This is a genomic window from Acinetobacter pittii ATCC 19004 = CIP 70.29 (assembly GCF_000369045.1).
Taxonomy (GTDB): Bacteria; Pseudomonadota; Gammaproteobacteria; order Pseudomonadales; family Moraxellaceae; genus Acinetobacter; species Acinetobacter pittii.
Genome location: NZ_KB849786.1, coordinates 413,577 through 528,919, shown reverse-complemented (window position 1 = coordinate 528,919; position 115,343 = coordinate 413,577). Strand labels below are relative to the sequence as shown.

Genomic DNA, 115,343 nt, shown 5'->3' with positions numbered 1-115,343 from the left:
GGTAAATATGCTAACAATGCTTCAGTGAATGCATCTTTTAAAGGTGTGGTTAAGTCTAAAGTATGCAATGGCAAACCACTTGCCAATGTATCTTGAATACTTTGAATCACCGCAGGATGATTATGACCTAAAGCCAATGTACCTGCCCCAGCTAAACAATCAAGGTACTGTGTACCTTCAACATCAGTAACCCAGCATCCTTGTGCTTTCGCTATCGCTAACGGTAATTTACGTGGATAGCTACGAACATTTGATTCCATTTGACTTTGGCGAGTCAAATAATATTCGTTAGTAGCATTAGTGGCAGGGTTAACGGAAGTAACGCTCATATCGGATTACCATCTCTGATAGGGGTAGAAAGAAATAAGTCTGGTGACGATTGGTCCTTTGACTCGGTGCTTTATAGAACTAGTAAAGACACTTATTTTATATCTTGTAACTAGGAGCGCGATGATACCTAATTTTACAAGAAAAAAAACGTCTTTTATGTACTTTACTCATCTAATCTTATTGAAAAAATGTATCATCCCAATAGTTATGATGAATTATCATCATACTATGTGACAACCTAAAGAAAATATTCTTTTTTTATATTACTTTGATTTTTTAAGTTACATTGAAACACTTTAATTTTAAGCTTTTAATTTTTAAAGACTTTATATTTACCAAAATTTAAAAAAACCTGATTTTAATATTACAAATACGCCACAAAATCTGCAAAAGTTATGCATAAGTTATGTTTAACATTTCCTAATGAAAAAAATTAAATTTATATTAATTTTTAAAGGAAAAATTTATGCGTACTTTAGCCGTCTCTATCCTTCTTTTAGGTTCTCTCCTTAGCCCTTTAGTTTTTGCTCAGGATGACAATGCTTTGAACTACAATATTGTAAATGTACAAGCGGAAGCTTCTCGCCAAGTTTCAAACGACGAAATGCATGCAACTTTATATATTGAAAAAAGTAACAAACAACCAGCCGAGCTTTCAAACCAAATTAATCAATTGATGAATCAAGCGCTTAGCGTTTCTCGTAAATATCCTCAAGTAAAAGTGGAAACTGGTGCTCAAAGTACTTACCCAATTTACGATAACGATAGCAATAAGTTAAAAGAATGGCGTGGCCGTGCTGAAATCCGTCTTGAAAGTAAAGACTTTAAAGCTGCTAGCCAGTTAGTAAACGAATTACAGCAAAACTTCCAAACTCAATCGATTAATTTTACGGTTTCTGATGAACAACGTAAAAAAGTTGAAAATGAGTTAATGGTAGAAGCATCTAAAAACTTCCAACAACGTGCTCAAATGTTGACCCAAGCTTGGAATAAAAACCAATATAGTTTGGTCACTCTAAACCTGAACACAAATAACTATTTCCCACAACCTGTAATGCGTGCCAGCATGGCTAAATTTGCTATGGCCGAAGCTGCACCAGCTCAAGACATGGCAGCTGGTGAGTCTAAAATTACTGTAAATGCAAACGGTTCAATTCAGTTTAAATAATTTGTTTCTCTAAAAAAAGCCCTGAACTCATCAGGGCTTTTTTTTGACTTATTTTTTAAAAGGTAAAGCATATTTAAAGATACGGCCTACCACCTGTCCAAACTGTTTAGCCAAACTTGCGTTGTTATAATTTAGACCATATTTTTTACATACAGCTTCAACTTTTGGAGCCATTTGGCGATAACGACGCGCTGGAATATCTGGAAATAAATGGTGCTCAATCTGATGGCTCAAATGTCCGCTTAAAATATGTAATGCTTCTGAACCTTTCAAGTTAGAAGAACCACGAATCTGGCGCATATACCAGTGACCACGGCTTTCTTCTTGTAAAACAGACTTTGGAAATACTTCTGCATCTTTTGTGAAGTGACCACAAAAAATAATCGTAAATGTCCAGATATTACGAAGACCATTTGCAACCAAATTACCAGTGAATACAGGTAAAGCTGCTGGACCTGCAATTAAAGGGAAGAAAACATAGTCTTTAAAAAGTTGTTTTCCAATCTTTTTATTAACAGGTTTTAACTCTTCCAAGAATTTTGCCATGCTCTTACGTTTATAAAGGACACGTCCAATTTCAAGATTCTGAATAGCTACGCCCCATTGGAACAATAAACAGAATGGGATGCTATAAACAGGTTGAAGTAAGAAACCTGGCTTCCAGCGTTGCTCTGGGAATAAACGAAGTAAACCGTAACCGATGTCATCATCAATACCTTTAATGTTGGTATAGGTGTGATGTTTATAGTTATGCGTTTGACGCCAGTTATCAGAAGTACCGACTGTATCCCACTCGTAAGTTTGACCATTAAATTTAGGATCATTCATCCAGTCATATTGACCATGCATTACGTTATGACCGAGTTCCATGTTTTCCATAATTTTAGAGAAGCCTAATAGGCCTGTTCCTAAAATCCACGCTGGTGGGAACCAACCTGCAAACAAACATGCACGACCTAAAAAGCTACTATAACGAATCGCAGCATAAACACGGCGGATATACTTAGCGTCTTTTTCGCCCAAATCATCCAATACTTCTTGCTTGATCTGATCGAGCTCTTTTGCAAATGCATCAAGTTCTGCTGGAGTCAAATCTCGATTTTTAGGATTTTTAAAATATTCGACTTTCACTGGCATATTCATAAGAGTTCTCTCTTAAAGATCAATAACTAGATCGGATTGTGCTGAGTTCACACAAATTTTGAGTAATTGGCTTGGTTCAGTGTTTTCACTACCGTTAAGTAAATTACGTGTTGAACCTTGTGATTTATTACAAACACATTTATTACAAATTCCCATACGGCAACCATGAGTTGGTTTAAGACCTTCATGTTCAAGGCTAACCAGAATTGACTGGCCTTTAGGAATTGCAATGACCTTATTAGACTGGGTTAATGTGACATTCACATAACCAATATCATCAGCAGAGCTTTCATTTGTTAAGCTAAAGGCCTCTGTTAAAACGGCTGGAGCTTTTTCAAAAAGTTGCTCAACTGTCGCCACAAAGCCAGAAGGTCCACACGCATAAATTGTGCTGTTTTCCACATCATCAACTAATGCTAAATGCTCTGTATTTAAACGCTCATCATTTGGGGTTTCTTGTGTATAGAAAACCTGATAATTAAAGTTCGGATATTGCTGTGCAACTTTTTCAAAGTATTCAACAAAAGCTGCATCTGAACGCTGCTTTACCCAATATAAAAGTTGTACCTGAACTTTATCTAACTGCTGGCTTTGTTTAATCGCAGTAATTAGGCTTAACATTGGGGTAATACCACTACCCGCAGCCAATATAGTTAAATTCGATGTTTTGATGTTTTGTTGCATGTCACCATAAGGTTGACCAAGCTCAAAAACATCACCAATTTTGCTTTCAGAAATAAACCAGTTACTCACGATCCCATCAGCAACTTTTTTAACTGTTAAACGTAAGTGCTGCGCATCTATTTGCGTCAAACTATAAGTACGTTCATAGCGACGACCGGCAATTTCTACAATTACAGGATGATGCTGGCCTGCAACGCCCATTTTTACTAGGCGGTTGCATTTCAGCGTCAGGCTCACCATGTCATGAGCGACAAATTCTTTTTTTACAATTTGAACAAGTCCGTGCTTTACAGACCATAAAGGATTAACTTTTTGTAGCCAGAAATTAGCCATTTCTTTATCAAAGATGGCTTGTGTCAATGAATTGAATAGAGAATTTCTCTTTTCGATTGCTTGCATAACTGAAGGCTCTGTCGCTCTTTTTTAATTATTATACACATGTATATATATTTGTATATACACCCGTACTTTTAATTACAATTTCACAAGTTCAGCTTCTAAGGCTATAATCCTGAGAGTTTACAAATATATTGAACAGCATGACCCAATCTTCACTTTCTCAGAACCTGAATGACACACCTCAACAACAAGATGTCATTGAAATTAAAACAGCTACGCGTTCTGTTGGAAGAAAAGCGACAATTACTAAAGAAGAACTTTTTCAGGCCGCTTTAAACCTCATTGGTCCGCAAAAAAGTATTGCTTCATTAAGCTTACGAGAAGTAGCTCGAGAAGCAGGAATTGCGCCAAATAGTTTCTATCGACATTTTAAAGATATTGATGAATTAGCTATTTCTCTAATTGACCGCGCAGGTATCGTTTTACGTAAAATTATCCGTCAGGCTCGCCTACGCGCTTCCTTGCAAGAAAGTATTATTCGTAGTTCGGTCGATATTTTTCTTCAACAGCTTGATGCCGACGAAGGCAATTTAAGTTTACTGCTCCGTGAAAGTTTTACAGGTTCAGCTTCTTATAAAGCTGCCGTAGACCGTCAACTCAACTTTTTTCAGCAAGAGTTGCAAGAAGATTTAATCCGTCTTGAGCGTTTAAATAACAATCACCTCTACCATCCAGATCTTGTTGCAAAAGCAATTACTCAACTTGTGTTTCACATGGGTGCAAAAGTCATTGATTTACCGATCAATCAACGTGCAGAAGTTGCTGAACAAACCATGATTATGATTCGGATGATTTTAGAAGGTGCACGTCATTTAGATGAAGCAAAAATTCGCTAAAATTATCTAATGAATGGCTTGTTGATGAACAGGCCATTTTTAAATCTAACTCCTCTATTTTCTAATAAAAATATAATTCACCAATTGAAGCTAATAGCTTGCCAGAGTATAAATAATCTTTCTGTTTGCTCTTTCTCCTATATTCCCAACGATCTCAGGGATCCACATGCAAAATTTGAATAATCGTCAAAGTCTGATTGCAAGCTACATTCTTATGGGCATCTTTTTGCTTTCGGTTATCCCCTTACATTTATTAGCAAGTTTTTTTGCAGGCTTTCTCATTTATGAAATTATTATTAGTTTAAGTTCGGTTGTAGAACGTTATATTGATGGCCAAAGAGCCCGTATTTTTATTAGTATTTTACTCAGTATCATCACCATCTCACTTATTGGTTTTTTCATCACAAGTCTAATTAGTTTCGTTTTATACGATCTAAAAGGTGTCGGCTTACATAGTATTAATAGCAAGGTTGATCAAACCCTTCTTCATTTGCAAGCAGAGATCACAAAGTATCTTCCAGGTTATATTCCTGATAGCGTGACAGATCTAAAAGACGAAATCTTTGCATTTATGAAAGATAACGTGACTACTCTAAAAAACACCAGTTCCGATATTTTGCATAACTTCGTGACTATGGTCATGGGATTAATTATTGGTATTTTGGTGGCAATACATGGTTTTCATCGCCGTACGCCTCAGCCTGTTTTTAAGTCACTGCTTATCCAGCGTATTCAAAAATTATCAATTTCATTTAAAAATGTTGTTTTTGCCCAAATAAAAATTTCAGCGATTAACACGCTGCTCTTTATTTTATTCGCCTTTATTTTGTTGCCGCTTTGGGGAGTTCACCTTCCTTTTGCCAAAACTTTAACTATTTTGACCTTTATGTTTGGTCTCATTCCAATTTTAGGGAATCTGCTTTCAAACACTTTAACGTTTATTGCAGCTCTTACCATTTCCCTAGGACTAGCAGGAGCAGCATTACTTTATCTCGTTTTGGTTCATAAGCTTGAATATTTTATTAATGCTAAAATTATTGGGCATAAAATCAATGCAAATGCATGGGAGATTTTATTAGCAATGCTAGTATTTGAGTCAATTTTTGGCTTAGGCGGTTTAATCGCAGCTCCAATTTTTTATGCGTATTTAAAGCTAGAATTAAAAGACGCTGGTCTCATCTAACTCAAAATCGATGTATGAAAAAAGCGCCCTCTCGGCGCTTTTTTCATTTTGAGTGAGTTACGGCTTAACCACAACTAACACTTGAATTGCTTCTGGTGTAACAGTTAAACCATCAAGTAAACTCAAGCCTTCTTTTTGCAGTTTCTGTAAACGCTCAATTTCGTCTTGACGAATACTTGGGTTGAACTGTTTGAGATAAGTTAAACGGTCAATTTCATATTGCCATTTATTGCCATAATGTTCTTTTGCTTGTTGCTGAAGCTGCGGTAAATCAACTTTCGCAATTTCTAACGCTTGTTTATAGCGCTGCTCAATGATATCACGGCGAGCTTTAACTACTTGGCGGCAGCTATTGCCATCTAAATGATGTAAATATGGTTTTAAAATTGTTGGATCAATCTTTTCAGATAAATCCTGTCCATTTTCACTTAACAACACGCGAATGAGTTGTTTCGGTAAACTTGATGGCAAGTTCAAAGATTTAGGTGCAACAACATCCACTTTAAACCAGACTTCAATTAATACTGAGCCCTGCTTTAACGCATTAGATTTAAGTACAGCAACATTGGTACTACCAAACGATTGTGTACGGATCATTTCCATAACACTTTCAATGAATGGATGCTCTAAAGTTAAATATTGAGCATCTTCACGAAGCTGAGCCTGATCGCGATAGAAGGTTGCTGTCATACCTTCTTCGTCTAAAGCCAAACCTTGCACTTGCATTTGGTCGGTTGGTTTAATAATCACCGTACCATTACTTTGCTCATCAAAGTCGATATTGGTTGATGACATGAAACGCTTCACAAACATTGGTAGCGTAGTATTGTCATCATAGTCTTCAAGGGCTTGAACAATTTCTTGTGCCACAATAGGACGACATGAATTATATTCAAGTAAACGATCTCGGCCAGCTTGAAGTTCAGCTTCCAAGGCTTGACGTTGAACGTTCACCTCTTCAAGCAAATCTTCAAATGTTTGACCTTGGTCTGCAAGTAAACAGTCTTTTAATTCAACAATAAAATTCTCTTGCAGCGTTTGCGCTGTCGGAGAAATATTGCTGAAAATATTCAGTGCTTCGTTATACCAACGGAACATACGCTCTTGAGCTGTTCCCACAAGGTATGGCACATGAATTTGGATACGGTTTTCTTGACCAATACGGTCTAGACGTCCAATACGTTGCTCTAAAACATCTGGGTTAGCTGGTAGATCAAATAAAATTAGATCACTGGCGAATTGGAAATTACGGCCTTCCGAACCAATTTCCGAACACAATAGAATCTGAGCGCCATAGCTTTCTTCAGCAAAATAAGCAGCCGCTTGGTCACGTTCTAATAAGCTCATGCCTTCATGGAACATTGCCGTACGAATACCTGCATGCAAACGCAACACATTTTCTAAAGATTCAACTACTGGTCCGCTACGCGCAATTAAAAGCACTTTTTTATGCTTAAGATCTTTACGTAAAATTTCCATTAACCATGGCACACGCGGATCATTTTGCATCCATGAACCATCAATTTGCGCTTCTTCAGGCCACATCTGCTCACGCAGTTTGCCATCTTTTGACCAATCTTCTGGTGCTGGTAATGGTGCTGGTTGACAATCACGACCTGGGAAGCCCTGAATGGCTTCACGTGTATTACGGAATAAAATACGTCCAGTACCGTGACGATCTAATAATTCGTGAATTGCTCTAAAGCGTTGGTCAGGCTGGTCTTCAATACTGTGACCTAATAAACCTTCTAAAGCAGATAAATGCTCTGGGGTTAAAGCTTGATCCGACATCAGCACTTCAGCAATTTTTGCAGTCTGCTGGTACTGAGTCTCCTCATCTAAGAAGCGCTCTAAACTACTAAAACGCTGTGGATCAAGTAAACGTAAGCGAGCGAAATGACTTTCTACACCTAATTGTTCAGGTGTTGCAGTGAGTAATAGTACCCCTGCTGTATTTTCAGCGAGCTCTTCAATTAAATCGTAGCGATCATTACCGCCTTCTTCTTCGCTCCACATCAAATGATGTGCTTCATCAACCACAAGCAAATCAAAACCAGCTTCTATGGCTTGCTCACGCAAATCATCATGGTCAACCATTAAGTCAACGCTGGCAATAATGCATTGCTCAGTCAAGAACGGGTTAAGCTCTGGATCATGTTCTTTAATAGATGCAGTACGCGTTAAATCAAACAGAGAGAATTGCAAGTTAAAACGGCGACGCATTTCAATCATCCACTGATACTGAAGAGAATCAGGGACTAAAATCAGAATTCGTTCTGAACGACCAGTTTTAAGCTGTTGGTGGATAATTAAACCAGCTTCAATTGTTTTACCTAAACCAACTTCATCGGCAAGTAAAACACGAGGTGCAAAGCGTTTACCAACTTCATGTGCGATATAAAGCTGATGAGGAATCAGGCCAACACGTGCACCGACCATCCCACGTAGAGGACTGGTCTGCATTTGTGCTTGCATCAACATCGCTTCAATACGCAGGTCATACCACTCTTTATAGTCAACTTGACTTGCAAGCAAACGATCTAAAGGTTTAGATAATTGAATTTGCGCACCAATACGTGTTTCATTAAGCGCTTTACGCTCTTGCTCGCCATTTTCTAAAGTACGAACAACGTTGTAACGCAAAACGCCATGACGGTCTTCAACAGACTCAACGATCCACTTTTGGCCTTCTTGATCTTGAACTTCATCATTCGTATTGAAGATGATACGAGATAGTGGAGCATTATTACGTGCATATACACGTGTCTCATCACTTTTGGGGAATAAAATGCTGACAGATCTTTCATCTACATCAATAAGAACACCTAAACCGAGCTCAGTTTCTGTGTCTGATAGCCAACGTTGACCAATAGCATACTGCTGCAATTTTTCCACCTTTCTCTCAAGTTCGCACTACATATTGTACGATGCAAATTAGCTTATTTTTGCATCTTTTTATGTAGTCTTTAAAGCAAAATTTTGAAGCAAAAACCAATTAAATTGCTTTGCTACAAAAAATCACGCATTAAAATTTTTACATTAAAACGGTACAGGACAGTCAAAAGTTAATGTTTCTGCTGTGACAGGATGATTAAAACTTAACTGTTTGGCATGCAAACATAAACGCGGAACAAATTGCTGCTCCGGTGTTGCATACAGCGTGTCACCTACAATTGGATGCCCAAGATATTGCATGTGTACACGGAGTTGATGAGATCGGCCCGTAATTGGTGTTAATTTGACACGAGTTACAGGCTGTCCCTGAATCTGAAAATGTTCTATTGCCTGCCAATGTGTTAAAGCAGGCTTATTGTGAGAAGCGTCGACAATATGTAAAGGTGGTCGGCTTGGGTCATAGATGACAGGAATATCTACAGTCCCCTCACCCTCTAAATGACCTGCGACAAGCGCTTCATATATTTTTGAAGTCTGACGATCTTGAAATTGACGTGCAATTGCACTTTGACCGAGCTTCGATAAACCAAATACTAAAATACCTGAAGTATCTCGGTCTAGACGATGAATGAGCAAAGTTTTAGGTTCAATTGCAACCAACCTTGTCAAAACGCTATCATGTAAATCACCCTTACCAGGAACACTCAAGATGTCCGAAGGTTTATGAATCACCATAAAATCATCATCACGATAGATCAGATGTTCACTTAGAAAATCACTCAAAGTTGTATTCCCAAGGTAAGATGAAAAACAAGCGGGCAATAATAAAAAGCTTACGTCCGAATTACAATGCCGTTCGGGTAAATTAACAGCAGAATTTGCAAATATTATGGATCACTTGAGGTCTATAGTCAGTCAAGGCTTCAATAACTGCATAATATGTTGCAATGTCGGTGCTTGCATTATCTCTTCAGCACTTAAGCTCGCACCATTTGCACGCCATAGATCGACCAAATAATTCACAGCAGACTGATCTAGTCCGTAGTTTCTTAAATCAATTTCAGGATGGATCTCCATAGGATGTCGCCCCACATGTTCAGCAATTGCCAATAAGATTCCTTTATCTGACAAGATATAAGAGGACGGCGTACTTAAAGACCATAACCGCATTAAGCTCTGCGTATTTAAATGTTTTATATGGTCAAAACTGATCTTTTCAACCCATTGGATATGCTGCTCTAGATTAGCCGCCAAGATCGCATCATTTACAACACTGACCTGATCTGTAATCGATAAAACAAGCTGCATGACTTGTTTAAACAGAGGCGACAAATCACCTGCCATCATAACTTGGGCTTTAGTATTTGATGACAAACGCTGACCAAGCTCCAACATGGTTTGTTGAAGCTGAGATGTCTCAATAAAAATAATTGGAATTTCAAGTGATTGAGCGCGCTTAATCAACAATTCCAAATGATTCGCCAATGGTTGCTCAGACCAATCTGCTCGTAGTTTAAGCTCATTGAGCCCAACCATGAGCAAAATACTTTGCGCTGACTCAATTGACCAATTTGAAGTACTTGCAGCTAATTGGATTTTTCGAGGTAAGGGATAAAACATTATTCTCTACAAATATAAAAATAGCTCAAATTAAAAAGCCCGTTTAACACGGGCTTTTTTGCTTACTTCATTTCAGCGAATGTTTCTTTTGCAGCCTGAATCGTAAATTCAATATCTTCATCAGAATGTGCAGATGAAATAAAGCCTGCTTCAAATGCTGAAGGTGCCAAGTTTACCCCACGCTTTAACATGCCATGGAAGAACTTTTTGAAAGCCTCAATATCACATGCCAACATTGAGTCAAAGCTTGTAATATCTTCTTGGTCAGTAAAGTAAAGACCGAACATTGCGCCAGCTTGCTGAGTCTTAAATGGAATACCCGCTTCATCAGCTGCAGCTTGTAAGCCTACAAGTAGCTTTTCAAGTTGAGCAGATAATTTGCTGTAAAAGTCAGGTTGGCGTAAATGTTTAAACATTTCAATACCAGCACGCATAGCAAGTGGGTTACCAGATAATGTACCGGCTTGGTATACACCGCCTAAAGGTGCGATACATTCCATGATTTCACGCTTACCACCAAATGCACCAACTGGTAGACCTGCACCAATAATTTTACCTAAAGTCGTTAAATCAGGTTTAACGTTATAAACCGATTGCGCACCACCTAAAGCAACACGGAAACCTGTCATCACTTCATCAATAATGAATACAGATTTATATTCATCACAAATATCACGAATGGCTTGTAAGAAACCGTCGATTGGTTTCACCATATTCATGTTACCTGCGACAGGCTCAATAATAACGCCCGCAATTTCATGACCAAATTTAGCAAAGCATTCTTTTAATGCAGCAATATCGTTGTAAGGTAACGTTAAAGTGTGTTTAGCGAAATCAACAGGAACACCTTTCGAAGTCGGTTCACCTTCACCTAAAGTCAGTAAACCTGAACCCGCTTTTACTAAAAGTGAGTCAGAGTGGCCATGATAACAACCTTCAAACTTCACGATTTTGTCACGGCCAGTATAACCACGTGCTAAACGAATAGCAGTCATGGTTGCTTCTGTACCCGAGTTAGTCATACGCACCAATTCAATTGATGGCATGATTTCACAGATAATATCTGCCAGTGTTGTTTCGTGTACGGTTGGTGCACCAAAACTTAAGCCATCTTCTGCTGCTGTTTGTACAGCCTTAATAATCTCTGGATGAGCATGACCTAAAATCATTGGTCCCCAAGAACCAACATAGTCAACATAACGCTTACCATCGACATCCCATAAATAAGCACCTTTTGCTTTCTCGATGAAAACAGGTGTTCCTCCAACGCCATTAAAGGCACGTACCGGAGAGTTCACACCACCTGGAATGTGTTTGCTGGCTTGTTTAAATAACTGTTCTTGCTTTGGAGATAAACTCATGGAAATGCTCGTCTTAAATATCTAAAAAATAATTTTGAAAGCTTAAGAAAATAATTGTGCCCACGCCTGTACACGGGCAGGAATTTCAGCAGTTGATCGGCCTAATATATCACTAATGACTGCACAGAGGTCAGCCCCTGCCTCAATCACAGGTTTTGAGTTTTCAACAGTTAAACCACCAATCGCACAAATTGGTACATCATATTGAGCTGCTGCCTGCTTAATTACTTCGATCCCCACATTACCTGCTTCAGGTTTTGTAGAAGTCGCGTAAACCGCACCAAAGGCAACATAAGTTGCACCATCGGCAATAGCTTTTTGGGCAAGTTCTAATGAATTTAAGCAAGTACGGCCAATGATGACACCTTCTGGTAACTGCGATTTTGCATCGGTAATTTCACCGTCACTTTGCCCTAAATGCACACCTAATCCAAACTGAGCAGCCAGTTTTAGGTCATCATTAATCACAAAAGGAACTTGATATTTTTCACATAAAAGTTTGATCTGTTCAACTTCTGCGGGTTGGTCTGTTTTTTCTACTTTCTTACGGCGGTACTGCAAAATTGCGATCTGACGAGTTGCGAGTGCGGCATCTAGTTTTTCTAATAATAGTTGGATTGGGTCATCGTTGGTAATGAGGTATAAACCGCGCATACTCTACTCTCGCTTTAAAAAACTTGGCTAGTATAACGGATTTATAGGACATCATAAGTACCGATTGATCTAGGTCTAACAGTACCAATCGGTATATTTAGAATAGAAAGTAAAATTAGCTCGGAATTTTATCAAACTTACGGTCAACCAAACTCAAACGGCCACGTGCAACATCAGACAACATTCGCCAATCAGAAATAAAGCTATAGAAAGGTTGTTTAAAACTGGCAGGCTTATTTTTTTCAAACACAAAATGTCCAACCCAAGCATTTGCATAACCCGCTACCAAACCATAGAGCACATATTTGGCTTGCTTCTTACGGACTGCTTTTGAAAAAAAGTATAGACCAATGCTACTGCCCACCACATGCAAACGTCTGCTCATGATGTTACGGTGTTCAGTTAAATAAAAACGATAAAATTCCTGATAGTTTTTAATCGGCAATTCAAACTCTGGCTGAGCTTCATGGCTAAAGTTTATTGGTGCATTCACGATCATCTTCCTGATTTTTATTTGATCAAAACGTCACCTGATTGTACACCTAAATAAAAGTGTAGCGTCATATGTTTGATTGTAACTTTCTCTATCAAAACCATTATTTTTAGAGCTGAGCTATTATACTTATTCAAGATAGTCTAAATACCTGATTCAGGGAGATATATTATGGTCGAAGTCGAACTAAAGTTTCAGTTGCCTGAATCGAAGAAAAAAACTGTCCAGCAATACTTAAAAAAACACAAAGCAAAGAACATCCACTTACAGGCAAAGTATTACGATACACCTGATCGACTGCTTGCAAAAAACGGTATGGCCTTACGTTTACGTAAAGAAGATGATCAATGGGTACAAACATTTAAAGCCGCAGGTCAAAGCCATCTCCACCGTGTTGAAGAAGAAACTCATTTAGGCGTTTGTGACCAAGAACCTGACTTAAACCTTGAGTTATACCAAGATAATAAAGTGGTAACTGATTTAATTAATGCGGCCTTAGGAACGCAAGCTGAAAAACTAAGTTTGCAGTTTGAGACTGATGTACAGCGCACCTATCATGTGTTTGAAGCAGATAATACAGCGATTGAAGTTTGCTTAGATGATGGTGTCGTAAAAACAGCGGATGCACAAAGTGTAATTTGCGAAGTCGAATTTGAACTCAAGCAGGGTGCAGTGAAAACGCTTATTCAATTTGCGCAGCAATGGATTAATCGTTATTCACTTTGGCTTGATGTAAGAAGTAAAGCCGAACGTGGCAACTTATTAGCACTAGGGCAAGCTGCCTCACCTGCTGTTCATGCTAAAACTTTGACATTAAATAAAGATATTACTGCTGAACAGGCTCTAAAAAAGATTGTCGAAAACTGTTTAGGGCAATTCTTACCAAATATGGCTGTCATTGCCGATGGAGTTGCCGAAGCTGAGCATATCCATCAGGCACGGGTAAGCTTACGTCGTTTACGTAGTGCCCTTAAGCATTTTGCAGGTTGGTCAAGCGAGCTAAATCCTGTTTGGGAAGAACAAATTGCTGAGCTTTTCCGTAAACTTGGAGACACTCGTGATGAAGATGCGATTCGCACCGAAGTGTTACCTATTATTCAACAACACGGTTCACCTGAACTTTTACTACCAGTTTCAGCCCAGCCCTCAAAAGAACTCTCAACAATCTTTACCTATGCGGACACGATTAAGCTATTACTCGATTTATTAGCATTTGCTTATTCAGAAGAAGATTCAGACAGCAAAACAGGTGGATTAAAAAAACACATTAAAAAGAGTTTAGATAAGTTACATCATAAAGTGATTAATAATGCTGAACACTTCTCTGAGCTTGAAGTGAATGAACAGCACAAAATAAGAAAGCAAGCTAAACAGTTACGTTATTGTGTTGAGTTTATTTCGAGTCTTTATCCAAATAAAAAAGTACAGCAATATTTAAAACAGCTACAACCTGTGCAAAATACCCTAGGTCAATATAACGATTTGTTTATTGCAGAAGGTATTTTTAACAATGTGGTTGAACAAGATCCATCTTTCTGGTTTGCCTTAGGTTGGGTCAAAGCCAAACAGCCACAATTACAAAAGCGCTCAGCAAAAGCTTTACAGGCTTTTAGTGAGGTTGAAACTTTCTGGTAATTTATAAAAAGTCGCTGTAAACGTGCAGCGACTTTTATCGGTATTTACCAAATACTTTCCATACGCCGTTATCTGCTAACGGATCACTATAGCTATCGCTGCGTTGCTTTCTTGGCTTATCACGAGCATCAACCAATTTAAAATGTGGCTCAACCCCTAGCACGATACCATTGGTATAAAACCGTGAACGTGTATATTCGCTTTGCCCATGTTGAAACACATAGGTTCTTAAATCGATGAATTCACGGTGAGCAACCAAAGCCGCGGTATCATCACTTTGCAACCATTCTTGCATCCTAAATATCTGGTCTGTTTCAAACTGCCCGCATTTTTCAATAAGACTCGCAACACCGCGGAAAGTTTTAGATTCTTTTGCACGTGTTTTATTAATCCGAATTCGGTCTACGTGAAAAAAGAATAGCGGTAAATTTAAATGGCTTGGCAAATGAATCGCGTCTGGTAATTCATCTTCCATAAATGGCTGAAAAAGCTCTTGTGCCCTTTCAATTAGCCCCTGCCACTGTTGGTAATAATTTTCGACTTCTTCTTGCAAGCCATAATAAATCGGCAGCCCTTCAACATGCTCTAAATATTGAGGTGGGAAAACATGCTGGCGTAATAAAGCAATATCTGTTTTTAAACTTTGAATCGCAATTGCATCTTGCATATTAGTCTCTCCTACTAATACTTAGGCTATTTACAGACTAAGTCAAAGGTTTTGTTTCCGCAAGCGTTTGCCTATAATAAGCAGCTCTATTTTTGCGGGAATAAGTCATGTCTCAAAAGATTAATGCAACAGATATTACTGAAGAAGAAGCGTTAAATGCGGTTTTCTTTGAGCGTGCGGATGAATTCATTAAACAAGCCAATGATTTTTGTCGCCCGCCAAAAGATAAAAAAGTTGATCCAGCTGAGCTACGTGGTCAAGTGAGTGCTGCAATGTTATTTGCTACTGCCCGCTTCAATACATGGGTAGCAGCAAATAACTTTAAAGATGGTAATGAAATGCGTGATGCGAAAGATCAGGTTATGTCTTACCTTCTTCAGCAATTTCAGATGATGCTTGAAGATAACTTCGATGAATATTGTGAACAATTCGAAAATTATTTACGTTTCCGTAAAAATGAAGATTTTCACGCGCATAAACATGATCATTAATATGATTTAAATACCTAAATAAAAAGCCACATTTGAGTGGCTTTTTATTTGCGAGAAGACTTTATTTCTTTGCTGCCTGACCATATTGATCAGCCATCACTTCGACCAAATGTTCAGGTTTAATATACTTCTTAATTACTCTGTTAACGTCAGCAACAGTCAATTTAGTTAACTCTTGATCATGACGAATTCGGTCTTGCAATGTTTTGTTTGTTTCAAGCTGTAGATTTAACATGCCATGAATATTACGCTCATCTTCTAAAGCCGTAACTCGTTTCTTCATGATATCTGCTTTAGCAGCTTCAAGCTCTTGCCCAGTTACCCCATTTTTAACCAAGTTATTTAACACTTTGTGTATTGAAGCAGACACTTGTGCTGAGCGACCTGAAGTATAATTTGCACTAATGCTTAAGGCCCCTACATTCGAGTCACGGTCAAGTTGTAGCCCGCTTCCAAAACCATACACCAGCGCATTTTTCTCACGAAGCTCTTGAGCCAAACGTGAGGAAATTTGAGATTCCCCTAAAATATAGTTCATTAAAATGAGAGCAGATGCATCTGGATGGTTTTTCCCAACTGGAATTGAAAGCACACTTTGGTAGCTACCAAATTCACGCTGCTCAGAAAGAACATGAACTTGTTGTGCTGGAAAATCTACGTGATCAATCAAGATTTTTTGATATGGCTGCTTACCGTTCCAACGACCAAATTCCTGATTCAGTAATTTTTGCATTTTTTTCGCATCAAATTCGCCTGTAATGGCAATTTGAGCATGGTTCATTGCAAAGAAACGCTCATATAACTCTTTCACTTGCTCTTGAGTTGCATTTTTCAACTGCTGTTTTGCCAGTTCAGGTTCGAAGTGATAACGCAAATCACCTGGTTGATATTCTTCAAGTAAACGTGAAAGTGTTAAACCCGCCACCACATCTGGCTCGGTATAAGGACGATCTAGGCTTGATAAGCTTTGCGATTTAATTAAATCAAATTGAGATTGTTCAAATTTCGGATTTTTCATCACATCAAGAACAAACTTGAAAAACTCATCAAATTTTTCTGATTTAGACTGAATATTAATGGTCATGCCATTGCCGTCAGCACTTGCATAAGCCGCGCCGCCTGCATCAATTGATTTATCGGCAATATCTTGCAAACTGTATTTATCAGAACCACGGAGCAATAAGTATGAGGTTAGATCAACTACTGTACCTTTATTAAATAAAGATTTTTCTGTTCCGAAGTCCATCGTAATCGTTGCATAAGTACGATCATCGCGTGTTTCAACTGGGAATAAAGCATACTTCATTCCATTTTTCAGTTTTCCACGGATGATCTTTTTCTCATTGCTTTCAACATATTGCTTAGAAGTTTTTAAAAACTCAGCAACTTCTTGTTGATATACCTTCGGATCTTTTAAAGGCTCGGCCTTTGCTTCGACCTGATCTAGAGTTTTAGGTGTCTCTTTTGAATTTTGCTGTTGCGCTTTTTTCTGGTCTTCAGGTGTTGGCAAAATATCGCCATCAATACGATGATCAGCCACAAGGAACTGTTTTAAAGTTTGATTCACATCATCTAGCTTAACTTTTTCTACAGAATCTAAATCTTTAAAATATTGATCCCATTGCCCGCCAGCGACGGTGTAATCACTTAACCGTGACCCAAGTGCTACCGCATCTTTTGTGATTAGATCACCTTGAGTTTTCATTAAACTTTTAACACGATTTAATTCAACTTCAGTAAACGGCTTCCCTTTTTCAATGCCTGCTAACAAAGAACTTTCAACTTTTTTAGGGTCATTACTTGGTGAATAAATGGCACCTAGAAACACCACATTAAAATCTTGGTCTAACCAAGTACTAGCTTCAACATTTGTGGTAATACCTGTTTCCACCATGTTCTGGTATAGGTGACCACTTGGCTGCATGGTATATAACAAAGGAGCTAAAGCGAGTGTCGGCTGAATTTTGGTATTTTTACCATTCATATAGATATGGAATTTAGCCAGATCACTGCCCTTTTTCACCATGAATTGACGATTTTTTATTCTTGTAGAGTCAAGCACAGGAATCTGTACAGTTTTAGGAACCGCTCTTGCCGCAATTGGACTAAAATATTGATCTATTGTTTTTAAGACATCAGTCTTATCAAATTTACCTGAGATCACCATAACCGCATTATTGGGTGCATACCAGCTACGATAAAACTGGTTCAATTCAGGCATCTTAATAGATTTAAGCTCAGGCAAATCGCCAATAGGTAAACGTCCTAAATATTGGTTACCGTAAGCTGACTTCCACATTTGATCCATCAGCACAGCAAAAGGCTGATCCATACGGACTTCACGTTCACGCTTTACAATTTCAATCTCGGAAGGAACAAACTTTTCTTGAAGAACTAATTTATCCATACGCTCAGATTCAAGATACAGTACCTGATCAAGCGCAGTTTTTTCTGGACGAACGATATTAGTATATTTTGTTGAATAATAATCAGTGCTGGCGTTTGTCATCAATGTATATTGATCTAAACGACGCTGGAATTCTTCCCCTTTAACATTTTGTGTCCCCTTAAAAGCCAAATGCTCAAGCAAATGAGCTAAGCCACTTTTACCTTGCGGGTCATTTAATGAGCCTGTTAAATAAATGGTATTAATAAAGATTTTATTTTCTTTGTCATTCGGTGCAAGCACAATCCGAAAACCATTATCTAATTTATATTCCTCAATATTTTGCTTACTTTTTACTAGTGTAGTTTGTGCCCAAGACGCAGCACTTAAACCAAGAATACATAGGGAGAGTGTCAGTTGTTTAAACTGCATAAACATATAAATACCAATTAATTTGAATAATAAAAAATCAATAGTTGTGGGACTATAGTAGGAAATTTGAACTAACTTTCATAGTAAAGTTTTGAAAAAAAAGCCGTTTATTTAAACGGCCTTATATTTTAAGGAAAAATTTCAGCTTGCATATAAAGCTTCCCATACCCCGAAACTTCAATACGTTCCTGATTCAGGACATTGCAATATAAAACGCCTCCACGGCTAGAAGCCTGATAAGCCGTAATATTATTTTTAGCAAGTTTTTCTGCCCATAATGGCGCTATTGCCGTATGAATTGAACCTGTAACAGGGTCTTCTTCAATGCCCGCGACAGGGGCAAAATAACGCGATACACAATCATATTGTTGATCGGCTTTTGAGGTGATGGCAACATCCATCCCTGCAGTAGTAATCGCAGTTCTCTTGCCTAGAGCTTTGAGCAAATTCATGTCAGGCTGCTCATCTAATACATCTTGTACTGATTCATACTCAACAATGTAGGCTTGAACATTTTGATAAACTGCTTTAAAAGGTTTTGTTAAAGCTTGACGTAAAATAGCTGGATAATCTTCAACTTGATGAGCTTTGCGAATTGGAAAATCCATTCTGATTTTACCGTCTTCATCTTGGTGAACCACAAAAAGACCTAAGTTTCGTACATGGAAATTAATTGTCTTTTTGTCAGTAAAATCTTTAAATAATACGAAAGCGCTGGCAAGCGTGGCATGCCCACAGAAATCAACTTCAACTGTTGGAGTGAACCAACGGATTTCATAGTTTTCAGAGTCTATAATTTTTACAAAAGCAGTTTCAGACAAATTATTCTCAAGTGCTATCTTCTGCATTAAATCTGTATCTAGCCACTCTTTTTCAACAACGACAGCGGCCGGATTTCCACGAAATAACTCTTTTGTAAAAGCATCGACTTGATACATTTTCATGATAGTACTCTCTTTTGTAATAGACTCATTTTCGAAAATTATTTAAAAGAAAAACAGATACAGTTTTTTTAGAATTAACATCACAGTAGCAATTTATGCCTATAAAAAACGGCTCATCCAGAATAGAGAGCCGTTTTTTTATTGATTTTTAATGATGTTGAGTTAACTCAATTTCATCTTCACTGTTTAATATTTCTTTATCAGTTTGACCCATCAATTGGCTCGTAACTACGCCAGCAGTCATCGAACCATTTACGTTTAACGCAGTACGTCCCATATCAATGAGTGGCTCGATTGAAATAAGAAGCGCAACCAACGTTACAGGTAAACCCATGGCAGGAAGCACAATCAACGCAGCGAAAGTCGCACCACCACCTACTCCTGCAACCCCAATTGAACTTAAGGTCACAATACCGACTAACGATGCAATCCACATTGGGTCTAAGGTGTTAATACCCATTGTAGGTGCAACCATCACTGCCAGCATTGCAGGATACAAACCCGCACAGCCATTTTGACCAATGGTAGCACCAAAAGAAGCAGAGAAACTTGCAATAGATTCAGGCACACCCAAACGACGAGTTTGTGTTTCAATGCTCAGTGGAATACTTGCTGCACTTGAACGGCTAGTGAATGCGAACGTTAAAACTGGAGCAACTTTCTTAAAGAATTTAAGCGGAGAAACACCGGTCATAGTCAAAATAATGGCATGTACGACAAACATAATCGCCAAGCCTAAATAAGATGCAACCAAGAAACCGCCTAGATTTAAGATATCTGCAACGTTTGAACTTGCCACGACTTTTGTCATAAGCGCAAATACGCCATATGGTGTAAGAGTCATCACTAAGCGCACAAGCTTCATTACCCATGACTGCAACGTCTGAATCGCAGTCAGAATACGTTGACCTTTTTCTGCGTCATCCTTCATTAGGTTAAGCGCTGCTATACCTAAAAAGACGGCGAAAATAACCACACTAATAATTGATGTTGGATTTGCACCAGTCAATTCAGCAAATGGGTTACTTGGAATAAAGGAAAGAATAAACTGCGGCACACTTAAATCGGTAACTTTGCCTACATAGTCTGTATTAATCGCAGTTAAGCGTGCAGTTTCAGCAGCACCTTGCACCAAACCTTTTGCAGTTAAGCCAAACAGGTTTGTAACAAATACCCCTACCAGTGCAGCAATCAGCGTTGTAAAGAGTAAAGTACCGATCGTATAAAAACTGATTTTGCCTAAAGAAGATGCTTGGTGTAATTTTGCCACCGCTCCCAAAATAGACACAAATACCAAAGGCATCACGACCATTTGTAAAAGTTTTACATAGCCGTTTCCAACGATATTAAACCAGCTAATAGATTCAGCAAGAATCGGATGGCCACCGCCATAAATCAAATGTAGTCCTAAACCAAACACCACACCTAGAACTAAGCCAGCCAGAACTTTTTTCGATAAGCTCCAGTCCGTTTTACGTGTTTGGGCGAGTAAAAATATTAACCCGACAAAAACCACAATATTGATGATTAAGGGTATATTCATTCCCAAACTCCAAATTATTGCTTGTGTCATCTTTCAAGGGGGCATATTTGACCATAGCCGGCCTATATAAACTACCCTTTTCAACAATTTTATAGCATCAAGATGATTACAAACCTCTGTGAGAATATAAAATGACTTTTTCATACATATATATCATTTTTAATTTATAAATTAAGTTGGATATTTACGTATGAAAATCAATCACAACCTAAGCAACCTTTAATTCAAATTGTTGCTCAATAAAATGAATAAACTGCTTTAAATTGGGTCCCCATGTTTCAGGAGACTGGGCAATCAAGTAGGTAGTAAAATGAGCGGATTCAGTATTAAGTTCAAAACAACTTAATGACACTTTCTCGACTACTTTGTTTAGATATGACTTTGGCAATAAAGCAAAACCAACGCCTAATTCCACACAGCTTACAATCCCGTCCAGACTGCCCATTTCCATAATTTGTGAAGGCGGAACACTGTGATCATTTAAAAACAACTCAATTGCATGCCGATAGGAACATCCCTGCCGAAACGCAATAAATCGGGTCTTTGCAAGCTTGGCAACATCTGGAAAGTGAGTTTGCTGTTTCGGACAAACCAAAACCAATTGTTCTTGCCACACAGGAAAACTATATAACTCTGGAATCAGATATTTAGAAGCAACGAAAGCACAATCAACCTCTCCTTGCTGCACAGCGCTTAACAAATATCGTGTCGGATGAGTTTGCAGCTCGATCGGCAAATTCGGATATTGCTGCATACATTGATTGAGTAATTGAGGTAGACGTATTGCTGCTGTCGTTTCCATACTGCCCAAACGAATGGTTTCGTTCGGGTCAATATCACCCTCTTGAAAGATTTTTTTCGCTTTATTATGTAGCGCAATCATTTGAACAGCGTAACTATGTAGCTGTTGTCCAGCATTCGTTAAGGTCACTGGGTTATTACGATTGAATAAAATAACCCCTAACTCTTCTTCAAGCTTTTTCACATGGCTCGTGATATTCGATTGAACCGTATACATTTTTTGTGCAGCCAAGGAAAAACTTCCACTCTCTGCAACTGCTAAAAAAAACTCTAGAGACTTAAGCAACATAGCACTATCTCAAAACAAGATAATTACCATCATATTAAATCATTTTTAAAGATTTAAAAACTCGCTTTTAATAATAAAAAAATTGAGCGTCCTCTCATGTCTAGGTTTTATCGAATGAGCTTAATTGTCTTTTTGGCAACTTGTTTGGGAATTGGTGTTTTTAGATTTTCCTATACTGCGCTTATGCCCATCATGATCGAGCAATACCACTGGACTCACGATTTTGCCAGCTTCTTAGGCAGTGCAAATTTATTGGGATATCTCATTGGTGCCTTATTAGCGCTCTTAAGTATTAAAGAAAAGTACATCCCACCCATGATTGTATTGTCGGCTATAGCGGGGAGCCTTAGCCTACTCTGTTGTTCATTCATGGATATGCCCCTGGTGTGGTTCATTTTTTGGCGTACGATTTCAGGTATTGCTGGTGGCTTACTTATGATTTTGGCGCCTAGCTTTGCGATGAAATACATACCAAATACACAAAGATTAAAAGTTAATTTTTTAGGATTTAGCGGAATTGGTGTAGGTGTTTTATCCGCTACAATTATTATTCCCCTACTTCAAAATATGCCTGTTCATTATGTTTGGGATATTTTTTCAGGTCTTTCGCTATTAGGAAGCTTAACTCTTTATCGATTATTAAATCGTAATACTGCCCAAATTATTAAGCCGCAATCGACCAATATACAAGTCTCACAAAAATCAGGTTTGGGTCTGGTTATTATTATTGCCTATATGTGTAGTGCCTTTGCCTATATTCCACATTCTTTGTTTTGGATGGACTATTTATCTGGAACTCTGCATTTCCCATTACAACAAAGAAATTTATTCTGGGTTCTCTATGGAGCGGGAAGCTGCATTGGTGCACTTGTCGCTTATTGCTTAAGCCGAATAATGGGATATATACAAGCCATTAAATGGTTATATGGCATTTACTGCCTAGCCGTTGTTTTACCTTTCCTTTCACAGACCACTTCTTTACTAGCTTTGTCTTCGCTTCTAACAGGCTTACTCACTCCCGCAACCGTATTTATTAGTTCTTATAGTCTGCTACAGATTTATGAGCAACATTATCAAAAACTTTGGAGCCTTGCCACTATTGGGTTTGCTAGCACTCAGCTTTTAGGTGGGGTGGTCATTAGTACTTTGCATCATTTGCATTGGTCTTATGCCCACCTCTTTCTTTTGGGCGGAATCGTTCTTCTTTTTGCGGTTTGCCTTTTATTTCCTGTACGCCCTTCTTTCACCTCAACTCTCGGAGAAACCAAATCGTGAAAACTCTGCTCTTTCCTTTATTTCTAGTTGCTTTCGTTCTTGTTATTCAAGCCCTAGACCAGAGTTATCAAAAGAAAACTGGTTTTATTAAAACTCCGAAGCATCCCGAATTTATGCAATAAAAAAAGCCCTCAATCGAGGGCTTTTTAATAGAAGACTACTCTCCCATATGTTTGATAATCGCATCACCAAATTCAGAACAACGCAACAAGGTTGCACCCGGCATTAAACGCTCAAAATCATAAGTTACGGTTTTAGCTGCAATCGCTCCAGCAATTCCTTTAATGATTAGGTCTGCAGCTTCTGTCCAGCCCATATCACGTAGCATCATTTCCGCAGAAAGAATAATAGAACCCGGGTTTACTTTATCCTGACCTGCATATTTAGGTGCCGTACCATGCGTTGCTTCATAAACTGCAATTGCACCGCCAATATTTGCACCTGGTGCAATACCAATACCGCCTACTTCTGCTGCCAAAGCATCAGAAATATAATCACCATTTAAATTTAGCGTGGCAATCACAGAGTAATCGGCTGGACGCATGAGAATCTGCTGTAAAAACGCGTCTGCAATGACATCTTTAATAATGATGTCTTTACCAGTTCTAGGATTTTTAATTTTAACCCATGGGCCACCATCAATCAGTTCTCCACCGAAACGATCTTGAGCTAATTCATAGCCCCACTCTTTAAATGCGCCTTCGGTGTATTTCATGATATTACCCTTGTGAACCAGCGTCACAGAAGGCTTATCATTTTCGATTGCAAACTGAATGGCTTTACGGACTAAACGCTGTGTTCCTTCTTTTGACACTGGTTTAATTCCAATGCCACATCCTTCAGGGAAACGAATTTTTGTGACACCCATTTCTTCTTGAAGGAACTTAATGACTTTTTTTGCTTCTTCAGAATCAGCTTTCCATTCAATCCCTGCATAGATATCTTCCGAGTTCTCACGGAAAATCACCATATCAGTTAATTCAGGATGTTGAACGGGTGAAGGAACGCCTTCAAACCAACGTACTGGTCGTACGCAAACATATAGATCTAATTCTTGGCGCAAAGCAACGTTGAGTGAACGGATGCCTCCACCTACTGGTGTGGTTAAAGGACCTTTGATTGATACAACGAACTCGCGAAGTGCTTCGAAAGTTTCTTCGGGCATATAGTTGCCATAAATTTTATTGGCTTTTTCGCCGCAATACACTTCCATCCATTCGATCGAGCGTTTGCCACCGTAAGCTTTTAAAATAGCAGCATCTACGACTGCTTTCATGGTTGGCGTAATATCTACACCAATACCATCACCCTCAATGAAAGGAATAATTGGATGATTTGGTACGTTCAGTGATAGGTCTGCATTTACTTTGATTTTGTCGCCGTCGGCAGGAACCACGATCTTCTGATAACCCATTGTGTAGATTCTCCCTTTTATAATACTTAATTAACTAAAAATAATTATCGATAAACAATACTTTCAACTTTTATTAACGCATAATAGCTTAATCGAATTTAATTCTTTTTGAGATTTATGTGGGAAATAAGCAAATTTCGCACTTAAATATAGCTCAATGTTTTCTCTAGTTATTTGAAAGAAGAAGCCATTTTTTATGAAAATTGTGATTCTCAACAAGCCATATGACGTTCTCTCCCAGTTTCGTAAAGACGAAGCACACATGACCGTCTCTGACTTTGTTGATGACCCGACTTTGCGCTTGGCAGGCCGTCTTGATATGGACTCTGAGGGTTTAGTTTTTTTAACCGATCATGGTGGTCTGAATCAGTTCATTACCAACCCTGCAAATAAAAAATACAAAACGTATTTAGTTCAAGTTGATGGCGATGTAACCGAAGAAGCGCTTGAGCAACTTCGTAAAGGTGTAGAACTGAATGATGGTATGACGCTTCCTGCTAAAGCCATTAAAGTCAGTGAACCTGAATGGTTATGGGAACGCAATCCACCCGTACGTTACCGTGCAAATATTCCGACATCTTGGATTGAGATTTCAATTTGTGAAGGCCGTAACCGCCAAGTTCGTCGTATGACTTCTGCGGTAGGTTTTCCAACTTTACGTTTAATTCGTACTAAAATTGGCTCAATTGACTTAGTTCAACTTGGTTTAAGACCGGGTGATGTAAAAGAAATTGAACCATTACTCTACCCTGACTTTAAAGATGTACCAGCTGAACAGCCTTATCGCTCGCGTTCATACGTGAAAAAGCCAGGTGGTACGGGTGGCAAACCAATGGTTCGCAAGAACAAAGATGGTTCTGCGAAAAAGTCTGGTACAAAACGTATCTGGCAAATGGATGAAAGCGAGAAACCACGTCGTAAGACCAATGGTACAACTCGTCCAAATACCAAAGCACCACGTGGTCGTGGCCGCAATGGTCGATAAGATTTAATCTTTTAAAAGCTCACATCAGTGGGCTTTTTTAATGTCTTTTATTTTAGGCAATAAAAAACCGGTGCATATGCACCGGCTCTTAAGCTAATTACTAACGAGTTAGTAATTAAGCCTCAACTGTTGCAAGAGCTGCATTAAATGTAGCACTTGGACGCATTACAGCATTTACTTTAGTTGGGTCGATAGCGTAGTAACCGCCGATGTCCGCTGGTTTACCTTGTACTTGAGCAAGTTCAGCAACAATCTTCTCTTCATTTTCAGCTAAAGCTTTAGCAAGAGGAGCAAATTTAGCTTTCAACTCAGCATCTTCGTTCTGAGCAGCAAGCGCTTCAGCCCAGTAAAGTGACAAGTAGAAGTGGCTGCCACGGTTATCGATTTCACCAGTACGACGTGATGGAGACTTGTCATTGTCAAGCAATTTACCAGTCGCTTCATCAAGTGTCTTCGCAAGTAACTTAGCACGAGCATTATTTTCTTTAATGCCCATTTCTTCTAAAGATACTGCAAGCGCAAGGAACTCACCAAGTGAATCCCAACGTAAGTGGTTTTCTTCAACAAGTTGTTGTACGTGTTTTGGTGCTGAACCACCTGCACCAGTTTCGTACATACCACCACCCGCCATTAGCGGAACGATAGACAACATTTTTGCAGAAGTACCAAGTTCCATAATTGGGAACAAGTCAGTTAAGTAGTCACGTAAGATGTTACCAGTCACAGAAATCGTGTCTAGGCCACGTACGACGCGCTCAAGTGTGTAACGCATTGCACGTACTTGAGACATGATTTGGATATCAAGACCAGTCGTATCATGATCTTTTAAGTACTTTTGTACTTTCTTGATCAATTCGTTTTCGTGTGGACGGTACGGGTCAAGCCAGAAGATTGCAGGCATACCTGAGTTACGTGCACGAGTTACTGCAAGTTTAACCCAGTCACGAATCGGAGCATCTTTAACCTGACACATACGCCAGATATCGCCTTCTTCAACATTTTGAGTCAATAACACTTCACCAGTGTCAAGATCGGTAATATTTGCAATACCAGCTTCTGAAATCTCAAAAGTCTTGTCGTGAGAACCGTATTCTTCAGCTTTTTGAGCCATCAAACCAACGTTTGGTACTGTACCCATAGTCTTCGGATCGAAGTTACCATGCCACTTACAGAAGTTGATCATTTCTTGGTAAATACGGGCAAATGTTGATTCTGGCATTACTGCTTTAGCATCGTATTGCTTACCATCAGCACCCCACATTTTACCACCAGCACGGATCATTGCTGGCATAGAAGCATCTACGATGATGTCGTTTGGAGAGTGGAAGTTTGTGATGCCTTTTGCCGAGTCAACCATTGCAAGTGCAGGACGGTGTTCTTGACAAGCATGTAAGTCTTCAATGATTTCTTCACGTAATGAAGTTGGAAGAGTTTCGATTTTCTCGTACAACCCAGCCATACCGTTATTAACGTTAATGCCTAATTCGTCAAATAACTTACCGTGCTTTTCGAAAGCTTCTTTGTAATAGATTTTCACACAGTGACCGAAAACGATCGGGTGTGAAACTTTCATCATTGTCGCTTTTACGTGTAAAGAGAATAAAATTCCCGCTTCTTTACAATCATCAAGTTCTTTTTCATAGAAATCACAAAGTGCTTTCTTGCTCATGAACATTGAATCAATGATTTCACCTTCTTGAAGCGCAACTTTTGGCTTAAGAACAATGCTCTTACCACTATTCGTGATAAGTTCCATTTTCACATTACGTGCGCGATCAAGTGTCATTGATTTTTCACCATGGTAGAAGTCACCTTCTTCCATATGTGAAACGTGAGTTTGTGACCACTGTTTCCACTCGCTCATTGAATGAGGGTGTTTTTTCGCATAGTTTTTAACTGCTGCTGGAGCACGGCGGTCAGAGTTACCTTCACGAAGGACAGGGTTTACTGCTGAACCAAGGCACTTACCATAACGAGCTTTGATTGATTTTTCTTCTTCAGTCGTTGGATTTTCCGGATAATCAGGAATTGCGTAACCTTTTGATTGAAGCTCTTTGATACATGCAGTTAATTGCGCAACAGACGCACTAATGTTCGGGAGTTTGATAATGTTTGTATCTGGATCTTGTGTAAGACGACCTAGCTCTGCAAGGTTGTCGGATACCTTTTGCTCTTCACTTAGGTAATCAGCGAATTCTGCGAGCACACGTGCAGCTACAGAGATGTCACTTTTAATAATCTCGATGCCAGCTGGCTTGGTAAAGGTCTCAATGATCGGCAGTAGCGAATAGGTCGCCAATAATGGCGCCTCATCAGTCAGTGTGTAAATAATAGTTGACTTTTCACCAGCCATATATAGCCCCTTCCGTTTGATTGAGTGTTGAGGACCGAGCTTGTGGCCCAGTGCCTACGAACCGATATGCTTAAATAAAACCCTGAGAGTATCGGCTCTCATTGTCTTCCAGTCAACGAAATATCCAGTGATAACGACATTTCGCAGCGAAATAATACATAATTTAAATCTATTGATAATATTCCTATACCCAACTTTAAGTAATACATAATTCATCATTACTTTTTTAGGGACTGAATACGATTAAATTACATGAGATATCTTTCAGAGTTCTGACAATTATTATACTTTTCATTCAAAACAAACTCAAAGATAAAACGAATCTCATCGTTTAGCAGCACTTAAAAAATAAAAAACCGACGTACAAAACATCGGTTTTTTATAAACTATTTATCTGTTATTTAAGCTTTTAACCATTTTTCAGTTTTAGCCTGATCTTCAATAATAAGTTCAACTTCAGTTAAATCAGATGTAGCACATTCAACTTCAAAAGATAGTAACTCATCGCGACGGAAAGCAAACACAGTATAAGTACCGCCCTGCTTTGCATACTTCTCAACAAGTTTAGTGGTCGCTTTTAGCCCATCAATTGCAATAATTACATCATTGGCAGAAATACCTGCTTTAGCTGCTGCGCTATCACGGCGAGTACTTTGCACGAGTACACCTTCAGGCTTATCAACAAGTTTCAAACCAAGTGGCAAAGATTTGTCAGTTTTAACTCTATAACTTAAGCCAAACTCAGGGAACAGTTGATCAAGTGGCAATTCATCAGTGGTATTAATCAAATGATTAATTTGTTCAATCCAGCTATCACCCGTCAGTTCTTTACATAAATCAAAAATGGTTCTTTCGTTTACTTGCATACCATTTTGAGTGTTTTCATATAACCGACGCATTAAAGCATCAAGACTAGAACCCCGTAGACGTAAACCTAAATCTAGACATAATGCTACAAGCGAACCTTTATTGTAGTAACTGGTGCCCGCATTATTCGAGTTTTCATCTTGGCGATAAAATTTAATCCACGCGTCAAAACTTGACTCTGCAACTGTTTGAACAAAACGACCTGGGTTTTGCAAATAACGGTCAATTTGTGCTTTGAGTAAATCAAGATAAGACTTCTGAGAAATTACGCCACTACGTAATAAAATCAGGTCATCGTAATATGAAGTAAAGCCTTCAAATATCCACAATAAAGACGTGTAGCCTTCTTGATGCAAATTATAGTTTGCAAAGTTTTCTGGGCGGATAAACTTGACTAACCATGAATGAAAATATTCATGACTACATAAGCCTAAAAAGCGTTGATAATCTTTAGAAGGTTCAGTTGGTTCATTCGATTTTGGCAAATCCTCACGCGGTGTAATCAAGCTTGTGCTATTACAATGCTCTAATCCGCCATAACTATTCCCTGTTGCCATGGTCATAAAGGTATAGTTTTTAAATGGTGCTGACCCGAACATATTTATTTCAGCTGCACAAATCTTTTCAATATCGGCTTTTAGGCGATCAATATTGGTATTGTGCGAACCAGAAATTACGAACTCATGTTCAATGCCGTTCGTCTCAAAACTAAAGCGTGTTTGATCAGCCAATTCAAATGGACTATCAATCAGTTGATCGTAATGATCTGCTTTTAAAGTAAATCGACCTTTGACTAAGCTTTTTGAAGCTAAGCCTGTTGCTAACTGAAAATGCTTTAATTCATCCGGCAAGAAAACTTCGACTTCACAAGCAGACTGCTCCTGCCCTTCTAAAGCCAAACATACACACGCAGGATTAATATATAGACGAGTCTGGTCTACATAAGCACCACGGACAGACAAGTCATATGCATACACATCATATTCAATCGTCATTAATTCATGATCTGTATTAAATAAACGCCAGCGATTCTTGCTCGTTTTTTTAATGTCCAGCAGACGTCCAGCTTCATCATAAGCTTTAACGGATTCAATATGTTTTGAGAACTCTCGAATTAGATAACTACCTGGAATCCACGTTGGTAGCCAAAGTTCCTGATTTGGGTTGGCTAAAAAACGAATTGTCACGTGAACAAGGTGCTGTTTGTAATCATCGAACTCAATTTGATAATGCAACATAAATTCTTCAATTTAAAATAAGAACGGCTTCACATTAGATTATCACTTTTTTGTATCGTCTTGCGTAGATGTATTTTTTGGCAACAATTCCCACTAGCCTTCCATGAAAAAAAGGCATAGCATGCTGTGCATCTGTGTCCCGTATTTGCCAGTGAAGTTAAGGTCATCCGTGAAATTTTTTCTATCTCTTTTTACCCTCTTTAGTATTTTTTGTACTACTCTAACCAATGCTGCACTACTCAATATTGCACCTGAAAGTGTTGAAGCTGCTGCATGGACTATTGTAGATACTCAATCGGGTCAAATCATTGCTGAGCATAATAGCCATGTGCAACGTGCACCAGCATCTTTAACCAAAATGATGGTTGCCTACATTGCCCTAAAAGAGATTAAAGCTGGAAAACTGAAAAAAGAAGAAATCATTACTGCAACTCCAGTGGTTAGTGTTGTGCAGTGGGATGAATCACAAATGTATCTTAAAGCTGGTGAACAGATTTCAGTTGATCAGTTATTGGCAGGTTTAATCGTAATGTCTGCTAATGATGCAGCCGTGACTTTAGCTGAAAAAATCTCTGGTGATGTTCCGCGCTTCGTGCAACGTATGAATCAGGAAGCTCAAGCTTTGGGTATGAAAGATACTCATTTTAGTAATCCTGCCGGAATTACGATGCCAGACCATTTCACTACAGCACACGACCTTAGCTTATTAAGTCAGGCTGTAATTAAGCAGACCCCTGAATATTTGCATTATTCAAAAATGCCAAACTTTAGTTATAACCAACGCTTCCATCATGCGACAAACCTTGCGCTCAAATATGACCCATATGTAGATGGCCTAAAAACGGGATATACCAAAGCAGCGGGTTATAATTTGGCACTCACAGCTTCACGTCCTTCATTCTCATCTGACTTAACTCAAAGACGTTTATTAGTCATTGTTTTAGGTACACCGAGTGCTGTAAAACGCGCTGAGATTGCAGATAAATTAATGAATCTTGCTTACGCCTATACACGTGATGAAGTGATTATTCCTGAGCAGAAATTAATTGCTGAACTACCTGTTGTAAAGTCGACTTTAAAAATGTTTAAGGTTGAAACAAAGCAACCAACAATTGTAACGACATCTTTATATGCAGACCCAGCACCAATTGACCTAAATACTTTTGATAATGCAACTCAACGCGTTCAAGTACTTGATAGTAACCAACAGCTCAAGGTGATTGCTCCACTTGAAACGACTCAAACACATGTAAACATTGAGCTCAATGAAAAACAATTAACTGCGCCATTAATGAAAGTCGTAAGTTTGGCAACAGTATCGATTTATCAAAATAATCAACTGATCCGTAGTCTTCAAATCGAAGATAACGTACATATTGAAGAAGCCAACATTTTCCAAAAAATCGCAATGTGGTTTTCTAGCCTCTTCTCTATTTTTTCATCAAGTGAACATAGTGCTGCTAAACTCTACCCAGTAGATTCGCACTAAAAACATCAAATTGTGCACAGACGCACAATAATTTTTATAAATAAAAGATGGCATAATTTAGCCATCTTTTTTTATAGAAAAATAATTAGGTGAAAAAAATGACCCAAAATTTACATCATATTGTAATTGTTGGTGGTGGTGCTGGCGGCTTAGAACTGGCAACACAACTCGGTGAAACTTTTGGGAAAAATCGTAAAGCAAAGATTACATTGGTTGACCAAAACCTTACCCATATTTGGAAACCATTGCTTCATGAAATTGCTGCTGGTTCTTTAAATCCCCACGAAGAACAAACTAACTATTTTGCGCACTCAGAAAAACATCATTACGAATTTGTGCTCGGAACATTAGTTGGGGTTAATAAAGATAAAAAATTAATTGAACTAATGCTCCCTCAAGTGTCTAAGGATCAACAGAATCATTCGCAAGAGCTAAGTTATGACACACTTATTTTAGCGCTTGGTTCGGTATCAAATGATTTTAATACCACTGGAGTGCGTGAAAACTGCCATTTCCTTGATAGCAGAAAGCAAGCCGATATTTTCCAGCAAGATTTATTACATCTTTATATTGAAGCTCAAAATCAACCCAATCAACGAACTTTAAATATTGGAATTGTTGGTGCGGGAGCAACAGGTGTAGAACTGGCAGCTGAGTTAATTGAGACAACTAAAAACTTTTATCGATATGGTTTAAAGAAGATTCATCCAAACCAAGTCAAAATTACACTGATTGAAGCTTCTGAGCGTATTTTACCTGCTCTAAGCGATAAAACTGCTGAACACAGTGCTGAGCAACTCAAAAAAATGGGGGTTGAAATTTTAACTCAACACCGCGTTGAAAAAATTGATGAGCATTGCATCTACTTTAGCAATGGCAACCAACTTAAAAGTGATATTACCGTTTGGGCCGCAGGTGTAAAAGCACCGAAGGTATTAGAAAGTTTTACCGATTTTAAACGCGATAACATTAACCGCCTGATGGTCTATGCGACCTTGCAAACCTATTCTGATCCAAATGTATTTGCGTTTGGTGACTGTGCTCATTGCCAACTTGATGCAAGACATCCTCCACTTGGCCCCCGTGCTCAAGTTGCAAGCCAACAGGCCAGTTTCTTAGTCGATGCTATGGCTGCTCGACTAAATGGCCGATCACAGCCGATGTTTACATTTAACGACAAAGGTTCTCTCGTGTCTTTAAGTCGTCATAAAGCCGTTGGAGAATTACTTGGAGATGTAAGCGTGCAAGGCTATATTGCGAAAACAATGTATGTCTCTTTATATCGTTTACATCAAGCAACGATTCACGGATATACTCAGGCTGGACTACTCACAATGAAAGATTTACTTACAAGACGTGTACGTCCAAAAATTAAGCTGTATTAAGTTGAATTTTTTAAGTTCGTCCCTATTTATATAAAAACGCATCAGAAAAAGTGCCAAAGATTAAGATTTTGTAGTCTACAAAATTTATTTTTCACTTTATGATGTACGCTTCAATTGATTGAATGGATCAAAAACATGACTGCTATTGCAAATAACCACGTGGTTTCATTCCACTACAAATTAACAAACGCTGAGGGTGAAACACTTGATCAATCTCAAGGTGAACCACTTGCCTATTTGCACGGTGCAGGCAATATCATTCCTGGTTTAGAAAATGCATTAACAGGTAAAACTGTTGGTGAAAAATTCACTGTTAACGTTCCAGCTGCTGAAGGTTATGGCGAATACAACCCAGACCTAGTACAAGAAGTTCCAGCTCAAATGTTCCAAGGTGTTGAGAACATTCAACCTGGTATGCAATTCCAAGCTCAAACAGATGACGGCGTACAGATCGTTACTGTTAAAGCGGTTGAAGGCGACAACGTTGTTGTTGATGCTAACTTCCCACTTGCTGGTCAAGATTTAACTTTTGAAGTTGAAATCGTAGAAATCCGTGATGCTTCTCAAGAAGAATTAGATCACGGTCACGTACACGGTGCTGGTGGTCATCACCACTAATTCATCTTTAAAGATGATAAGAGCAAAGCTTCGGCTTTGCTTTTTTTATGTATTTATTTTTATATAATATTTTGATAATAATTCTTTAACTCACCTCACTCTATAAGGGCCAATTTTCATGTCAAACGTAAATCAGCTAATTTGGTTTCGTCAAGATTTGAGAGTTCGAGACCATGCTGCTTTATGGCATGCCTCTCAACAAGGGCCTTGTATTGGGTTAATTATTTTACCGCCTGAACAATGGAAAATGCATCACGATGCGCCTATAAAAATTAATTTCTATTTACGTCAACTTCAACAACTAAAAAAAGAACTAGAACAACTTAATATTCCCCTTATTATCCAAGTCATTCCTTACTGGAAAGATATCGCTGATTATATTGGTGAACTTAGCACTCAACTTAATATTGAAAATGTCTATTCAAATATAGAGATCGGCGTTAATGAATTAAAAAGAGATAAAACTGTACAAGATTTTTTAAATCAACAAGGTAAAGAGCTCTTTTTATTCCATGACCGTACGATTTTTCCTTTATGCTCTATTCGCAATCAATCACAGCAGCCCTACAAGATTTTCGGTGCATTCAAAAAAGCATGTTATTCAAAATTGGATATCAGTGGTTTACCTCAATGCTATCCAATTCCTGAAAAGCAAAGTAGCTATCCAGCGTCTTTTTCAAAAATAAACAGCTTAACTCTAGAAGATATTGAAGCTTTTTTTGATCCTTCTGTTTCTAAAGAGCAAAAAGGCTTATGGCCAGCTGGAGAAAATTTTGCTCTAGAGCAGCTCGACATATTTATTAAAGATCATTTATCTGATTATAAGTCTGAACGTGACTTTCCCAATGTAAGAGGAACTAGCCAACTTTCCCCCTACTTAAACATTGGGATTTTGTCTATCCGCCAGTGCCTGCAAGCTCTTTTTAGGGCTGAACATGGCAACTTTCATTTGACAAATGAAGGCCAGCAGACTTGGTTAGATGAACTCATTTGGCGAGAATTTTATCAACATATTTTATTTGATTTCCCCCATGTTTCTAAACATATTCCGTTTAAAAAAGACACTCAGAAAATTAAGTGGAATCACAACCCAGAGCACCTAATTGCATGGCAAACGGGCCAGACAGGTATACCGATTATTGATGCTGGAATGCGTCAACTTTTAAAAACGGGATGGATGCATAATCGTGTTCGCATGATTACCGCTATGTTTTTATGTAAAAACTTACTCATCGATTGGCGAGTAGGTGAACAATGGTTTATGGAGCATTTAATCGATGGGGATTTAGCAGCAAATAATGGTGGCTGGCAATGGTGTGCTTCTACCGGAACTGATGCCGTACCTTACTTTAGAATTTTTAACCCTATTGCTCAATCAAAGAAATTTGATCCAAATGGAGATTATATTCGTCAATGGGTTGAAGAATTAGCTCATCTAGACAATAAAGCCATTCATGAGCCCTACTCGACTAAAACGAATATTCAGTTAAATTATCCAAAACCAATTGTAGATTTAAAGGAAACTCGTCTTAAAGCAATTGAAACTTTCAAGAGTATTTAAATAAGAATTACGTCTTAAGTGTTTATTTTTAATTAAAAAATAATAACAGTATTTGACTATAGTGAGACTTTGTTCTACAAATAAACATAATAGATACTTAAAAAAGGCCATAAACAACAACAACTTCGCAATGTCTCACATTTAGTAATAAAAGTATAAAAAAATTAACATTACAATAAGGTAGCTATAGCTCACATGCAACAAAAGAACCCTGGAAGAACACTCGTCTTATGGATTATCGCAGCTCATCTATTTATGGGCATGGTGGCGTATGAGTGGTTGCCTGTAAGTTTTAGAGGAAGCTGGATTTTTATTCTCATTCTTTTAATTTCTGGAGCTTTTTTACAAGTTGGTGCATCCTTAATTGTGGGCTTACTCGCTTTTATCGGTGTTGCAGTATATTTTCTACTCGACTTAGGGGCTCAGACGCATATTGAACGTCAGCTTCTTTTACTTTTTATTATTCCCCTCACTCCTCTTTTTCTGAGTGCTGTTCGCCATAATATTGAAATTAACGTTCAAAAATACCGCGATATTCAAAGTTATGACCGTAATTATCGCCGTGATATTTTCCCGCTTAGCGCACTCAAGTATTTTCAACGCAGTTTCTTTAAGCTTCTTGATCATCATCACATTCAAGACTATGAAGTCTTTGAAATTAGAATTCTCAACCGAAGCTTAATTAAAGAAATGTTAGGCGACGATGTGTGGAAAACCACTCAAAATGAAATGATTAAAATTTTGAGCCAACATCATCCACAAGAAATCGTTTTCCAGTTTGCTGATGATGATCTTGAAACTATATACAGCATTGTAATTCGCAAGCAAAAAACGGATGAAGAACCTGAATTTATTAAAAAGCTAAAAGAAATTATGACTTTGCGGCTTGAAGTCGAATATAAAGTTATTCAGATTCCACCTGAAGAGGAGATTACTTAATGTCTAATCTTCTTAATATTTGTGGAATTATTATTGCATCTAGTCAGTATCCTGATGCCACTTTACAGCAGTTCTATCGGCAATATTATCATTGTGAGATTAAAACGGAACAAACAAAAACAGAAGTTCAGAGTACCGATGATCTTTCAATGTTTTTTCCATATCAGGATACATGGTGGCCTATCTTTACAATTGACCAGATCAGCTCGGATAGCTTTCAACGACTTATTCATAAAGGGTTCAAGCCTGGCATTATATTGCCGGATGAAGTTTTTAGCTTTTCTCATTATTTCTTGCTCAAAGAAGCAGTCAGCCAAGGTGCGATTCCGATTGCACTTTATAAATCAGAGCAACCTCAATATTTTGCGGCTAAAGCCACATTTTCGACTGCAATTGGGTTGCGCCCAATGGCTGCTTTTGTCTCAACGGGATGGGATGAAAATTTAATTTCACAGACCGCTGGTAGTTATATTATTCAATTTAACCCTTCGCAGCTCCCGTTACCCTCTAGAGAAATTAAGCAAAAACAGCATTTATTTTATTCGGCTAAACGTTTTAACGGTCATATTTCTGGGTATGAAATTATTATTAATCCTCCTGCTGATCTACCCACAACAAATATTCGATATCCTCAACTCGGAATATCTTGGAAATTTAATAAGATTAATTACATAAGTACGCCAGAGCATGTAAAAACTAATTTCCTTGGATACATTTTTATCGGTTTAAGTAGTGTTGTAGTTCCACTCGATCTAATTCTGACGAGTACCTACCCTGACCTCCTTGGTACGTTTGGTAGCTATATTTCATGGTTCTCTCTTGTAATCGGGTTGATTTTATTAGTCTTGCTCATCTCGTCTATTATCAGGAGGGTTAAATCAAATGGCTCCCATTGATATTCTCTTCTTATTTGGATTTTTAGGGATTTGGATTCCACAAGCATTTTGGGCGTGGTTAAGTTATCAAGCTTGGAAATATTCAAAAACAGCAGAAAAAGAGTTACAAAACCTTCCAATACCAGAGAGATGGCCCGTTTTGAGTGTCTTGATCCCTGCCTATAATGAAGGTGTTGTGATTGAAGATACTTTGCATGCAATTGCTCAACAAGATTACCCAGCCGAAGCATATGAAGTTTTACTCATTAATGATGGGTCAAAGGATAACACCCTAGAAATCGCCGAAAATTTGGCAAAAATTTATCCTTGCATAAAGATTGTTAATGTTCCTAAAGGAATGGGGGGTAAAGGTAAATCTAGAACGCTTAATAATGGCCTCCCCCATGCTAGAGGCGAATTGATTGTTGTCTATGATGCAGACAGTACACCAGAACCCGATTGTGTTCGCTTGCTAGCTCAAACCCTACTTGCCGATAAAAAATTAGTAGCCGTTAATGGAAAAGTAAGAACACGTAATTGGCAAGATAGTATTTTGACCCGATTTATTGCCATTGAGTTCATCTTTTTCCAATGGATTTTCCAAGGCGGTCGTTGGCAACGTTTTGAGCTATCGACATTAATGGGTACTAACTATGTGATTTGGCGTGATGCTTTAGAAACCTTAGGCAGTTTTGATGAAAAGTCATTGGTCGATGATACAGAAATGAGTTTTAGGATTTTCATTGGTCAAAAACGGATTAAATGGGTGCCCTATGCAATTGGTTGGCAGCAAGATCCTCCATCTCTGAGTGTGTTTGTTAAACAGCGTTCACGTTGGACCCAAGGTAATTTTTATGTGACTCGTAAATATTTACCCGTCGCATTAAGAACGCCTTTTCCTATCGGAATTGAAATTCTTAACAACATCATGTGCTACATACTTTTTGTACCCGCTTTATTCTGGAGTCATATCACCTTAACCCTTGGCATACTTGATATTGCGGGTATTTCAGTTCCAGGCCCATTCACAACTCTATGGGGACTGTCATTTTGCCTATATGTGGCACAAATGTGGTTTACGCTTTCACTCGAAAAAGTTAAACCAGAACTCTACTTTTATTCAGTTCTATCTTACGTAAGTTACTCACAAATATTTCTATTTATTGTTTTTAAAGCCGCATATGACATGCTTAAAAATAAAATACAGGGCAACTCCCTTCAATGGTACAAAACGGAACGTAGCAAGGAGAAAAAATAAATGAAAAAGACTTTTGATCTTTACAAAACAGCTCAAGTGCTCCTTGCCAGCACCAGTCTTATGCTCGCCATGTCTGCTCATGCGTATACATGGGAACTGGACGATATTAGTACTTCTACTAAATACACAGTCGAGCCTCATTTTTTCTATATTGGCAAAGGTGCCCAGTGGCAAAACATTCAATTTTCAAGTGATTATTCCACTGAAAGCGATACAACTTTACTTGTAAAATATGATGATAAACTCATTTATAACACTACCCTAAGTGGGGATGGTCAAGTCAAATTTGATATTCCAGCAAGTCAGAGTGGTTTTCACCGTTTAGATTTTATTATTCAACAATATGCGAAACCGACTACGCTGAATCAAACCAAAGAAACATTCTGTACAGAAGATATTGATCACCTAACTTATTTAAGTAATTCCCAGCTCGACTTTACACCTATTCGTAATGAATATCGCTTAAAAGATTTGCCAGATGCTTTATATAACCCACAAGCGAGACGGCCTACTCCATTTGTTGGTATTTTAAAATACAACCGTAAAGAGATTATAGAAGCCTCCATGCTCGCCAGATTAGCAAGTTCATGGACCTCCATAACACCTGTTGAATGGGTTGATTCAGGACAAACCAATTTAAATCCTGAAACAAACTTTATTATTGAAGTTATTCGCTCAGCAGCACCACTAAAAGGCGGAGCACTAGTACAAATCGCAAAACCAGCAGGTGGAGTGGCTACTCTTTCAATTACTTATCACACACCACAAGAACTCACTGCTGCCATAAATGGACTAATCAATCCCTCATACGTAGAGCAACTTGATACAGGAAGTGCAATTTTCCCCACAACAATCTCCACCCCAACTTGGGCACAATTTAAAAAAATCAACACACTTGCCGATTTAGGCATTGAGGACTTCAGATTAAATCACGCTGAAAAAAACTTATTTCTTGATTTCCCAGCAGTATGGCAACCAACCGATATCTTGCAAGGACAAATCGCACTTCGTATTCAAAGTGGTTTATTACAAGGTTCCAATATTACAGCTTGGATTGATGGAGGACTTGCTGGAAGCATGAAAACAGCCGACCTTGCTTCCGATCCTGTAAACCGACAATTCAACATTTTTGCAAAAGCTATTTCCAATACGACCAATTTTAGTTTAAAGCTTGAAAACTCGGTGATTGCTAACTCTCAGTGTTTACCCACTGCACATGGTTCGCTCTGGATTGATACAGCCAAGTCTACTGTAAAGCTACCTCATAAGCTCAAAAATGGTGTAGCCGCAATTTCAATGACTTTAGCAACGACGCCTACAATTGCGATTGATGATCAATCAGGTGCGTTAAATATCGCTATTGTATTAGGTCAAACCGCGAAAAAAATGCTTTTAACACAAGCACCAATGCCTCTCAACCTAGTCCGTTATTCACCGAGCGCGCCACAATCCGTAAATGTCCGCGTTAACAAAGATATTTATCAACAACAAGTACTAATGCATCAGGATATTATTTATGCACCTGCTGCCCAAAATGGTTTTATTGTCAGTTATAACAATAACCGCTTTGATGTGATTACCGACTCACAAGGTGGCGCACAAACGTTTATGCACCTTTGGGAAAAAATACAACATAAAATTCCAAACAACGTGACGAAAATGTTGGTTTCAGAAAATGGAAATATCTATGTTTTACAAAAACTCATTGTCGGAAATCAAAAGGCGCCTCTAGTTCAACAGTCTTCTTTCTTCTTACTAGTTGTGATTATCTCTGCAATTATGATAATAATTATCTTCTTGTGGTACTGGTTAAGACGAAATAATGAGAAAACAGATACCAATTAAAATAGCTGCTTTTATTATTTTAATTATATGTAGTGTCATTGGATATGCGGGGCTTTTCAAACATCAAGGTCAAGCCCCTCATATTGAAGGCATTTTCTGGCAACCTGACAATAACACGACTCCTCCAGAAGGAAATTGGCACTACTTAGGTGTCGATACATTTGTTCCTCAATGGTCTGTTGTTGAATCTAAATCTTGGTGGAAAGAATCAAATTTTCCTCAATGGGAAAAAGCTATTAATTTAGAAAAGATTAAACAAGAACCTTGGGCAAAAAATCTTATATTAGGCTTAGCCGGTGAATATAATGAACCTAAAGCTCGAGCTAATGTCATTGAGTTAGGCGAAAAATCTGCCCAAATTATAAAAGAACAAAAAACAGCATTTAAAGGTTATTACTTTCCGGTAGAAGCAGATCCAACTTGGCTACGAGTCAGTGCTTTAGGTCATGTGTTATCGAAGCTTCCTTCACCAGTCTGGGTGAGTATTTATAGTGGCGAAACTGAGCCTGAAAATTATGATTTATGGGTTAAAAGCTGGCTGCCTGACCATACGGGAGTTTTTTTCCAAGATGGCGTTGGCGTAGGCGTTCGGTCGCCTAAACAAGCCAAACATATTTTAGATCAGCTTGAACATAAACTTGGAAAAGACAAAGTAATTATAGTATTAGAAGCTTTTAGAGTGAAAAAGAATGGGCAATTTAGAGCCGCATACCCTTGGGAAATTATTTCTCAGCTAAAAGCATATGAAGGTAAAACTGTTTATATTTTTGATGGTCCTCATTACATGAGCCGCTGGTGCGTTAATATTGTGAGCTTATGGTACCGCCTCACTTATGGTCATGCGAATAAAACCATAAATGAGACGAGATCCTTAAATCATAATTATGCCGATTCATAAGATTTAGCAATTTGATTGAGAATACGTTGAGCAGCTTGCCCATCGCCAAATGGGTTTTCCACATGTGCCATTTTTTCATAATGCTGTTGGTCGGTGAGTAACTTTTCAGCTTCTTCAATAATTTTTTGTTGATTTGTACCCACCAAAACGCCTGCTCCCACCTCAACAACTTCTGGTCGCTCGGTAGTATCCCGCAAGATCAAAACTGGCTTATTAAATGATGGACTTTCTTCTTGTAAGCCTCCCGAATCCGTCAAAATAAAATTCGATCGGTCTATCACTGCCAATAGACTTGGGTAGTCTAATGGTTTAACAAGATGGATTTGGGAATGGTCTTTAAACTTATCATGGACTACATCATGTACTGCCGGGTTCAAATGTACAGGCCAAATAAAATGTAAATCAGGATGTGCTTGAGCTAAGTGCTCAACTGCATTACAAATATTTTGAATTCCACCACCAAAGTTTTCACGACGATGGGCAGTAATAAGTACAACTTTGTCATCCTGCTTTAATTGAATTCCATAAGGTTCAAGCTGGTTCTTCAAATCAGATTTTTCAGAAATTAATTTACGCCCTAAATACACAGCGTCAACAACAGTATTGCCTGTAACAGTAATGAGTTCTGGCGGAATTTGTTCATTAAGTAGATTTCTTTTTGATTGTTCAGTCGGGGCAAAATGCCATTTAGTAATACGTGAAACTAACTGACGATTTCCCTCTTCTGGAAAAGGATGATCTAAATCATAAGAACGTAAACCAGCTTCAACATGCGCAACAGGAACTTTCATTGAAAACGCGACTAAGCCAGCTGCTAAAACAGTTGTTGTATCACCCTGAATAACAATTGCATCTCGTTTTTGTCCATCAGTGTACACATTCTCGATTTGGCTCAAACCATGAATTAAGAGCTGATTTAAACTTTGTCCAGCATTCATAATTTTAAGACGGTGGTCAATTTCAACCCCAAAGAAATCTATCGCATCTCTTACTAGTTCGTCATGCTGTCCAGTAAAAATCACTTCAACTTGAAAGCGAGGGTCTTGTTTTGCCAATAAAATCACAGGGGCAAGTTTGATTAATTCAGGACGGGTTCCAAATACGATAGATATAAAAATTTTATTCATTTTAGAAATCCTTATAAAAAACGAGTTCTACTCGAGTATTGTTGTAATGATCTTTCGTATTTACTGGCACATCTTTAAAGTAATTGCCATATAGTCGTTCTACACGTAATTTTATAGGTTGATAATTAAAAGGCTGCCATGAAATACCTGGGCCATATTCAAATAAATTATTGTAATACTCATCTTTACTGTCAGCTAAGCCATGCAATTTCATATACGCCTGTACAGTGCCCGTTTCCCCCTTATAGACATTCAAACCCGTACGTAAGCGTAAATCGCCAATAACGTTATAATCTTCTCTAGAATAAGTCGCAGCATTGCCATATAAATCAGTGAAGTAATCATTAAAACAAAGTGACTGATTACAACTATTTTGAGAATACCATTCTTGATAACCTGCTATCCCACCCACAACACTTTCACGAAATTTATCTCTATTTCGGTCAATCAGATCATAGCTTCCACCTACTTCTAAATACATGCGTACAGGTATAGAAGTCCAAGGTTGATAATTAGCGCCGACACCTAGAGTTACTGCATTTTCATCAATAATTTCAGGTCGTACTCCGCCTTGAGATTGAGTATCGCGGTTTAGATTTAAAAAGCCATACACCTGCGCTCGACCATTATCGAGGTTCTTACCATAGCGAGCTTTAAGTGGGAAAATTACATCGTCGTAACGTGATTCATATGAAGGTGCAAAATACACATCACGGAAATAAGTTTTGACTTCCCCTCCACTTAAATTCTTTACGGCCTGTGTCGCCTTATTGGCAATATCCGCATCTTTAGATTGCGTAAGCTCCTTAAAAACTACCAAAGCCTCTTTGTTATGTTTTTGAGAATTCAGTAGATAAGCTTCTTGGAGTTTTAAATTATCATCTGCTGGATCTAATGCCTCTGCTTTTCTTAGACTTTGCAAAGCAGCATCTTGTTTCCTTAACCTAATCTGTAAATAAGTTAAACTTTTCCATACTTTAATATCTTGTGGTGTCATCTCTCCAAGTTCTAATAATAACTTCTCGGCATTTTCAGGTTGAGTCTTTTCAATTTTATAAAATTGATCCCATTTATCATAAATTGGATTACCTGGTTTATATTCTTGATTAACAATCTCTTGCGCAAAACTAGTCTCAACACTTAAGAGGCCTAAAGCTGGACAGATCGAACCAATAACGATAAAGGAACGGGTTATAGATTTTATTGTTTTGCTATTCATTGGGACCTCTAGAGTAAAATAGGTAGAATGCTTGCGTAGCAATCAAATTAAAATTTAATCAATAAGTATTATAATTAAACCCATAAATGACACTGTTTATATAAGTAGATGAGTTCTTTAAATTGTTCATTTTATCTCCTTTAATATTATGTTTTAAAAAAGTTCTTATCTGTTTGTTTTTCCTATAATGACACATTTTTTAATCGTATTATTGTAAATAATCTTATAGGATAAGATAAAAATTTATAACTACAAATAGGGGAAAACATGTCCTTTTCTCAGCATCCAGAACATCATTTTATTCACCGCTCAGGTTGGTTAAGGGCGGCCGTTTTAGGGGCAAATGATGGAATTATTTCTGTTACTAGCCTAATTATGGGAATGGCTGCAAGTGGGGCTTCTGCTCATACACTTCTTATTGCATGTATTGCTGGTTTAATTTCTGGTGCAACCTCTATGGCTGCAGGAGAATATATTTCAGTAAAATCACAAGAAGATATTGAAAAAGCCGACTTAAAATTTGAAGAACAAGAACTCAAAAAGCATCCGCAGCGTGAATTGGACGAACTCACCCAAATTTATATATCCAGAGGCTTAGCACCTGACTTAGCTCTACAAGTTGCTACTGAACTTACAAATCATGATGCATTAGGGGCTCACGCGCGTGATGAAATTGGTATTCATGAAAATACCGCAGCAAACCCTATTCAAGCCGCATTAGCTTCAGCTGGCTCATTTTCATTTGGGGCATTGTTTCCTATGCTGGCTATTTTACTCAGTCCAGATATATGGATCGAAAAAACAGTCTTAATATTTGGCATTATTTCATTAGCCTTTTTAGGAGCGCTATCAAGTCATTTCGCAGGTACTTCCAAGCTTAAAGGGAGTCTACGCATTACCTTGTGGGGAATTTTAGCGATGGGCTTTTCAAGCTGGATCGGCTCTTTATTTCATGTTACTCCACTTTAAAAAATCAGAACTTATCAATGTTTAAGAACTAAATATTTAAAAACTAAATGCCCAATATTATTTGCTCTTGGTTCGGTTTTCACGCTATGGTGAATAGAAAGAAATGAGGTGAATAAAATGGACCTATTACAACAACTTGAAATTAAACATCCAATTTTTCTTGCCCCTATGGCAGGTGTATCTACACCTGAACTTGCAGCAGAAGTTTCTAATCAGGGTGGTCTTGGATCCTTAGGTCTAGGTGCAAATACGGCGCAAAGTGCACGTGAACAGATTTTAAAAACCCAAACACTTACAGAAAAATCATTTCAGGTTAATTTTTTCTGCCATCAACCCGAACAACTAAACCCTCAAACCTCAGCACAATGGATTGAATATTTACGCCCCCAATTTGAAAATTTCGGAGAACAGCCTCCTCAAAACTTAAACTGTATTTATCCAAGTTTTCTTGATAATGATGATTTTTTAAATGTCGTATTAGAAACCAAACCTAAAGCTGTCAGTTTTCATTTTGGCATTCCCCATCCCCATCAAATTCAGGCATTAAAAGATGCCGGAATTATTACGATGGTATCTGCTACCAATTTAGTTGAAGCACAAGCCATTGAGGCAGCTGGTATTGATATTATTATTGCTCAAGGGATTGAAGCTGGCGGACATCGTGGAATTTTTAATAAAACCTTTGATGCAGCAATTAAAACCAGTGATTTAGTACATCTGATTGTCCAACATTGCAAACAACCTGTGGTAGCCGCTGGCGGTATTATGAATGGAGCACAAGCACGACATATGTTGAGCTTAGGAGCTAGTGCTGTTCAACTCGGAACAGCATTTGTTCAATGCCATACATCAAACGCATCTGCCGAATATCGTAAAGCTTTATTTAATGAGCCTGTGACACAAATTAGTGCCAGTCTTTCTGGACGTCCTGCACGTGGATTGCTCAACCATTGGCACACACAAATTGATCTACCAAATCGCCCTTCTCAACCAGAATATCCATATACTTATGATTTGGCTAAGCAACTCAATGCAATTGCAAGCAAAAATAAAGACTATGGCTTCGGCGCTTTTTGGGCGGGTAGTAATGTCTCTCAAATACGAGAGCTAGATGCTGCTGATCTGGTTAACCAGTTAGTTGTAGAAATGCTAGAAGATGAATAAATCTTAAAAAGCCAGTAATCATATACTGGCTTTTTATTTAATGGGTTTCTAGTAAGTTAACCTGCTCAACCTGAACATCACTCATCAAATTGCCTTCAGCCAATAACTGATTAAAATAGTTTTCGACTACTATTGCCTGTTCAGCGGTACTTTCAACTTTATACATATTTTGGCGGAATTCATTACTCGAACGTAATCCTTTGGTGTACCAAGCAATATGTTTACGAGCAATACGACATCCAGAATATTCACCATAAAATTGATATAACTCAGTCAAATGTCCTAAAAGTACATCTTTAACTTCTTCAATATTAGGCGCAGCTAAGTGCTCTCCAGTTTTTAAATAATGAGCAATTTCTCGAAAAATCCATGGTCGACCTTGAGCAGCTCGACCAATCATAATTGCATCTGCCCCTGTATAGTCGAGTACATATTTTGCTTTTTCAGGACTATCAATATCACCGTTCGCAATAAGTGGAATATTGATTAATTCTTTGACATGTTTGATCAAATCATAACGTGCTGTATTTAGATACATGTCTTCGCGAGTACGGCCATGTAAAGCCAGCGCAGCAATCCCCGCTTCTTCTGCCCTTTTTGCGACTCTTAAAATATTTTCCTGACCATTTAAAAAGCCCAAACGGGTTTTCAAAGTCACGGGAACATCAACAGCAGTGACCACTGCATCAAGTATTCGCGCTACCAAGTCCTCATCTTGTAATAACGCTGAACCAGCGAGCTTATTACATACTTTCTTGGCAGGACATCCCATATTAATATCAACAATTTGTGCGCCATTTGCTACTTGATAGCGTGCAGCCTCTGCCAATTGCTCAGGATCAGAGCCTGCAATTTGAGCAGAGATCGGAGCGAGCTCACCATCAAAGTTCGCACGGTAGAGGCTCTTTTTGCTCATCCGCAAAGTTTTATCAGCAGTCATCATTTCACTGACTGCATGGCCTGCGCCAAAATACTTGCAGAGTGTTCTAAATGGACGGTCAGTAACTCCCGCCATAGGAGCAACAATTAAATTATTTGACAGTTGATAGGGACCAATATACATATATATTCATACAATTGATGATCAACATAGTATACTTCATCCGCTTAATCGGCTCATCTTTTTATGCAGGTGCTTTCCTCGCCATGAACAAACCGTTGTCTTCCCGTTTTTTATTAAAATCATTCGGCATGGCTGCCGTATGCATGAGTTTAGCTGCTTGTGGTGATAAAGCTTGGTGGTCAAACAATGATGAGCCTGAACTAGAAAGCCAACAGATTAAACGTCTAATTCCATCGCGTGTGCATGACCGTGAGTCATGGGCTAAAGATATTGATGACATTATGAAAGACTTGGATATTCCTAAAACCAAGAAAAATGTCTGTAGTATTGTGGCTGTAGTGGATCAGGAATCTAACTTTGTTGCCAACCCTCAAGTGCCTGGGTTAGGACAAAAGGCAGTTGAAGAAGTTAGTACACGTTTAAATGAAAAATTTGAAGATAAGCTTGGCAAAACCATTGGTGGAACAATTGCTGGTTACTTTGAAGAAGTTCTAAGAACTCAGCCCTCTCCTGATAACAACTATATGAGTCAAATGCGTAAAGTTAAAACCGAGAAAGAACTCGACTTACTTTACCGAGAAATTTTCGACTTCATGGCTAAACACTATCATGTGAGTGCCTTAACTGGTGCAGCCAAATTGGTTGGTCAAGATATTGGCGAGAAAATGAACCCTATTACGACTTTGGGTTCAATGCAAGTTCATATTAATTATGCGAAAGCCAATAAGCGTTCGAGTATGAGTACTGCTGCGCTCCGCGATGACCTATATACTGAATACGGTGGTTTATATTACGGCATACATCGTTTAATGGTTTATCCGGCAGACTATGATAAAGCCATTTATCGTTTTGCGGATTATAACTCTGGTATGTACTCTAGCCGTAATGCAGCTTTTCAAAAAATGCTACAAGAACTTACGGATAAAGATATAAGCCTTGATGGCGATCTACTTCTTTATACAAAAGATGGTGATCCACGCGCAGCTCAAAGCGAGTCAGAAAAAGAGCTGATTACGGTATTTGCAAAAAATAATGTATTGGTTACACCAAGACAAATTCGTGATGATCTTAAATTAGAAAAAGAGAAAAAGTTTGAAAGTACTCAAACTTATATTGCGCTGACTAAACTTTATAAATCAAAAACTGGCAAAGAACCGCTCTATGCAATTATGCCTCAAGTAGTGATTTCTGGGCCTAAATTAAGTCGTGATTATAATACCAATTGGTATGCAACCCGCGTAAACGGACGATATGAAACATGTATGCAACGAGCGAAACGAATAAGACTATAAAAAGTCTCGCCCTGTTCGATTTTGATGGAACCTTGTGTAGTAAAGATAGTTTTACAGGGTTCATCTTTTATGCTTTATCTAAGCGTCATATTGTTAAGCAAGGCTTGAAAATTCTGCCATGGATTCAAGCCTACTATCTTAACTTTTATCCTGCCCATGCTATGCGTGCCAAGTTATTCCGCAGCATGTTTAAAAATACTCCTGCAATTGAATTACAAAAATTAGGTGAAGAATACGCGCAAGAGCTAGTCTCTGCGCTTTCGCCTGAAATTTTTACTCAGTTACAACACCATCAATTGCGTGGTGATCAGGTCGTATTAGTTTCAGCTTCAATTGATGTCTATCTTGCTCCACTTTGCAAGTTACTAGATATCGAATTAATTTGTACTGAAACTCAAATTAAAAACGGCATGATGACGGGTTACTATTCCACTCCAGACTGTAGTAGTGAACAAAAGAAGTTAAGAATACATCAGCAATATACGCTACAGCATTACCACCAGATTTATGCGTATGGTAATAGCTCGGAAGACTTAGACATGCTCAGTCTCGCCACACATCCATATATGGTAGGGGAAGACCGTGTTTTACCTCGTTTAACACCAGAAAAAAAGCTCGCTTAAAGCGAGCTTTTTTATTTGAGTAAAACTTAATAAATTGCCATATGATCACGGTGAATCATTTCAAGTGAACGAGCTTCACCAAGCACTTGATAAACCTTATCTGAGGCTAAGCCTTTAATAATTTCGGCTGATCGTGAGCTAAAGTTCACTCGACCTACCGCAATACGTTTACCTTGTTTATCGACACATTCAACCACATCACCACGATCAAAATGTCCTTCAACATTTTTAACTCCAACAGGGAGCAAACTGCGATGCTTCAATTTAATCGCTTCAACAGCACCATCATCAATCACAAGACGACCTGCTGTTTGTAAATGAGCAGCGAGCCACTGTTGATGAGCAGTCATGCGGTCTTTATCTGTAGTAAACAAAGTGCCTAGCATCTCACCTGCCATCGCACGTGATAAGACATTATCACTTTCGCCACTCGCGATGAGGGTTGGGCAGCCCGATTTAGCAGCTAAACGCGCAGCACGAACTTTAGTGACCATCCCACCTCGCCCAAGCACGCCACCACCGCCGGCCATATCGAATAAATCATCATCCATAGCCCGAACAGTAGAGAGTAATTTAGCATCAGGGTTATGACGCGGATCTGAGTCAAACATACCTTGCTGATCGGTTAAAATGATCAGCAATTCTGCGTGAACCTGACCTGCCACCATAGCAGCTAAAGTATCGTTATCACCAAAGCGAATCTCGTCGGTAGACACAGTGTCATTTTCATTAATGACAGGAATCACACGCCAATCAATCAAGTTTTGCAAAGCATCACACGAGTTCAGATAACGACGGCGATCTGCCAAATCATCATGAGTCAATAAAACCTGAGCAGTACGAATACCGTGGTTTTCAAGCACACTAGACCAAGTATGAATTAAGCCCATCTGCCCAATTGCAGCACAGGCTTGTAGACTGGGTAGATCGGTGGGTCGACTCGCAAGCTTCATACGAACCATACCTTCTGCTACAGCTCCTGATGACACTAAAATAATCTCGTGCCCGGCATTGTGCAAATCTGCAATCTGTTTCGCCCAATGCGAAATAGCATCTAGATCTAAACCTTGCCCATTAGCTGTAAGTAAAGATGATCCGATTTTAACAACGATTCGTTTACACTCACTGAGCTGACGTTGCCCATCGACCACTTCTATCATGTTTCCCTCGGTTTTCTAGTCACGAACGTAGATGACTTCTACATCATTGTCGTCTTCATCATCGTCAAAATCATCATCATCGTCCATCATGCTTTCGAGACGTTGTGCTCGACGCATTGCACGATATGCTTCTTTTGCCGCAATGGTTTGTTCACGTGTTTCAACTTCTAGTTGTTCACGGAAAGCTCTTACTTCTGCTGCGTATTCAGGATCTTCAACTTCACGTTCACGTTGTTGTTCAATCTGATCCATCAAGTAATACACAACTTCTTTTGTACCTTCGCTTAATAAGCCCGATGTCTTAAAGACAGGTCCAGTCCACTCTAGTTCATGTAGAATGTGCTGACACCACTCTTCGCGGCTTTCTTCAGCAATCTGATCAAGTTTGTTGAGTACTAAAACAACTGGTAATTTAGCCAAAGTTGGTGAGAACTTAGCCAACTCATTCATAATCGCTTTTGCATTATGTGCTGGATCTGAACCATCAATTGGTTGTACATCAATAATGTGTAAAAGAATACGAGTACGTGCCAAATGTTTAAGGAAACGAATTCCTAAACCTGCACCTTCTGCTGCACCCTCGATTAACCCTGGAATATCAGCCATTACAAATGAACGATGGCGGTCAGCATCGACTACACCCAAGTTTGGAACCATGGTTGTAAATGGATAATCTGCCACTTTTGGTTTTGCAGCACTTACAGCACGAATGAAAGTAGATTTACCGGCATTTGGCATACCCAGCAAACCAACATCTGCCAATACTTTTAATTCAAGACGAATTTCGCGGAACTCACCTTTTGTACCAGTCGTACATTTACGCGGTGCTCGGTTAGTTGATGATTTAAAGTGAGTGTTACCTAAACCACCTTCACCACCACCAGCAACCAGAATTCTTTGGCCGTCTTCAACCAAATCGCCAATAATATCGCCTGAATCTGTATCAACAATTGTTGTACCAACGGGTACTTTTAAAACCACATCTTCACCACCACGTCCAGTACAGTTAGCACCTGCACCGTTTTTTCCACGCTCAGCACGGAATTTACGTGTGTAACGGTAATCGACTAGCGTACTTGTATCGTCATCAGCTTGAATATAGATACTTCCACCACGTCCGCCATCACCACCATCTGGGCCACCAAATGGTACAAATTTTTCACGGCGAAAACTGGCTACGCCATTGCCACCGTCGCCAGCCTCTACGGTAATGACTGCTTCATCAACAAAGCGCATCTGCCAATCCTCTAAAAACTCTAAAACCGCCTATTCTGCCATATTTTCATAAAATTCTCGAATAGAAAATGGAACAATTCCATTTATAACGATCTGTTTTATCTTTAATCCAGCAGATGCTTTTAGTTTTGCAAATAGGATCCTTATAAAAAATAAAATTTAGCCAATTTATTTAATTATCAAGGATGAACATTGCGCAGAGGTAAGGTCATTTGCATATCAAGATTTGCTTTTGTTTTTGGCACAGAATTATACATGATGGCATTAAATGACGAGACATTACCCATTTCCATAGGATCATTTACGTTTAGGCTTGGTTTAAACTGATGTTTCACCGATAAATTTACGGGTTCATCGAATTCAAAATAAACAGGACCATCAAAAACAATTTTAACGGGAACGGTATAACTACGTTTTAAATTAAAAGGCACATCTAATTTAATAGGAATATCTAATTTAAGGGGAAATTTTGGTAAAAACTTACTTTGATAAACCAAATCTGTGGTGGTTTCTAAAGGCATAACCTGATCAATTTTTAGAGTCGTTGAATAATCGACACTTACCGTAATAGGTGTTTCTACGGCAAAATTTAAATCTGCTAAATATTTCCCTTTTAGAGGTAAAGTTAATTGGCGATCTATATCTAATGTTGTATCAAGTTTACCAATAGACTGAACCTGCAAAGTATTACCAACTTGGATCTTTGTTTCTAAAGAGTCAGGTAAACTAATATCGGCATTATGAGCCGAAACGACTAAATTTGCTTGAATATTGAGATACACCCAAAACATAATAGCGGCAAGTATCATCATTAAAAAGAAACTGATTAACATACTCTTGAGTGAACGGAACATTAGCATTCACCCTATTGATCAGCTGTGTCTTGTGATGTTTCTGAACCTAATACTCGATTTAATCGCATAGTGGACAGAGGAATCTTTAACTCACCATTTGCAATCTTAACAGGCAGAGTATTTTTCACATCAACCGAAGCATTTAATGCAGTTTTAACAGGTACACTTAAATTACCCTCAATTGGGATATTCGTATCTAATCTTGCTTTTAAAGGAATATGTAGATTTTCTTTTAATACCGTGCGTACTGGGGCATCAAATTTTAAATGAACCTTTTGCTCAAGCGGGACATTAATATCAATTGGCACATCAAGTTTTAATGGAATCGTTCCTTTTAATGGCAACGTAATATCACGCCCCAAAACACGCACCTGAACCTTGGTATCAATTGGTAGATTTTGCTCAACTTTTAATGTTTCTTTGACTGGAATGGTTGTACTAATCGGCACCATATTATCGAAGTAAACACGCGGAGTTAATGTTTGTGTTAAAGGAATATTCAGTTTCTCATCAATTGGAATACTGGCATTTACGCGCCCCTTTACATCCACATTTAAAGCATCTTGTACTTTAACCTTAACCTGTAGAGGCTCTTGTAAATCAATAGCAACTGCCTGATTTTTCAGTGGAATATAAATATTAAAGTGCTTAAATACCCATATTGCAATGAGTACACCACATAAATTGGCAATAATGATGAATATAAAAACGACCAACAAACGTTTAAACTGCGACAATTCCTATCCCTTACTATTTTCTTTTTTTCCTTAATTTGTATTCTCATTTATTTACAAAAAATAGTCAGCATATATTTTGTACGGTTGTAAAAAAACCCAGTCTAAACTGGGTCTTTTTGTGAAAATATTTTATAGATCGTTAAATGATCTTAAGCATTCAATTCTGCTGGGATTTTTTTGTAGCTTACACCGCACATTTGTTCAGCAATACGTAATACCTGACAGCTATAACCAACTTCGTTATCGTACCAAACGTAAGCAGTTAAACGGTTACCAGAAGTAATCGTTGCTTGAGCATCGTATACACCTGCTGTACGAGAACCGATAAAGTCACTCGATACAACTTCAGTCGAGTTGGTATAACCAATTTGACCTTGAAGGTTAGAGTTAATCGAAATTTGACGAATGTATTCGTTCACTTCTTCACGATCAACTTCTTTATCAAGTGTTAAGTTCAAGATTGCAAGAGATACGTTTGGTGTAGGAACACGTACAGAGTTACCAGTTAATTTACCTTTCAATGCAGGTAATGCTTTAGCAACCGCTTTAGCTGCACCAGTCTCTGTAATTACCATGTTCAAAGTAGCAGCACGGCCACGACGATCTGCTTTATGGTAGTTATCGATTAAGTTCTGGTCATTTGTAAATGAGTGAACAGTTTCAACATGACCGTTAAGAACTTTATATTTGTCATCCAATACTTTAAGAATTGGAGTAATTGCATTTGTTGTACAACTTGCAGCAGAGATGATTTTGTCTTCATCTAAGATATCTGTGTTGTTTACACCAAATACAACGTTTTTCATTTCGCCTTTACTTGGTGCAGTCAATACAACACGTGCAACGCCTGGGCATTTCAAGTGTTGGCTTAGACCTTCAGCATCACGCCATTTACCAGTGTTGTCGATTAAAAGTGCATTTTCAATACCGTATTCAGTATAGTCAACTTCACTTGGGCTAGACGCATAAATCACTTTAATGAAGTTACCGTTAGCAATGATTGCTTCATTTTCTTCATCAACAGAAATTGTACCAGCGAAAGTACCGTGAATAGAGTCACGACGAAGTAAAGAAGCACGTTTTGCCAAGTCACCGTCAGAAGACTTACGTACAACGATTGCTTTAAGGCTTAAACCACGACCTAAACCTGATTGGCTAATGATTAAACGAGCCAAGATACGACCAATACGACCAAAACCGTAAAGAACTACATCTTTAGGTTGTTCAGAAGTTGCGCTACCTTTGATTGACTCAACTGATTGAGCAACAAAAGCATCAACATCACCGCCTTTTTCTTTATATTCAACAGCAAGTTTACCGATATCAACTTCTGCAGAACCAATATTTTCAACTTTTGCTAAAGCTTCTAAAATTGGGAATGTGTTTACAACAGAAAGTTCAACGTCTACAACACGTGTACGACGGTGAGTTTTCAAAATTTGGATAACAGAACGGTTAATTAAAGAGCGACCGTAAACAGATACGACAATATTTTTTTCACGGTATAATTGACCGATTAATGCAATCATACGTTCCGCGATTTCTTCACGGTTTTTCCAACGGCCTTGGTGTTCAGCGTGCAGGGCGATGATAGTGTCTTTGCTCACAGATACGTCCTCTAATTAATTATATCTAGGCGTGATTTTTAAAACCCCGTAATTGTAATGGAATTATTGGCAAGAATGAATCAAAAGCTGACGTTAGGGACTAGATTTTCCTAAAATTCATCATAAATTCATAAAATACCTATAATTATTTTTTATTATCTTATTGTTTAAAGCAGCTAAATTTTTGCTTTTTCTTACTTTTTAGGTTCTGACGACCTACTTGAGTTCATCATTTTTTAATCTTTTTTGATATTTCGTGATATTAAGTTGCAGATTTTGGGCTTTTTGCCGTTGTTGATAAAGATGAATTGCCCCTTCTAAAACGAGTACAAAAACAGCACACCAAATCGGAATATAAGTGAACCATTCTTCTTGACCAATGCTTTCCCCTAAAACTAAAGAAGCTAAAGCAAGTAATACTGGTTCTAAATATCCTAACAGGCCAAACACAACTAAAGGTAAAAAACGGCTTGCTAAAATATAACTTCCTAAGCCAATAGCACTTAAAATTCCAAGTCCTATAATCACCAAACTTAGCGTAGGCTGATCAAAAAACTTACTATATGGCAGTAAACCTGTATGTGTTAAATAAATTGCAACCGGCATGATAATGACTAAATCCCACCAGAAGCCGCCTAAGTTGTCTGTTTTAATTTTCTTGCGTAATAAAAAGTAGGCAGAATATCCAACTGCAACCAATGCTGTTTCCCAAGCAATACTTCCTAAACGCCAAATTTCATGGCTAACCCCAATGACTGCAAGAACAATCGCCACCCATTGAAATTTTGATATTTTTTCGCCATACAGCACACTTCCAGCTAAGACCAGAACTAGCGGTAATAGGAAATAACCTAAAGATACTTGTAGCCCACGTCCATGCATCGGCCCCCATAAAAAAAGCCAAAGTTGTACTGAGGTTAAAATAGAGGTTGTGATTAATAATAATAGTAAAGAAGGCTTAGCCAAAATACGTTGGTAGATATTCTTGATATAGGCTAAATCACCACTCCACCACATAAATAAAGTAAGGAACGGTAGTGTTGCAATAATCCGCCATCCAAAAGTTTGCTCACTATCTAGCTGGCTTAATAATTGAGTATAAAAATAAAGTACACCAAAAGTGAATGATGCCATGACAGACAAGATCACGCCCTTAAACATCATTAACCTCTTAGACTTTAGTAAAAACAACTCACTACAATACTTGATTTATCCACTATAAAAAAGAAAAAACCATGTAAAAACATGGTTTTTTCTTAAACAGACATATACCACTATTCTTTATGCTCTGTACGAATAATATCTCGAATATCAAAACCTAATGTTTTTGCATAATTTAAATATTCATCTACCACTTCTTGCTCTGGATGAGGGTCTCTTGATAGCACCCAAAGGTATTTACGTGAAGGTTCCCCAACCAAAACAGTCTGATAGTCTTCATCTAGCTTTAAAATCCAGTAATCCCCACGAATTACCGGAATCCATCTTACAGCTTCCGGTAAAAAACTTACCTTCAATTTGGTGTTATATGGCGGGTTAACCACAAAGGCCTCCCCGATAGATTGCTGTAATTGTTTTCTACTATCGTAGCAGCGATTATCTACTACTACATTTCCATTTTCGTTTAAGGTGTAGGTCGCAGATACGTTATAAGCACATTTTTTTTGGAAAAATGCAGGCTTACGCGCGACTTCATACCAAACACCTAGATATCGGTCCAGTTCAACTTTATAGACAGTTTGTAAGGGTTTCGGCTGGGCATAGACATAGGTTCCAACAGCCAAACCAGCCAAAACGACACCGCCCAACGCAATTTTAGCCAAACGCCAACTGGCTTGCGGAACATTATTTCGAAATGCCATTGTTGCCCTCAACGATTAGTTGTGAATACAAAAGAACTCAAATATCTACAGTAGCTTGTTTTTTAAACACATTATGTAGCGTTATGTATTCGTTTATTGCAACATTTGCGCTTTTAGTCGAATGATTTGATCACGTATCCGCGCTGCCTGTTCAAACTGTAAATCTTTCGAGGCTTTTAACATCTCTTTTTCCAGTTTAGTAATATGCTTACTAAACAATTTTGGATCTGAGAGAATATGTCTTTCATCCGCACTTAAAGCTTGTACCTGTTCAAGAACCTTTTCATCAATTTCGTCATCTGAAAGTACTTCACCTGAATCAATTTCTTTGATGGCCTGACGAACAGCACTACGTGGCGTAATACCATGCAACTCGTTGAACTCGATTTGTTTAGCTCTACGGCGTTCAGTCTCATCTATTGCTTTTTGCATAGAATCAGTAATTCGGTCAGCATATAAAATTGCTTTACCTTTCACGTTACGCGCGGCACGACCAATTGTCTGAATGAGTGAGCGTTCTGAACGTAAAAAACCTTCTTTATCTGCATCTAAAATAGCAACTAAAGAAACTTCTGGCATGTCGAGACCTTCACGCAACAAGTTAATACCGACTAAAACGTCGAATACACCTGTACGTAACTCATGAATAATTTTGACACGTTCAACCGTATCAATATCCGAGTGTAAATAAGCGACTTTAACCCCGTATTCTTTTAAATAAGAAGTCAGATCTTCCGCCATACGCTTTGTTAAAGTGGTCACCAATACACGTTCATTTAGGTTCTTACGAATATTAATTTCAGAAAGAACATCATCAACCTGAGTTAATACAGGACGAACTTCAATTTCAGGATCGATTAGTCCTGTTGGACGTACCACCTGTTCAACCACTTGGTCAGACTTTTCTAGCTCATATTTAGCAGGTGTTGCACTGACAAAAATGGTCGTCGGTACAATGCGCTCCCACTCTTCAAATTTCATTGGTCGATTATCAAGTGCGCTTGGTAAACGGAACCCGTAATTCACTAAATTTTCTTTACGTGATCGGTCACCTTTATACATCGCTCCAATTTGCGGAACTGTAACGTGTGACTCATCAATAATCAGTAATGCATCTTCTGGTACATAATCAAATAAAGTTGGAGGCGCTTCACCAGCTGGACGGCCCGATAAATGACGTGAATAGTTTTCGATACCATTGGTATAGCCCAACTGTTGCATCATTTCTAAATCATAACGGGTACGCTGCTCAATACGCTGGGCTTCCAGCAATTTGTCATGTTCACGGAAGAATTTAAGTTGATCTTGTAACTCATCTTTAATTGTATCAATAGCACGAGTTAGATGATCTTTCGGCGTTACATAGTGGCTTTTTGGATAAATCGTAACACGTGGAACTTTACGGACCATTTTACCCGTTAACGGGTCAAACCAACGGATCGAATCGACCTCGTCATCAAATAGTTCAATACGAATCGCATGTTGATCAGATTCGGCAGGGAAAATATCAATAATTTCGCCGCGAATTCGATATGTACCACGTAAGAACTCAAGTTCATTACGCGTATATTGCATTTCAACCAAACGGCGGATAATTTCATCACGACTTACACGGTCGCCCTCAACCACATGCAGTAACATTTGCATATAAGCATTTGGATCACCCAAACCATAAATTGCAGAAACCGAGGCCACAATAATTGCATCACGACGCTCTAATAAAGCACGTGTTGCTGATAGTCGCATCTGGTCAATGTGATCGTTAATGGCAGCATCTTTTTCAATAAAAGTATCTGAGGATGGAACGTAAGCCTCGGGTTGATAGTAATCATAGTAACTTACGAAATACTCAACCGCATTATTAGGGAAGAACGCTTTAAACTCTCCATAAAGCTGGGCAGCCAAAGTTTTGTTATGAGCCATCACAATTGTAGGTCGCTGTGTTTGAGCGATCACATTCGCCATGGTATAGGTTTTACCCGAGCCAGTTACACCCAGCAATAACTGATTACGAAAACCATGCTCGATACCATTTACCAGCTTTTCAATGGCCTGTGGCTGATCACCTGCTGGCTGATAATGAGTGACCAAATCAAAAGGTTGATTTTCGTTCAAAGTTATCTCTCTTTATGAAAAATTGAATTTAACGTCTCCCCTTTTAATGGGGATTTTTATCTTAATTTAAAGTCTAAATTGAGCTGGAAATTCAATGTAAAAGATTAAGCATCTTAACACTTGACCAATACCCTAATCGGTTGCAACATGAAGCTATCCATTAAACAAAAAGTATAACCATGACCTATCAATATCATGATGAAAGTATTGTAACCGAACTTCCCGAAGATACAGTTTTTGTATTTGGAAGTAATCTTGCTGGACAACACGGTAGTGGTGCAGCGCGCGTTGCAAGTCAGCACTTCGGAGCAGTTGAAGGTGTAGGTCGTGGCTGGGCTGGTCAAAGCTTTGCAATTCCAACTTTAAATGAACACATTCAACAAATGCCACTTTCACAAATTCAGCATTATGTTGAAGACTTTAAGATATACACAAAAAATCATCCTAAAATGAAATATTTCATTACTGCATTAGGTTGTGGCATTGCGGGTTATAAAGTTTCTGAAATCGCTCCTCTTTTTAAAGGGATTTATCACAACGTTATCTTTCCGGAATCTTTTAAACCCTATGTAGAAGATAATGCAGTATCTCAATTTCCAACTTTAACTCAAAAGATGGTACAAAGTTTCATTAATGATGAAGTTATTTTTTACTTTAATCATGGCAGTGAATCATTTGAAGAAGCTTTAGATAAAACTGATTTATCAGATGCTGAAAAAGCAATAGCTCTTATTGTCTTAAATGAAGAGTTGTATCCACGAGATCGTTATGGACGAGGCCGTGATCATGAGCTTAGTGATATTTTAGGGAAGTTAAACGGTAAAATTTTCAATCTTCATGGAAACTCTGAAGGTGCCATGATTTTTGTAAGTGCAGTTGTTGCACTGATGGAACTTTACGATTTTGATGAGCAAGATTTTATTAAGTTATGGCGTGGTGAAAAAAACATTGATCACCCGATTAATCGTTAAGTTTTCTTATGAATTTATGAGTTAAGCAGATAATCTCTGCTTTCTCATTATTTTATTTTTAATTACATTTAATCCTTTTATTTTTAATTATTCTAATATATTTAAACTCTTTATCCTCCCAAATCTTAATTTTTCTCATTATACTTTAAGGCAAACTGAATACTTAAAGAAACATATGGAAACTTTAGATTCTTCGATTTTTGACCTTAGCCCAATTCCGATGTGGATTGAGGATTTCAGTGAAGTTAAACAACAATTTGATTTATGGAGAAAGCAAGGAATTGAAAACCTTCATGAATTTTTAAATCAAAATAAACACTTAGTTATCGAATGCGCTCATAAAATTAAAATTATTCGTGTTAACCAAAAAACCTTGGAACTTTTTGAAGCAACAACACGCGAAGAACTATATTCAAATTTGAATCTTATTTTTAAAAAGGAAATGTTCGAATCACATATTTATGAGCTTGAAGCGTTATGGAATGGCAAAACCCATTTTTCAAGCACTACCGTGAATTACACCTTATCAGGCAAACGTATTGATGTTCAGTTAAGAGGGTCTATTTTACCTGGTTCTGAATCTACCTTTGAACGTGTATTAATTACTACAGAAGATATTACCCCTTATCAAAATGCACTTCGACAGGAAGAAAAAAATCGCCGCCTAGCTGAATCTATGTTTATCTACTCGCCTACTTCGCTTTGGGTTGAGGATTTCAGCCGTATAAAAAATAGAATTGATCAACTTAGGCTATTGGGAATTGAAGACTTCAGAACTTTTCTAGATGTTCATCCTGAGTTTGTCCGCCAGTGTGTAGAAGATATTTTAATTTTAGATGTTAATCAGGCCACGATAGATTTATTTAAAGCTCCTGATAAGTCGACACTTTTAAGGAATACACATAAGATTTTTGCTGAAGAAATGGTTGAAACCTTTCGAGAACAACTCATCGAGTTATGGCAAGGTAATATCCATCATAAACGTGAAGCCGTTAACTACGCTTTAGATGGCCAAATAAGAAATGTCTTGCTTCAATTTACCGTTTTTCCGGGATATGAAGAGACTTGGGGATTAGTGCAAGTTGCGCTGACAGATATTACTGCCCGGAAAAAAGCGGAAAACTATCTTGAATATTTAGGGCAACACGATGTTCTTACTAAACTATATAACCGTGCTTTTTTTACAGAGGAACTTAATCGTTTAAATCGAAGTATTATTCGACCAGTTTCTTCAATTTTTTTAGATATGAATGGATTAAAAGAAACAAATGACCAGTTTGGGCATGATATTGGAGATGGTTTATTACGCCGTGTTGGAAATATTTTAAGTCAGGCTATTTCAAATACAGCCTATACTGCATCCAGAATCGGTGGTGATGAGTTCGTGATCTTAATGCCAGGTGCAGATGAAGCGCACGTTCAAATTATGCTTCAAACGATTCAGGAGCTTTTTAATATCGACAATCAATATTATTCAAGCCATCCAGTAAGTATTGCAATTGGACATGCAACCACTCAAACAAATGAACAGATTGAGGACATGTTAAAACGAGCAGACCATCACATGTATCAAAAGAAAAAAAGTTATTATCAAGAAATTTTATTCAATCAATAAAAAACAGGCATATTGCCTGTTTTTCAAAAATTAGCGTTTTCCCATAGAACGACGCGTACCACGTGGAGGCATCCATGTTCTATCCGCATATTGCTCTGGTTTTGGACGCACTTGGTTGTGTACCGCATCATCTGCTTGATTGCTTTCATTCGGCATTGGGAATGGCAATTTCACCAAAGCCTTTTTCTGTTTTGGCTGTTGCTCAGTCATGATTCATTCTCGAAATTTCGATTGCGACCTATTATAAATGATTTTTATCATTTCTTTTCAAAAAAGCTTCAATTGAGTAAAACAGCAACAAGAATCTTCTTAAATTAAACTTTTTTACATCTAAAAATACCCGTATCCGCAAATTGCTTAATTTTTGCGATAAGATAGTATGCTTTTTATTTTTTAATCCCATAAGAGGAATATTGCCGTGGACGTACGTCTTTCTGATCGTGTCAATGCTATCAAACCGTCCCCTACACTTGCTGTAACAAACAAAGCTGCTGAACTTAAAGCTGCTGGCAAGAACGTGATTGGTTTAGGTGCTGGCGAGCCAGATTTTGATACCCCTCAACACATCAAAGATGCTGCAATTGAAGCGATTAATAATGGTTTCACCAAATATACGGCTGTAGATGGTACTCCTGGGTTAAAAAAAGCAATTATTGCTAAGTTCAAGCGTGATAATAATCTTGATTATCAAGCGAACCAGATCTTGGTTTCTTGTGGTGGTAAACAAAGCTTCTTTAACTTGGCACTTGCTCTATTAAACAAAGGCGATGAAGTTATTATTCCAGCACCTTTCTGGGTAAGCTATCCAGATATGGTCATTATTGCTGAAGGTACTCCAGTCATTGTGAAATGTGGCGAAGACCAACGCTTCAAAATCACTCCTGAACAATTAGAAGCTGCTATTACACCTAACACTCGTTTAGTTGTATTAAACAGCCCATCTAACCCAACAGGCATGATTTATAGCAAAGCTGAATTAGAAGCTTTAGCTGAAGTTTTACGTCGTCATCCACAAGTATTTGTTGCATCTGACGATATGTATGAACCGATTCGTTGGGAAGATGAGTTCTACAACATCGCAACTGTTGCACCTGATTTATATGACCGCACGATTGTTTTAAACGGTGTTTCTAAGGCATATGCAATGACAGGTTGGCGTATTGGCTATGCAGCCGGTCCAGCGAAAATCATTGGTGCAATGAAAAAGATCCAATCACAGTCAACTTCTAACCCAACTTCTATTTCGCAAGTTGCTGCTGAAGCTGCATTGAATGGTCCACAAGACGTTTTACAACCTATGATTGAAGCGTTTAAACGCCGTCATGACTTAGTTGTAAATGGCTTAAATGATATTAAAGGTATCTCTTGCTTACCTGCTGATGGCGCTTTCTATGCCTATGCAAACATTCGTCCTCTTATTCGTGCAAAAGGCTTAAAATCTTGCACAGAGTTCTCTGAATGGTTACTAGAAGAAACTGGCGTAGCAGTTGTTCCTGGTGATGCATTTGGTTTAGGCGGTTTTATGCGTATTTCATATGCAACAGCTGACGAAGTACTCGTTGATGCGTTAGCACGTATCAAAAAAGCTGCTGACTCAATTGAAGGTGTAGACGCTGCTATTGCTTCAATTGAAGCTGAAAAAGCTGCGAAATAATCTGCATTTTGCATAAAAAGGGTTCTCTTGAGAGAACCCTTTTTTAATTCACTTATGCATTTTTGGCTTTTTGAGGTCTTATATAAATGACTAATAAAATTCCAAATAAAACCATAAAACTCGATAAAATCACTCGCCCTGTCACAGTCTCATTTACAAATAGGCTTCCACCTATAATCGCCAAACATGGCACACTTAGCTGTACTGTACTCGCTGTCACTCGATCAATATGCTTCAAAATTGCATACCAGAGTACATAAGCCCCGCTTGAAGTGACACCGCCCGACAAAATCGCTAAGACCCATCCTTGCATGTCAATGTAGCGATCTTGGGCAAGTAATACATTCGCCAACAAAACCATTGGCACAGCTAGCGTAAAATTTGCCAACGTACTACCAATCGGTTGTGTCATATTACGACCAGCAATGCTGTATCCTGCCCATGCCAACCCAGATATCACCATAATTAGAGCATATCCCCAATCAGGCGCATGAGTATCGGGTAATAACAAAACAATGATTCCAGCCAAAGCAATACATAAGCCTATACCACGGTATATGCCAATCTGTTCACCCTGCCAATAGCCATAAAGCACCATAGTCAGCTGTACAACCCCAAACAATAACAGAGCACCAATACCAGCGTCGATCTGAAGATAAGCATATGAAAATGCCAAAATATAAACCGCTAGAAAAAATGCGTTTTTTAAACTCCATTGGACTTTGGTTTGAGACGATTTTGAATATAAAAACAGTCCTAATAAAACAACCGCACCACTTCCCACTCGTATTAGACTAAAAGTCATTGGGTCAATATGTCGGCCAACCAAAGCCAAACGACACAATACAGAATTTGCTGCAAAAGCCGCCATTATGAGTGCAATTTTAAAAAGCATTGTTCTTATGCTCCTGTTATTTCTTATTTCTTATAGTGTAAAAGAAGTCTTTCTTATCTATCTAATTCATTATGCAACTCATTTAATTCAATTTTTATAATAAAGAAATTTTATATTAAATGAACAAAATTTTAAAATTCAACTTATCAGTTCAATCTTTAACTATAGAATTGACTTATCGATGACTTAATAATAGGCTAATATCAAGTTCCATTTTAGAACTTAAAGAATTAAAGGACCCAAAAAATGAAAAATCCGATGGAAATGACTGGCCTTGAATTTTTACAAGCAATGATTGAAGGCCATATTCCACCTGCCAGCATTAGTAAAACAATACCTATGCAACCTACTGAAATTTCAGAAGGATCTGTTACCTTTAAAGCCCAAGCAGATCATAACCATTTAAATCCACTCGGTGGCGTACATGGTGGTTTTGCTGCCACCGTCCTAGATTCAGTGACTGGCTGTGCAGTACATACGATGTTACCTGCGGGTGTAGGTTACGGCACAATCGACCTTAACGTAAAAATGTGCCGCCCTATTCCCCAAAATCAGGCTTTAATTGCAACAGGCAAAGTTATTAATTTAAGTAAAAATTTAGGTATTTCTGAAGGAAAGATTATTGATGAGGAAGGTAAACTGTATGCCTATGCAACAGCAACCTGCATGATTATTCGTCCATAATCATTAAAGGCAGCCTTAAATCGCTGCCTTTTTTATTAAGTCATCTGAATTATCTGGACGTTCACAAGTTTGTGCAATCACATACGGCGCCCAAATATTTTTAAGTTGGAGTTCTATAATTTCTTGATGCTCTTCAGACCAAGCTAAAACTTTATTTTTACCCAACAATAACTCCCCTTCTAATTGAAAAATATATAAAGATTCAGAAGAGTTTAGTAGTTTCGAGCTTTTAAAAATCTTAAGTGAATTATGCACATTCCATTTAGCGCTAAACCAAAGCTGCAATAAATCGCCTAAATATAAATCCTGCTTTTTGAAAGGATAAGCATTAATCCATGCACCTTCTACAAGTGTGTAATAAGATTGTGATTGATTTAAGATATTGAGATAATTGTGTTGATAGAAATCAAAATTAGAAAAAATAGAAGCGATCGTAAGCGTTTTCATACTTATCTCCGATTTAGCCATTTTAGTGCTGGCAAGTTGGTTTAAATCCACACTGTTTGGATTTCTCCAAACGCTTGTTCTTTTTTGAATCTAGCAATTGATTTTTTAAAGTGCAAGTAATTTCTTAACTCCTCACTCAACTGATCAAATAAAAAGCATACGACACAAAAATGAAGTAAACATGACAATTTAGACTTGACCCTTCTCAAAATCTCCTTATAATCGCATGCAGATTCTCCCATAGCTCAGTCGGTAGAGCGACGGACTGTTAATCCGCAGGTCCCTGGTTCGAGCCCAGGTGGGAGAGCCAAATACTAAAAAGCCCGCAGCATTAAAGCGGGCTTTTTTTTGCCATAAATTTATCAATAACTATAAAAAAAATCCTCTATCAGCAGCTAGAGGATTTAATTTTTTATTAGAGTCTTTGTTAGGTTTAACGCACTAACCTAACTCGAAAGAATATATTTTCTTCTCAAATTATTATTCCACTTCAACCACTTTTAAAGGATTAAAAGATTGAGTGGTCGGCATCATTTCAATACGATTAATATTAATGTGTGGCGGTTGTGAAGCAATCCAAGCTACCGTATTTGCAATATCTTCAGGCAAAAGTGGATTCTTTTTATCATATAGACTGTTTACTTTATTCTCATCACCTTTAAAACGCACAAGAGAAAATTCAGTACCTCCACACAATCCTGGTTCAATGTTAGTTACGCGCACACCTGTACCAGCCAAATCAGCACGAAGATTTAGACTAAATTGCTCCACAAATGCTTTGGTTGCCCCATACACATTACCCCCTGGGTATGGGTATGTACCTGCAATAGAACCCATATTAATAATCAAACCTGATTTTTTCTTTACCATACTTGGCAAAATTAATCGGGTAATCGTAACAAGCCCCTTAACATTGGTATCAATCATCGTGTACCAATCATCTAATTCTGCTTTATCTGCGGGTTCCAATCCTAATGCCAATCCAGCATTATTCACCAATAAATCAATTTGACCGATTTGAAATTCGGCTGGTAAATCAACCAATACTTTATTTATATTTTCTACGGTATCCGTCATGTCAAATACTAATGGGTAGAATTTCTCACCAAGTTCTTGTTTTAGTTCTTCTAGTTTTTCTGCTCGTCTTCCGCAACCAATAACGTAATATCCTAACTCAATCAGCTTTTTTGAAATGCTATAACCAAAACCTGCCGATGCACCTGTAACTAATGCTAACATTCTTATATCCTTAGAAATGATCAACTATTTCAGTTGAACTCATGATAAACATATCAGCCTTTATATTTACACAATATTTATTATTAGCCTAAAAAAATAAAAGTTTTTTTAAAAATTTTAAGAGAAATTAAAATCTATAAAAAATATATTTATTAAATAATTATATGCATTAAAAAACTAAAAGCAGAACATGCTTACTGCCAAAGAGATAATACTCACCTAATAAAAAAAGTTTACCGTGAAAGGTAAACTTTTTTATTTGAGATATCCAAGACTAAGCAGGAATACCACTATGAAAACGGAAAGTATCATCTGGTGTTAAAATCAGATTCTTTTCAACTTCACGGATATGATTTATTCGCTGTTGAATATCCTCTTTAGGATCTTTCATTTTTGCAGTTTTCGCCACATCAAGCGCAAGTGCGAGATAGTCTTCAAAATGACGAGACTCTGACTTAAGCAAGTATCGATAATAACGACCTAACTCATCATCTACACGCGGAGCAAGTGCATAAAAACGCTCACATGAACGAGCCTCTACAAATGCACCAATCACCAGCACATCAATTAAAGCTTCAGGTTCATACGTACGAATCTCTTTACGTAATCCACCTGCATAACGTCCGGCACTTAAACCAGTCCACTCTTGACCACGCTTAGCCATAAGCTCAAGCACTTGTTCATAGTGAAGCATTTCTTCTCGTACAAGTTGAGCAAGTTTTATTTGTAAGTCAGGAAAGAAGCTATAGCGGAACATTAAGTTCATTGCTGTACTAGCAGCTTTCTTTTCACAATTAGCATGATCTTGCATCAAGACATCTAAATTATTGATTGCTTCATCCAACCATGCTTTTGGTGTTTGACAACCTAAAAAGGCCACCACAGGTTGCATTAATTCATCGTAATTGATACTCGACATAACCAACTATCCTGCTGCCTGAATCGCTGTTTTCATATCTTTAACAGCTTGAACCAGACCTACAAAAACACTTTCAGCAATAATTGAATGACCAATGTTTAATTCATGAATTTGTGGAATAGCCGCAATTGGCGCAATATTTTTAAGGTTAAGGCCATGACCTGCATTTACAACCAAACCTTTTGAAGCTGCATATTCAACACCTTTGATAATACGCTCTAACTCGGCTTGTTGATCTTGCTCTGTTTCCGCATCTGCATATGCACCTGTATGCAATTCAATCGTAGGTGCGCCACACACAACTGCTGCATCAATTTGGGCTAAATCAGCATCAATAAATAATGATACGTCGCAACCAATAGCTGCTAAAGTTTGAGTTGCAGCTTTAACTTTTTCAAAGTTACCCACTACATCCAAACCGCCTTCAGTTGTTACTTCTTGGCGTCTTTCTGGAACAAAACACACGTGCTGCGGCTGAATTTCTTTCGCAAACTCGACCATTTCATCAGTAACAGCTAACTCTAGGTTCATACGCGTTTTTAATAATGGACGCATGCGACGTACATCATCATCTTGAATATGGCGACGGTCTTCACGCAAATGCAAAGTAATCCCCTCTGCACCAGCTTGTTCACAAATAAGAGCAGCTTCTACAGGGTCTGGATAAGTAGTACCGCGCGCCTGTCTTAAAGTAGCAACATGGTCTATGTTTACACCAAGCAATGCAGCCATAAATAAATCCTAATTACGATTGAGTTTGAGTATTTTGAATCCACAATTGTCGACTTTTTAGGGGACGATCTCCTAAAAGCGATGTAATCATTTGACGGTATAGTTTACCTAATAATTGCAATTGTTCGTGAGAAAAATCCTGGCCTTGCTCATAATCCAACATAGATAAAATTGCTTTACCTGACAATGAAGAACGGCTTGCCTGAACAACGGGCGCAAAACCTTCAGTCACCTGAAATTGATAAAACTGGTGAGCCTGTATTGGCTGTTGTTGAGTATCAATTGAGAAATCAATCGCGTAACCCAGCTCAGGAAGCAAAACATGTTCGAACTGGCGCAAAATCTGTCTCAGAAAAAGATCAGGATTTTCGTGGGAAGATAATTGCTGTAATTGAAGCAAAGTTAATTGATATTGCTCAAAAGTTTGTGGCATTGCCTCTTCTAATGGGCAAAGTCTAAGAACAATTTCATTTAAATAAAATCCGGCAAAAAAAGCATCACCAAAAAAGAAAACAGGCTGATTTAATATTTCCAGCTTAGTAAAATTTTTGAGTTCACTTTTACCTGTGGCTTGCAGTAGAATAGGCTGATATTGAGGGGGCGGAGTCTGCCTTAAAATACCATCGACTCGCCCATATTCCTGAGTAAAAAGATGCACAATATGACTTTTTTCACGGTACTTACGGTGATGAATCATATATCCATGGAGGACTTCATTGCGCATCATAAAAAGAATCTATTCCTCAGATTCTTTTTCTTTTTTATCATCATCACCATCAGGAATAACAGCACCTACAACAGCTGCTGTACCTTTAACTACACCTTTAGTAGTTTTATAGGCGATACCTACTGGTACGGTTACAAGCTTATATACACAACCTTGTAACATCAATGTACATCCAACTATAGCGATTAATGATGTAATTGTTTTCATACCAGCATCCTTATCCTTTAGATATCACTGTATCCTAAGCTTTTGAGAGCACGCTCATCATCAGACCAGCCACCCTTCACTTTCACCCAAAGTGTGAGCATAATTTTTTGCTCAAACATTTTTTCCATGTCTTTACGAGCATCCATACCAATCGTTTTAAGCTTAGTACCTTTTTCACCAATCACAATGGCTTTTTGACCAGCGCGATCTACAAAAATCGTTGCATCGATATAGGTACAAGCCGGCTTTAAACGACCAGTTTTTTCATTAACAGTTGCTTCTTCTGTTTTGAAAGATTCAATTTGTACTGTTAAATCATAAGGAAGCTCTTCACCCAACTGACGCATGATTTTTTCGCGAATAATTTCACTTGCCAAGAAGCGTTCAGAGCGGTCAGTAATCTGATCAAATGAATACAATGGTGGTTGGTAAGGAAGGTATTTCTCAATCGTTTCACTCAAGTGTTCTAAGTTTGCACCACGCAAAGCAGAAACAGGAACAATCTCAGCAAAATTCATAAGTTTGGCACGTTCTTGAATCAGAGGAAGAATCTCTCTTTTATCTTCAAAAGTGTCCGCCTTATTAATGACCAAAATAACCGGCATTTCAGCGTTCTTGAGTTTTTCAAGCACTAAATCGTCGTTTTGAGTCCACTTATAAGCATCGATAACGAATAAAACTAAGTTAACGTCACGTAATGCAGAATGAGCAGCACGGTTCATCATTTTATTAATAGCACGCACTTCTTTTTTATGCATACCTGGGGTATCTACATATACCGCCTGCATCTTTTCGCGCGAATCAATACCAATAATTTTATGACGTGTTGTTTGAGGTTTACGCGAGGTAATAGAAAGTTTTTGACCCAATAAATGGTTCATGAGGGTAGATTTACCCACATTTGGACGTCCCACAATCGCCACAAATCCGCTCTTAAAATCCGAAGGGATTGTTACGCCTTTGGAACTAAAAAATTGATCAATCAGATTATTAGGATCTTGGTTTTCATTTGAATCTGGATTGATTTGATCAGAATGCATCGACATGCAGGTTATTGCTCCAATAACTTTAAAATTTCCGCCGCTGCTGCCTGCTCGGCAAAACGACGACTTGAACCCTCACCATAAATCTTCGGTAAACCATCTACCACACATTCCACTTTAAAGTGCTGATGAGGTGCATCACCCTGAATATCTACAACCTCGTAAACAGGGAGAGGTTTTTTACGTGCTTGTAGATACTCTTGTAAACGTGATTTCGGATCTTTGAGTTGATCCGTAGGTTCTATATGGTCTAAATAGGGTATGTACCATTTTAGCACAATATCTTTAAGTAAGTTGAGATCACCACTATCAAGATAGATTGCACCAATAATCGCTTCTACCGTATCTGCTAATATTGACTCACGATGATGACCACCAGACTTCAACTCGCCTGTACTTAATATTAAACACCGACTAAGTTGCAAATCTGTTGCAATCTTACCTAAAGCTTCCTGACGAACTAAAGTCGCTCGCATACGCGTGAGGCGGCCTTCATTTTCATTTGGATAGGCATGATATAGATAATTAGCGATTATCATGCCTAATAATGAATCACCGAGAAACTCTAAGCGCTCGTAATTGTATTTGTGACTCACCGAACGATGAGTCAAAGCTAACTGTAACAATTCAAGCTGCTTAAATTGATATCCGATTCGACTCAGTAAGCGAGGATCACTTAGTTTGAACTGATGTTTTATCAAAACTCTTCTCAAATGTTAAAACTAAATCAATATTAAATAAGAAAGGTTTTCTTACTTCATATTTCTTTTTGACCGTTAGACCTGACTGATTAAACACTTGAGCGATCTCTTTAAAGGGGAGATCACGAATATTGTTCATTTCGAGTCGCTGATCCATTTGTGTTACAAACTTTTGTGGTGTGATCTCAGAAGAGCTTTCTTGTAAAAGCTCTTCTATCTGATTATTAATCAGCCGATCATCCCAATATGCTGGCCAAACTGCAAGTACAGCTTTTACTGCAACTGCAAATATAACCACCCCAAATAAAATTGCTAAATACGAAGTACCCTGTTGTGCCTTACGCATTTCTTTTTTTCCTAATGGTTGTTTTTAATCTATTTTTCCATTTCGGCTAAAGTTAGGAAGGTGTAAACCCGGTTCTTTATGCATCCACACGTAGAATGCTCGTCCTGTTAAGTTTTCTTCAGGAACGAACCCCCAGAAACGACTGTCTGCACTTTGATCGCGGTTATCCCCCATTGCAAAGTAATGTCCTTTTGGTACAGTCACTTCCCAATATAAACCGTCTTGGTTCGCATATTTACCATTTTCAACATAGTTGATAAACGGTGCTTGGCGCGCCACATTTACGCCTTCAAGCTCACGCATCGTAAAGGTATGCTCACCAATCGTCTCTTTATGATAAATAGACGTTGGCGTATCCATCACATCTTTTTCACGACTGAACTGTGTTAATACTTTCGGTACTTTTTGCCCGTTAATAATTAATTGCCCATGGTCATAAACAATATGATCACCAGGTAAACCGATTACACGTTTAATATAACTAATAGTCGGTTGAGGTGGATAACGGAATACAATTACATCACCACGCTTCGGTTCACCTACATCAATAATTTTTTTATTAACAATAGGCAAACGTACACCATAATCAAATTTATTCACCAGAATAAAATCACCAGTTTCTAAAGTTGGTACCATAGAGTCCGATGGAATATTAAATGGCTCATAAAGAAATGAACGAAGCACAAGTACTACAGCTAAAACTGGCCAAAAGTCATAGGCCCATGTAATGACAAAATTTTCGTTCCCGCGTCCTTTATTTGCACGCTGTTTTAATACAAGTTTATCTAACAACCACACTGCAAATAGAATCAGCGTAACTGGAACAAGAATTAAATTAAAATCAAAATCCACATGACCTCACTCGCAGCCTCGCTGCTTGTATTACAGTGGGGAAAGGAAATTATTCACTTTCCCCACCCTCATTTCTTATCTTTCTACTTTCAATACAGCCAAGAACGCTTCTTGTGGAATTTCAACACTTCCCACTTGTTTCATACGTTTCTTACCTTCTTTTTGTTTAGAAAGTAGTTTTTTCTTACGCGAAACGTCACCACCATAACATTTTGCCAATACGTTTTTACGCATCGCTTTTACGGTAGAACGGGCAATAATTTGTGCACCGATTGCTGCCTGAATAGCAACATCGAACATTTGGCGAGGAATTAAGTCTTTCATTTTCTCAACCAATGCAATACCACGATGACGTGCATCATTACGGTGACAAATCATAGCCAAGGCATCAACCTTTTCGCTATTAATTAACACATCAACCTTAACTAAAGCTGAACTTTCAAAACGTACAAAATTATAGTCTAAAGATGCAAAGCCACGGGAGCATGACTTTAATCTGTCAAAGAAATCCATAACGACTTCAGCCATCGGGATTTCAAATGTAATAGAAACTTGGTTACCCAAGAATTTCATATCTTTTTGTACACCACGACGTTCGATACAGAGCGTCATTACGTTCCCTAAATATTCTTGAGGAACAAGGATATGACATTCAGCAATTGGTTCACGCAAATCTTCTACGGTCGATCCATCCGGCATTTTTGATGGACTATCGATGTAAATCGTTTCGCCTTTCTTGGTTAATGCTTCATAAATTACGGTAGGTGCAGAACTAATGAGGTCAAGATCGTATTCACGCTCTAAACGCTCTTGTACAATTTCCATGTGCAGCATACCTAAGAAGCCACAACGGAAACCAAAGCCTAAAGCATCTGAACTTTCTGGTTCAAAGAATAAAGCCGAGTCGTTAATCTGCAATTTTTGTAATGCTTCACGGAACGGTTCAAAGTCACTCGCATCAATAGGGAAAAGACCAGCATATACTTGCGGTTTAACCTTTTTGAAACCAGGTAAAGTTGCAACGTCTGGTGTAGAAGCAAGAGTAATTGTGTCACCTACTGGTGCACCAAAAATATCTTTAATACCAGCAATAACAAAACCTACTTCACCAGCTTCAAGAATATCTGTTTCAGTATGCTTAGGATTAAATACACCTACAGAAGTGACCGGATGAGTTTGTCCTGTCGATTTAACCAACATTTTGTCGCCCTTGCGGATACGACCTTGTTTAATACGAACAAGAGAAACTACGCCTAAGTAGTTATCAAACCATGAGTCGATAATTAATGCTTGTAATGGTGCTTCACGATCACCTTCTGGCGCCGGAATAACATCAACCAAACGCTCGAGTACACCTTCAACACCTAAACCAGTCTTTGCTGAACAAGTTGGTGCATCTGTCGCTTCAATCCCGATAATTTCTTCAATTTCATGAATTACGCGCTCAGGTTCAGCCTGTGGTAAATCAATTTTATTTAGAATAGGAAGAACTTCGAGACCTTGTTCAATTGCTGTATAGCAGTTTGCAACTGATTGCGCTTCAACACCTTGTGCGGCATCTACAACCAATAATGCACCTTCACATGCAGCTAATGAACGAGAAACTTCATAAGAAAAGTCAACGTGCCCAGGTGTATCAATAAAGTTTAGTTGATATTCCTGACCATTTGGATGGGTGTAATACAGCGTGACAGAAGCGGCTTTAATGGTAATCCCACGTTCACGCTCAAGCTCCATTGAGTCTAAGACTTGAGCTTGCATTTCACGATCTTGTAGACCACCACACATCTGAATAAAACGGTCAGCCAATGTAGACTTACCATGGTCAATGTGGGCAATAATCGAGAAATTTCGTATATTTTTGATATCGACGGATTTTTTAGCTTGCGCCATGGGTTACCTTGAGAAAATATAGAGTGCTATGTAGCTTGTTTTAATACACAGCCAAAGCGGTTAAATAAATTGCGTGAGATTATAACAGATTGCCGATATGAAAAAGATATAAATTCTTTCTTTTAAAAAAGCTTTTTAAACTTCTCAACATAACAAACTATTTCTCGTTGAAAAGCCTCTAAATCAGAACAGTTTTAACTCGAACTTAATTAGGCTTGCAGATAAATTATTGCCAGTTTCATTAGCTATATCCCCAATTAACTCAAATCCAAGTTTCTGCACGACCTGTTGAGATCTAATGTTCTGTTCAAATATTTCAGCCCAAACATATTTTATTTGTTTTTGGAATAATCTGCTTTGTTTCAAATACTGGATGAGCCCTACAAGAGCCTCTTGCATATATCCCTTACCCCATGCATTAGGATGAAGTTCATAACCAATGACAACCGCAAAATCATCATCAATCTGTTTGATAGTATTTACACCACATGTTCCCAACATAGTTCCATCTTTTTTAAGACGAATAGCATGCCTAAAACCTAGCTGTTGATTCCATTTTTTATGCATTTTTTCAATTAAAGCCCCAGCTTCTTCTAATGAAGTAAAGGCTTTTAAATCATAAAATTCGAGTACGCTTGAATTTGAAAATAAGTCAAAGACAAAATTTTTATCAGCTTCTGTAAGATCACTTAAGATTAATCGATCGGTTTCTATGGAAAATAAATTCTTCAAATTCCAGCCTCTCTTTTTTACTTACTTATCATACGAAACGGTGAAATCATAAGGATTTATACTTGAATCAAGCGGCTTATATGCATGGGTAAAAGTTGGCGACATTCGTTTTGGACGTCCAGTAGCAATTTCAATACATGCCCATTTGGTATTTCCAACAAATAATACGGCCTGATCTGATGGACGAAAAAACACATACTGGCGGAATGAATAAAGTGCATTAATGTCATCTAACCATGTACGTAACACAATTTGTTCGCCTTCAAATGCAGCTTTACGATATTGCACATGATGCTCAACCGCGACCATGGCGTGTTTTAACTCAAGATATTTAGTTACCCCTACTCCCAAAGTTTCAACATGAGCAGCAGCTACATCCTGCATCCATTGAACATACATTACGTTATTTACATGCCCTAACGCATCAATGTGATGTGGCTGCACCTGAATATGTAAATCAAAAATACTACTCACAAATGAACACTCTTATTTATTAACCTTAAAACTGAAATAAGTGTAGGTAGATATCGCTAAACGCTCAAGATAAATAACAAAAACCACCCATTTTCAGGGTGGCTTATTGATTCGGTTGAGGATTATTGAATACGTAAACCAAGCATTGCGCGCTGTCCCTGACGAATAATAGCAACACGTGCTACGGTATTTTTCGGCAAGTTAGAAACAACTTTTGCAAAATCCTGACTATTTAAAATTTGGCTATTATTGACTTGGGTAATCACATCACCTGGAATGATATTGGACAATGACGCTAAACCACCACGGCGAACATCTTGTACAAAAATCCCACCTTTCACACTCAACGCATTTTTTTCCGGTTCAGCTAAATCACGAATACTCATGCCTAAAACTGGCCCTTTAGATGCAGCACCTTGTGCACCAGTAGCAGGTGTTTCATCTGGCGCAGTCGTTAGGGTTGCTGAAATATTACGTGTTTTATCATCACGTAATACTTCAAACTGAACGGTTTGATTTGGCTGTACTTTGTTTAATGCATAGAGTAAATCACTCGTACGAAGTACAGGCGCACCATTTAATTTTAAAATCACGTCGCCCGCTCTTAGCCCTGCTTTTTGTGCAGGTGAGTTCGGAGAAATTTGAGTAATTAAAGCACCTTCAGGTTTTGGTAATTTGTACGCATCAGCAAGGTTTCGGTCAATATCTTGCATCATCACCCCTAGATAAGAGCGTGTGACTTTACCTTTTGTTTTAAGCTGGTCGGCAACATCCATTGCTACATCAATCGGAATAGAGAAAGACAAGCCCATATAACCGCCGGTACCGCTAAATATTCGAGAATTTACCCCGACCACTTCACCATTTTGATTAAATAATGGACCACCAGAGTTACCTGGGTTTAAAGCCACATCAGTTTGAATAAACGGCACCGAAGTTTCACCGCTCATGTTTCGTGATTTTGCACTGACAATACCGGCCGAAGCTGAGTAATCAAAGCCAAACGGAGAACCAATAGCTAAAACAGGTTCCCCGACACGTAAACGGTCAACATTTCCTACTCGTAAAGCTGGATAGTTAGTTCCATTTACCTTTAACAAAGCAACGTCTGTACGCTCATCACTACCCACCACGGTTGCATCAATTTCACGGCGGTCATTTAGAGTGATGCTAATACGAGAGGCATTTTCAATCACATGGTGGTTAGTAAGTAGATAACCATCTTTACTAATAAAGAATGCACTTCCATAAGCTGTCTTTTCTTGCGGACCTTGTTGCTGTGGAATGATGACCTGATTGCCAAAGAAACGTTTTAAAATTTCAGGAACTTGCTGTTGCAACAGTTCATCCTGAGTCATTTTTTTTACGACATTTACACTCACGACTGCTGGACTAACTTGTTCAACAAGATTTGAAAAATCAACAGCAGCATTTGCTTGAACAGCAGCAACTGTAAATACCGCTGCATACATTCCTTGTTGTAAATAGCGAGATTTCATTCGGTGCTCACCCACAATTGGTCTACGAGAATAAGGATAAAACTGTTGTATCACAACGCTTTGAGGTTGTGCGTAACAATATGTTTATTTGTAATACGTCATCACAAGGAATATTTTACGCATTGCAACTTTTTAAGCCAATTGCAATTTTTCTCTGAGTTAGAGCGCTTAAGCTCTTGCCTTTTTAGTTAAAAAGGGGTGTCATTAGCGGACGTTTTAAATTGATGCGAATGGACATGCCTAATTTACAGACAATTCACCACTTTGACGTGATTATTGTGGGCAGCGGCGGCGCTGGTTTAAGTCTGGCTTTATCGTTACCAAATCATTTTAATATTGCAGTTTTAGCCAAAGCTGCTCTAACCGAAGCAAGTACCTTTTATGCTCAAGGTGGCGTTGCTGCTGTTCTTGATGAGACTGACTCTATTCAACAGCATATTAATGACACTATGATTGCAGGCGCTCATTTATGTGAAATGGACGCGGTACAACATACCGTAGAAGGCGGCCGCCCTTCTGTTGATTTTCTTTTAAAACAAGGCGTGCAATTTACCTTAGATGAAGATGAACAGCTTCATTTGACTCGCGAAGGTGGTCACTCGCAGCGTCGCATTATCCATTCTGCTGATGCAACAGGCAAAGCCATTTCAACTACTTTGGTTGAACGTGCCAAAGAACGTAAAAATATTACTATTTTTGAAAATTATATTGCGATTGATTTAATCACCTCGCATAAATTAGGCCATACCGACCAAGCGAATCGTGCTATTGGTTTATATGCATTAGATGAAAATACTGAAAAGGTTCATACTTTCCTTGCACCATTCACCGCGCTAGCTTGCGGCGGTGCGATGAAAGCTTATCTGTATACATCTAATCCAGATATTGCCACAGGTGATGGTATTGCTATGGCTTATCGTGCAGGTTGCCGTGTAGCCAATATGGAATTTAATCAGTTCCATCCAACGTGTCTCTATCACCCTCAAGCCCGCTCTTTCTTAATTACTGAAGCTATGCGTGGTGAAGGTGCTTATTTGCGCCTACCTGATGGCGAACGGTTTATGTTGCGTTTTGACGATCGTGCAGAACTGGCTCCTCGTGATATTGTTGCACGTACCATTGACCATGAAATCAAGCGTCTTGGTATTCGTCACGTGTGGTTAGACATTACCCATAAATCACCTGAGTTTATTAAAGAGCACTTCCCTACACTTTATGCACGGTTGCTTGAGTTAGGCATCGATATTACCAAAGACATGATTCCTGTAGTTCCAGCAGCTCACTATACATGTGGGGGTGTTGTGGTTGACTCAAATAGCCAGACGGATATTGAAGGTCTCTATGCGATTGGTGAAACGTCTTATACAGGCTTACATGGTGCAAACCGTATGGCAAGTAACTCATTACTTGAGTGCTTCGTTTACGGTATGAGTGCGGCAAAAGATATCGAAAATAAATTTGATGAAAACTTAAAATTACCAGAAGTACCAACTTGGGATGACTCACAAGTAACCAACCCTGATGAAGATGTGGTGATTTTACAAAACTGGGATGAGTTACGTTCGACCATGTGGAATTACGTTGGTATTGTAAGAACCACAAAACGTTTAGAACGTGCTTTACACCGTATTGAAATGTTAAAGCGTGAAATCACTGAATATTATCAAGACTACCGTGTTAGCAAAAACCTGATTGAGCTGCGTAACCTTGTTTTAGTATCGGAAATGATTGTTCGCTGTGCTATGCAACGTAAAGAATCACGTGGTTTACATTACACACTCGATTATCCGGAAACTTCCAGCGAGATTCGTAAAACTGTTTTGACTCCTCCAAATTTTGCAGTAGAACAGCCATTGGTTAATACCGACATTTAAGCTGTTCTTCTACTCTACAAAAAAGTACAGCTCTGGCTGTGCTTTTTTATTTGCTTTGATATTTATGCTCTAGGTGGGATTGAATAAGTCGCAGTCACATGCGCAACAGGTTCATCCAGACCAACTGAATAAATCCAAACCTCACCCACCACCAAACTCTTTCCTACTTTCATGAGTTTACATTCACTACGTAAGTCTTGATCACCCGCAGGTTTTCTTAAAAAATTAATATTAAAGTTGGTGGTTACGGCTAAACCAACAATACCGATCTCACCTAATATCGCAATATATAAAGCAAAGTCTGCCAAAGTCATCATGGTTGGGCCAGATATGGTACCACCAGGGCGTTGATGCCTTTGATGGACATGATAATAAACAACTGCAGCTTTGGGGGTGACTGATTCAATCGTGCAATGTTCAAGACTTGGTGGAAATTCCTTTTCAAGAAATGCCACGATTTCTTCTTTTGAGCTTTTCATCCTTGTTATTCTTCAATCTATAAATCATATGTAAGATAGCATAAGAAAATAGCAGATATTTTCTATGACGATTTAAATCAGAATTAACGTCATTTTTCACCACTCCCAAAAATATGAGAGTGGCTAATCCGATGGCCTATGCTAAATATTGCAGAGCTTGCTCAAACACCTGATCTGGACTTTGTGTAGCATCTATTCGCTTAATACGTTCCGGTTCAGCCTTCCATAAGGTTTCATAACCTTCACGAACCTTAGTAAAGAAGCTTAACTTTTCTTGTTCAAAACGGTCTAAAGCTCCACGTTCACGTGCACGGTTCATACCAAGTTCAATCGGTGCGTCTAGCCAGAAAGTCACCTCCGGCATGCGTGAAACGAAGTTCTGATTTAAAAGTTGTAATTTATCTTGGCTTAAACCACGACCAGAACATTGATAAGCAAAACTCGCATCGGTAAAGCGATCACTTAATACAATTTTGTTAGCTTCTAAAGCAGGTAAAATAACTTGTTGTAAGTGTTGAGCACGTGCTGCATAAATGAGTAATAACTCGGTATCATGACTCATATTTTCATCATGATTCACCGCCAAAAGCATAGAACGAATTTGCTCAGCTAACGGTGTGCCCCCCGGCTCTCGAGTTAAAACAACTTGTTTGCCATGCTCTTCAAAATGCTGATGAATTTTTCGAATGAGTGTAGTTTTACCTACCCCTTCCGTGCCTTCAAAGCTGATAAACATCTCTTTTCCTTATTTCTTCGATCTCAACACGGATAAATATTCTTGCACAGCTTGATTATGTGCTTGCAAGTCTGCCGTAAATTTATGTCCACCATTACCAGTCGCTACGAAATAGATGTTATTTGAATCATCTGGATGTAATGCTGCTTCAATTGCTTTTTGGCTTGGCAAAGCAATTGGAGTAGGCGGTAAACCATTAATGGTATAAGTATTATATGGTGTTGGAGTACGGAGGTCTTCTCGGGTAATGTTGCCTTTATAGTTATTACCCATTCCGTAAATAACAGTTGGATCCGTTTGTAAACGCATACCGAGTTTTAAACGGCGGACAAAAACTCCAGAAACTTGTGTAAGTTCACTGTCTAAACTTGTTTCTTTCTCAACAATAGAAGCCATAATTAATGCTTCATATTTATCTTTATAAGGTAAATTCGGAGCACGATTTGCCCAAGCTGTATCTAAAGCTTTTTTTTGGCGATGATATAAATCGGTAAGAATTTTCTTGTCAGTCTCGCCTTTGGCAAAGAAATAAGTATTCGGCGCGAATAAGCCCTCTGGATGATCGTAAGGAATCCCAAGCGCTTTCATAAGCTGATCATTAGGTAAATCCAATATTGTATTTTTTACATTTTTATCATTTTTGAGTGCAGTAATAAGCTGCTTAAAAGTTGTACCTTCAATCACCAAAACACGATTCATCTGAGCATTATCAGCGTCAGACAACATCTCTAACACTTGTCTTACACTCATCCCTTGTTCAATTTCATACACACCAGCTTTCATGCTGTCATGAATCATAAACTTTTGATAAAGCTTTAATACGATAGGAAAGCTAATTTTGTCTTCTTTTGCTAAACGATCAATAAAACCAGAATAAGTTTCCCCAGATGTAATAGATAACATCTGTTTTTTGCCTTCGATAGGATAAGCCTTAAACAAACTTGACCATAAAATGGCAAAAGTAGAAATTAAAACAATAAAAAGGCCAATTAGAACCAATCGCTTAGAAAATTTTGGAGCTTGTTTTTTGTTATTTTTCTTGGCGTTTTTTGCTTTCGCATTCACAGGTGGCTTCGGCATATTAATGAATCTGATTTAAGTTAAGGATATGAAATAAATCTATGCATGCCTGTGTTTCTAGCGTTTTCTCACCTAAATGAGTGACTACTCGCATAGGGTTTAAAGCATTACAAAAGAATAGACTTTGTATTTCAGATACTTCATCTAACTCAATTACACGTACTTCACAGGCAATACCATGGTGCTGCATACGCGCCAGAATTTCTGCCCGCATTACACCGTGGACGCCATTATAGCGAAGTTCCGGAGTAATCCATCTATCATTTAAACGAATAAAACAATTACTGCTGACCCCTTCAACAATATAACCTTGTACATCAGTAACTAATGCTTCAGCCCACCCGAGTTGATCTGCTTCTTTTTTTAGCAATACTTGTTCAAGGCGGTTTAAAGATTTAAGCCCCACTAAGCTCGGCATGGTTAAACCTAGGGCCTGATTTAAAACACCACACTGGATAGAGTCAGGCACAAACGGCTCTAAAGCTTTTGGATAAAACCAGATATAAATATCAGCTTCATGTTTCGGCAAACTATAACCGCGGTCACCTTCACCACGACTAATCACAATTTTTAAAGTACCGTTGAGTATAAGGTTCTGGTTTTGTAGTTGCTGTAAACTCAGTTCGATTAATTCAAAATTTACAGTTAAAGACAGTTTTTGACATGCGAGTTTTAGACGTTGCCAGTGCCTTTCTTTAAGCTCAATTTGATTTTGAAAAACACGAATTGTGGTAAAGCATCCATCTCCATAATGAAAGGCTCGATCTAATAAAGGAATAGTCTCAACGGGTTGCCCATTTTTAAAACACCACATGTTTGCTCCATCCTTTGCTAAAAGCCGTACTGCAATACAACACCTTTCATTTAAATAATAAATGATTGATTTTAAAAAATTATACCCATTTCGTATCTGCTTTTGAAACTTGTTATATATCAAGATTTAAGAATAGTTTATCTCTTTTTATTATTTCTATTTTTTTCATATTAAATTCGTTTTTTATTATTTTTTTAGAATAAAGACTAGCGCTATTCTGCGTTCATGTTTTGAACATTTCATATTTTTTGAGGACTTATCTCATGCGTTTTTCTCAATTAAAAGTCGGGGTTATCGCTGCACTTCTTTCTGTTTCGTCATTTGCAGCCCAAGAATTTTTAAACGTTTCTTACGATCCTACTCGTGAGCTATATACAGATTTCAACAAACAGTTCGGTACTTACTGGAAACAACGTACTGGTCAAGATATCGAGTTTAAACAATCACACGGCGGCTCTGGTAAACAGGCTCGTGCGGTTATCGATGGTTTAAATGCAGATGTGGTGACATTAGCACTTGCAGCAGATATTGATGAAATTGCTGAAAAAGCAAAATTACTTCCAACTAACTGGCAGAAAAAACTGCCACAAAACTCAACGCCATATACATCAACCATTGTATTTTTGGTGCGTAAAGGCAACCCAAAGCAAATTAAAGACTGGGCTGATTTAATCAAACCAGGCGTAGAAATCATTACACCAAACCCGAAAACCTCTGGTGGTGCTCGTTGGAACTATCTTGCAGCTTGGGCTTGGGCAAAACATCAACCAGGCGGCAATGATGCGAAAGCACAAGAATACGTTCGCCAAATTTATAAACACACTAAAGTTCTAGATTCTGGTGCTCGCGGTGCGACGACTACTTTCGCTGAGCGTGGCATTGGTGATGTATTACTGGCTTGGGAAAATGAAGCTCATTTAGCTATTCGTGAACAGCCGGGCAAATTTGAAATTATTACTCCGTCTCTTTCGATCTTAGCTGAGCCTCCAGTTGCAATTGTGGAGAAGAATGCAGCTAAAAAAGGCAACTTAACCATTGCTAAAGGTTATCTCAACTATTTGTACTCGCCTGCTGGTCAAGAAATTGCAGCACGTAACTTCTACCGTCCTCGTAACGCAGCTGTTCTTAAAAAATACAGCAATGTATTTAAGCCATTGAAGCTTGTAACAATCGATAAAGAATTTGGTGGTTGGACAAAAGTACAAAAACAACACTTTGATAATGGTGGTGTTTTCGATCAAATCGTGAAAATCAATAGTGCAGAGAAGTAATTCTTTGCACTAAAGGTAAGGAGAACAGACATGATTCACACTGTAATTGTTCCGGGTGTAGGTGGCAGTGAACATCAGCATTGGCAATCTTGGTTGCAGCGTCAACTCGTGTCTAGTTCTCGTGTTGAGCAAAAAAACTGGGATAGACCTGTATTAAGCGAATGGGTTGAGCAATTCGTTAAAACAGTTCAAGCAGCTCAAGCTCCTGTTCAAATTGTTGCACATAGTTTTGGATGCTTAACAAGTGTAGCTGCTTTGGCTGAGCATCCAGAATTAAGAAGCCAAGTTAAGAAACTAATTTTAGTCGCTCCAGCGAATCCGGCACGCTTTGGGGAAGCAGGGTTTGCTCGCCATAGCTTGACCGACTACAAAGATTATTTTCATCAATTAAAAATTGATGTGCCTGCAACGCTACTCATTAGTGAAAATGATCCATGGCTCGGCTTTTTTGATGCGTTACAACTTGCAAAATCATGGAAGTTAAATCCCGTTAATCTTGGTGAAGTGGGCCATATTAATGTTGCCTCAGGTTTTGGGCCATTCCCGGATTTGCTGAACTATTTGATCCCAGAAGATTCGATGTGTAGTCACTCATCTATCGACCCGGTAAAAACACATTTCTCTTTGAAATTTGCTTAATACCAATCTTTATACCGCACTGGTTTATCTTTATTTATTCGCTTACTGGTTTCAGCAGGCTTTTCTCTTTGAGGAAATATCATGTCGCAGCGATCCCGAGTGCTGCCTGGGTTTGGTCTATCTTTGGGCTTCACCCTCGCCTATGTGTCTTTTATTGTGCTTATTCCATTAGCCGCAGTCTTTATCAAATCATTTGGAATCGGATGGGACGGATTATGGGAAATTTTGACGTCTGAGCGTATTTTGAAATCGCTTCAACTCAGCTTTAGTTCAGCCTTAATCGCAGCATTTATTAATGTTGTGTTTGGTCTGCTTTTGGCTTGGTGTCTTGTCCGCTATAACTTTCCAGGAAAGCGTCTAGTTGATGCATTGGTTGATTTACCTTTTGCTCTTCCGACCGCAGTTGCAGGTATTGCACTGACTTCACTCTATGCACCTACTGGTTGGTTAGGTCAATATCTGGAACCACTTGGTATTCAGGTTGCCTATACACCTATCGGGATTACGCTGGCATTGGTCTTTATTGGTATTCCTTTTATTGTTCGAACCGTTCAACCGGTACTCAGCGATATTGAAACCGAACTTGAGGAAGCAGCTTCAGCACTTGGTGCAAATCGTTGGCAGACCATTACTAAAATTATTTTACCCATCTTACTACCTGCTCTATTTACAGGCTTTGCTTTAGCATTTGCTCGCGGCGTGGGTGAGTATGGTTCTGTTATTTTTATTGCTGGTAATCAACCTTTTAAAACAGAAATTGCACCGCTGATGATTATTTCTCGTCTTGAAGAATATGATTATGCAGGTGCAACGACCATTGCAGCGGTCATGTTAGTTCTCTCTTTTATCATCCTATTTGTCATTAACTTACTTCAAGCATGGGCAAACCGTCGTACAGGGAGAAACATCACATGAATTTACATACCGACAGCAATGCACTTGCCTTGAAGTTACAGTCTCGTGATGCAACACGTGAGCCGACTTGGGTACGTTATACCCTTATTACAATTGCACTGATTTTTTTCGTAAGTTGCCTCATGCTGCCACTCATTCTTGTTTTCGTAGAAGCATTTAAACAGGGACTTGAAGTCTATGTTCAGGCTTTGATTGATCCAGATACCTTATCAGCAGTGAAATTAACATTACTCACCGCAGCAATTGCAGTTCCAATTAATGTGATATTTGGTGTTGCTGCAGCTTGGGCTGTCTCTAAGTTCCAGTTTAAAGGCAAGGCAATTTTAACCACTATCATTGATATGCCTTTTTCGGTTTCACCTGTTATTGCAGGTTTAATGATTGTTCTTATTTTTGGTGCCCAAGGCTGGTTCGGCGGCTGGTTAATGGATCATGACATCAAGATTTTATATGCCGTACCTGGAATTGTTTTAGCCACCATTTTTATTACAGTTCCATTTGTGGCGCGTGAGTTAATTCCACTCATGGAAGCTCAGGGAACAGAGGAAGAAGAAGCAGCAATTGTACTCGGTGCATCAGGTTGGCAAACTTTTTGGAAGGTCACCCTCCCTAACATTAAATGGGGTCTGATTTACGGCGTGATTTTGTGTAATGCCCGCGCAATGGGTGAGTTTGGCGCAGTATCAGTGGTTTCTGGTCATATCCGTGGTGAAACCAATACTCTGCCACTGCATGTTGAAATTTTATATAACGAGTACACCTTTAGCGCAGCCTTTGCCGTGTCCTCACTGCTTGCCTTCTTAGCTCTTTTAACACTGATTTTAAAAACTTGGTTAGAGCTACATCAAGATAAACCAGAACCGCATTCAACTGATTCGTAAGGAATGAAATCATGAGTATTCAAGTTAAAAATATTGAAAAACACTTTGGTGCATTCCATGCGCTTAAAAATATTTCCCTAGACTTTCCAGAGGGTGAACTGGTTGCGCTACTTGGACCATCTGGTTGTGGTAAGACGACTCTGCTTCGTATCATTGCAGGTCTAGAGTCAGCCGATGGCGGTCAGGTTTTACTTGAAGGTGAAGATGCGACTAATGTACATGTGCGTGAGCGTCAGGTCGGCTTTGTATTTCAGCACTATGCTTTATTCCGTCACATGACTGTATTTGACAATATTGCCTTTGGTTTACGTGTTCGACCTCGTGCAACCCGTCCTTCGGAAGCTGAAATTAAAAAACGTGTCACTCGTTTACTTGATCTAGTTCAACTAGGCTTTTTAGCAGACCGCTACCCTGCTCAGCTTTCTGGCGGACAACGTCAGCGTATTGCTTTAGCCCGTGCTTTAGCAGTAGAACCTCGCGTGTTATTACTCGATGAACCATTTGGCGCTCTAGATGCCAAAGTACGCAAAGAATTACGTCGCTGGTTACGCAACTTACATGATGAATTGCATATCACTTCAATTTTCGTGACTCACGATCAAGAAGAAGCACTTGAGGTTGCAGACCAGATTATTGTCATGAATAAAGGTAATGTTGAGCAAATCGGTTCACCTCGTGAAGTTTATGAAAAACCTGCAACGCCATTTGTGTTTGATTTCTTGGGTCAGGCAAATCGATTTGAAGGTGAACATACGGAAGGTATTATCCGTATCGGTAATGACCGTATTCAATTACCAACAGCAGTTGAGGCACCTCAAGGAAAAGTGATTGCTTTTGCCCGTCCAGATGAGTTACATATTCACTCGCAACCGCAAGCGAATACCATTGAAGCGACTTTTGTACGTGAAATCTGGATTGCTGGAAAAGTAGTGGCCGAATTACAAGACCGTAATGGACGTTTAATTGAAATTGCTCTGAGCAGTGAAGCTGCAAAATTACATGCATTTAAACCTAATCAAACTGTTTGGGTGAGCGCATCTCAATTGCACTTATTTGCAGACCAAGTTGCTTAAGAAATATATTTGGTGAGGAAATATCTTGCGGATCTTTAGACGCTCCTCACCTCTTTTGAGGAAAAGTGTAAATGAACTTTCAACAATTAAGAATTATCCGAGAAACAGTACGCCAAAACTTTAACTTGACGGAAGCATCGGCTGCACTCTACACATCTCAATCGGGTGTAAGTAAACATATCAAAGATTTAGAAGATGAATTAGGTGTTCAACTTTTCGTTCGTAAAGGTAAACGCCTTTTAGGTTTAACTGAACCAGGCCAGTCACTTCTTAGCATTGTTGAACGCATGTTAGTGGATGCTGAAAATATTAAACGACTTGCTGAAGATTTTAATAAGGTTGATGAAGGAACATTAACGATCGCAACTACGCATACTCAAGCGCGTTATGTATTGCCTCCAATCGTTAATCAATTTAAGAAATTATTTCCAAAAGTTCATTTGATTTTACAACAAGCTAGCCCTGTGGAAATTTCAGAAATGCTTTTACAAGGTGAAGCGGATATTGGAATTGCAACCGAGTCTTTAACGACTGAAGAAAATCTGGCTAGCATTCCTTACTATCAATGGCAGCACAGTATTATTACCCCGCAAAATCATCCTTTAGTGCAGGCGGATAAGATCACTCTAGAACTTTTAGCAGAATATCCACTCATTACTTATCATGGTGGTTTTACAGGTAGATCTAAAATTGATAAAGCGTTTGAAGAGGCTCATCTAGATGCAGATATCGTAATGTCAGCTCTTGATGCCGATGTTATCAAAACCTATGTGGAACTTGGCATGGGTGTGGGTATTGTCAATGACGTGGCTTATGATACAGAACGTGATTATCGTTTAAAGCAAACCAAAACTGATATTTTTGGTGTTAATACAACGTGGATTGCGGTTCGCAAAGGTCACTTATTACGCGGTTATGGTTACGAGTTTATTTCTTTATGCTCACCTGATGCGGATATTAAAGCACTTAAGAAAATTGCTTACCCAGATGAATAAAAATTCAAATAAATAAAAGGGCTTTTTAGCTCTTTTATTTATTTTATTAGGTACAAAAAAACGAGCCGTAGCTCGTTTTTTCTTTTGTGATCTTACCAGTAGAAGTTCACACCAACTTTACCAACTGGTAACCATTGGTATTTATCATCATTACGGATTTCGTTTTCTTCAGCACGTAAGTCTTTATCAAAGTCAGCACCATTAACATTAACAAATGTACCATTTGATTTAAGATTTACACTTGGGTTACCAGTATAGTAAGCACCTACCTCACCAAATACACCCCAGTTTTTATTGATTTTAGGTGCAAAACCAAAACCTAAGTATGGAGCGATATCATTTTTATAACTTAATTTACCATCCACTGAACCATTAAAGTTATAATTATTACCATTTACTTTAATAGTACCGTCTTGCGAACGTTTAGTTAGATCGTAATCGTTATCTAAATAAGCAGCACCCGCAGCTACATATAAACCTTGAGCCCAACGGTTAGCACTTGCACCCCATGGACGAATCTCAGCATTTAAGTAGATATTATTGTTATCCATATCTAGGTCATATTTAGTACCATTTACAGAAACATCATCTGTCCACGAAATGTCACCACCATTATAACCAAGAGCCAAACCTACATATGGGTTTGCTTGCCATAATAAAGCACCACCGTAACCAGTTGTACCTACCTCAGCACGTGCCCCCACAGGAATTAATTGGTTTTTGTCAAATGCGTAGCTGTCATGAACAACGGCTTCATCTGCCATAGCAGCGCCAGCAGCGAATAAAGCTGTTGTAGTGACTAATACACGTAATGCTTTCATAGTTTTCTCCTCAAAAAGGCTCTGTTTTTAATTTATTCATCTTGTGACTGAAATCATAATAATGACAGCTTAGATTCTTTTTTATACAAAAAATGCTAGATTTCTGTTATTTTTTGATACAAATTGAGTTAAATTTTTATTTTCAAATCATTTTTGTGTAAAAAACACTTGATTATCTAATAAGCTTATTTTGATTTACCTCATTTATATCATCAATCAAACGTAACACGTTTTTTGAAAGATTCTTGTCACAAATTAGTGTAAAATCTTTAAAATTTTTTATGGAAGGAAGATCATGTCTCAGCTTTCTACAATCATTGAGCAAGCATTTGAAGACCGCGCAAATTTTACTGCAGCAGATTGTTCAAGCGAAATTCGCCAAGCTGTTGAAGAAGCAATTGCTGGTTTAGATAACGGTACACTTCGAGTTGCTGAAAAAATCAATGGTGAATGGGTTGTTCATCAATGGTTAAAAAAAGCTGTTTTATTATCATTTAAACTGAATGACAATAAACCAATCGAGTCATGTGATCTTCGTTTCTATGACAAAGTTGAAACTAAATTCTCTGGTTGGACTGAAGAGCAATTTAAAGCTGCAGGTGTTCGTGTTGTTCCTCCTGCTGTAGCACGTCGTGGTAGCTTCCAAGCTAAAAACGTGGTGTTAATGCCATCTTATGTCAACATTGGTGCTTATGTAGATGAAGGCACAATGGTTGATACATGGGCAACTGTAGGTTCATGTGCTCAAATCGGTAAAAATGTTCACTTGTCTGGTGGTGTAGGTATTGGTGGTGTTTTAGAACCATTACAAGCTAACCCAACTATTATTGAAGACAACTGCTTTATCGGTGCACGTTCAGAAATCGTTGAAGGCGTTATCGTTGAAGAAGGCTCAGTCATTTCAATGGGCGTTTTCATTGGTCAATCAACTAAAATTTATGACCGTGAAACTGGCGAAATCCATTATGGTCGTGTACCAGCAGGTTCAGTTGTAGTTTCAGGCAGCTTGCCATCTAAATGTGGTACTTACAGCTTATATGCTGCAATTATCGTGAAAAAAGTTGATGCGCAAACACGTTCAAAAACAAGCTTGAACGATTTGTTACGTGCTGACTAATTTGTTATAACTCTCTTGCGGAGCTTTAATCGCTCCTCATCTCTACGATCAAACTGATCGTAGAGATTTTATTTTTTATATAGTGTGGTATTTCTAGAATGGCTTCCTTACGTTCCTCTGCAATTCCTGTCTCAGACCCTGCGTCCGGTTTACGCATTACCGAGATTTTTTACTCGTTGCAGGGTGAAGCAAATGCCTCTGGCCTACCGACTGTATTTATTCGTCTAACAGGCTGTCCATTACGTTGTAGCTATTGCGATACCACCTATTCCTTTGAAGGTGGCGAACGTTTTTCACTTGAACATATCATTGAAACAGCTACACAATTTCAAACACCTTATATTTGTGTGACAGGTGGTGAACCTCTTGCTCAGCCAAACTGTTTGATTTTATTACAACGTTTATGTGAAGCAGGCTTTGACGTCTCTTTAGAAACCAGTGGCGCTCTTGATGTGTCAAAAGTAGACTCTCGTGTTTCTAAAGTTCTTGATTTAAAAACTCCAACTTCTGGTGAAGAACATCGCAATCTCATCAGTAATCTTGACCATTTAACACCACGTGACCAAATCAAATTTGTGATTTGTAATCGTGAAGACTATGAATGGTCAAAGCAACAAGTTGAAAAATATCAACTGCAAACCAAAGTCAGTACCGTTTGGTTCTCCCCTGCCTTTGCGGTTGAAAAAGGTGCTGTAGGCCTGCCACGTCTAGCACGTGATCTGGCACAGTGGATACTTGATGATAAATTACCTGTTCGTTTCCAACTTCAGTTACATAAACTGCTTTGGAACGATGAATCAGGTCGTTAATCACTCAATAAAATAAATCATTCCTAATATGGAGAAAAATATGCGCTCTCGTGCCATTGTTTTACTTTCAGGCGGCTTAGACTCAACCACTTGCCTAGCTTGGGCACAAGCGCGCTATGAATGTATTGCTATTAGTTTTATGTATGGTCAACGCTCAACCACTGAACTTGATGCTGCAAAAGCATTAGCTCAGCGTTCAGGTGTTGAACATCGTGTAATTAATATTGATCTAGCAAATTTAGGTGGATCAGCACTTACAGATCACAACATTGCAGTACCAGAACAGTTACAAGAAGGTATTCCTGTAACTTATGTACCAGCGCGTAACACTATTTTCCTATCATATGCTCTAGCAGCAGCTGAAGTATTTAATGCTGAAGCTATTGTTATTGGTATCAATGCTGTTGATTATTCAGGATATCCTGATTGTCGTCCTGAATTTATTGATGCTTTTGCAAATATGGCCCGTTTAGCAACTAAGGCTGGCGTAGAAGGAAAACCACTTAAATTTGAAACACCCCTGTTACATTTATCCAAAGCGAATATCATACGTTTAGGGATTGAACATGGCGTAGACTATAGTCAAACGGTATCTTGCTATCAAGCAGATGCTCAAGGACGTGCGTGTGGTAAATGTGACAGTTGCCGTTTGCGTAAAGAAGGCTTTATCGATGCTGGTGTTACCGATCCAACACGCTATATACCGTAATAAGTAGGTAAAATTTATGAAGTTGTTAAAATCAAATCTTATTCTTTCATCTTTATTCTCAGCAGCTGCACTTATGGCTGGTTCAGCTCAAGCAGCTGAAAACCCAGTTCAAGCGGCATATAAAAGCACTAACGTTAAAGGTGCATTAGTTAACGTTTGTAAAGAACAAACTGCTAAAGGCGGCAAGTTAAGTTCATCTGAAGTTAGCAAATTCTGTAGCTGCCAAGTTGAAGCACAAGGTAAAGTGACTGAAGCACAAAAATGGGAAATCCAAAGCGCAATCAATGCGAAGAAAAGCCCAAGTTCTCTAGGATTTGTACAACAACAAAACCGTGATCTTAAAGCATGTTTCGGTCCTCAGTTAACAACTAAGCTTGAAAAGTTAACTGAAGATGCAATGAAGGCAGCTCAACAACAAGCTCCTAAAAAATAAGATTTTAATGTTCCAAATTAAGCCTGCATTTATGCAGGCTTTTTTATAGCTCTGTTAAAATAACAGCACTTTTGACCAATTCATTTGATGTAAGCCATGCAAGAACAATGGAAAACTAATGCTAACCATAAAAGGTCTATTGTCTCATTTAGTGGAGGCAAAGATAGTTCTCTAGCACTCTACCATGCAATGCAGACAGGCGAAGTGATTGGATTGATCGTAATGCTAGAAGAGCAAGGCCAACGTTCTCGCTCACATGCCATGCCTCTTGATATTATTCAAGCACAAGCTAAAGTAATCGGTTTGCCCGTGTTTATGGCTTCATCAAGTTGGAATGAATATGAAGTAAAGTTTATTGAATTACTCAATCAAGCAAAGCAACAAGGAGCCGAGGTACTAGTTACAGGTGATCTTGATATGCCTGAACATGGCTGTTGGCATGACCGAGTAACGCAACAAGTAGGTCTTCAATTAGCAATGCCTCTTTGGCTACGTCCGCATCGTGAAGTTGTTGAAGAATTTATTCAACTTGGATTCCAGAGTATAGTGGTGAACGTAAACCTTAAACTCGGGATGAAGGTAGAAGATTTAGGAAAAACTTTAACTTTAGAATACATTCAAGAGCTTGAGAACCGTGGCATTGATCCATGTGGTGAAGGCGGTGAATTTCATACGACTGTGATTGATGGGCCAATTTTTAACAAAGCAATCCCTGTAAGAAAACTCAATATTGTTTATCATGAGGAATACGCTTTTTTACCACTTGAATTAGATCAAATTTAACTTTTAAAGGATAAGAAATGTCTGAGAATATTCAACTGCCAAATCAGGTGTTCCCTACTACACACGGCGAAGTGAACTTGACCGAAGTCGAAAATGAATGGCTAATTATTTACTTCTATCCTAAAGATTCAACACCAGGGTGTACAACACAAGCAGTGGGTTTTTCTTGTTTGAAAGATCAGTTTGATGCTTTAGGTGCCCGTATTTTCGGTATTTCACGTGACTCGGTAAAAGCCCATCAAAATTTTACAGAGAAGCAAGCACTTACTATTGATCTGATCAGTGATAAAGAAGAAATTCTTTGTAATCACTTTGATGTGATTAAAGAAAAGAATATGTATGGTAAAAAAGTCATGGGTATTGAACGTTCTACTTTTATTTTCCATAACAAAACTTTAGTTAAAAGCTATCGCAAAGTTAAAGCAGCTGGGCATGCAGAGCAAGTTCTAGAAGACTTAAAAGCTCTACAAACAGCTTAATAAACTTAAGAAACAAAAAGCGGGCATGATGCTCGTTTTTTGTATATGAACAAATTACTTACTCCTTTACTTTGGCGTATGATAAAGACATTAGAATAATTCACGCTAAGGTATTTACATGAGTCTGCTCAAAGTTTGTAATTTACTGTCTAGTGGTCTTGTTATTTCTGCATGCTCCGTTAGTTCATCCAGTATGCCGCCCTCAATTACACCATCTACCACACAAGTTGAAACTCCACCTATAAAAATAAGTTGCCAAGATTTACAAAACCCTGCCTATCAACAAACCGTACTTAAAATAATTAATCAGATTCGCCAGCAATCACGCCAATGTGGACAACAACATTTCGCTGCAACCAGACCATTAAGTTGGAGTAATAATTTATATAAAGGTGCACTTTCTCATAGTGAAGATATGGCAACACACAACTTTCTCGGACATGTTGGCTCCACGGGACTAGATTTAAAATCACGTTTGAAAATTTATAATACACTCGGTAAAGCCAATGGTGAAAATGTCGCGAGTGGACAGAAAACATTAGATGAAGTGATGTCTAGGTGGCTGTCGAGTCCCCTACATTGTAGTAACCTAATGAACCCTAAATTTACAACCTATGCAATTGCTTGTGCTTCTGATCAATCTGTAAAACAAAAGAGCTATTGGACTCAACAATTTGGTACACGTTAAAAGGAAAAAAGATGCAATCAGGTTCGATCACCCCTATTTTAAGAATTTTTGATGTCGAGTTAGCTCAATCATTTTATCTTGAGTTCTTAGGTTTTCAGCTTGATTGGCAACACCAATTTGAAGACAACTTTCCGTTATATTTACAAATTTCTAAAGATGATTGCGTTATTCATTTAACCGAGCATTTTGGAGATGCGAGTCCTCATAGCGCGATCCGTATCTATTGGGAACATATCTATGAGTTGCACAGTGAACTAAGCCAAAAAAATTATAAATTTTCTAAGCCTCAAGTTGAAAAAACAGATTGGGAGACACTTGAACTCAGTATCACCGATCCTTTTTCTAACCGAATTATCTTTTGGGCAGATGCTTAATCGATATACATTTATTCAAAATCATCGAGATTAGAACGATCATCTTCTTCAAAACGTTGTTGCAACTGTTGATAAGTGCGTGTTTTTTTAAATTCATCCAAAAATTGAATAGTTCCTACAGGGAAAAATTCCGTTTGGATTTCACCACGATAATAAGCTTCACGCATTGGCGTTGCCGAAATTGAATCTTTTAAACTATCTAGTTCAACCATAATCCACTCAGGAAATAGTCGTAAATAATATGAAGACTCATCCTTAAAGTGTCCAATCAAACCAACTTTTGAGTTCGGTTCAATTACGCCATTCACTAAAAATTTGACTTGTTTGACCCATTTTTCGTCATTATAAACATCTACTACATGTACAAAACGAATGCGTTTTTGCTCTTCTAACGAGAAATTTGACAAGATCATTTGCTCGCGCTCTACTGCTAAGAACGGATTTTTAATATTACGTTCCATTTGAGCAGAACCTAATGCCAAAACGACATAGTGGCTTTGTTGTAAGGCAATTTCAATTGTCTGCATATGAGCTAAATGAAATGGTTGAAAACGCCCTATAAAAACGAGATAGTCAAATTTATACATAATTAGATTTTCACTTTTTATGAACTCACCAGTTAACCGCATTACAAAAAATATGCGCCATAATGAGAACCTAAAAATTAACAACGTGGTTTAAAGCAAGGATAGTACGATGACACTTAGCTGTATTCAACAACCTCATCAACATTTACACGCAAATTTAGAAGGTGGCGTACTCACCTTAGCCATAAATCGCCCAGAAGCAAAAAATGCACTGTATGGCGAACTTTACTTATGGATTGCCAAAGCACTTGATGAAGCTGACCAAGACAAAGATGTACGAGTAATCGTTCTACGTGGTGTAGAGCAAGATTTTACCGCTGGTAATGACATGAAAGATTTTATGGGTTTTGTACAAAATCCTAATCTAGGCCCAGCAGGTCAAGTTCCTCCGTTTGTACTCCTTAAATCTGCTGCTAGATTATCGAAGCCACTTATTATTGCAGTAAAAGGTGTGGCAATTGGTATTGGTGTTACGATTTTATTACATGCAGATTTAGTTTTTGCTGACAATACCGCCCTTTTCCAAATTCCATTTGTAAGTCTTGGCCTTTCTCCAGAAGGCGGTGCAAGCCAATTATTGGTTAAACAAGCGGGTTATCACAAAGCAGCTGAACTTCTATTTACTGCGAAAAAATTTAATGCAGAAACCGCAGTACAAGCAAGCTTAGTTAATGAAGTTGTTGAAGATGCTTATGCATCTGCTCAGGCAACTGCTCAACATTTAGCAGCTTTGCCACTTGCCTCATTAAAACAAACCAAAGCATTAATGAAACATGATTTAGATCAAATTATTGAATGTATTGACCATGAAGCTGAAATCTTTATGCAACGCGTTCAATCTCCAGAAATGCTAGAAGCTGTACAAGCATTTATGCAGAAACGTAAACCAGATTTCTCACAGTTTAATTAAAAATCAATTTCTATGATTTGAATAAACTCAAAGGCAGGCTCTTCATAAGGATGGCTTGCCTTTAATGCTTTTGCTACAGCCTTTGCATTTTCTTCAATTACAATTGTTTCAACGCGCCACTCATCAACTTGTTCAAGTTCACCCAGCTCTCCGATATAAGGATCTGCACCTTTGACGGGTTTAAATTGCCCCATTCCTTTCACTTGCCATGCGCAGTGTTCGTAATTACCGATACCCCCCGCACCAGCAGAAAAAATAGCTTGTTTAGTCGACTCAAGATGTGAATCAGGCACGTAATAAATCAGCTTTAACATAGGTAGAATGACTCAAAACTAGTGAACTTGCTTTAAATCATACCGTTAAAAAAGCTTCTAAATCAAAGTCAGCTCATCATTACTAAATAATTTGCTCCAATAAAGAGGATTTGAATGGCAAGCGCCAAGCCAAATAAGCGCCAGCCCTTATCTTTGGTATACATTGTTCTTATGTGATACTTATTTTTCATCATTTTGATCTCCGATTTTTATCGTTGTTACAGAGAAAGCAAAAATTGATCCAATTTTAAACAAACTATAAAGTGTTAAATAGCCGAATGTCTATAGGCTTATAATTCTTCTAAAATGCTTAAAAGAGCTACACTCATTTTTATGTAGCTCTTATTCTGAACAAAATTTTAAATTTCAGTGTGCTAGTTGCATCTTTATAATTTTAAGCATTCGATTTCTTTAAATATCTGTTCTCATATATTGTCATCATAAATGCTAAACCACATAAAATGACGAAGCCGCCAGTCATTGGTATTAATGTACCGTCATATAATTGCCCAATAATAGATGCAAGAATAAGTGACAAAACAGAAGATGCTGCACCAATAATGGCGGATGCCATACCTGCAACATGCCCCATCGGTTCCATTGCAATTGCGTTTAAATTTCCAAATAAAGTTCCAAATAATAAAAATAAAATGCAGGCATAAAGCATAAACATCCAGAATGATACAACCACGCCTAAAAGCTGAATTCCCAAGAAAATCAAAGAAATTAAGCACAAGCCTAAAAAGCCATAAATACAGATTGGACGCATACCAAACTTCATAACAATTTTAGAGTTTGTAAATGATGCAATTCCCATCACACCAGCAAGCACGGCAAAATAAGCACTAAATTCTTGTCCTGTTTTACCAAACTGTTGCATAAAAATTTGCTGAGAAGTACCCAAATAACCAATGAATCCACCAAAACAGAAACCTGCACATAGCAAATAGCTCATGGTGGTTTTGTTACTTACGACTTCTTTAAAACCTTCCCGAAATGCTTGTAGACGCATAGGTAAACGATTTTCTGGAAGCAACGTCTCTTCCAAACGTAAAGCAACCCATATCCCGACAACTGTGGCATAGGCCATATATAAAACAAAGATCTCACGCCAACCAAAGAAATGGATAATGAGCTGTCCCAAACTTGGTGCAATTGCTGGTGCAACCATAAACACCATCATAATTAAAGACATGATGCGGGCCATTTGAGCCCCACTGTATTTATCTCTAACAATTGAAATAGAAGCCACGTAAGGACCTGATACGCCAACCCCTTGAATGAAACGTCCAACTAGAAACCATTCAAAACTTTGTGTGGTAAAGCACAATAAACTTCCCAGAAAGTAAATAACAATTCCTGTGAATAAAATGCGTTTACGGCCAATTGCATCGGATAGAGGGCCAGCAATCAATTGGCCAATCGTCATACCAGAAAAAATACCAATAATGACCCACTGTGTCTGATTATTATTTTTTAAGTCAAAAACTCGTCCGATTTCGCCTAAAGCAGGTAAGACTGCATCTATTGAAAAAGAAACAATAGACATGAGCAATGCCATCAGAAGTGCAAATTCATGGAAATGGATTTTTGATTTCATTTTTCTTCTCTGCTATTTATTAATATCGTACTACATACAAATAAGCCACCTTACGGTGGCTTATTTCAATTTTTATATTAACCAATAAACTTACGTGCGTTACGGAACATACGTAACCATGCACCATCTTCAGTCCACTCTTCTGGACTCCAAGAGTGTTGAATTGCACGGAATGTACGCTCTGGGTGTGGCATCATGATCGTTGCACGACCATCTTTAGATGTTACACCAGTAATCGCTTCTGGCGAACCATTCGGATTCAATGGATAATGTTGAGTCGGGTTACCATGGCTGTCAACATAACGCAAAGCAACTTGGTTAGCTGCATTCAAGCCTGCAATATCAGCTTCACTCGCAACTGCACGACCTTCACCGTGTGCTACAGCAATCGGTAAAATCGAACCTTCCATTCCATTAAGCAATACAGAAACAGATTTTTCAACACGCACGTTTACGCTACGTGCTTCAAAGACTTCTGACATATTGCGGTGGAAACGTGGCCAATGTTCAGCACCTGGAATAAGTGGCGCTAATTGTGACAACATTTGGCAACCATTACAGATACCTAAGCTGAACGTATCTTCACGATGGAAGAATTGTTCAAACTGATCACGTAATTTCGCATTGAACAATACAGATTTTGCCCAACCACCGCCAGCACCCATTACGTCACCGTAAGAGAAACCGCCACAAGTTACTAAACCTTCAAAATCACTTAGACTAACGCGACCAGCAAGTAAATCACTCATGTGCACGTCAACGGTATTGAAACCAACCTTATCAAAGGCTGCTGCCATTTCAATATGACCGTTTACACCTTGCTCACGCAAGATCGCCATATTAGGACGACGTGTGTTAATGAATGGTGCTTCGATAGGTTCATTCAAGTCAAATGTTGGTTTAGCAATTAAGCCTTGATGTGATTTATCTACAATTAAAGCAAATTCTTGGTCAGCAGTTTCTACGTTATCACGTAAACGTTGGATCTGATGAGATACTTCAGACCAAGCCTGTTGTAACTCTGCGCGCTCTAAAGTCAAACCGTTTACAGATAATTGATCTGTGTTGTTTACACGACCAACTACAGCAATTGCATCTTTTAAGCTAGAAGCAGCAACTTCTGCTTGTAAAGCTTCCCAATCAGCTGCTTTGATTTGAACAACTGCACCAATTTCTTCAGCAAACAAACTTGCTGGAGTTTGGTCTTCTAATGCAACACCTAAACGTGCAGCAAACATCATTTCAGCAACAGTTGCAAGTAAACCACCATCACCGATGTCATGGTAAGCTTGAATCAAGCCACGGTTGTTCCAATCTTGAATTAAAGCAAAGAACGCTTTGAAATCATCAAAACTATCAACGTCTGGAGTGATTGAACCAATTGCTTTATATACTTGCGCAAGAATAGAACCACCTAAACGGAATTGTCCTTTAGATAAATCAATACGGACAAGTACTGAGTCTTCTAAATTCTTAAGTTCAGGTGTTAAAGTCTTACGAACATCAGCTACTGGAGCAAATGCAGTAATTACACCAGTCATTGGAGATGTTACAGCTTTATCTTCACCATTATCATTCCAAGTGGTACGCATTGAAAGCGAGTCTTTACCTACAGGAATCGCAATTCCTAAAGCAGGACACATTTCCATACCAATCGCTTTCACACCTTCAAACAATGCTTGGTCTTCACCTTTTTGACCAGCAGCAGCCATCCAGTTTGCAGAAAGTTTGATATCGCTAATTTGTTCAATGTTTGCACATGCAATATTGGTAATTGCTTCAGCAACTGCCAAGCGAGCAGATGCTGCTGGATTTAACAATGCAACTGGTGGACGTTCACCCATTGCCATTGCTTCACCAGTGAACCCTTGTAGGCTCGTAGTCGTTACTGCTGCATCCGCAACAGGAATCTGCCAACGACCAACCATTTGGTCACGTGCAACCATACCTGTAATTGAACGGTCACCAATGGTGATTAAGAATGACTTAGACGCAACTGTAGGATTTTTCAATACACGGAAAATCGCATCTTTCAAATCAACTTTTGAAGCGTCAAATTCGTTACCTTTGCGTTCAATTGTTTCATAAGAACGTTGCATACGCGGTGTACCGCCAAGCATTACTTGCATTGGGATATCAACTGCATTGTTCTGGAACAATGGATCTTCAACAGTTAAATGACGAGCTTCAGTTGCTTCACCTAACACGGCAAATGGACAACGTTCACGAGCACAGATTGATTCGAACTGTTCTAAAGACTCTGGGCGAATTGCAAGAACATAACGCTCTTGAGCTTCATTTGACCAGATTTCCATTGGGCTCATGCCCGGCTCTAATGAAGGAATTTTACGAAGGTTAAGAACTGCACCTAACTCATGATCATTCACAAGTTCAGGCATAGCATTTGATAGACCACCCGCGCCAACGTCATGTACAGAAACGATTGGGTTGAAGTCTTCTAAACGCCAGCAAGTATCGATTACTTCTTGACAACGGCGCTCCATTTCTGGGTTTTCACGTTGTACAGAAGCGAAATCAAGGCTTTCACCCATTGTACCGCTATCTACAGAAGATGCTGCACCACCACCAAGACCGATTAACATTGCAGGACCACCCAACACAATGAGTAAATCACCTGGTTGAATCGCATCTTTTTCTACATGGTCAGGACGGATATTACCGTAACCACCAGCAATCATGATTGGCTTGTGGAAGCCTTTCACTTCACCATTTACATTCTGTTCGAAAGTACGGAAATAACCATTTAACGCAGGACGACCGAATTCATTGTTAAATGCCGCGCCACCTAATGGACCTTCAATCATGATTTGTAATGGCGAAGCCATACGTGAAGGTTTACCGTAGTTTTCTTCCCAAGGCTGTTCAAAACCAGGAATATTTAAGTTCGAAACTGTGAAACCTGTTAAACCAGCTTTTGGTTTACCACCACGACCAGTTGCACCTTCATCACGGATTTCACCGCCTGAACCTGTTGCAGCACCAGCAAATGGAGAAATTGCTGTTGGGTGGTTATGAGTTTCAACCTTCATTAAAATATGAGCAGCTTGGCTCTTATATTTATAAACAAAGTGACCATTTTCATCCGCTTTCGGATAAAAACGCATCGTGTCATAACCCACAATTACTGAAGCATTATCTTTATATGCCGATAACACATCAGTTGGAGATTCTTTATAAGTGTTTTTAATCATCTGGAACAATGATAATGGTTGTTTTTCACCATCAATTGTCCATTCAGATCCAAAGATTTTATGACGACAGTGTTCAGAGTTCGCCTGTGCAAACATCATCAATTCGATATCATTTGGATTACGACCAAGCTTACCGAATGCTTCTGTTAAATAATCAATTTCTTGTTCAGAAAGCGCAAAACCGAACTCATTGTTCGCTTTAACCAAAGCTTCTTTGCCTTGGCCCAAGATATCAATTGAATTTAATGGTTTTGGAGCTGTTTCTGAGAATAATGCTTTTGCATCTTCAATTTGGGCAAAAACTGTTTCTGTCATACGGTCATGAAGTACTTGTTTAACTTCATTCGTAATTTCAGTAACGCCTTTTAACGTGAATAAAAGACCACGTTCTAGACGGTGTACTGGTGTATTACAGTTTTTGAAAATATCAGTTGCTTTAGAAGACCAAGGTGAAATAGTACCCACACGTGGTGTAACTAAAATCTGAATCTCATCACTTGCAGATTGACGAAGTTCAAAAGACTCACCGTCATTCAATAATTGCAAAGCAGATTGATGTTGCTGCTCGTTGAGCGCTTGATCAAACAAATAGACCCATTGGCTGTCAAAAGATTGAACAGAACTAATTGACGATAAACGTGTTAATAGTTGAGCTTTCTTAAAAGAAGAATGTGCTGCTGCACCGGCCACGATAAACATGTTGATTTTGGCTCCACGGGCAGGTCTTGTGAACCTTACCGCAATGTGACTTTAGAGAGAGCGCATATTCTACTGCTTCTTGGTAAAATCAGCTAGATGTAGAATCAGTATTCTGTAACCTAATTCTGCAAGAAGTGATTTGTTTTTTGTTCAAAATCATTTTTTTAGTCATTCTTGCTAAAAATAAATTGTTGCATGTTTATTCAATAACATAATAAAACCCGAACTAAGACAAACTATGTCGCACCAAGCTAGTGCTTTTAAGTTTTTTTTGGCATGATCAGGTTTTATAGTTTTGAATAATGATAAATGGAACAAATGCGTTGGTTAGAGCTGCTTTCCGCAGTTCGTTTAGGTAGCAAAAAAAGTAGTACAGAACTGGCTCGTAGCCCATTCCATAAAGATTATGATCGCATTATATTTTCTCAAAGTTTCCGTCAGTTAAACCGTAAGACTCAAGTTCACCCTTTAGCACAACACGATGGTATTCATACCCGCTTAACACACTCCCTTGAAGTTTCCTGCATTGGTCGCTCAATGGGTATGCTTGCCGCAGAAAAAATAAAAGATGAATTACCCGTTTGGATTTCACCTGCCGATGTCGGGGCAATTATTCAGGCAGCTTGTCTGGCCCACGATATTGGTAATCCCCCTTTCGGCCATGCGGGTGAATATGCAATTCGTGAATGGTTCGATGATGCATCACATGATGATTTTTTAAAAAAGCTAAGTCCCGAAGAAGAAGCTGACGTTCGTCAGTTTGAAGGTAATGCTCAAGGATTACGTCTATTAAGTCGCATTGATTATCATCCAAATGATGGTGGTATGCGCTTAACTTATGCAACTTTAGGTGCTTATCTAAAATATCCATGGCTTTCAAAAACAATTGCTTCGCAGGGTGACCGCCCTTCCCATCAAAGAGCAAAGTTTGGTTGTTATCAGTCTGAAAAAGAAATTTTAAAACAGATTGCGGAACAGCTCGGGCTGATTCAACTCGGGGAATATCATTATTGTCGTCATCCACTCACCTACTTATTAGAAGCCGCTGATGACATTTGTTATGCCCTCATTGATTTAGAAGATGGCATTGTCTTAAATATGCTGAGTTACCAAGAAGTTGAACCAATATTCCTAAATCTTATTGCCGACTATGGTCAACCTGAAGAGTTATCTCATCCAAACAGTACATGGCAACAAAAGATCTCAGCATTACGCGGCCGCGTTATGAAACGTCTTGTTGATGAAGTCACTACGGCTTTTGCTAAACATCATTATGAAATCATTACAGGTCAGCTTAAAGGCAATCTTTTGCAATATTGTTCGCCAGATATTGCAATTGGTATCGAAACTGCCAAAAATCTGGCACGTGATAAAATTTTTGAGCACCCGCAGAAGTCTGGTTTAGAAATTATTGCGCACCAAAGTTTACAAACGATTTTAGATGCATTTGTACCACTCACAACTCCGCATAAATCTTTAAGCTTTAAAGAACAACGTTTAATGTCTATCCTTAATCTATATGGTGCTAACTTTAGCAATAATCACTACAGCAATATCATGCAAGTCCTCGATATTATCAGTAAGTTCTCAGATCATCAGGCTTATAGCTTGGCGCAAGAGCTACAAGGCAATAAAATAGGTTTGTTTTAAGCTGGCTTGATATAGAAAGAAATAAAACTAGTGTCGTTTTCAATTCATTTTAGAACGACCAGATTTACAGTTATGAATAAGTGAAATTACGCTATGATCGGATGTTTAATTGGCGAAGTGTTTGCCCTAGAAGCCCCTACTGTCTTACTAAATGTGAACGGTGTGGGTTATGAAATTGATACGCCACTTTCAACATTTTGCCAATTACAAAAAGGCCAGAAAGTTACGTTATGGACGCATTTAGTTGTTCGTGAAGATGCTCAACAACTCTACGGTTTTAGTGATGCTCAAGAGAAAACAATTTTCCGCACCTTATTAAAAGTAAATGGTGTCGGCCCGAAAATGGCATTGGGTATTTTATCGACGCTAAGTGTTGAGTTATTGGTTCACACCATTGAACATGATGATATTAATACGCTGGTCAAAGTTCCAGGGGTTGGCAAAAAAACAGCTGAACGTTTAATGATTGAACTCCGTGACCGTTTCAAAACATTGGCTCAAGGCACTTCAACTGTGGCGACCATGCCTCAAATTCAATTTGCTGCAAACTCTCCTGTTGCAGAGGCAGAAGCTGCTTTGCAATCTTTAGGTTATAAACCACTTGAAGCACAAAAAGCTGTTGCTGCGGTTAAAGCCGATTACACAGAATCAGCCGATATTATTCGTGCTGCTCTTAAATCCATGATGAAGTAAAACACTTATGCAAGACCGTCTAATCAGTGGAACAGAAAAACCAGAAGATCATTTTGACCGGGCTATTCGACCAACTTCTCTTGCCGACTATATTGGGCAACCAGTCGTACGCGAGCAAATGGAAATTTTCATTGGTGCTGCTCGTGGCCGTGGTGAAGCACTCGACCATACGCTGATTTTTGGTCCGCCGGGTTTAGGTAAAACCACACTTGCTAATATTATTGCCCGAGAAATGGGGGGTAACCTCAAATCTACTTCAGGACCGGTATTAGAGCGTGCAGGTGATTTAGCAGCAATGCTGACTAACCTTGAAGAAGGCGATGTTTTATTTATTGATGAGATTCATCGTCTTTCACCAGTGATTGAAGAAATTCTGTATCCAGCGATGGAAGATTACCAATTAGATATCATGATTGGTGAAGGCCCTGCTGCTCGTTCAATTAAACTCGATTTACCGCCTTTTACACTCGTCGCTGCCACTACACGTGCGGGCTTACTGACCTCACCACTACGTGATCGCTTCGGTATTGTACAACGTCTTGAGTTTTACTCTGTAGAAGACTTGACTCACATTGTGTCACGCTCTGCAAACTTAATGGATGTACCCATTACAGTTGAAGGCGCAGAAGAAGTAGCACGCCGATCACGAGGAACACCTCGTATCGCTAACCGTTTATTACGACGTGTTCGTGACTATGCTCAAGTGAAAGGCACAGGTGAAGTGACCCATGAAATGGCGCAGCGCGCACTAGATATGCTCAATGTTGATAAAGCTGGCCTAGATACCCTCGACAGACGTTATTTGAGCATGCTACTCGAGCGTTTTGATGGCGGTCCTGCTGGAGTTGAAGCGCTTGCAGCAGCGATGGCTGAAGACAGCGGTACGCTTGAAGATGTGATTGAACCTTATTTAATTCAACAAGGTTATGTCATGCGTACTGCACGAGGTCGGATTGCAACCAACCAATCTTATTTACAGTTTGGAATGACACCACCTGAGCCTAAAAACTAACCAAAGGGAGAGAATTTTCTCTTCCTTTTTTAATTTAATCTCTTTATTCAATTAAAATAATAATTGTCTTATCAATAAATTAGCCACTCTATACCTTTTAAGTCTTTTTTTATACCTTATTGATTTTTTAATATTTTTGAAAACTGAATTATAAGAAATCTAGATAGCAAATCTTATGAACAATAATATTTTTAGGATAAGGACATGTACAAAAAAGCCGCTTTGATTTTTCCACTCGCTCTAATGAGCCAGCTGAGCCTAGCAGATTGGGTAAAAGATGCTGCACAACAAAATGAAAATCAGGTGATTCAATTAAGACAACATATTCACGAGCATCCTGAACTTGGCAATATGGAATTTAAAACATCTGCACTAGTTCAAAAAGAATTAAAGTCCTATGGCATTCAGGTCAAAACAGGTTATGCAAAAACAGGTGTTATTGGCATTTTAAAAGGGAATAAACCCGGCCCTATTATTGCACTTAGAGCCGACATGGATGCGCTACCTATGGAAGAAAAAAGTGGTGTTGCCTTTGCGAGTAAACAAAAAGCAATTTATCAAGGAAAAGAAACTTACGTAATGCATGCTTGTGGACATGACGCACACACTGCAATGTTATTAGGCGCAGCAAAAATTCTGGCTGCCAATAAAGATAAAATATCGGGTACGGTTGTCTTTGTTTTTCAACCTGCTGAAGAAGGTGGAGCAGATATAGACAACTTTACACAGGGTGATCAGATCGGCTCAAGAAAAATGATCACAGACGGTGCATTTAAGGATTATAAACCCGAAGCTATTTTTGGAATGCATGTCATATCTGGTATGCAAAGTGGACACCTTTATTATAAAGATGGTGCCATTTTAAATAGTGCAGACCATTTACGTATTCAGGTCAACGGCAAGCAGGTTCACGGCTCAACCCCTTGGTTAGGTAGAGATCCGATTTATGCATCGGCACAAATGATTAATAATTTACAGAGTCTTATTAGCCGAAGAACTGATCTCACTCAAGGCATGGGCGTCGTCAGTATCGGTAACATTCAAGGTGGTACAGCAGGAAATGTGATTCCAGAACAAGTCAATATGATCGGTACTATTCGTTCTAATAACGAACAGGTACGGGCAAATATCTTAAAAAGTTTACCTGCCATGATAGAGCATAACGCTCAAGCCAATGACGTCACCGCCAAAGTTGAAATTGCTCCTTACGCTCCAGTGACCATGAATGATAAAGCGCTCACTCAGTTTATTCAGCCAACCCTAGCCAAAGTTGTTGGCGATTCAAAACTCCATGTTTTAGATCATAATGCAAGCGCAAGTGAAGATTTTGCCTATTATGGCAAGTTAATGCCGTCATTCTTTGTTTTCTTGGGTGCAACACCAGAAAATCAAGACTTAACTCAGGCGGCACCAAATCATAGCCCTTATTTTATTGTAGATAACAAGGCTTTAAAAACTGGGACCGAGCTACATGTAAGATTCGTATTAGATTATCCGAATATATCAAAACAAGTTCAAACTTCATGGAAGCCCTCTTAACTTAAAAAGCTTGCTAGCCATAAGATATAGCGTTTTTCGATTAGAAATACAGCAACCGCAATTGAAAGGTTGTGCCATAGGACTTAGTATGCAATCTGCTAAACTGCCCCGTATTTAAAAGCAGATGTATGGCTTTTGAATGGAACCAATGTTTTATTCAAAGCCATATTTTAAATATAAAGCTCTATAGTGAACTAAAACGGAATACTCTCATGGCGAATCATTTTGAATTCAACATTCGTGTTTATATTGAAGATACGGACGCAGGTGGTATTGTTTACCATGCCAACCATATTCGCTATATGGAACGTACCCGTACTGAATGGCTCCGTGCTTCTGGCGTTGATCATTACTGGCATCAAAAAGACTACAACTTTGTCGTACACAAAATTGACGTAAAATACATGCGTCCTATTTTAATGGATGATTTAATTACTGTTACAGCACGTGTAGTTTCATGTAAAGCTGCGTCATTTGTGTTGCAACAAAATATTTATCGTGGTGAAATCTTGCTTGCTTCTGGCGAGGTTGAGTTGGCATGTTTAAGTAAAGAACTTGTAGCTCGTCGTCTTCCAGAAGAAATACGTGATCTTATTCGTAAAGAATTGGAACAAGACTAAAAAAACAACCGGCATATGTAACCTATGGCAACAAACATTGAATCAACCCTGCATATTTCTGACCTTATTTTACAAGCAAGTCCAGTCGTTCAGTTGGTCATGCTAATTTTATTGTTAGCATCGATCTTTAGTTGGTATCTGATTGCCAAGTTACATATGAGTTATAAAAAAGCACATCAAGACGATGAACATTTCCAAAAAATGTTCTGGTCTGGTGCTGAACTCAGTACGCTTTATAACAATGCCCAACTCAACTCAAAGCGCTCTGGGCTTGAAGATATTTTTTATCAAGGGTTGAGCGAATTTTTTAAACTCAAAAAGCGTCTGGCTCCTGTTTCACAAACAATTGAAGGCACTGAACGTATTTTGCACGTAGGTTTGAGCCGTGATCAAAGCCATTTAGAATATGGTTTAGGGACTTTAGCAAGTATTGGTTCTGTGGCCCCATATATCGGTTTATTCGGTACTGTTTGGGGTATTATGAATGCCTTTATCGGTTTAGCTGCGGTTGATCAAGTAACTCTGGCAACTGTTGCACCGGGTATTGCCGAAGCACTTATTGCAACTGCAATTGGTTTGTTTGCCGCAATTCCTGCTGTATTGGCTTTTAACCACTTCACTGCTAAAAGTGAAAGTGTTTATTCTGATCGCGCTTTATTTGCTGAAGAGATGATTGCTTTATTGCAACGTCAATCTGTGGGTTCATCACAGGAAGATGCATAATGGCAATTCAGCGTTCAGGGCGCTTTGAGCGCATAAAAAAACCATTAAAAAGTGATATGAACGTCGTACCTTATATTGACGTTATGCTCGTACTTTTGGTTATTTTTATGGTAACTGCTCCTATGATTACCAGTGGTATCAAGGTTGATTTACCTCAAGCAAATAACCATCCTATCGAATCAAAAGATATGCCAGCCATGGTAACAATTGGCAAAAATGGCAATATTTATCTTCAGTATGAAGATTACAAAGATAATGAACCATTATCTCGTGAAAAACTCGAAGCAGTTTTAAGCGATGCTCAAAAACAAGCTGAACAAGAAAACAAACAACTCACAGTTTTAGTCAATGGTGATAAGTCTCGTCCTTATGGTGAAGTCGTATCATTAATGGCAAGTTTACAAGAAGCAGGCTTAACTCAAGTTGGCCTTCTGACAGAGCCTTTAAAATAAGCTATGAACAAAAATCAAAAGCCGCACTTTAAACAAAATGCGATTGCATTGAGCTTTACACTCGGAGTTCATGCAATTGCCATTGTTAGCTTGCTTTTTTTAGGCTTGAGTAAACCACCTGAACAGCCAAAAAAGCTAACGACTATTTTAGTTAAGCCAGAAGATTTACCTCCTCCTTTAGCCAAAGAAATTGAACAAGAGACTACAGCTACAAATGAAGCAAAAGAGATATTAGCCCCTATTGTGGATGAAACGCTACCTCAAAATCTTCCAGTTGCACCACCTCCTCCAACAGCTCAACAACTTGCTGCTCAAAAGCAAAAGGCCGAACAGGCCCAGCAAGTCAAGTTAGCTGAGCAAAAGCGTAAAGCTGAAGAAGCTGCGAAAGCGAAACAAGCAGCAGAGCAGCAACGCATAGAGGAAACTCAAAAGCAGCAGGCTGAAGCCAAACACCAAGCTGAGGCTAAAGCAAAATCAGAAGCCGAACAAAAACGTAAGGCTGAACAAAATGCAAAAGCTGCTGAAGACGCTAAACGTAAAGCTGAGGCTGATGCAAAATTAAAACGTGAAGCTCAAAAGGCTGAAAACGCTAAACTTCAAGCACATTATGATGCTAAGCGTAAAGCTGATGCTGATGCTAAAGCTAAGCAACAAAAAGCTAATGATGATGCTAAACGTAAAGCTGATGCCGATGCTAAAGCTAAGCAACAAAAAGCTGATGAGGCTAAACGCAAAGCAGAAGCTGACGCTAGAGCTAAGCAACAAAAAGCTGAGGAAGCTAAACGCAAAGCTGAGGCCGATGCAAAAGCTAAGCAACAAAAAGCCAATGACGAGGCTAAACGTAAAGCTGAAGCCGATGCAAAAGCCAAACAGCAAAAAGCTGATGATGCTAAACGCAAAGCTGAAGCTGATGCTAAAGCCAAACAAAAAGCTGCTGACGATGCTAAACGTAAAGCTGAGGCCGATGCCAAAGCCAAACAGCAAAAAGCTGCTGACGATGCTAAACGCAAAGCTGAAGCGGAGGCTGAAGCAAAAGCTGCATCTGCTCAAAAAGCACAAGAAGAGGCAGCTCAAAAGAAAGCTGAAGCTAAAAAGGTTGCTTCTTCAGCTAGACGCGATTTTGAGCAAAAAATTCGACGCTCTTGGGATGTCCCAACTGGCAGTAGTGGTAAAACAGTTGGTGTTCGTTTTACTCTGTCGGATTCGGGAAGCGTTAATTCTATTGTGATCACGCGTTCAAGTGGTGACGATGCTTTAGACGCAAGTATTAAAGCTGCAATTCAAGCCGCAGCGCCCTATCCTATGCCATCAGATCCAGATGCAAGACGTGAAGCAAGAAGTGTTAGCTCTACATTTAGAGCGCAATAATTTTGAAAGAGTTACATGCTTTAAATAGTTTAAGGCATGTAACTATGCTACAAAATCAACAGTCACAAAAATACCTGCTATGACTTTAAACTTATGAATACGAGCCGCAAACACCTGCTATCTTTAGCACTGATCACAGCCTTAAGCCCTATTGCTTCTACAACTGCTTTTGCCCAGTTATATCTGGAAATTGCCAAAGCACCAGATCAGGCACCCAAAATTGCTATTGTCCCATTTACTAACGACAATGGGCTCTATCCTATTGTTGAAACAGACTTAAACCGTTCTGGACGCTTTACAAGCTCATCTAAAAACTTACCTGCCAATGCTGCAATTAACCAGATTCAAGCTTCTGACTGGCAAGCCGCAGGTATTCCATATGTAGTTACGGGTCAAATTAAACAAACAGCGACAGGTTTTGAAGTTCACTACCAACTTTATGATGTACAAAAGCAACAATACATTTTAAATGAACTTTTAAATGTACCAGCTGCACGCATACGCCAGGCTGGCCATATGGTAAGTGATGCTATTTATCAAGCGCTTACTGGTATTCCAGGTGACTTTAGTGGCCGTATTGCATATGTACTAAGAAACCCTGCAACACCTGCCGAGCGTTATACACTACAAATTGCAGATACGGATGGTGAACAACCAAAGACCGTTTTATCATCTCGTGATCCAATTCTTTCTCCGGCATGGACACCAGATGCTAAAAAAATTGCTTATGTTTCTTTTGAAACTAAACGTCCAGCAATTTATTTACAGGATTTATCAACTGGAACACGTGAAGTTCTTACTAGTTTCAGAGGCTTAAACGGCGCACCAAGTTTCTCACCCGATGGCCAATCAATGCTGTTTACAGCATCTATGAATGGCAACCCTGAAATCTATCAAATGGATTTATCAACTCGCCAAGTCAAACGCATGACAAATGACTCGGCAATTGATACCGAAGCACGTTATACACCAGATGGAAAATCCTTTATTTTCACTTCTGACCGTGGTGGCTCTGCCCAAATTTATCGTTACACCTTTGCTGATGGCTCAGTAAAGCGTTTGACATTTAAAGGGTCATTTAATGCACGTGGAACTCTGAGTGCAGATGGCAAAAAGATTGCACTTGTTCATCGCCCAAGTGGCAGCAGTTATAAAGTTGCAATTCAAGACATTAATACTGGCATCACCAATATTCTTACCCCAACTAGTTTAGATGAATCACCAAGTTTCTCACCAAATGGGCAAATGGTGGTCTACGCAACTCGTGAAGGCAACCGTGGCTTGTTGTCTATTATGTCTACTGATGGACGTTTCCGTATGAATTTACCAAGCGAACAAGGTGAAGTACGTGAACCAGCCTGGGCACCAAAATAACTTTTAATTCCATTGACGGAGATGATCATGAAATCAATCAAATATTTAGCTCTACCCTTTCTTAGCGTAGCACTCGTAATGACAGGCTGTGCTAGCCGTAAACCTGCAGCGACGACTACGACTGGTACAAACCCAAGCACGGTAAACACTTCTGGTTTAAGTGAAGATGCTGCATTAAATGCTCAAAATTTGGCAGGTGCTTCATCTAAAGGTGTAACTGAAGCAAATAAAGCGGCTTTGGCTAAACGCGTTGTTCACTTTGATTATGACAGCAGCGATTTATCTACTGAAGACTACCAAACACTTCAAGCTCATGCTCAGTTCCTTATCGCAAATGCAAATTCAAAAGTTGCATTAACAGGCCATACAGATGAACGTGGTACACGTGAATACAACATGGCTTTAGGTGAGCGTCGTGCTAAAGCTGTACAAAGCTATTTAATTACCAATGGTGTAAACCCGCAGCAACTTGAAGCTGTAAGTTATGGTAAAGAAGCTCCTGTTAATGCGGGACATGATGAATCAGCGTGGAAAGAAAATCGCCGCGTTGAGATTAATTACGAAGCAGTCCCTCCTTTATTAAAATAAGGGATATGCATAAAAAAACGCTCATAATAATATGAGCGTTTTTTATTACTTAAGAAGATTTCTTTTCTTCTTCAGGATGTTGCATGGACTCAATCAAATCATGTTTATTAAAATCTTTATATTCAGGTTTTGCCTCATAATCTTTCCAAGCTTCCTGAACATTTTCTTTCGAAATTTCATCTAGATTGATTGGTTCACCTGCTGTGGGGGTCGCATCAAACTTCTTTGTTGTCATTTCGATTCTCCTAAAAATATACAATCCTTTGTAATGCAATCAACATACCATTTTAATTGGGGCTTGTAAGCATAAATCCAACACAAATAAAGTAAGATAATTTTTATTTTGTGACATTCTCATCTAGAATATGCCACGTATTTATCTGACTCATTTTGATGCTTGAAGCACAGGAGCGTTTTTTTATGTCCAACCTCACTTTGTCCCAATTTTTACAACAACAAAAAGGGAATCTAACACCTGAGTTGGCTCAAGTCATCGATACTATTGCCACGACCTGTAAAACAATCGACCAAGCCTTACAAAAAGGTGCTCTGGCTGGTATTTTAGGTAGTGCTGGCAATGAAAATGTTCAGGGTGAAACACAGAAAAAACTTGATGTGATTTCGAATGACTATTTAATTGATGCTTTAAAAGTACACCCGCACGTAGGCGGTCTCGCTTCTGAAGAGCTTGATGAGTTCACACCTGCACAAGAAAATGGTAAATACCTCGTTTTATTTGATCCATTAGATGGCTCAAGCAATATCGATATCAATATGTGTGTAGGTACGATTTTCTCTATTTTGCCTGCAAAAAATGCAGTAACAGAAGCAAACGATTTCATGCAAGCTGGCACACAGCAAGTTGCTGCTGGTTATGTACTTTATGGCCCATCAACTATGATGGCTTTAACTGTAGGAAATGGCGTAGTATTCTTTACTTTAGATCCAGAAACTCAAACTTTCTTGCTGACGAATGAGAATGTACAGGTTGCAGCAGATACTCAAGAATTTGCAATTAATGCCTCTAACCAGCGTCATTGGGAACAACCCGTAAAACAATATATTGATGAATTACTCGCAGGCAAGACATCTGTTCGTGAAAAAGATTTCAATATGCGCTGGGTAGCATGTATGGTGGGTGATATTCACCGCATTTTATGTCGCAGTGGTATTTTCCTTTACCCATACGACTTAAAAGATCCGAAAAAAGCAGGTCGTTTACGTTTAATGTATGAAGCAAACCCAATGAGTATGCTTATTGAACAAGCAGGCGGTGCATCAACTACTGGCCGTGTACGCATTCTAGAGATTGAACCTACAGAACTTCACCAACGTGTACCTGTGATTATCGGTTCTAAAAATGAAGTTGAACGCGTAACAAGCTACCACTAATAATTTTAATTACTTAGGGCATCATAGTATGATGGTGCCCTTTTGTTGGATATTTTCTTATGGCGGTTATTTTTTTAGAATCAAAAGACAATGCAAAAATTAAACATTTGCGTGGATTAATCGAACTCAGTAACGCCCGAAAAAAGCACCAACAAACCGTTCTTGAAGGCACCCATCTTTGTTTGGCTTGGTTACAACAGCAAAAGAAGATTTTTTCTTTATTCACGACAGAACAAGCATTAGAACACGAAGATTTAAAGAAAATAACAGAGCTACATCAAGGCCATATCTTTGTTATTAGTGAAGTTTTATATAGAGATTTGAGCACATTAGGCACAAGCTTACCTTGTTTAGCGATTATTGATTTACCTAAAACTGCATCAACTATCGACTACAATGTAGACACCTTAATTCTAGAAAATATTCAAGATCCGGGTAACGTAGGTACACTTCTACGTTCAGCAGCAGCAGCAAATATTAAACAAATCATTTGCACACAAGGCTCTGCATCACTTTGGTCACCACGAGTTTTAAGAGCAGGTATGGGCGCTCATTTTAGCTTACATTGTTTTGAAAACTTCCAGCTGACAGATATCCTTCCAAAATTTCAAATCCCGGTTTTTGTTACTAGCTCTCATCGCTCAACCAGTCTTTACTCAAAAGACCTATCTAAACCGTGTGTGTGGATTTTAGGAAATGAAGGTCAAGGTGCAAGCGATTACGCGTTAGATCACGCACAATCAGTGACTATTCCTCAACCGGGTGGACAAGAGTCATTAAACGTGGCAATTGCAGGATCTATTTGTTTTTTTGAGATGGTTCGCCAACGCCAATAAAACGTTAATTTATTTTACATCGCACATATTTGTGAAAAAAATCAATTACACTAGTAAAAAATAACCGATTGTTGTCAACCTCCCACCTCTTTTCAACGTTATATGAGAGATATATTGAAGATAAGGTGGGTATGTCCAATGACAGGATTTTCCATCTCCATGGATTTAGCACCGAAAAAGTCTCGATCGGAAACATCTAGTGCTCATGCCAGCACGGCTGAGCAACGCCTGAAAGTTTTCATGCAAGATGTTACTGGTCGTGCTTTGGTAATGATGGAGAGTGCTACCCAAGGTCAACAAGGTATTGCGATGGATTTGGTTCAAGAAGCATTTATTGCTTTACACAAATCTTATGCCGATAAAAGTACTGAAGAATGGTATCCCCTGTTCTACACTATTTTGAATAACAAACTTCAAGATTGGCGCCGCAAAGAAGCTCGTAGAGCAAACCCATTTTCATTCTTCAAAAAAGTTAGTCTGGATAATGACGACGACGAAGTTATCGATGTAGTTGATGAAAAAGCTATTAATCCTGCAGATTTTCTCGATCAAGCAGTAACGATAGAGGAAATTCGGGAAGCAATTGAAAAACTACCTGTTCGTCAACAACAGGCATTTATGTTACGTGCGTGGGAAGGGTTTGACACCCATACAACAGCTCAGATCATGAACTGTACCGAAGGTAGTGTGAAAACCCATTATCACCGAGCAATTCAGGGACTTAGAGAATACTTGGCACATTTAAATCCCTTGGGAGGTTCTGATGAATCATGATGATTTCACTAAAAAGGTGACATCCAAACTTGATAGTTTGGCAGATCACCATAAAAATAAAACAGTGGTCATGAATCATGTGCTTGACCATATTCAACAAAAACCAGCCTCTTATTATAGTGTCTGGAAAATGACTGGTTTCGCACTTGCCGCAGCAATTACAGGTTTTGTTATTCTGCCTAACTCAGTCGAGATTGTGGATAAGCCACAAAATCAAGTGATCGTTAATCCTAAATTATCTCCACAAATGGTGGAAGATTTAGAGATGTTAATGGTGTTGGGTGAGGATAAAGTACAACATGGCAGCTAAAAAGTTAGCGCTTATCCTGTGTTCATTAAGTTTCTTGCAGACAAGTTTTGCAGGTTTTGAACGCTTTTGGATTTTTTCTAAAGATGCCAATGCACAAGTGGATGACACATGGGATGCCCTTTCCGAAGAAGAGCAACGTGCAGTCATTAAACGTTACCAGAGTTTAAAAGAGCTACCAGCGAATCAAAGCACCAACTTACAGCAACGTATGGACTGGTTTACTCAACTTCCTGAAGCTGAAAAACAAAAAATGCGTGAAGCATGGCAAAAAATGAGTACGCAAGAGCGAAAAGACTTACGTGAGCGGATGCTTAAAGCGAATGGTGAAGAAAGAACAGCAATTCGTGAAGAATACATGAATAAGTATTTAGAGCACTAATTTATTGTTTAGTGATTAAATAGGTGAAATCTAATCACTCAATTATTTTGATTTCATTTCTTATAAAAAAGCCTCCAATTGGAGGCTTTTTTATTTTATATCGTTTATTTACGGTAGCGTCTATAAGCTGCTAAACCAAGTAACGATGCTAAAGATAAAATTCCCAAGCTGCCACCACCGCCTCCACTATTACCACCTCCAGCAGTAGTATTACTACTCACTAAACTGATAGTACCTGCATTTGAAATTTTATTATCAGCATCATATACGTAATAAGTTAATGTATCATTGAAGTTATTAAAACTATTTTTAGCTTGAATATAAATATTACCACCATAACAAGTATTATCCTTATCTTCACCTGGACAAGGGCCTTCTCTATCTGCCTTAACTACTGTAAAAATTCCATCTTTTGAAGTTTTACTTGGCAAATATATAGGCAAGTCTGCAAACTGAGGTTTATTAGGCTTTGTAATAAGTGTATTAGCTGGACCATCTCCATCATCATTTGCGTATTTAAGTAAATTTAATGGAATTATTTCATTTGCTAAATATTGGAATACAACTTTACTATCACTTGCTACAGGTGCAACATTATCAAATCGTGCTTCTAAAAGACCAGATGATTGAGTAGAACCATCTTTACTACTAATCGTATATTTACAATAGTTGTAGTCACCAGCTTGAGTAGTAATATCATCCGATCGATAGAATATAATTTGCTGTAAAGCACTATTCCACTCACAAAAAAGTTTATCGTCTTTTTCCGTGCTTGCAACTTTGTCATCTATCAATCCTGTTCCAACAGATTCAAGACTAATATTATAGTCCGTACTATTAAAAAACTTTAGAAGATGGCTACTATCTTCATTTGGCAAAGGTAAGCCATTTGCCTTCAAATCAATATAGATCGCTCGGTATTTTGCATTTGCTTTAGTTTGATCAAGAAGATTTTTATAATTTGCCAAATCTATTTTTAAGACATTCCACAAATATGAATAAAGTGGATTAGTGAGATTTTTTTCTGCAGTATCATACTGGGTTTGGTATCCCTCAAGTAAAGTAGTGAGAGAGCTGTTGCCTAAACCTCTTAAATCACCAGCAGTTAATTTCATTAGTTCTACTGAACCTATATCACAGCTATTACGAGCAATGTTATCGGGCTGATAATATAGTTTATTAGTTGGGAGTCGAGCTAAACCACGTTGATCTATATCAGCGCATATAGCTTTACTCTCAGGGTCTACATCTATTAAATCTTCTTTTCCAGCAGCTACCAATGGAAAATAAAGTGGTAAAAAACCAGTTACTGCTTCAGCTTTTTCATGGCGCTCAAGTAAAGAGTTAAATGGAACACCTGAAATATCAATTGTCTTATTAGCTGACGAAAGTACCTCTGTTGGTAAATCACATTTATCAGTATTATTACTTAAATTTAGTGCATTAAAAGATAATCTAAGACCTGAGTTCTTCAAATCAGCTGCTGAGCCTGCTAAATATCGACAAGCATATCCAACTGGATTGTATCCAATTATATTAAAATTCAATTCTTTCCCACCTAAACTGTCATATAGGAAAGTTGTATGTGCGTTATTTTCAACAATAGTGTTATTTTGTAGCTTTAAACTACTTCCACCACTTAAAATAGTTGATGGATTTGTTGTATTACCAGGAATCGCATCTCCTGTAAATTTTAAAATAACCCCATTTACAGTGCTGGCAATATTTT

At 38.5% G+C, this 115,343-nt stretch carries 113 protein-coding genes and 1 tRNA gene (2 of these 114 cut by a window edge); 57 read left to right on the top strand and 57 right to left on the bottom strand.

All coding sequences use genetic code 11. The features are described 5' to 3' along the window. Positions 1-329: the 5' portion of a diaminobutyrate--2-oxoglutarate transaminase gene (dat, locus tag F928_RS06705; RefSeq protein WP_002118718.1), read on the bottom strand. The gene continues 1,045 nt to the left of window position 1, outside the view; only the first 329 of its 1,374 coding nucleotides appear in the window; its start codon is at positions 327-329; its stop codon lies off the left edge, out of view. A 467-nt stretch (positions 330-796) separates the two neighbouring features. Between dat and F928_RS06700 the strand changes: the two genes are divergently transcribed. Then, positions 797-1,498 (top strand): SIMPL domain-containing protein, encoded by a 702-nt coding sequence (locus tag F928_RS06700; RefSeq protein WP_005073256.1) that lies wholly within the window; start codon positions 797-799, stop codon positions 1,496-1,498. A 48-nt stretch (positions 1,499-1,546) separates the two neighbouring features. On the opposite strand, the gene F928_RS06695 is transcribed toward F928_RS06700, so the two are convergent. After that, positions 1,547-2,641, bottom strand: coding sequence for a fatty acid desaturase family protein (locus tag F928_RS06695; protein WP_002118415.1), 1,095 nt, complete (start codon positions 2,639-2,641; stop codon positions 1,547-1,549). Positions 2,642-2,653: 12 nt separating this feature from the next. Then, positions 2,654-3,724, bottom strand: a complete 1,071-nt coding sequence (locus F928_RS06690) for a ferredoxin reductase (RefSeq protein WP_002118823.1) — start codon at positions 3,722-3,724, stop codon at positions 2,654-2,656. 140 nt (positions 3,725-3,864) lie between these two features. On the opposite strand from F928_RS06690, the gene fabR reads away from it, so the two are divergent. Together fabR and F928_RS06680 are read left to right on the top strand one after the other, a co-directional pair. Continuing rightward, on the top strand, positions 3,865-4,560 hold the full coding sequence (fabR, locus tag F928_RS06685) for an HTH-type transcriptional repressor FabR (protein WP_002118668.1): 696 nt from the start codon (positions 3,865-3,867) through the stop codon (positions 4,558-4,560). Between the two features lie 166 nt (positions 4,561-4,726). Beyond that, complete coding sequence (locus F928_RS06680) at positions 4,727-5,743, top strand: AI-2E family transporter (protein WP_002118525.1); 1,017 nt, start codon at positions 4,727-4,729, stop codon at positions 5,741-5,743. Positions 5,744-5,800: 57 nt separating this feature from the next. Here F928_RS06680 and rapA read toward each other — a convergent pair whose 3' ends face one another. From rapA to F928_RS06650, 6 genes are all read right to left on the bottom strand, one after another. After that, positions 5,801-8,638 (bottom strand): RNA polymerase-associated protein RapA, encoded by a 2,838-nt coding sequence (rapA, locus tag F928_RS06675; RefSeq protein ID WP_005073250.1) that lies wholly within the window; start codon positions 8,636-8,638, stop codon positions 5,801-5,803. A gap of 144 nt (positions 8,639-8,782) precedes the next feature. Continuing rightward, on the bottom strand, positions 8,783-9,421 hold the full coding sequence (gene rluA, locus F928_RS06670; protein WP_005073245.1) for an RluA family pseudouridine synthase: 639 nt from the start codon (positions 9,419-9,421) through the stop codon (positions 8,783-8,785). A 132-nt stretch (positions 9,422-9,553) separates the two neighbouring features. Then, positions 9,554-10,258, bottom strand: coding sequence for a hypothetical protein (locus F928_RS06665; protein ID WP_002118521.1), 705 nt, complete (start codon positions 10,256-10,258; stop codon positions 9,554-9,556). 62 nt (positions 10,259-10,320) lie between these two features. Further along, positions 10,321-11,619, bottom strand: a complete 1,299-nt coding sequence (hemL, locus tag F928_RS06660) for a glutamate-1-semialdehyde 2,1-aminomutase (RefSeq protein ID WP_005073243.1) — start codon at positions 11,617-11,619, stop codon at positions 10,321-10,323. A 42-nt stretch (positions 11,620-11,661) separates the two neighbouring features. Beyond that, complete coding sequence (thiE, locus tag F928_RS06655; protein WP_002118528.1) at positions 11,662-12,273, bottom strand: thiamine phosphate synthase; 612 nt, start codon at positions 12,271-12,273, stop codon at positions 11,662-11,664. A gap of 115 nt (positions 12,274-12,388) precedes the next feature. Continuing rightward, the gene (locus tag F928_RS06650) at positions 12,389-12,772 is read right to left on the bottom strand and encodes an Mpo1-like protein (RefSeq protein ID WP_016802513.1); all 384 of its coding nucleotides are present in this window, start codon (positions 12,770-12,772) and stop codon (positions 12,389-12,391) included. A 165-nt stretch (positions 12,773-12,937) separates the two neighbouring features. On the opposite strand from F928_RS06650, the gene ygiF reads away from it, so the two are divergent. After that, positions 12,938-14,401: a CYTH and CHAD domain-containing protein gene (gene ygiF / locus F928_RS22590; protein ID WP_005073238.1), complete on the top strand. Its 1,464-nt coding sequence runs from the start codon at positions 12,938-12,940 to the stop codon at positions 14,399-14,401. 34 nt (positions 14,402-14,435) lie between these two features. On the opposite strand, the gene F928_RS06640 is transcribed toward ygiF, so the two are convergent. Beyond that, a complete protein-coding gene (locus tag F928_RS06640; RefSeq protein WP_005073235.1) occupies positions 14,436-15,068 on the bottom strand; it encodes a hypothetical protein in 633 nt (210 codons plus the stop codon). A gap of 107 nt (positions 15,069-15,175) precedes the next feature. Here F928_RS06640 and F928_RS06635 point away from each other — a divergent pair, with 107 nt between their 5' ends. Further along, entirely contained in the window at positions 15,176-15,559 is a 384-nt protein-coding gene (locus F928_RS06635) for a DUF3144 domain-containing protein (protein ID WP_002118682.1), read from the top strand. A gap of 61 nt (positions 15,560-15,620) precedes the next feature. Here the strand turns inward: F928_RS06635 and F928_RS06630 are convergent, their stop codons facing one another. The 4 genes from F928_RS06630 to oxyR all read right to left on the bottom strand — a co-directional run bounded on the left by F928_RS06630 (position 15,621) and on the right by oxyR (position 21,954). Beyond that, positions 15,621-18,383, bottom strand: a complete 2,763-nt coding sequence (locus tag F928_RS06630; RefSeq protein WP_005073234.1) for a M16 family metallopeptidase — start codon at positions 18,381-18,383, stop codon at positions 15,621-15,623. Between the two features lie 122 nt (positions 18,384-18,505). After that, positions 18,506-19,321, bottom strand: a complete 816-nt coding sequence (locus tag F928_RS06625) for a PhzF family phenazine biosynthesis protein (protein WP_005073231.1) — start codon at positions 19,319-19,321, stop codon at positions 18,506-18,508. A 148-nt stretch (positions 19,322-19,469) separates the two neighbouring features. After that, positions 19,470-20,864, bottom strand: coding sequence for an L-cystine transporter (gene ydjN / locus F928_RS06620; RefSeq protein ID WP_002118474.1), 1,395 nt, complete (start codon positions 20,862-20,864; stop codon positions 19,470-19,472). 208 nt (positions 20,865-21,072) lie between these two features. Next, the gene (oxyR, locus tag F928_RS06615) at positions 21,073-21,954 is read right to left on the bottom strand and encodes a LysR family transcriptional regulator (protein ID WP_005073229.1); all 882 of its coding nucleotides are present in this window, start codon (positions 21,952-21,954) and stop codon (positions 21,073-21,075) included. Positions 21,955-22,050: 96 nt separating this feature from the next. Between oxyR and F928_RS06610 the strand changes: the two genes are divergently transcribed. Both F928_RS06610 and F928_RS21835 read left to right on the top strand, forming a co-directional pair. Next, positions 22,051-23,229 (top strand): YbfB/YjiJ family MFS transporter, encoded by a 1,179-nt coding sequence (locus F928_RS06610; RefSeq protein WP_005073227.1) that lies wholly within the window; start codon positions 22,051-22,053, stop codon positions 23,227-23,229. After that, positions 23,226-23,351, top strand: a complete 126-nt coding sequence (locus F928_RS21835; protein ID WP_013197121.1) for a hypothetical protein — start codon at positions 23,226-23,228, stop codon at positions 23,349-23,351. Before F928_RS06610 ends, F928_RS21835 begins: the two co-directional genes overlap by 4 nt. Before the next feature lie 35 nt (positions 23,352-23,386). Here F928_RS21835 and icd read toward each other — a convergent pair whose 3' ends face one another. Further along, positions 23,387-24,643: an NADP-dependent isocitrate dehydrogenase gene (gene icd, locus F928_RS06605; RefSeq protein WP_005073225.1), complete on the bottom strand. Its 1,257-nt coding sequence runs from the start codon at positions 24,641-24,643 to the stop codon at positions 23,387-23,389. 196 nt (positions 24,644-24,839) lie between these two features. Here icd and rluE point away from each other — a divergent pair, with 196 nt between their 5' ends. Continuing rightward, positions 24,840-25,628, top strand: coding sequence for an rRNA large subunit pseudouridine synthase E (gene rluE / locus F928_RS06600; protein ID WP_005067912.1), 789 nt, complete (start codon positions 24,840-24,842; stop codon positions 25,626-25,628). A 115-nt stretch (positions 25,629-25,743) separates the two neighbouring features. Here the strand turns inward: rluE and F928_RS06595 are convergent, their stop codons facing one another. After that, positions 25,744-27,981: an NADP-dependent isocitrate dehydrogenase gene (locus tag F928_RS06595; protein ID WP_002118624.1), complete on the bottom strand. Its 2,238-nt coding sequence runs from the start codon at positions 27,979-27,981 to the stop codon at positions 25,744-25,746. 401 nt (positions 27,982-28,382) lie between these two features. After that, complete coding sequence (locus F928_RS06590) at positions 28,383-30,086, bottom strand: M61 family metallopeptidase (RefSeq protein WP_005073224.1); 1,704 nt, start codon at positions 30,084-30,086, stop codon at positions 28,383-28,385. A gap of 169 nt (positions 30,087-30,255) precedes the next feature. Between F928_RS06590 and dacD the strand changes: the two genes are divergently transcribed. The 9 genes from dacD (at position 30,256) to F928_RS06545 (ending at position 40,954) form a co-directional block, all read left to right on the top strand. Continuing rightward, positions 30,256-31,575 carry a D-alanyl-D-alanine carboxypeptidase PBP6B gene (dacD, locus tag F928_RS06585; protein WP_002118897.1) on the top strand — a complete coding sequence of 440 codons (1,320 nt, stop codon included), beginning with the start codon at positions 30,256-30,258 and terminating at the stop codon, positions 31,573-31,575. 98 nt (positions 31,576-31,673) lie between these two features. After that, positions 31,674-32,960, top strand: coding sequence for an NAD(P)/FAD-dependent oxidoreductase (ndh, locus tag F928_RS06580; RefSeq protein ID WP_005073217.1), 1,287 nt, complete (start codon positions 31,674-31,676; stop codon positions 32,958-32,960). 135 nt (positions 32,961-33,095) lie between these two features. Further along, positions 33,096-33,578: an FKBP-type peptidyl-prolyl cis-trans isomerase gene (slyD, locus tag F928_RS06575; protein ID WP_002118581.1), complete on the top strand. Its 483-nt coding sequence runs from the start codon at positions 33,096-33,098 to the stop codon at positions 33,576-33,578. A gap of 118 nt (positions 33,579-33,696) precedes the next feature. Beyond that, the gene (gene phrB / locus F928_RS06570; protein ID WP_005073214.1) at positions 33,697-35,139 is read left to right on the top strand and encodes a cryptochrome/photolyase family protein; all 1,443 of its coding nucleotides are present in this window, start codon (positions 33,697-33,699) and stop codon (positions 35,137-35,139) included. A 195-nt stretch (positions 35,140-35,334) separates the two neighbouring features. Further along, entirely contained in the window at positions 35,335-36,078 is a 744-nt protein-coding gene (locus F928_RS06565; RefSeq protein WP_005073212.1) for a hypothetical protein, read from the top strand. Next, positions 36,078-36,974, top strand: a complete 897-nt coding sequence (locus F928_RS06560) for a hypothetical protein (protein ID WP_005073210.1) — start codon at positions 36,078-36,080, stop codon at positions 36,972-36,974. The genes F928_RS06565 and F928_RS06560 overlap by 1 nt, the downstream gene beginning before the upstream one ends. Further along, positions 36,961-38,211: a glycosyltransferase family 2 protein gene (icaA, locus tag F928_RS06555; RefSeq protein ID WP_005073209.1), complete on the top strand. Its 1,251-nt coding sequence runs from the start codon at positions 36,961-36,963 to the stop codon at positions 38,209-38,211. Before F928_RS06560 ends, icaA begins: the two co-directional genes overlap by 14 nt. Continuing rightward, positions 38,212-40,056 carry a hypothetical protein gene (locus F928_RS06550; RefSeq protein WP_005073207.1) on the top strand — a complete coding sequence of 615 codons (1,845 nt, stop codon included), beginning with the start codon at positions 38,212-38,214 and terminating at the stop codon, positions 40,054-40,056. Next, positions 40,034-40,954: a hypothetical protein gene (locus tag F928_RS06545; RefSeq protein WP_005073204.1), complete on the top strand. Its 921-nt coding sequence runs from the start codon at positions 40,034-40,036 to the stop codon at positions 40,952-40,954. The genes F928_RS06550 and F928_RS06545 overlap by 23 nt, the downstream gene beginning before the upstream one ends. Here F928_RS06545 and wecB read toward each other — a convergent pair. Both wecB and F928_RS06535 read right to left on the bottom strand, forming a co-directional pair. After that, entirely contained in the window at positions 40,939-42,081 is a 1,143-nt protein-coding gene (wecB, locus tag F928_RS06540) for a non-hydrolyzing UDP-N-acetylglucosamine 2-epimerase (RefSeq protein ID WP_002118829.1), read from the bottom strand. The two genes, F928_RS06545 and wecB, sit on opposite strands and share 16 nt — an antisense overlap. A 1-nt stretch (position 42,082) precedes the next feature. Beyond that, positions 42,083-43,300, bottom strand: a complete 1,218-nt coding sequence (locus F928_RS06535) for a tetratricopeptide repeat protein (RefSeq protein ID WP_002118409.1) — start codon at positions 43,298-43,300, stop codon at positions 42,083-42,085. A gap of 267 nt (positions 43,301-43,567) precedes the next feature. On the opposite strand from F928_RS06535, the gene F928_RS06530 reads away from it, so the two are divergent. Then, a complete protein-coding gene (locus F928_RS06530) occupies positions 43,568-44,269 on the top strand; it encodes a VIT1/CCC1 transporter family protein (RefSeq protein ID WP_002118524.1) in 702 nt (233 codons plus the stop codon). Between the two features lie 117 nt (positions 44,270-44,386). After that, positions 44,387-45,433 carry an NAD(P)H-dependent flavin oxidoreductase gene (locus F928_RS06525; RefSeq protein ID WP_005073201.1) on the top strand — a complete coding sequence of 349 codons (1,047 nt, stop codon included), beginning with the start codon at positions 44,387-44,389 and terminating at the stop codon, positions 45,431-45,433. A gap of 37 nt (positions 45,434-45,470) precedes the next feature. Here F928_RS06525 and dusB read toward each other — a convergent pair whose 3' ends face one another. Further along, the gene (dusB, locus tag F928_RS06520) at positions 45,471-46,496 is read right to left on the bottom strand and encodes a tRNA dihydrouridine synthase DusB (RefSeq protein WP_005073199.1); all 1,026 of its coding nucleotides are present in this window, start codon (positions 46,494-46,496) and stop codon (positions 45,471-45,473) included. Positions 46,497-46,579: 83 nt separating this feature from the next. Here dusB and F928_RS06515 point away from each other — a divergent pair, with 83 nt between their 5' ends. Together F928_RS06515 and cicA are read left to right on the top strand one after the other, a co-directional pair. Further along, the gene (locus F928_RS06515) at positions 46,580-47,788 is read left to right on the top strand and encodes a DUF1615 domain-containing protein (RefSeq protein ID WP_005803832.1); all 1,209 of its coding nucleotides are present in this window, start codon (positions 46,580-46,582) and stop codon (positions 47,786-47,788) included. After that, positions 47,755-48,411, top strand: coding sequence for an HAD-IB family hydrolase (cicA, locus tag F928_RS06510; RefSeq protein WP_002118401.1), 657 nt, complete (start codon positions 47,755-47,757; stop codon positions 48,409-48,411). Before F928_RS06515 ends, cicA begins: the two co-directional genes overlap by 34 nt. A gap of 26 nt (positions 48,412-48,437) precedes the next feature. Here the strand turns inward: cicA and proB are convergent, their stop codons facing one another. The 8 genes from proB to uvrB form a co-directional block, all read right to left on the bottom strand. Beyond that, positions 48,438-49,571 (bottom strand): glutamate 5-kinase, encoded by a 1,134-nt coding sequence (proB, locus tag F928_RS06505; RefSeq protein WP_002118789.1) that lies wholly within the window; start codon positions 49,569-49,571, stop codon positions 48,438-48,440. A 15-nt stretch (positions 49,572-49,586) separates the two neighbouring features. After that, positions 49,587-50,807 carry an Obg family GTPase CgtA gene (gene cgtA / locus F928_RS06500; RefSeq protein WP_005073192.1) on the bottom strand — a complete coding sequence of 407 codons (1,221 nt, stop codon included), beginning with the start codon at positions 50,805-50,807 and terminating at the stop codon, positions 49,587-49,589. Positions 50,808-50,986: 179 nt separating this feature from the next. After that, positions 50,987-51,661, bottom strand: a complete 675-nt coding sequence (locus F928_RS06495) for a hypothetical protein (protein ID WP_005073191.1) — start codon at positions 51,659-51,661, stop codon at positions 50,987-50,989. Between the two features lie 11 nt (positions 51,662-51,672). Beyond that, the gene (locus F928_RS06490) at positions 51,673-52,398 is read right to left on the bottom strand and encodes a hypothetical protein (RefSeq protein ID WP_005073189.1); all 726 of its coding nucleotides are present in this window, start codon (positions 52,396-52,398) and stop codon (positions 51,673-51,675) included. Between the two features lie 149 nt (positions 52,399-52,547). Further along, positions 52,548-54,005 carry a glyceraldehyde-3-phosphate dehydrogenase gene (gene gap, locus F928_RS06485; protein ID WP_002118702.1) on the bottom strand — a complete coding sequence of 486 codons (1,458 nt, stop codon included), beginning with the start codon at positions 54,003-54,005 and terminating at the stop codon, positions 52,548-52,550. Between the two features lie 216 nt (positions 54,006-54,221). Further along, positions 54,222-55,169, bottom strand: a complete 948-nt coding sequence (gene rarD / locus F928_RS06480) for an EamA family transporter RarD (protein WP_080632635.1) — start codon at positions 55,167-55,169, stop codon at positions 54,222-54,224. A gap of 110 nt (positions 55,170-55,279) precedes the next feature. Then, the gene (gene blc / locus F928_RS06475; protein ID WP_005073182.1) at positions 55,280-55,867 is read right to left on the bottom strand and encodes a lipocalin family protein; all 588 of its coding nucleotides are present in this window, start codon (positions 55,865-55,867) and stop codon (positions 55,280-55,282) included. A gap of 93 nt (positions 55,868-55,960) precedes the next feature. Continuing rightward, on the bottom strand, positions 55,961-57,982 hold the full coding sequence (gene uvrB, locus F928_RS06470; protein WP_005073179.1) for an excinuclease ABC subunit UvrB: 2,022 nt from the start codon (positions 57,980-57,982) through the stop codon (positions 55,961-55,963). A gap of 179 nt (positions 57,983-58,161) precedes the next feature. Between uvrB and F928_RS06465 the strand changes: the two genes are divergently transcribed. Both F928_RS06465 and yedQ read left to right on the top strand, forming a co-directional pair. Further along, positions 58,162-58,953, top strand: a complete 792-nt coding sequence (locus F928_RS06465) for an A1S_2505 family phage non-structural protein (protein WP_002118650.1) — start codon at positions 58,162-58,164, stop codon at positions 58,951-58,953. Positions 58,954-59,128: 175 nt separating this feature from the next. Beyond that, positions 59,129-60,568: a sensor domain-containing diguanylate cyclase gene (gene yedQ, locus F928_RS06460; RefSeq protein WP_005073176.1), complete on the top strand. Its 1,440-nt coding sequence runs from the start codon at positions 59,129-59,131 to the stop codon at positions 60,566-60,568. Positions 60,569-60,598: 30 nt separating this feature from the next. Here the strand turns inward: yedQ and F928_RS06455 are convergent, their stop codons facing one another. Beyond that, positions 60,599-60,778 carry a hypothetical protein gene (locus F928_RS06455; RefSeq protein ID WP_002118942.1) on the bottom strand — a complete coding sequence of 60 codons (180 nt, stop codon included), beginning with the start codon at positions 60,776-60,778 and terminating at the stop codon, positions 60,599-60,601. Between the two features lie 208 nt (positions 60,779-60,986). Here F928_RS06455 and aspC point away from each other — a divergent pair, with 208 nt between their 5' ends. After that, entirely contained in the window at positions 60,987-62,222 is a 1,236-nt protein-coding gene (gene aspC, locus F928_RS06450; protein ID WP_002118408.1) for a pyridoxal phosphate-dependent aminotransferase, read from the top strand. 52 nt (positions 62,223-62,274) lie between these two features. Here aspC and F928_RS06445 read toward each other — a convergent pair whose 3' ends face one another. Next, the gene (locus F928_RS06445; RefSeq protein WP_005073172.1) at positions 62,275-63,117 is read right to left on the bottom strand and encodes a DMT family transporter; all 843 of its coding nucleotides are present in this window, start codon (positions 63,115-63,117) and stop codon (positions 62,275-62,277) included. Between the two features lie 246 nt (positions 63,118-63,363). On the opposite strand from F928_RS06445, the gene F928_RS06440 reads away from it, so the two are divergent. After that, positions 63,364-63,801: a PaaI family thioesterase gene (locus tag F928_RS06440; RefSeq protein ID WP_002119022.1), complete on the top strand. Its 438-nt coding sequence runs from the start codon at positions 63,364-63,366 to the stop codon at positions 63,799-63,801. Positions 63,802-63,816: 15 nt separating this feature from the next. On the opposite strand, the gene F928_RS06435 is transcribed toward F928_RS06440, so the two are convergent. After that, a complete protein-coding gene (locus F928_RS06435) occupies positions 63,817-64,248 on the bottom strand; it encodes a hypothetical protein (protein WP_005073169.1) in 432 nt (143 codons plus the stop codon). Positions 64,249-64,289: 41 nt separating this feature from the next. Continuing rightward, on the bottom strand, positions 64,290-64,436 hold the full coding sequence (locus tag F928_RS21825; protein WP_080632659.1) for a hypothetical protein: 147 nt from the start codon (positions 64,434-64,436) through the stop codon (positions 64,290-64,292). A 46-nt stretch (positions 64,437-64,482) separates the two neighbouring features. Here F928_RS21825 and F928_RS06430 point away from each other — a divergent pair. Continuing rightward, a tRNA-Asn gene (locus F928_RS06430) sits at positions 64,483-64,558 on the top strand. A gap of 170 nt (positions 64,559-64,728) precedes the next feature. Here F928_RS06430 and F928_RS06425 read toward each other — a convergent pair. The 13 genes from F928_RS06425 to degP all read right to left on the bottom strand — a co-directional run bounded on the left by F928_RS06425 (position 64,729) and on the right by degP (position 75,612). Further along, complete coding sequence (locus tag F928_RS06425; protein WP_005073166.1) at positions 64,729-65,487, bottom strand: SDR family oxidoreductase; 759 nt, start codon at positions 65,485-65,487, stop codon at positions 64,729-64,731. 274 nt (positions 65,488-65,761) lie between these two features. Further along, positions 65,762-66,406 carry a MiaE family protein gene (gene miaE / locus F928_RS06420; RefSeq protein WP_005073164.1) on the bottom strand — a complete coding sequence of 215 codons (645 nt, stop codon included), beginning with the start codon at positions 66,404-66,406 and terminating at the stop codon, positions 65,762-65,764. A 6-nt stretch (positions 66,407-66,412) separates the two neighbouring features. Next, the gene (gene pdxJ, locus F928_RS06415; protein ID WP_005073160.1) at positions 66,413-67,138 is read right to left on the bottom strand and encodes a pyridoxine 5'-phosphate synthase; all 726 of its coding nucleotides are present in this window, start codon (positions 67,136-67,138) and stop codon (positions 66,413-66,415) included. 13 nt (positions 67,139-67,151) lie between these two features. Beyond that, entirely contained in the window at positions 67,152-67,865 is a 714-nt protein-coding gene (recO, locus tag F928_RS06410) for a DNA repair protein RecO (RefSeq protein WP_005073158.1), read from the bottom strand. Positions 67,866-67,874: 9 nt separating this feature from the next. Continuing rightward, positions 67,875-68,072: an NF038104 family lipoprotein gene (locus tag F928_RS06405; RefSeq protein WP_005073156.1), complete on the bottom strand. Its 198-nt coding sequence runs from the start codon at positions 68,070-68,072 to the stop codon at positions 67,875-67,877. Positions 68,073-68,089: 17 nt separating this feature from the next. Continuing rightward, positions 68,090-69,112, bottom strand: a complete 1,023-nt coding sequence (gene era / locus F928_RS06400) for a GTPase Era (RefSeq protein WP_014207367.1) — start codon at positions 69,110-69,112, stop codon at positions 68,090-68,092. Positions 69,113-69,123: 11 nt separating this feature from the next. Further along, a complete protein-coding gene (gene rnc / locus F928_RS06395) occupies positions 69,124-69,816 on the bottom strand; it encodes a ribonuclease III (RefSeq protein WP_005067830.1) in 693 nt (230 codons plus the stop codon). After that, complete coding sequence (locus F928_RS06390; protein ID WP_005073153.1) at positions 69,788-70,162, bottom strand: DUF4845 domain-containing protein; 375 nt, start codon at positions 70,160-70,162, stop codon at positions 69,788-69,790. Before F928_RS06390 ends, rnc begins: the two co-directional genes overlap by 29 nt. Positions 70,163-70,186: 24 nt before the next feature. Beyond that, the gene (lepB, locus tag F928_RS06385) at positions 70,187-71,014 is read right to left on the bottom strand and encodes a signal peptidase I (protein WP_005067825.1); all 828 of its coding nucleotides are present in this window, start codon (positions 71,012-71,014) and stop codon (positions 70,187-70,189) included. 75 nt (positions 71,015-71,089) lie between these two features. Then, entirely contained in the window at positions 71,090-72,907 is a 1,818-nt protein-coding gene (gene lepA, locus F928_RS06380; protein ID WP_002118606.1) for a translation elongation factor 4, read from the bottom strand. Between the two features lie 183 nt (positions 72,908-73,090). Beyond that, positions 73,091-73,639, bottom strand: coding sequence for a GNAT family N-acetyltransferase (locus F928_RS06375; RefSeq protein WP_005073151.1), 549 nt, complete (start codon positions 73,637-73,639; stop codon positions 73,091-73,093). Between the two features lie 21 nt (positions 73,640-73,660). Further along, positions 73,661-74,113, bottom strand: a complete 453-nt coding sequence (locus tag F928_RS06370; protein ID WP_005073148.1) for an acyl-CoA thioesterase — start codon at positions 74,111-74,113, stop codon at positions 73,661-73,663. A gap of 122 nt (positions 74,114-74,235) precedes the next feature. After that, complete coding sequence (gene degP, locus F928_RS06365; RefSeq protein WP_005073145.1) at positions 74,236-75,612, bottom strand: Do family serine endopeptidase; 1,377 nt, start codon at positions 75,610-75,612, stop codon at positions 74,236-74,238. 230 nt (positions 75,613-75,842) lie between these two features. On the opposite strand from degP, the gene nadB reads away from it, so the two are divergent. Continuing rightward, positions 75,843-77,486 (top strand): L-aspartate oxidase, encoded by a 1,644-nt coding sequence (gene nadB / locus F928_RS06360; protein ID WP_016806059.1) that lies wholly within the window; start codon positions 75,843-75,845, stop codon positions 77,484-77,486. 62 nt (positions 77,487-77,548) lie between these two features. Here nadB and F928_RS06355 read toward each other — a convergent pair whose 3' ends face one another. The 4 genes from F928_RS06355 to pabC form a co-directional block, all read right to left on the bottom strand. Further along, on the bottom strand, positions 77,549-77,965 hold the full coding sequence (locus tag F928_RS06355; RefSeq protein ID WP_005073141.1) for a PaaI family thioesterase: 417 nt from the start codon (positions 77,963-77,965) through the stop codon (positions 77,549-77,551). Between the two features lie 136 nt (positions 77,966-78,101). Continuing rightward, positions 78,102-78,701 carry a dTMP kinase gene (tmk, locus tag F928_RS06350; protein ID WP_002118740.1) on the bottom strand — a complete coding sequence of 200 codons (600 nt, stop codon included), beginning with the start codon at positions 78,699-78,701 and terminating at the stop codon, positions 78,102-78,104. Between the two features lie 9 nt (positions 78,702-78,710). Next, the gene (mltG, locus tag F928_RS06345) at positions 78,711-79,781 is read right to left on the bottom strand and encodes an endolytic transglycosylase MltG (protein ID WP_005073139.1); all 1,071 of its coding nucleotides are present in this window, start codon (positions 79,779-79,781) and stop codon (positions 78,711-78,713) included. 1 nt (position 79,782) lies between these two features. Then, positions 79,783-80,595 (bottom strand): aminodeoxychorismate lyase, encoded by an 813-nt coding sequence (gene pabC / locus F928_RS06340; RefSeq protein WP_005073137.1) that lies wholly within the window; start codon positions 80,593-80,595, stop codon positions 79,783-79,785. A 263-nt stretch (positions 80,596-80,858) separates the two neighbouring features. On the opposite strand from pabC, the gene cysP reads away from it, so the two are divergent. The 6 genes from cysP to F928_RS06310 all read left to right on the top strand — a co-directional run bounded on the left by cysP (position 80,859) and on the right by F928_RS06310 (position 86,369). Then, positions 80,859-81,866 (top strand): sulfate ABC transporter substrate-binding protein, encoded by a 1,008-nt coding sequence (cysP, locus tag F928_RS06335; RefSeq protein ID WP_001212602.1) that lies wholly within the window; start codon positions 80,859-80,861, stop codon positions 81,864-81,866. A 30-nt stretch (positions 81,867-81,896) separates the two neighbouring features. Continuing rightward, positions 81,897-82,505: an RBBP9/YdeN family alpha/beta hydrolase gene (locus F928_RS06330; RefSeq protein ID WP_005073133.1), complete on the top strand. Its 609-nt coding sequence runs from the start codon at positions 81,897-81,899 to the stop codon at positions 82,503-82,505. 81 nt (positions 82,506-82,586) lie between these two features. Next, positions 82,587-83,420, top strand: coding sequence for a sulfate ABC transporter permease subunit CysT (cysT, locus tag F928_RS06325; RefSeq protein WP_005073131.1), 834 nt, complete (start codon positions 82,587-82,589; stop codon positions 83,418-83,420). After that, a complete protein-coding gene (gene cysW, locus F928_RS06320; RefSeq protein ID WP_005073129.1) occupies positions 83,417-84,301 on the top strand; it encodes a sulfate ABC transporter permease subunit CysW in 885 nt (294 codons plus the stop codon). Before cysT ends, cysW begins: the two co-directional genes overlap by 4 nt. A gap of 11 nt (positions 84,302-84,312) precedes the next feature. Continuing rightward, positions 84,313-85,374 carry a sulfate/molybdate ABC transporter ATP-binding protein gene (gene cysA / locus F928_RS06315; protein ID WP_002118816.1) on the top strand — a complete coding sequence of 354 codons (1,062 nt, stop codon included), beginning with the start codon at positions 84,313-84,315 and terminating at the stop codon, positions 85,372-85,374. A 71-nt stretch (positions 85,375-85,445) separates the two neighbouring features. After that, positions 85,446-86,369 carry a CysB family HTH-type transcriptional regulator gene (locus tag F928_RS06310; RefSeq protein ID WP_002118601.1) on the top strand — a complete coding sequence of 308 codons (924 nt, stop codon included), beginning with the start codon at positions 85,446-85,448 and terminating at the stop codon, positions 86,367-86,369. A 92-nt stretch (positions 86,370-86,461) separates the two neighbouring features. On the opposite strand, the gene carO is transcribed toward F928_RS06310, so the two are convergent. After that, positions 86,462-87,190 carry an ornithine uptake porin CarO type 4 gene (carO, locus tag F928_RS06305; RefSeq protein WP_002118918.1) on the bottom strand — a complete coding sequence of 243 codons (729 nt, stop codon included), beginning with the start codon at positions 87,188-87,190 and terminating at the stop codon, positions 86,462-86,464. A gap of 295 nt (positions 87,191-87,485) precedes the next feature. Here carO and dapD point away from each other — a divergent pair, with 295 nt between their 5' ends. The 8 genes from dapD (at position 87,486) to F928_RS06265 (ending at position 92,582) form a co-directional block, all read left to right on the top strand. Then, complete coding sequence (dapD, locus tag F928_RS06300) at positions 87,486-88,307, top strand: 2,3,4,5-tetrahydropyridine-2,6-dicarboxylate N-succinyltransferase (protein ID WP_002118664.1); 822 nt, start codon at positions 87,486-87,488, stop codon at positions 88,305-88,307. Positions 88,308-88,405: 98 nt separating this feature from the next. After that, positions 88,406-89,116, top strand: coding sequence for a 7-carboxy-7-deazaguanine synthase QueE (gene queE, locus F928_RS06295; RefSeq protein WP_005073125.1), 711 nt, complete (start codon positions 88,406-88,408; stop codon positions 89,114-89,116). A gap of 40 nt (positions 89,117-89,156) precedes the next feature. Next, entirely contained in the window at positions 89,157-89,825 is a 669-nt protein-coding gene (queC, locus tag F928_RS06290; protein WP_002118843.1) for a 7-cyano-7-deazaguanine synthase QueC, read from the top strand. A gap of 16 nt (positions 89,826-89,841) precedes the next feature. Then, on the top strand, positions 89,842-90,258 hold the full coding sequence (locus F928_RS06285; protein WP_005073124.1) for a hypothetical protein: 417 nt from the start codon (positions 89,842-89,844) through the stop codon (positions 90,256-90,258). Positions 90,259-90,354: 96 nt separating this feature from the next. Further along, positions 90,355-91,041 (top strand): Dph6-related ATP pyrophosphatase, encoded by a 687-nt coding sequence (locus tag F928_RS06280; protein WP_005073122.1) that lies wholly within the window; start codon positions 90,355-90,357, stop codon positions 91,039-91,041. A 17-nt stretch (positions 91,042-91,058) separates the two neighbouring features. After that, entirely contained in the window at positions 91,059-91,520 is a 462-nt protein-coding gene (gene bcp, locus F928_RS06275) for a peroxiredoxin (protein WP_002118936.1), read from the top strand. A 118-nt stretch (positions 91,521-91,638) separates the two neighbouring features. Continuing rightward, entirely contained in the window at positions 91,639-92,208 is a 570-nt protein-coding gene (locus F928_RS06270; RefSeq protein ID WP_005073120.1) for a CAP domain-containing protein, read from the top strand. A gap of 11 nt (positions 92,209-92,219) precedes the next feature. Continuing rightward, entirely contained in the window at positions 92,220-92,582 is a 363-nt protein-coding gene (locus tag F928_RS06265) for a glyoxalase superfamily protein (RefSeq protein ID WP_005073119.1), read from the top strand. A gap of 11 nt (positions 92,583-92,593) precedes the next feature. Here F928_RS06265 and F928_RS06260 read toward each other — a convergent pair whose 3' ends face one another. Continuing rightward, positions 92,594-93,169, bottom strand: coding sequence for a nicotinate-nicotinamide nucleotide adenylyltransferase (locus F928_RS06260; RefSeq protein WP_075383547.1), 576 nt, complete (start codon positions 93,167-93,169; stop codon positions 92,594-92,596). Between the two features lie 109 nt (positions 93,170-93,278). Between F928_RS06260 and F928_RS06255 the strand changes: the two genes are divergently transcribed. Continuing rightward, on the top strand, positions 93,279-94,079 hold the full coding sequence (locus F928_RS06255; protein ID WP_005073113.1) for an enoyl-CoA hydratase-related protein: 801 nt from the start codon (positions 93,279-93,281) through the stop codon (positions 94,077-94,079). On the opposite strand, the gene F928_RS06250 is transcribed toward F928_RS06255, so the two are convergent. The 4 genes from F928_RS06250 to purL form a co-directional block, all read right to left on the bottom strand. After that, on the bottom strand, positions 94,076-94,393 hold the full coding sequence (locus tag F928_RS06250; RefSeq protein WP_005073111.1) for a YqfO family protein: 318 nt from the start codon (positions 94,391-94,393) through the stop codon (positions 94,076-94,078). The genes F928_RS06255 and F928_RS06250 overlap by 4 nt on opposite strands. A 68-nt stretch (positions 94,394-94,461) precedes the next feature. Further along, a complete protein-coding gene (locus F928_RS22695; protein ID WP_002118600.1) occupies positions 94,462-94,587 on the bottom strand; it encodes a KGW motif small protein in 126 nt (41 codons plus the stop codon). 200 nt (positions 94,588-94,787) lie between these two features. Beyond that, a complete protein-coding gene (locus F928_RS06240) occupies positions 94,788-95,993 on the bottom strand; it encodes a multidrug effflux MFS transporter (RefSeq protein WP_005073108.1) in 1,206 nt (401 codons plus the stop codon). Between the two features lie 77 nt (positions 95,994-96,070). After that, positions 96,071-99,904, bottom strand: coding sequence for a phosphoribosylformylglycinamidine synthase (purL, locus tag F928_RS06235; protein WP_005073105.1), 3,834 nt, complete (start codon positions 99,902-99,904; stop codon positions 96,071-96,073). A gap of 309 nt (positions 99,905-100,213) precedes the next feature. Here purL and dgt point away from each other — a divergent pair, with 309 nt between their 5' ends. The 10 genes from dgt (at position 100,214) to pal (ending at position 109,923) form a co-directional block, all read left to right on the top strand. Continuing rightward, on the top strand, positions 100,214-101,554 hold the full coding sequence (dgt, locus tag F928_RS06230; RefSeq protein WP_002118538.1) for a deoxyguanosinetriphosphate triphosphohydrolase: 1,341 nt from the start codon (positions 100,214-100,216) through the stop codon (positions 101,552-101,554). Between the two features lie 93 nt (positions 101,555-101,647). Next, positions 101,648-102,247 (top strand): Holliday junction branch migration protein RuvA, encoded by a 600-nt coding sequence (gene ruvA / locus F928_RS06225; protein WP_002118762.1) that lies wholly within the window; start codon positions 101,648-101,650, stop codon positions 102,245-102,247. A 7-nt stretch (positions 102,248-102,254) separates the two neighbouring features. After that, positions 102,255-103,259 (top strand): Holliday junction branch migration DNA helicase RuvB, encoded by a 1,005-nt coding sequence (gene ruvB, locus F928_RS06220; RefSeq protein WP_002052424.1) that lies wholly within the window; start codon positions 102,255-102,257, stop codon positions 103,257-103,259. A gap of 204 nt (positions 103,260-103,463) precedes the next feature. Beyond that, positions 103,464-104,798: a M20 family metallopeptidase gene (locus tag F928_RS06215; RefSeq protein ID WP_002118689.1), complete on the top strand. Its 1,335-nt coding sequence runs from the start codon at positions 103,464-103,466 to the stop codon at positions 104,796-104,798. Between the two features lie 212 nt (positions 104,799-105,010). Beyond that, positions 105,011-105,418 carry a tol-pal system-associated acyl-CoA thioesterase gene (ybgC, locus tag F928_RS06210; protein ID WP_004699892.1) on the top strand — a complete coding sequence of 136 codons (408 nt, stop codon included), beginning with the start codon at positions 105,011-105,013 and terminating at the stop codon, positions 105,416-105,418. Positions 105,419-105,442: 24 nt separating this feature from the next. Beyond that, positions 105,443-106,141 carry a protein TolQ gene (tolQ, locus tag F928_RS06205; RefSeq protein WP_005073101.1) on the top strand — a complete coding sequence of 233 codons (699 nt, stop codon included), beginning with the start codon at positions 105,443-105,445 and terminating at the stop codon, positions 106,139-106,141. Beyond that, positions 106,141-106,593, top strand: a complete 453-nt coding sequence (tolR, locus tag F928_RS06200) for a protein TolR (RefSeq protein ID WP_002118490.1) — start codon at positions 106,141-106,143, stop codon at positions 106,591-106,593. The genes tolQ and tolR overlap by 1 nt, the downstream gene beginning before the upstream one ends. Before the next feature lie 3 nt (positions 106,594-106,596). Then, a complete protein-coding gene (tolA, locus tag F928_RS06195; RefSeq protein ID WP_005073095.1) occupies positions 106,597-107,961 on the top strand; it encodes a cell envelope integrity protein TolA in 1,365 nt (454 codons plus the stop codon). A 93-nt stretch (positions 107,962-108,054) separates the two neighbouring features. Further along, on the top strand, positions 108,055-109,335 hold the full coding sequence (gene tolB, locus F928_RS06190) for a Tol-Pal system beta propeller repeat protein TolB (protein WP_002118491.1): 1,281 nt from the start codon (positions 108,055-108,057) through the stop codon (positions 109,333-109,335). A 27-nt stretch (positions 109,336-109,362) separates the two neighbouring features. Continuing rightward, a complete protein-coding gene (pal, locus tag F928_RS06185) occupies positions 109,363-109,923 on the top strand; it encodes a peptidoglycan-associated lipoprotein Pal (protein ID WP_002118513.1) in 561 nt (186 codons plus the stop codon). Between the two features lie 49 nt (positions 109,924-109,972). Here the strand turns inward: pal and F928_RS06180 are convergent, their stop codons facing one another. Continuing rightward, the gene (locus F928_RS06180; RefSeq protein ID WP_002118730.1) at positions 109,973-110,158 is read right to left on the bottom strand and encodes an NF038105 family protein; all 186 of its coding nucleotides are present in this window, start codon (positions 110,156-110,158) and stop codon (positions 109,973-109,975) included. Positions 110,159-110,343: 185 nt separating this feature from the next. Between F928_RS06180 and F928_RS06175 the strand changes: the two genes are divergently transcribed. The 5 genes from F928_RS06175 to F928_RS06155 all read left to right on the top strand — a co-directional run bounded on the left by F928_RS06175 (position 110,344) and on the right by F928_RS06155 (position 113,614). Further along, on the top strand, positions 110,344-111,315 hold the full coding sequence (locus F928_RS06175) for a class 1 fructose-bisphosphatase (RefSeq protein ID WP_005073089.1): 972 nt from the start codon (positions 110,344-110,346) through the stop codon (positions 111,313-111,315). Between the two features lie 59 nt (positions 111,316-111,374). After that, complete coding sequence (locus tag F928_RS06170) at positions 111,375-112,151, top strand: TrmH family RNA methyltransferase (RefSeq protein WP_002118372.1); 777 nt, start codon at positions 111,375-111,377, stop codon at positions 112,149-112,151. A 159-nt stretch (positions 112,152-112,310) separates the two neighbouring features. Next, a complete protein-coding gene (locus tag F928_RS06165; RefSeq protein WP_002118814.1) occupies positions 112,311-112,925 on the top strand; it encodes an RNA polymerase sigma factor in 615 nt (204 codons plus the stop codon). Further along, positions 112,915-113,235, top strand: coding sequence for a hypothetical protein (locus F928_RS06160; RefSeq protein WP_002118556.1), 321 nt, complete (start codon positions 112,915-112,917; stop codon positions 113,233-113,235). The genes F928_RS06165 and F928_RS06160 overlap by 11 nt, the downstream gene beginning before the upstream one ends. After that, positions 113,225-113,614 carry a DUF3106 domain-containing protein gene (locus F928_RS06155; RefSeq protein ID WP_002118619.1) on the top strand — a complete coding sequence of 130 codons (390 nt, stop codon included), beginning with the start codon at positions 113,225-113,227 and terminating at the stop codon, positions 113,612-113,614. Before F928_RS06160 ends, F928_RS06155 begins: the two co-directional genes overlap by 11 nt. A gap of 104 nt (positions 113,615-113,718) precedes the next feature. On the opposite strand, the gene F928_RS06150 is transcribed toward F928_RS06155, so the two are convergent. Next, positions 113,719-115,343, bottom strand: the 3' portion of a protein-coding gene (locus F928_RS06150) for a CSLREA domain-containing protein (protein ID WP_005073087.1). Its footprint extends 793 nt past the window's final position; only the last 1,625 of its 2,418 coding nucleotides appear in the window; the start codon falls outside the window, past its right edge — the gene reads right to left on this strand; it ends in the stop codon at positions 113,719-113,721.

Excerpts from the sequence above, each read along its gene's own strand:
- F928_RS06700 (WP_005073256.1), top strand. The coding sequence starts at position 797 with ATGCGTACTTTAGCCGTCTCTATCCTTCTTTTAGGTTCTCTCCTTAGC.
- F928_RS06695 (WP_002118415.1), bottom strand. The coding sequence starts at position 2,641 with ATGAATATGCCAGTGAAAGTCGAATATTTTAAAAATCCTAAAAATCGA.
- F928_RS06690 (WP_002118823.1), bottom strand. The coding sequence starts at position 3,724 with ATGCAAGCAATCGAAAAGAGAAATTCTCTATTCAATTCATTGACACAA.
- fabR (WP_002118668.1), top strand. The coding sequence starts at position 3,865 with ATGACCCAATCTTCACTTTCTCAGAACCTGAATGACACACCTCAACAA.
- F928_RS06680 (WP_002118525.1), top strand. The coding sequence starts at position 4,727 with ATGCAAAATTTGAATAATCGTCAAAGTCTGATTGCAAGCTACATTCTT.
- F928_RS06665 (WP_002118521.1), bottom strand. The coding sequence starts at position 10,258 with ATGTTTTATCCCTTACCTCGAAAAATCCAATTAGCTGCAAGTACTTCA.
- hemL (WP_005073243.1), bottom strand. The coding sequence starts at position 11,619 with ATGAGTTTATCTCCAAAGCAAGAACAGTTATTTAAACAAGCCAGCAAA.
- thiE (WP_002118528.1), bottom strand. The coding sequence starts at position 12,273 with ATGCGCGGTTTATACCTCATTACCAACGATGACCCAATCCAACTATTA.
- F928_RS06650 (WP_016802513.1), bottom strand. The coding sequence starts at position 12,772 with ATGATCGTGAATGCACCAATAAACTTTAGCCATGAAGCTCAGCCAGAG.
- ygiF (WP_005073238.1), top strand. The coding sequence starts at position 12,938 with ATGGTCGAAGTCGAACTAAAGTTTCAGTTGCCTGAATCGAAGAAAAAA.
- F928_RS06640 (WP_005073235.1), bottom strand. The coding sequence starts at position 15,068 with ATGCAAGATGCAATTGCGATTCAAAGTTTAAAAACAGATATTGCTTTA.
- F928_RS06635 (WP_002118682.1), top strand. The coding sequence starts at position 15,176 with ATGTCTCAAAAGATTAATGCAACAGATATTACTGAAGAAGAAGCGTTA.
- F928_RS06630 (WP_005073234.1), bottom strand. The coding sequence starts at position 18,383 with ATGTTTATGCAGTTTAAACAACTGACACTCTCCCTATGTATTCTTGGT.
- F928_RS06625 (WP_005073231.1), bottom strand. The coding sequence starts at position 19,321 with ATGAAAATGTATCAAGTCGATGCTTTTACAAAAGAGTTATTTCGTGGA.
- ydjN (WP_002118474.1), bottom strand. The coding sequence starts at position 20,864 with ATGAATATACCCTTAATCATCAATATTGTGGTTTTTGTCGGGTTAATA.
- oxyR (WP_005073229.1), bottom strand. The coding sequence starts at position 21,954 with ATGTTGCTTAAGTCTCTAGAGTTTTTTTTAGCAGTTGCAGAGAGTGGA.
- F928_RS06610 (WP_005073227.1), top strand. The coding sequence starts at position 22,051 with ATGTCTAGGTTTTATCGAATGAGCTTAATTGTCTTTTTGGCAACTTGT.
- icd (WP_005073225.1), bottom strand. The coding sequence starts at position 24,643 with ATGGGTTATCAGAAGATCGTGGTTCCTGCCGACGGCGACAAAATCAAA.
- rluE (WP_005067912.1), top strand. The coding sequence starts at position 24,840 with ATGAAAATTGTGATTCTCAACAAGCCATATGACGTTCTCTCCCAGTTT.
- F928_RS06595 (WP_002118624.1), bottom strand. The coding sequence starts at position 27,981 with ATGGCTGGTGAAAAGTCAACTATTATTTACACACTGACTGATGAGGCG.
- F928_RS06590 (WP_005073224.1), bottom strand. The coding sequence starts at position 30,086 with ATGTTGCATTATCAAATTGAGTTCGATGATTACAAACAGCACCTTGTT.
- ndh (WP_005073217.1), top strand. The coding sequence starts at position 31,674 with ATGACCCAAAATTTACATCATATTGTAATTGTTGGTGGTGGTGCTGGC.
- slyD (WP_002118581.1), top strand. The coding sequence starts at position 33,096 with ATGACTGCTATTGCAAATAACCACGTGGTTTCATTCCACTACAAATTA.
- phrB (WP_005073214.1), top strand. The coding sequence starts at position 33,697 with ATGTCAAACGTAAATCAGCTAATTTGGTTTCGTCAAGATTTGAGAGTT.
- F928_RS06565 (WP_005073212.1), top strand. The coding sequence starts at position 35,335 with ATGCAACAAAAGAACCCTGGAAGAACACTCGTCTTATGGATTATCGCA.
- F928_RS06560 (WP_005073210.1), top strand. The coding sequence starts at position 36,078 with ATGTCTAATCTTCTTAATATTTGTGGAATTATTATTGCATCTAGTCAG.
- icaA (WP_005073209.1), top strand. The coding sequence starts at position 36,961 with ATGGCTCCCATTGATATTCTCTTCTTATTTGGATTTTTAGGGATTTGG.
- F928_RS06550 (WP_005073207.1), top strand. The coding sequence starts at position 38,212 with ATGAAAAAGACTTTTGATCTTTACAAAACAGCTCAAGTGCTCCTTGCC.
- F928_RS06545 (WP_005073204.1), top strand. The coding sequence starts at position 40,034 with ATGAGAAAACAGATACCAATTAAAATAGCTGCTTTTATTATTTTAATT.
- wecB (WP_002118829.1), bottom strand. The coding sequence starts at position 42,081 with ATGAATAAAATTTTTATATCTATCGTATTTGGAACCCGTCCTGAATTA.
- F928_RS06535 (WP_002118409.1), bottom strand. The coding sequence starts at position 43,300 with ATGAATAGCAAAACAATAAAATCTATAACCCGTTCCTTTATCGTTATT.
- F928_RS06530 (WP_002118524.1), top strand. The coding sequence starts at position 43,568 with ATGTCCTTTTCTCAGCATCCAGAACATCATTTTATTCACCGCTCAGGT.
- F928_RS06525 (WP_005073201.1), top strand. The coding sequence starts at position 44,387 with ATGGACCTATTACAACAACTTGAAATTAAACATCCAATTTTTCTTGCC.
- dusB (WP_005073199.1), bottom strand. The coding sequence starts at position 46,496 with ATGTATATTGGTCCCTATCAACTGTCAAATAATTTAATTGTTGCTCCT.
- F928_RS06515 (WP_005803832.1), top strand. The coding sequence starts at position 46,580 with ATGAACAAACCGTTGTCTTCCCGTTTTTTATTAAAATCATTCGGCATG.
- cicA (WP_002118401.1), top strand. The coding sequence starts at position 47,755 with ATGTATGCAACGAGCGAAACGAATAAGACTATAAAAAGTCTCGCCCTG.
- proB (WP_002118789.1), bottom strand. The coding sequence starts at position 49,571 with ATGATAGAAGTGGTCGATGGGCAACGTCAGCTCAGTGAGTGTAAACGA.
- cgtA (WP_005073192.1), bottom strand. The coding sequence starts at position 50,807 with ATGCGCTTTGTTGATGAAGCAGTCATTACCGTAGAGGCTGGCGACGGT.
- F928_RS06495 (WP_005073191.1), bottom strand. The coding sequence starts at position 51,661 with ATGTTCCGTTCACTCAAGAGTATGTTAATCAGTTTCTTTTTAATGATG.
- rarD (WP_080632635.1), bottom strand. The coding sequence starts at position 55,169 with ATGATGTTTAAGGGCGTGATCTTGTCTGTCATGGCATCATTCACTTTT.
- blc (WP_005073182.1), bottom strand. The coding sequence starts at position 55,867 with ATGGCATTTCGAAATAATGTTCCGCAAGCCAGTTGGCGTTTGGCTAAA.
- F928_RS06465 (WP_002118650.1), top strand. The coding sequence starts at position 58,162 with ATGACCTATCAATATCATGATGAAAGTATTGTAACCGAACTTCCCGAA.
- yedQ (WP_005073176.1), top strand. The coding sequence starts at position 59,129 with ATGGAAACTTTAGATTCTTCGATTTTTGACCTTAGCCCAATTCCGATG.
- F928_RS06455 (WP_002118942.1), bottom strand. The coding sequence starts at position 60,778 with ATGACTGAGCAACAGCCAAAACAGAAAAAGGCTTTGGTGAAATTGCCA.
- F928_RS06445 (WP_005073172.1), bottom strand. The coding sequence starts at position 63,117 with ATGCTTTTTAAAATTGCACTCATAATGGCGGCTTTTGCAGCAAATTCT.
- F928_RS06440 (WP_002119022.1), top strand. The coding sequence starts at position 63,364 with ATGAAAAATCCGATGGAAATGACTGGCCTTGAATTTTTACAAGCAATG.
- F928_RS06435 (WP_005073169.1), bottom strand. The coding sequence starts at position 64,248 with ATGAAAACGCTTACGATCGCTTCTATTTTTTCTAATTTTGATTTCTAT.
- F928_RS06425 (WP_005073166.1), bottom strand. The coding sequence starts at position 65,487 with ATGTTAGCATTAGTTACAGGTGCATCGGCAGGTTTTGGTTATAGCATT.
- miaE (WP_005073164.1), bottom strand. The coding sequence starts at position 66,406 with ATGTCGAGTATCAATTACGATGAATTAATGCAACCTGTGGTGGCCTTT.
- pdxJ (WP_005073160.1), bottom strand. The coding sequence starts at position 67,138 with ATGGCTGCATTGCTTGGTGTAAACATAGACCATGTTGCTACTTTAAGA.
- recO (WP_005073158.1), bottom strand. The coding sequence starts at position 67,865 with ATGATGCGCAATGAAGTCCTCCATGGATATATGATTCATCACCGTAAG.
- F928_RS06405 (WP_005073156.1), bottom strand. The coding sequence starts at position 68,072 with ATGAAAACAATTACATCATTAATCGCTATAGTTGGATGTACATTGATG.
- era (WP_014207367.1), bottom strand. The coding sequence starts at position 69,112 with ATGCATTCTGATCAAATCAATCCAGATTCAAATGAAAACCAAGATCCT.
- F928_RS06390 (WP_005073153.1), bottom strand. The coding sequence starts at position 70,162 with ATGCGTAAGGCACAACAGGGTACTTCGTATTTAGCAATTTTATTTGGG.
- lepA (WP_002118606.1), bottom strand. The coding sequence starts at position 72,907 with ATGGCGCAAGCTAAAAAATCCGTCGATATCAAAAATATACGAAATTTC.
- degP (WP_005073145.1), bottom strand. The coding sequence starts at position 75,612 with ATGAAATCTCGCTATTTACAACAAGGAATGTATGCAGCGGTATTTACA.
- nadB (WP_016806059.1), top strand. The coding sequence starts at position 75,843 with ATGGACATGCCTAATTTACAGACAATTCACCACTTTGACGTGATTATT.
- F928_RS06355 (WP_005073141.1), bottom strand. The coding sequence starts at position 77,965 with ATGAAAAGCTCAAAAGAAGAAATCGTGGCATTTCTTGAAAAGGAATTT.
- tmk (WP_002118740.1), bottom strand. The coding sequence starts at position 78,701 with ATGTTTATCAGCTTTGAAGGCACGGAAGGGGTAGGTAAAACTACACTC.
- mltG (WP_005073139.1), bottom strand. The coding sequence starts at position 79,781 with ATGCCGAAGCCACCTGTGAATGCGAAAGCAAAAAACGCCAAGAAAAAT.
- pabC (WP_005073137.1), bottom strand. The coding sequence starts at position 80,595 with ATGTGGTGTTTTAAAAATGGGCAACCCGTTGAGACTATTCCTTTATTA.
- cysP (WP_001212602.1), top strand. The coding sequence starts at position 80,859 with ATGCGTTTTTCTCAATTAAAAGTCGGGGTTATCGCTGCACTTCTTTCT.
- F928_RS06330 (WP_005073133.1), top strand. The coding sequence starts at position 81,897 with ATGATTCACACTGTAATTGTTCCGGGTGTAGGTGGCAGTGAACATCAG.
- cysT (WP_005073131.1), top strand. The coding sequence starts at position 82,587 with ATGTCGCAGCGATCCCGAGTGCTGCCTGGGTTTGGTCTATCTTTGGGC.
- cysW (WP_005073129.1), top strand. The coding sequence starts at position 83,417 with ATGAATTTACATACCGACAGCAATGCACTTGCCTTGAAGTTACAGTCT.
- cysA (WP_002118816.1), top strand. The coding sequence starts at position 84,313 with ATGAGTATTCAAGTTAAAAATATTGAAAAACACTTTGGTGCATTCCAT.
- F928_RS06310 (WP_002118601.1), top strand. The coding sequence starts at position 85,446 with ATGAACTTTCAACAATTAAGAATTATCCGAGAAACAGTACGCCAAAAC.
- carO (WP_002118918.1), bottom strand. The coding sequence starts at position 87,190 with ATGAAAGCATTACGTGTATTAGTCACTACAACAGCTTTATTCGCTGCT.
- dapD (WP_002118664.1), top strand. The coding sequence starts at position 87,486 with ATGTCTCAGCTTTCTACAATCATTGAGCAAGCATTTGAAGACCGCGCA.
- queE (WP_005073125.1), top strand. The coding sequence starts at position 88,406 with ATGGCTTCCTTACGTTCCTCTGCAATTCCTGTCTCAGACCCTGCGTCC.
- queC (WP_002118843.1), top strand. The coding sequence starts at position 89,157 with ATGCGCTCTCGTGCCATTGTTTTACTTTCAGGCGGCTTAGACTCAACC.
- F928_RS06285 (WP_005073124.1), top strand. The coding sequence starts at position 89,842 with ATGAAGTTGTTAAAATCAAATCTTATTCTTTCATCTTTATTCTCAGCA.
- F928_RS06280 (WP_005073122.1), top strand. The coding sequence starts at position 90,355 with ATGCAAGAACAATGGAAAACTAATGCTAACCATAAAAGGTCTATTGTC.
- bcp (WP_002118936.1), top strand. The coding sequence starts at position 91,059 with ATGTCTGAGAATATTCAACTGCCAAATCAGGTGTTCCCTACTACACAC.
- F928_RS06270 (WP_005073120.1), top strand. The coding sequence starts at position 91,639 with ATGAGTCTGCTCAAAGTTTGTAATTTACTGTCTAGTGGTCTTGTTATT.
- F928_RS06265 (WP_005073119.1), top strand. The coding sequence starts at position 92,220 with ATGCAATCAGGTTCGATCACCCCTATTTTAAGAATTTTTGATGTCGAG.
- F928_RS06260 (WP_075383547.1), bottom strand. The coding sequence starts at position 93,169 with ATGTATAAATTTGACTATCTCGTTTTTATAGGGCGTTTTCAACCATTT.
- F928_RS06255 (WP_005073113.1), top strand. The coding sequence starts at position 93,279 with ATGACACTTAGCTGTATTCAACAACCTCATCAACATTTACACGCAAAT.
- F928_RS06250 (WP_005073111.1), bottom strand. The coding sequence starts at position 94,393 with ATGTTAAAGCTGATTTATTACGTGCCTGATTCACATCTTGAGTCGACT.
- F928_RS22695 (WP_002118600.1), bottom strand. The coding sequence starts at position 94,587 with ATGATGAAAAATAAGTATCACATAAGAACAATGTATACCAAAGATAAG.
- F928_RS06240 (WP_005073108.1), bottom strand. The coding sequence starts at position 95,993 with ATGAAATCAAAAATCCATTTCCATGAATTTGCACTTCTGATGGCATTG.
- purL (WP_005073105.1), bottom strand. The coding sequence starts at position 99,904 with ATGTTTATCGTGGCCGGTGCAGCAGCACATTCTTCTTTTAAGAAAGCT.
- dgt (WP_002118538.1), top strand. The coding sequence starts at position 100,214 with ATGGAACAAATGCGTTGGTTAGAGCTGCTTTCCGCAGTTCGTTTAGGT.
- ruvA (WP_002118762.1), top strand. The coding sequence starts at position 101,648 with ATGATCGGATGTTTAATTGGCGAAGTGTTTGCCCTAGAAGCCCCTACT.
- ruvB (WP_002052424.1), top strand. The coding sequence starts at position 102,255 with ATGCAAGACCGTCTAATCAGTGGAACAGAAAAACCAGAAGATCATTTT.
- F928_RS06215 (WP_002118689.1), top strand. The coding sequence starts at position 103,464 with ATGTACAAAAAAGCCGCTTTGATTTTTCCACTCGCTCTAATGAGCCAG.
- ybgC (WP_004699892.1), top strand. The coding sequence starts at position 105,011 with ATGGCGAATCATTTTGAATTCAACATTCGTGTTTATATTGAAGATACG.
- tolQ (WP_005073101.1), top strand. The coding sequence starts at position 105,443 with ATGGCAACAAACATTGAATCAACCCTGCATATTTCTGACCTTATTTTA.
- tolR (WP_002118490.1), top strand. The coding sequence starts at position 106,141 with ATGGCAATTCAGCGTTCAGGGCGCTTTGAGCGCATAAAAAAACCATTA.
- tolA (WP_005073095.1), top strand. The coding sequence starts at position 106,597 with ATGAACAAAAATCAAAAGCCGCACTTTAAACAAAATGCGATTGCATTG.
- tolB (WP_002118491.1), top strand. The coding sequence starts at position 108,055 with ATGAATACGAGCCGCAAACACCTGCTATCTTTAGCACTGATCACAGCC.
- pal (WP_002118513.1), top strand. The coding sequence starts at position 109,363 with ATGAAATCAATCAAATATTTAGCTCTACCCTTTCTTAGCGTAGCACTC.
- F928_RS06180 (WP_002118730.1), bottom strand. The coding sequence starts at position 110,158 with ATGACAACAAAGAAGTTTGATGCGACCCCCACAGCAGGTGAACCAATC.
- F928_RS06175 (WP_005073089.1), top strand. The coding sequence starts at position 110,344 with ATGTCCAACCTCACTTTGTCCCAATTTTTACAACAACAAAAAGGGAAT.
- F928_RS06170 (WP_002118372.1), top strand. The coding sequence starts at position 111,375 with ATGGCGGTTATTTTTTTAGAATCAAAAGACAATGCAAAAATTAAACAT.
- F928_RS06165 (WP_002118814.1), top strand. The coding sequence starts at position 112,311 with ATGGATTTAGCACCGAAAAAGTCTCGATCGGAAACATCTAGTGCTCAT.
- F928_RS06160 (WP_002118556.1), top strand. The coding sequence starts at position 112,915 with ATGAATCATGATGATTTCACTAAAAAGGTGACATCCAAACTTGATAGT.
- F928_RS06155 (WP_002118619.1), top strand. The coding sequence starts at position 113,225 with ATGGCAGCTAAAAAGTTAGCGCTTATCCTGTGTTCATTAAGTTTCTTG.